73 protein-coding genes and 1 tRNA gene (1 of these 74 running past the window's edge) are annotated in these 82,797 nt (G+C 34.1%); 37 read left to right on the top strand and 37 right to left on the bottom strand.

The genetic code is table 11. The features are described from left to right. Together QL232_RS22585 and yidC are read left to right on the top strand one after the other, a co-directional pair. Positions 1-1,130: the 3' portion of a CTP synthase gene (locus QL232_RS22585; RefSeq protein WP_281615866.1), read on the top strand. It extends 517 nt beyond the left edge of the window; the window shows 1,130 of its 1,647 coding nt (coding positions 518-1,647); the start codon falls outside the window, past its left edge; the stop codon is at positions 1,128-1,130. Positions 1,131-1,317: 187 nt separating this feature from the next. Beyond that, a complete protein-coding gene (yidC, locus tag QL232_RS22590; RefSeq protein WP_281615867.1) occupies positions 1,318-3,126 on the top strand; it encodes a membrane protein insertase YidC in 1,809 nt (602 codons plus the stop codon). Between the two features lie 106 nt (positions 3,127-3,232). Here the strand turns inward: yidC and QL232_RS22595 are convergent, their stop codons facing one another. The 5 genes from QL232_RS22595 to QL232_RS22615 all read right to left on the bottom strand — a co-directional run bounded on the left by QL232_RS22595 (position 3,233) and on the right by QL232_RS22615 (position 6,460). Further along, positions 3,233-3,502, bottom strand: coding sequence for a hypothetical protein (locus tag QL232_RS22595; protein ID WP_281615868.1), 270 nt, complete (start codon positions 3,500-3,502; stop codon positions 3,233-3,235). A gap of 278 nt (positions 3,503-3,780) precedes the next feature. After that, positions 3,781-4,161 (bottom strand): DUF1987 domain-containing protein, encoded by a 381-nt coding sequence (locus tag QL232_RS22600; RefSeq protein WP_168881309.1) that lies wholly within the window; start codon positions 4,159-4,161, stop codon positions 3,781-3,783. Between the two features lie 51 nt (positions 4,162-4,212). After that, positions 4,213-4,881 carry a potassium channel family protein gene (locus tag QL232_RS22605; RefSeq protein ID WP_168881308.1) on the bottom strand — a complete coding sequence of 223 codons (669 nt, stop codon included), beginning with the start codon at positions 4,879-4,881 and terminating at the stop codon, positions 4,213-4,215. Then, on the bottom strand, positions 4,878-5,459 hold the full coding sequence (locus QL232_RS22610) for an ACP phosphodiesterase (RefSeq protein ID WP_281615869.1): 582 nt from the start codon (positions 5,457-5,459) through the stop codon (positions 4,878-4,880). Before QL232_RS22610 ends, QL232_RS22605 begins: the two co-directional genes overlap by 4 nt. Next, the gene (locus QL232_RS22615) at positions 5,456-6,460 is read right to left on the bottom strand and encodes a WYL domain-containing protein (protein ID WP_168881306.1); all 1,005 of its coding nucleotides are present in this window, start codon (positions 6,458-6,460) and stop codon (positions 5,456-5,458) included. Before QL232_RS22615 ends, QL232_RS22610 begins: the two co-directional genes overlap by 4 nt. A gap of 235 nt (positions 6,461-6,695) precedes the next feature. On the opposite strand from QL232_RS22615, the gene QL232_RS22620 reads away from it, so the two are divergent. The 9 genes from QL232_RS22620 (at position 6,696) to QL232_RS22660 (ending at position 15,039) form a co-directional block, all read left to right on the top strand. Continuing rightward, positions 6,696-7,694: a radical SAM/SPASM domain-containing protein gene (locus QL232_RS22620; RefSeq protein ID WP_281615870.1), complete on the top strand. Its 999-nt coding sequence runs from the start codon at positions 6,696-6,698 to the stop codon at positions 7,692-7,694. Between the two features lie 26 nt (positions 7,695-7,720). Further along, positions 7,721-8,617, top strand: a complete 897-nt coding sequence (locus QL232_RS22625; protein WP_281615871.1) for a hypothetical protein — start codon at positions 7,721-7,723, stop codon at positions 8,615-8,617. 261 nt (positions 8,618-8,878) lie between these two features. Then, positions 8,879-10,372, top strand: a complete 1,494-nt coding sequence (crtI, locus tag QL232_RS22630) for a phytoene desaturase family protein (protein WP_281615872.1) — start codon at positions 8,879-8,881, stop codon at positions 10,370-10,372. 23 nt (positions 10,373-10,395) lie between these two features. After that, on the top strand, positions 10,396-11,232 hold the full coding sequence (locus tag QL232_RS22635) for a phytoene/squalene synthase family protein (RefSeq protein WP_281615873.1): 837 nt from the start codon (positions 10,396-10,398) through the stop codon (positions 11,230-11,232). Between the two features lie 3 nt (positions 11,233-11,235). Next, the gene (gene idi / locus QL232_RS22640) at positions 11,236-11,766 is read left to right on the top strand and encodes an isopentenyl-diphosphate Delta-isomerase (protein ID WP_281615874.1); all 531 of its coding nucleotides are present in this window, start codon (positions 11,236-11,238) and stop codon (positions 11,764-11,766) included. A 6-nt stretch (positions 11,767-11,772) separates the two neighbouring features. After that, complete coding sequence (gene crtD, locus QL232_RS22645; RefSeq protein ID WP_281615875.1) at positions 11,773-13,221, top strand: 1-hydroxycarotenoid 3,4-desaturase CrtD; 1,449 nt, start codon at positions 11,773-11,775, stop codon at positions 13,219-13,221. After that, positions 13,214-13,888, top strand: coding sequence for a carotenoid biosynthesis protein (locus tag QL232_RS22650; protein ID WP_281615876.1), 675 nt, complete (start codon positions 13,214-13,216; stop codon positions 13,886-13,888). The genes crtD and QL232_RS22650 overlap by 8 nt, the downstream gene beginning before the upstream one ends. Positions 13,889-13,892: 4 nt before the next feature. Next, entirely contained in the window at positions 13,893-14,393 is a 501-nt protein-coding gene (locus QL232_RS22655; protein WP_168881298.1) for a sterol desaturase family protein, read from the top strand. Then, complete coding sequence (locus tag QL232_RS22660) at positions 14,377-15,039, top strand: lycopene cyclase domain-containing protein (protein ID WP_281615877.1); 663 nt, start codon at positions 14,377-14,379, stop codon at positions 15,037-15,039. Before QL232_RS22655 ends, QL232_RS22660 begins: the two co-directional genes overlap by 17 nt. Here the strand turns inward: QL232_RS22660 and QL232_RS22665 are convergent. Both QL232_RS22665 and QL232_RS22670 read right to left on the bottom strand, forming a co-directional pair. Further along, a complete protein-coding gene (locus QL232_RS22665; protein WP_281615878.1) occupies positions 15,036-16,343 on the bottom strand; it encodes a TRAP transporter large permease subunit in 1,308 nt (435 codons plus the stop codon). The genes QL232_RS22660 and QL232_RS22665 overlap by 4 nt on opposite strands. Beyond that, on the bottom strand, positions 16,340-16,822 hold the full coding sequence (locus tag QL232_RS22670) for a TRAP transporter small permease subunit (RefSeq protein WP_168881295.1): 483 nt from the start codon (positions 16,820-16,822) through the stop codon (positions 16,340-16,342). Before QL232_RS22670 ends, QL232_RS22665 begins: the two co-directional genes overlap by 4 nt. Positions 16,823-17,089: 267 nt before the next feature. On the opposite strand from QL232_RS22670, the gene QL232_RS22675 reads away from it, so the two are divergent. The 3 genes from QL232_RS22675 to QL232_RS22685 all read left to right on the top strand — a co-directional run bounded on the left by QL232_RS22675 (position 17,090) and on the right by QL232_RS22685 (position 21,807). Further along, positions 17,090-17,818, top strand: a complete 729-nt coding sequence (locus tag QL232_RS22675) for an isoprenyl transferase (protein WP_168881294.1) — start codon at positions 17,090-17,092, stop codon at positions 17,816-17,818. Positions 17,819-17,906: 88 nt separating this feature from the next. Next, the gene (bamA, locus tag QL232_RS22680; protein WP_168881293.1) at positions 17,907-20,408 is read left to right on the top strand and encodes an outer membrane protein assembly factor BamA; all 2,502 of its coding nucleotides are present in this window, start codon (positions 17,907-17,909) and stop codon (positions 20,406-20,408) included. Positions 20,409-20,664: 256 nt separating this feature from the next. Further along, a complete protein-coding gene (locus tag QL232_RS22685) occupies positions 20,665-21,807 on the top strand; it encodes an acyl-CoA dehydrogenase (RefSeq protein ID WP_281615879.1) in 1,143 nt (380 codons plus the stop codon). Between the two features lie 66 nt (positions 21,808-21,873). On the opposite strand, the gene QL232_RS22690 is transcribed toward QL232_RS22685, so the two are convergent. Further along, positions 21,874-23,697, bottom strand: coding sequence for a glycosyltransferase (locus QL232_RS22690; RefSeq protein ID WP_281615880.1), 1,824 nt, complete (start codon positions 23,695-23,697; stop codon positions 21,874-21,876). A 279-nt stretch (positions 23,698-23,976) separates the two neighbouring features. On the opposite strand from QL232_RS22690, the gene QL232_RS22695 reads away from it, so the two are divergent. The 4 genes from QL232_RS22695 to QL232_RS22710 all read left to right on the top strand — a co-directional run bounded on the left by QL232_RS22695 (position 23,977) and on the right by QL232_RS22710 (position 27,223). Then, positions 23,977-24,369: a CesT family type III secretion system chaperone gene (locus tag QL232_RS22695; protein WP_168881290.1), complete on the top strand. Its 393-nt coding sequence runs from the start codon at positions 23,977-23,979 to the stop codon at positions 24,367-24,369. Positions 24,370-24,381: 12 nt separating this feature from the next. Beyond that, entirely contained in the window at positions 24,382-25,185 is an 804-nt protein-coding gene (locus tag QL232_RS22700; protein WP_168881289.1) for a PspA/IM30 family protein, read from the top strand. 255 nt (positions 25,186-25,440) lie between these two features. After that, a complete protein-coding gene (locus tag QL232_RS22705) occupies positions 25,441-26,154 on the top strand; it encodes an SPOR domain-containing protein (protein WP_281615881.1) in 714 nt (237 codons plus the stop codon). 142 nt (positions 26,155-26,296) lie between these two features. Further along, a complete protein-coding gene (locus QL232_RS22710; RefSeq protein WP_168881287.1) occupies positions 26,297-27,223 on the top strand; it encodes a hypothetical protein in 927 nt (308 codons plus the stop codon). A gap of 20 nt (positions 27,224-27,243) precedes the next feature. Here QL232_RS22710 and QL232_RS22715 read toward each other — a convergent pair whose 3' ends face one another. Both QL232_RS22715 and QL232_RS22720 read right to left on the bottom strand, forming a co-directional pair. Further along, positions 27,244-28,116 carry a DMT family transporter gene (locus QL232_RS22715; RefSeq protein WP_281615882.1) on the bottom strand — a complete coding sequence of 291 codons (873 nt, stop codon included), beginning with the start codon at positions 28,114-28,116 and terminating at the stop codon, positions 27,244-27,246. Between the two features lie 191 nt (positions 28,117-28,307). Continuing rightward, a complete protein-coding gene (locus QL232_RS22720; protein WP_281615883.1) occupies positions 28,308-28,949 on the bottom strand; it encodes a DUF1684 domain-containing protein in 642 nt (213 codons plus the stop codon). Between the two features lie 167 nt (positions 28,950-29,116). Here QL232_RS22720 and QL232_RS22725 point away from each other — a divergent pair, with 167 nt between their 5' ends. After that, positions 29,117-29,473, top strand: coding sequence for an HIRAN domain-containing protein (locus QL232_RS22725; RefSeq protein ID WP_168881284.1), 357 nt, complete (start codon positions 29,117-29,119; stop codon positions 29,471-29,473). 5 nt (positions 29,474-29,478) lie between these two features. Here the strand turns inward: QL232_RS22725 and QL232_RS22730 are convergent, their stop codons facing one another. Then, positions 29,479-31,968, bottom strand: a complete 2,490-nt coding sequence (locus QL232_RS22730; protein ID WP_281615884.1) for a type ISP restriction/modification enzyme — start codon at positions 31,966-31,968, stop codon at positions 29,479-29,481. A 220-nt stretch (positions 31,969-32,188) separates the two neighbouring features. Here QL232_RS22730 and polA point away from each other — a divergent pair, with 220 nt between their 5' ends. From polA to QL232_RS22750, 4 genes are all read left to right on the top strand, one after another. Continuing rightward, positions 32,189-34,978 (top strand): DNA polymerase I, encoded by a 2,790-nt coding sequence (gene polA, locus QL232_RS22735; RefSeq protein ID WP_281615885.1) that lies wholly within the window; start codon positions 32,189-32,191, stop codon positions 34,976-34,978. 4 nt (positions 34,979-34,982) lie between these two features. After that, positions 34,983-35,867, top strand: a complete 885-nt coding sequence (locus tag QL232_RS22740) for a geranylgeranylglycerol-phosphate geranylgeranyltransferase (protein ID WP_281615886.1) — start codon at positions 34,983-34,985, stop codon at positions 35,865-35,867. Between the two features lie 103 nt (positions 35,868-35,970). Continuing rightward, positions 35,971-36,444, top strand: a complete 474-nt coding sequence (locus QL232_RS22745; protein ID WP_281615887.1) for a hypothetical protein — start codon at positions 35,971-35,973, stop codon at positions 36,442-36,444. Between the two features lie 53 nt (positions 36,445-36,497). Then, on the top strand, positions 36,498-37,466 hold the full coding sequence (locus tag QL232_RS22750) for a zinc-binding alcohol dehydrogenase family protein (protein ID WP_281615888.1): 969 nt from the start codon (positions 36,498-36,500) through the stop codon (positions 37,464-37,466). 102 nt (positions 37,467-37,568) lie between these two features. On the opposite strand, the gene QL232_RS22755 is transcribed toward QL232_RS22750, so the two are convergent. The 4 genes from QL232_RS22755 to QL232_RS22770 form a co-directional block, all read right to left on the bottom strand. After that, a complete protein-coding gene (locus QL232_RS22755; protein ID WP_281615889.1) occupies positions 37,569-38,372 on the bottom strand; it encodes a DUF1338 domain-containing protein in 804 nt (267 codons plus the stop codon). Positions 38,373-38,499: 127 nt separating this feature from the next. Beyond that, the gene (locus QL232_RS22760) at positions 38,500-39,912 is read right to left on the bottom strand and encodes a hypothetical protein (protein ID WP_281615890.1); all 1,413 of its coding nucleotides are present in this window, start codon (positions 39,910-39,912) and stop codon (positions 38,500-38,502) included. Positions 39,913-39,950: 38 nt separating this feature from the next. Then, complete coding sequence (rbfA, locus tag QL232_RS22765) at positions 39,951-40,346, bottom strand: 30S ribosome-binding factor RbfA (protein WP_168881276.1); 396 nt, start codon at positions 40,344-40,346, stop codon at positions 39,951-39,953. Between the two features lie 106 nt (positions 40,347-40,452). Beyond that, positions 40,453-41,778 (bottom strand): DUF3137 domain-containing protein, encoded by a 1,326-nt coding sequence (locus tag QL232_RS22770; RefSeq protein WP_281615891.1) that lies wholly within the window; start codon positions 41,776-41,778, stop codon positions 40,453-40,455. A 166-nt stretch (positions 41,779-41,944) separates the two neighbouring features. Here QL232_RS22770 and QL232_RS22775 point away from each other — a divergent pair, with 166 nt between their 5' ends. From QL232_RS22775 to QL232_RS22790, 4 genes are all read left to right on the top strand, one after another. Further along, entirely contained in the window at positions 41,945-42,940 is a 996-nt protein-coding gene (locus QL232_RS22775; RefSeq protein WP_281615892.1) for a glycosyltransferase family 9 protein, read from the top strand. A gap of 26 nt (positions 42,941-42,966) precedes the next feature. Continuing rightward, entirely contained in the window at positions 42,967-44,049 is a 1,083-nt protein-coding gene (locus QL232_RS22780) for an aminotransferase class V-fold PLP-dependent enzyme (protein ID WP_281615893.1), read from the top strand. A gap of 107 nt (positions 44,050-44,156) precedes the next feature. Next, the gene (locus tag QL232_RS22785; protein ID WP_281615894.1) at positions 44,157-44,660 is read left to right on the top strand and encodes a hypothetical protein; all 504 of its coding nucleotides are present in this window, start codon (positions 44,157-44,159) and stop codon (positions 44,658-44,660) included. Between the two features lie 239 nt (positions 44,661-44,899). Continuing rightward, on the top strand, positions 44,900-45,370 hold the full coding sequence (locus QL232_RS22790) for a VIT1/CCC1 transporter family protein (RefSeq protein ID WP_168881271.1): 471 nt from the start codon (positions 44,900-44,902) through the stop codon (positions 45,368-45,370). 6 nt (positions 45,371-45,376) lie between these two features. Here QL232_RS22790 and bla read toward each other — a convergent pair whose 3' ends face one another. From bla to QL232_RS22845, 11 genes are all read right to left on the bottom strand, one after another. Continuing rightward, the gene (gene bla / locus QL232_RS22795; RefSeq protein WP_281615895.1) at positions 45,377-46,105 is read right to left on the bottom strand and encodes a subclass B1 metallo-beta-lactamase; all 729 of its coding nucleotides are present in this window, start codon (positions 46,103-46,105) and stop codon (positions 45,377-45,379) included. A 119-nt stretch (positions 46,106-46,224) separates the two neighbouring features. Continuing rightward, on the bottom strand, positions 46,225-47,478 hold the full coding sequence (locus QL232_RS22800) for a nucleoside permease (RefSeq protein WP_168881269.1): 1,254 nt from the start codon (positions 47,476-47,478) through the stop codon (positions 46,225-46,227). 147 nt (positions 47,479-47,625) lie between these two features. Further along, positions 47,626-48,933, bottom strand: a complete 1,308-nt coding sequence (locus QL232_RS22805) for an ATP-binding protein (RefSeq protein ID WP_281615896.1) — start codon at positions 48,931-48,933, stop codon at positions 47,626-47,628. Then, a complete protein-coding gene (locus QL232_RS22810; protein ID WP_281615897.1) occupies positions 48,920-50,323 on the bottom strand; it encodes a sigma-54 dependent transcriptional regulator in 1,404 nt (467 codons plus the stop codon). The genes QL232_RS22805 and QL232_RS22810 overlap by 14 nt, the downstream gene beginning before the upstream one ends. Positions 50,324-50,391: 68 nt before the next feature. Then, entirely contained in the window at positions 50,392-51,567 is a 1,176-nt protein-coding gene (locus QL232_RS22815) for an FtsX-like permease family protein (protein WP_281615898.1), read from the bottom strand. Next, a complete protein-coding gene (locus tag QL232_RS22820; protein ID WP_281615899.1) occupies positions 51,567-52,805 on the bottom strand; it encodes an ABC transporter permease in 1,239 nt (412 codons plus the stop codon). Before QL232_RS22820 ends, QL232_RS22815 begins: the two co-directional genes overlap by 1 nt. Before the next feature lie 2 nt (positions 52,806-52,807). Beyond that, complete coding sequence (locus QL232_RS22825; RefSeq protein WP_168881264.1) at positions 52,808-53,497, bottom strand: ABC transporter ATP-binding protein; 690 nt, start codon at positions 53,495-53,497, stop codon at positions 52,808-52,810. 220 nt (positions 53,498-53,717) lie between these two features. Beyond that, the gene (locus tag QL232_RS22830; protein WP_281615900.1) at positions 53,718-55,175 is read right to left on the bottom strand and encodes a TolC family protein; all 1,458 of its coding nucleotides are present in this window, start codon (positions 55,173-55,175) and stop codon (positions 53,718-53,720) included. Positions 55,176-55,177: 2 nt separating this feature from the next. After that, a complete protein-coding gene (locus QL232_RS22835) occupies positions 55,178-56,425 on the bottom strand; it encodes an efflux RND transporter periplasmic adaptor subunit (RefSeq protein WP_281615901.1) in 1,248 nt (415 codons plus the stop codon). A 163-nt stretch (positions 56,426-56,588) separates the two neighbouring features. Then, positions 56,589-58,019, bottom strand: a complete 1,431-nt coding sequence (locus QL232_RS22840; RefSeq protein ID WP_168881261.1) for a DUF5723 family protein — start codon at positions 58,017-58,019, stop codon at positions 56,589-56,591. Beyond that, positions 58,009-59,613 (bottom strand): hypothetical protein, encoded by a 1,605-nt coding sequence (locus QL232_RS22845; RefSeq protein WP_281615902.1) that lies wholly within the window; start codon positions 59,611-59,613, stop codon positions 58,009-58,011. Before QL232_RS22845 ends, QL232_RS22840 begins: the two co-directional genes overlap by 11 nt. A gap of 386 nt (positions 59,614-59,999) precedes the next feature. Between QL232_RS22845 and QL232_RS22850 the strand changes: the two genes are divergently transcribed. After that, complete coding sequence (locus QL232_RS22850; protein ID WP_168881259.1) at positions 60,000-60,422, top strand: helix-turn-helix domain-containing protein; 423 nt, start codon at positions 60,000-60,002, stop codon at positions 60,420-60,422. Positions 60,423-60,561: 139 nt separating this feature from the next. Further along, entirely contained in the window at positions 60,562-62,487 is a 1,926-nt protein-coding gene (gene acs / locus QL232_RS22855; RefSeq protein ID WP_168881258.1) for an acetate--CoA ligase, read from the top strand. Between the two features lie 76 nt (positions 62,488-62,563). On the opposite strand, the gene QL232_RS22860 is transcribed toward acs, so the two are convergent. Together QL232_RS22860 and QL232_RS22865 are read right to left on the bottom strand one after the other, a co-directional pair. After that, on the bottom strand, positions 62,564-62,926 hold the full coding sequence (locus tag QL232_RS22860) for a YraN family protein (RefSeq protein WP_281615903.1): 363 nt from the start codon (positions 62,924-62,926) through the stop codon (positions 62,564-62,566). Beyond that, positions 62,913-64,022 (bottom strand): transporter substrate-binding domain-containing protein, encoded by a 1,110-nt coding sequence (locus tag QL232_RS22865; RefSeq protein WP_168881256.1) that lies wholly within the window; start codon positions 64,020-64,022, stop codon positions 62,913-62,915. Before QL232_RS22865 ends, QL232_RS22860 begins: the two co-directional genes overlap by 14 nt. Before the next feature lie 344 nt (positions 64,023-64,366). Here QL232_RS22865 and QL232_RS22870 point away from each other — a divergent pair, with 344 nt between their 5' ends. The 5 genes from QL232_RS22870 to QL232_RS22890 all read left to right on the top strand — a co-directional run bounded on the left by QL232_RS22870 (position 64,367) and on the right by QL232_RS22890 (position 71,764). Beyond that, the gene (locus QL232_RS22870; protein WP_168881255.1) at positions 64,367-67,171 is read left to right on the top strand and encodes a 2-oxoglutarate dehydrogenase E1 component; all 2,805 of its coding nucleotides are present in this window, start codon (positions 64,367-64,369) and stop codon (positions 67,169-67,171) included. A 12-nt stretch (positions 67,172-67,183) separates the two neighbouring features. Next, a complete protein-coding gene (locus tag QL232_RS22875; RefSeq protein WP_281615904.1) occupies positions 67,184-67,618 on the top strand; it encodes a GNAT family N-acetyltransferase in 435 nt (144 codons plus the stop codon). Positions 67,619-67,668: 50 nt separating this feature from the next. Next, positions 67,669-69,204, top strand: coding sequence for a 2-oxoglutarate dehydrogenase complex dihydrolipoyllysine-residue succinyltransferase (odhB, locus tag QL232_RS22880; protein ID WP_281615905.1), 1,536 nt, complete (start codon positions 67,669-67,671; stop codon positions 69,202-69,204). A gap of 130 nt (positions 69,205-69,334) precedes the next feature. After that, positions 69,335-70,729 carry a dihydrolipoyl dehydrogenase gene (gene lpdA / locus QL232_RS22885; protein WP_168881252.1) on the top strand — a complete coding sequence of 465 codons (1,395 nt, stop codon included), beginning with the start codon at positions 69,335-69,337 and terminating at the stop codon, positions 70,727-70,729. 165 nt (positions 70,730-70,894) lie between these two features. After that, a complete protein-coding gene (locus QL232_RS22890) occupies positions 70,895-71,764 on the top strand; it encodes a hypothetical protein (RefSeq protein ID WP_281615906.1) in 870 nt (289 codons plus the stop codon). A 61-nt stretch (positions 71,765-71,825) separates the two neighbouring features. Here the strand turns inward: QL232_RS22890 and secG are convergent, their stop codons facing one another. From secG to QL232_RS22910, 4 genes are all read right to left on the bottom strand, one after another. Next, a complete protein-coding gene (gene secG, locus QL232_RS22895; protein WP_168881250.1) occupies positions 71,826-72,167 on the bottom strand; it encodes a preprotein translocase subunit SecG in 342 nt (113 codons plus the stop codon). A gap of 25 nt (positions 72,168-72,192) precedes the next feature. Then, complete coding sequence (locus QL232_RS22900) at positions 72,193-73,614, bottom strand: hypothetical protein (RefSeq protein ID WP_281615907.1); 1,422 nt, start codon at positions 73,612-73,614, stop codon at positions 72,193-72,195. A gap of 89 nt (positions 73,615-73,703) precedes the next feature. Then, complete coding sequence (gene lptE, locus QL232_RS22905) at positions 73,704-74,231, bottom strand: LPS assembly lipoprotein LptE (RefSeq protein ID WP_168881248.1); 528 nt, start codon at positions 74,229-74,231, stop codon at positions 73,704-73,706. Then, a complete protein-coding gene (locus QL232_RS22910; protein ID WP_281615908.1) occupies positions 74,224-75,552 on the bottom strand; it encodes a sigma-54 dependent transcriptional regulator in 1,329 nt (442 codons plus the stop codon). Before QL232_RS22910 ends, lptE begins: the two co-directional genes overlap by 8 nt. A gap of 224 nt (positions 75,553-75,776) precedes the next feature. Between QL232_RS22910 and QL232_RS22915 the strand changes: the two genes are divergently transcribed. Beyond that, positions 75,777-76,007 carry a hypothetical protein gene (locus QL232_RS22915; RefSeq protein WP_168881246.1) on the top strand — a complete coding sequence of 77 codons (231 nt, stop codon included), beginning with the start codon at positions 75,777-75,779 and terminating at the stop codon, positions 76,005-76,007. Positions 76,008-76,080: 73 nt separating this feature from the next. On the opposite strand, the gene QL232_RS22920 is transcribed toward QL232_RS22915, so the two are convergent. The 5 genes from QL232_RS22920 to QL232_RS22940 all read right to left on the bottom strand — a co-directional run bounded on the left by QL232_RS22920 (position 76,081) and on the right by QL232_RS22940 (position 80,850). After that, a complete protein-coding gene (locus QL232_RS22920) occupies positions 76,081-77,181 on the bottom strand; it encodes a DnaJ domain-containing protein (protein ID WP_281615909.1) in 1,101 nt (366 codons plus the stop codon). Positions 77,182-77,354: 173 nt separating this feature from the next. Beyond that, a complete protein-coding gene (gene pepE, locus QL232_RS22925; protein ID WP_281615910.1) occupies positions 77,355-78,074 on the bottom strand; it encodes a dipeptidase PepE in 720 nt (239 codons plus the stop codon). A 13-nt stretch (positions 78,075-78,087) separates the two neighbouring features. Next, positions 78,088-78,579 carry a hypothetical protein gene (locus QL232_RS22930; RefSeq protein ID WP_281615911.1) on the bottom strand — a complete coding sequence of 164 codons (492 nt, stop codon included), beginning with the start codon at positions 78,577-78,579 and terminating at the stop codon, positions 78,088-78,090. A gap of 82 nt (positions 78,580-78,661) precedes the next feature. After that, a complete protein-coding gene (locus QL232_RS22935; protein ID WP_281615912.1) occupies positions 78,662-79,462 on the bottom strand; it encodes a (Fe-S)-binding protein in 801 nt (266 codons plus the stop codon). An 11-nt stretch (positions 79,463-79,473) separates the two neighbouring features. Beyond that, positions 79,474-80,850: a (Fe-S)-binding protein gene (locus QL232_RS22940; protein ID WP_348646762.1), complete on the bottom strand. Its 1,377-nt coding sequence runs from the start codon at positions 80,848-80,850 to the stop codon at positions 79,474-79,476. A 426-nt stretch (positions 80,851-81,276) separates the two neighbouring features. On the opposite strand from QL232_RS22940, the gene QL232_RS22945 reads away from it, so the two are divergent. Then, on the top strand, positions 81,277-82,605 hold the full coding sequence (locus QL232_RS22945; RefSeq protein ID WP_281615913.1) for a DUF5103 domain-containing protein: 1,329 nt from the start codon (positions 81,277-81,279) through the stop codon (positions 82,603-82,605). Between the two features lie 116 nt (positions 82,606-82,721). Next, positions 82,722-82,796 (top strand) — tRNA-Pro (locus QL232_RS22950). The last annotated feature ends 1 nt before the right edge of the window (position 82,797 follow it).

An 82,797-nucleotide genomic window follows, 5' to 3' on the forward strand; every position in this document is an offset into this window, starting at 1 on the left:
AAAACTCAATGGTAATTCACTTAACGTTAGTTCCTTATTTAAGAGCTGCAGGTGAGTTAAAAACTAAGCCTACACAACACTCTGTAAAACAATTATTGGAGGCAGGTGTACAGCCAAACATTTTAGTTTGTCGTACTGAACATCACATTCCTATGGAGATGCGTCGTAAGATTGCATTATTCTGTAATGTTGACTTAAACGCCGTAATTGAATCTTGTGATGCATCTACAATCTATGATGTGCCATTGTTAATGCAAAAGGAAAAGCTTGATGAAATCGTATTGATGAAATTAAGTTTACCAGCATATCAAGACCCTAATTTAGATAATTGGTTGTCTTTCTTGAAAAAACTTAAGAACCCACAAGGTGAATTAAGAATTGGTTTGGTAGGTAAGTATGTTGAATTACCAGATGCTTACAAATCAATCGTAGAAGGATTTGTGCATGCAGGTGCAGTAAATGAAGTAAAAGTAAAGTTAGAATACATCAAAGCTGAAGATCTTGATGAAAGAGATAACGCTGCGAAGATTATTACTTCATTAGATGGTGTATTGGTAGCTCCAGGTTTTGGAGAAAGAGGCATGGAAGGTAAGATCAATGCTTGTTCTGTTGCTAGAGAGCATAAAGTGCCATTCTTTGGTATCTGTCTAGGTATGCAGTCAGCTGTTATTGCTTTCGGTAGAGATATGGTAGGTTTTGCTGGTGCTAATTCTTCTGAAATGGAAGAAGAGTTACAATACCCAGTAATTGACTTAATGGAAGATCAGAAAAACCTTTCACAAATGGGTGGTACTATGCGTTTAGGAGCTTACCCTTGTGAATTAAAAGAAGGATCTAAAGCATATGAGGCTTACGGTTCAGCTAAAATTTCTGAAAGACATAGACATAGATATGAGTTTAATAACGAATATTTAGAGCAATATGAGGCAGCAGGTATGAAAGCAACAGGTATTAATCCAAAATCAGGATTGGTAGAGATTGTTGAGATTCCTGATCACCCATTCTATGTTGGTGCACAATTCCACCCTGAGTATAAATCTACAGTGGAAAACCCTCATCCATTATTTGTTGCTTTTGTTAAAGCAGTAAAAGAATTGAAAAACAGTAAGGGAGAAGTAGTTAGTGCTTAATCCTTATTTGAAATATTTAATAGCTCCTTAGTCAATATTGCTAAGGAGCTTTTTTTTATATATACTTTTAACCGATTTTTGATACGTTTTAAGCATAAAAAACTTAACTTTGCAAGCATTTTATTATGGAACATAGTTCCTTATCTAAAATCACTTGACTTGTAAAAGTTATATTGAAATAAAAATTATGGATAAAAATCAAACGACAGGTTTTCTGTTGTTATCAGCTTTACTAATTGCCTATATGTTCTTCTTCCAGCCAGAACAACCTGTGGAGGATACATCGGTACAAACAGACCAAGTTGAACAGCAGGCAAAAGCCTCTCAAGGAGAAAAACAAACAACAGTTGCAACAGTAGAAAGCGATTCAGTATTACAGTCGAAATTTGGAATTTTTGGCGTAATGATGAAAGGTGAACAAAAAGATATTGTTTTAAGCAACGAAAATATAGAAGTAACTTTTGATAGTAAGGGTGGTAGAGTAAAAAATGTATTATTAAAGACTTACCAAACATACGATAAAAAGCCATTAAACTTAGTCAATGAATCCAACTATAAAGTGGAAGAAAATCTACCAACACAATTTGGTATGATTGACCTTAACACTTTGTATTATACTGCTGAAAAAAGCGGCAATAATGTTGCAATGGTTGGTAGAGATACTGAAGGAAATGAAATCTTAAGAAGAGTATATACTTTGGCTGATCAAGGGTATGTATTAAACTATAGATTAGAGCTAGTGAAAGCGAAGCCTTACATTCAAGGTGCTTCAATTTCATATACTTGGCACGACGATATGATGCTTGTGGAAAAAGATATGAAGACTTCTCGTCAGAAGACTACAGTCAACTATTTCACAAAAGCAGGTGATTATGATTATTTATCAATGACTTCTACTTCAAAAGAGGAGGAGGCAATTTCAGAACCATTATCATGGGTATCTGCAAAACAAAAGTTCTTTAACGTTGCATTGATTACAGATCAACAATTTAATGCAGCGAACTTAATCGTTGATATGGATGAGAATGATGAAGAGATTGTGAAGTCTGCCGATATCTCGTTCCAAATTCCATTGTCAAATATTGAAACAGCTAACCTTAGATACTACTTTGGACCAAACGATTACCGTGTTTGTGAAAGTGTAGCAAAAGGTTTTGAAGATAACGTTTACTTAGGTTGGTCGTGGACTACTCCATTATCTAAGTATATCTTTATTCCAATCTTTGAAACATTAGAAGGATTTGGATTAGGATATGGTCTTATCATCTTTATCATGGTGGTATTGGTAAAATCAGTACTTTATCCGCTTACATTTAACTCTTACAAGTCGATGGCTAAGATGAGACTTCTTAAGCCTGAGATGGATGAGTTAAAAGCAAAGTATGGTGATGACCAAATGAAGATCCAACAAGAGACGATGTCACTTTACCAAAAGGTGGGTGCCAATCCTCTATCTGGATGTATTCCAATGTTAGCTCAAATGCCATTTTTCGTTGCATTATATAACTTCTTCCCTAATGCATTGCAATTAAGAGGGCAGGCGTTCTTATGGGCTGATGATTTATCATCTTATGACTCGATCTTAGATTTACCATTCAGCATTCCAGCGTATGGTGACCACGTATCGTTATTTACTTTATTGTGGGCGATTTCAATGGCAGGGTATACATACTTCCAAAACCAAGCTCAAGTACAGACTAACGAGCAAATGAAGTACATCTCGTACTTATCGCCAGTATTCTTCTTGTTCTTCTTCAACAGCTTTGCAGCTGGTTTAACGTATTACTACTTTGTATCTAACTGTATTACAATTGTACAACAGTTAGCTTCGAAGCGTTTCGTAAACGAAGATAAGATCCGTAAAGTTATGGATGAGAATAAGAAAAAGAATGCGAACAAGAAAGCGGGTGGTTTTGCAGCTAGATTAGATAAAGCTATGAAGGAACAGCAAAAGGCTCAACAAGAGGCAAAAAAGAAAGGTAAGAAAGAAGATTAATCTTCTTCTAATTATATAAAAAGGCAACTCAGAAATGGGTTGCCTTTTTTTTATTATGCATAAAAAAAGCATCTCTAAAATGAGATGCTTACCATATATATTATTTCTATTGTTTCGTTAACTCTTGGAAGTCGTTACCTCTTTCTTCGATTTGTTTGAATACTTCTTGGTTCTCATCAAATATCTCGAATTTGTCAGATGTAATATCAAAAACATAGTAATCTACAGCACCTAAAACGCCAATAATTAAGATCATTGAAGCGTACCCTTTTATAGGTGATAAGTATTGTAAAAAAGAACGATACATTCTAACGATAATAGCAATATTAGATAGTATAAGGTAAATCAGTAAGATAGAATTAAAAAGCCAGATCATATCTTTAATTTTTTTGTAATAGTAGTGTTAATACTCGTTAATAGAGTTATAGTTTATTACGATTTATGAATTAAAAAAGTTGTAAAAAAGTAGAATTTAATGTGTAAGTTTTGAAAAAAATGATTTTAAAATAGTAGTGTTGGAACTATAAAAAATACACGTAAAACATACTTTTATTATATAACTATTTTTATCCTAAAATATTATGCCATTAATTAGAAAAAAAAAGATCTTTCAGGTTATGAAAGATCTTACGTGATATTTTTTAGTTTTTTGAATTAATATGCAATCAGATGTATATTTTTCCATCCTGAATCGCTGATAAAATCTTCACCAGTTTCTAGCATGTCTTCATCGTCTTTCTTGTAATACCAATTCACTACAGCTTTTCCTTTTCCAGATTCCTCATATGCTTGAAGCATTTCTATAATTCTGAAAAAACTTTTCGAAGAAGCCGTATTAAAATATGTCATCTTGTAATTTAAAGTGATCGTTAAACCGCTTTCCTTAAGATAACCCTCTACCCATGTAAATAATGGATCAAAAAATTCAGCAGTGTACTCGTGATAAGATTGACCACTGATTTCCAAAAGGCCTTTTGAAGGATCAAAGTTTACCTCAGGAACAAATTCTTTCTTTTTAATAAATAGTTTTTCCACAGAGTCTAGTTTTTTTTAAGATACTAAATTATGTTTTTGTACAGCAATTGCTTATTGTTTTGAATGTTCTTGCTGGTATTTTCCAACTAACAGTGCCATTAATATAGCCATATAAAACTGACCAACCATAGCAAATATTACAGAAAATGCTTTTACCTCATCAGAGGCCGGTGTAATGTCGCCGTAACCAACAGTAGTTAAAGTTACAAAACTAAAATAGATCAGGTCCGAAATACTTACAGTAGTTGTAAAAGCATGGTTATTTAATAAGATATCTAATACTTTAAATAAGATAAATGCAATTACTCCAATCTGAACATACCCCGCGATAGCCCCGAGAATGGTGTTCATGTTTACTTTTTTCGCATTCCATACTTCAATTAATAGAATTCTTAAGAAGAAAATAAAGTAGACTAACATCAATACCCAAGAGATTACACTTATATTTTCATTTTCTGTGCCAACTGCTGCACCTCTTCCAGAAATAATTACTAATGAAACAAAAGAAAACACTTTTGTGTATACACTATTTTTTCTGATGAAATTAAAGATGGCTAAAATTAGAACAAATAATGAAATGTCAGTGAGTTGCTGATCTAAACCAAATGCTTGGAATATGATTGGTACCCAGAGTACTAAAAAATAGGCAATCAATAAAAGGATGTACCTAAAATCTTGAAACCAATCAAATAATTTTCTATTGAGAATAAATTTTATCAAAGCTTGACGTTAGAAGTGAAATCAATAAGTTGAGGGAAAAAGTCCTCAAAACATTCTTCGTAATAAAAATAGTCTTTTTTTAGCCAATTCACAGCATTCCCAATAGGAGATCTGAAATTAATTCTTCTTTCCATACCTCCAAAGACTTTTGTTAACCCTTCATCGTGTTGATAAGCGTTGAGCCAGTCGTATTGCTTAAGAAATGGATATATATTCATTGCTTTGTCTGGAGTCCATGAGGACTGCCAGTAGGGAAGGTCGTAAAAATGATTAGCGAAATCTTGCAGTCCTACATTCTTATGGAAGTGATCCCATTTCTTTGCTAAAAAATGATCATAAAAAATATCAACCACGACTAAAGCATACCTTCCTGCCATAGGTTGTAATTTTACTTTCATTTTTTGTGTGACATGATGATGATCAGTAAACTCATCAATTCGACGGTGTAATTGAACTCCTCTAGCTACTTTTTGCGGTAAATAGTTAAAGTCTCGTCCTTTTACGAAGTCACCAATGAAGTTACCGAACATTTCTTCGTCATCATGACGGGATAAATATATGTGTGCAAGGTAGTTCAATATACTAACGCTAATTTTTTAATTTCTTCACCAATCTTCTTTCTTAAACTAAAAGGAGATAATACTTCTACTTGATTTCCCCAACCTAAAATAATAGCTCTAAGTTCAGGGTTATCGATCAACTTCAATGAAATTTCTATAGATGATTCATCTTCGTAAATGATTTTTTGAGAATCATGAATAGGCGTGGTCTTAATATAGTTGGCGGCTATATTGCTAAACCTTAATCTTATGTTCTGAGGAACACCTTTTATGGTGACCCCGATACAATGTTTAAAGTAGATGTCTCGATCAAAATCAACTTGGTGTGAATGTAGAAAGACAGCATTCTTATTTTCTTCTACCGATGCAATTCTATCAATAGCTAGAGTCCTTATGCCTTGTCTATTATCAGCATAACCTGTGATATACCATAGTCCTTTATACTCTTTAATTAAATAAGGGTGAAAGGTATATTTATCTACGGTAAGGCTATCAAATTTTTGATATTCAATATCAATCACTTGATGATTTTTTGCCGCATTAATTAATGCTGAAAATACTTTGCTGCCTTTTGAATAAATAGATTTCTCTAATTGAATAAAACTTTCGAAATTTTCCTTGGTGTCATTTTTAAACTTCTTGGTAATTTCTAATCCATCAAGAACTTTATCTACAGCATTTGAAAAATTACCAAATACCGGTAAATCTTTAAATTCAACTAAGAAAGTCTCAACAAAATTAAGAGCATCCATGTGCTCAGAAGTTAGACTAACACCTAGGAGTTTATAATCTGGGTTTTTATAATAATAACCATCTTCTCTCTTGGAATAAGCAATAGGAGCATCAAATTCATAACGTAATGCTTGTAGATCTTTTTCGATAGTAGATGGGGAGTTAACACCAAATTCTTCAGAACATCTTTCCAATAACTCCATCTTTGATGGATAAGGTTTTTGCTTATTTCGAATGCATTTATCGATTAATAAATAGCGTAAAAAAGATAGTTTACTACTTTTCATTCAGTGATTGATTTCTCGAGTATTTTATATTGATGTTTAAAGACATCTTTATTTTGATCAATTTCAAAAGCAGGGCAATTCATTATTATAATAGTTGTGATTGTGTGTCAATCATTTATCATTTTTTTGGATATTCCTGTTTATATAAAGTTATCAAGAAAATTTTTATTTGTCGTTTATTCAATGAATTTTTGAGAAAAGTATATGTATTCAAAGTTTTGAATGCACAATTTTTATGAAGTATCACCTCACTATAAAAAAACTATGGAATGCCTTTTTGGTGTATTTGAGTTTCTATTTATCTAAGATAAGTAGAAAGCCAATACATTATGGAGATCCTATTAGTTTGTCTATTGAACCGACTACTTCTTGTAATTTAAGATGCCCTGAATGTCCAAGTGGATTGCGTTCGTTTACTCGTCCAACAGGAATGATAGAGAAGGATACTTTTCAAAAAATTATAGGAGAACTAAAAGATACTTTAATCTACCTCACTTTTTATTTTCAAGGAGAGCCATACCTACATCCCAAATTTTTAGAGATGGTAAAGTATGCACATCAGTCCAATATTTTTACCTCAACATCAACCAATGCTCATTATCTTAATGAAAAGGTAGCAAGAAATACGGTGAACTCAGGATTAGATCGTTTGATTATATCATTGGATGGAACCACTCAAGAAGTTTACGAACAATATAGAGTTGGAGGAAAACTTGAAAAAGTATTGAGTGGAGTAGAAAATATAGTGAAGGCCAAGAATGAATTAAACTCAAAAACACCTGAAGTCGTTTTTCAATTTTTGGTGGTGAAACCCAACGAGCATCAAATAGAGGAGGCAAAAGAATTATCCAAAAAGATGAATGTTGATAAAATTGTCTTTAAAACTGCTCAGATATATGATTATGAGAACGGGTCACCTTTAATACCAACAAACGAAAAATATGCTAGGTATAAAGAATATTCCGACGGTAAGTTTCGTTTCAAAGGTAAACTAGAGCGTAATTGTTGGAGATTATGGAACTCTGCAGTAATAACTTGGGATGGCAAAGTAGCTCCATGTTGTTTTGATAAAGATGCTAAATACGTTCTTGGTAGCCTGAAAAATGATTATATTGGCTTTAAGTCAATATGGAAAAATGCCGCATACCTATCATTTAGAAAACAACTTCTAAAAGGAAGAGAAAATATAGATATCTGTAAAAACTGTACAGAAGGTATAAAAATATTTAACTAAACAATTCTATTGAAAACAAAATAGCCGTGAGAAGTAAAGTACAATATATATTCTTTTTTGTCGCAGTCATCCTATTACTTCCAAATGTACTTATGGCACAGACTGTCATGATAAGTTATGAATCATTGATTCAAGAAAGGATAATTTGGGGTGGTGTCGTTTCTATCTTAGTTGTTTTAGTGATCTTTCTTGAAATAGTTAGAAGGAAGCAAAGAAAAATCAGCAAGCAATCTTACTTAGCTCAGAAAGAAAAAATCACTTTTTTAGAAGCTAAGGTTAGGGATATAGAACAACAGAAAACAAAGCCATCAAGAGTGAATAAACCTAAGTTTGAAGAAGAGGTGGAAAGTCTTGTAGGCGGAAGTATTCAACCCACAAAACAAGAAGTACTTTCTGAGATAGAAGTTGAGGAATTTACCTCATCAAGAATGAAAGGTGTACATGGAGATTCCCTAAAAGTCGTGGAAAATGATGATGTTGGAGAATTAACGATCATGTCAACTCATAATCTAGGGAAATCTAAGCTGATCAATCCAAAAGAGTTTATTGAAAATACCCTTGAAGAAGTGAAGCCTACCTTACCTGAAAACGTTTCGGTAGCTGTTCAAATAGGAGGAGCGCCAATGATCAATATCAATCAGAATGTTTTTGAAAAAGCGATTAATGCATTAATTAGATGTTCTGCAAATACGATAGAAGGTAATGGTAAAATCACTGTATCATTGTATGCCTCTATGGGAGAAGCTCAAGTTTCTATATCTGACAACGGAAAAGGTTGGGGATATGATGGGCAAGATACGGATGATTTAAAAACTCTAGATCTAGCAAAAAAGATATTGAAATCACAAGGGGCAACCTTTGATATGAATACACAACTTGGAAAAGGTACAGAGATAGTAATATCTATTCCAAATAAGAAATAACATAAAAGACAATGCAAGGAACCACATACTTTATTAGTGTGTGGTTTTTTTGTGTGCGCATTACTATGATGTTCATATATTAAAATTTTATAATTTCATATAAAATAGTTTTCATTCTAATAATTTAAATCATTTATTTTAAGTAACTTATATTGTTTATGTTTTGCCATGCAGACATTAAACAAAACAATTTTTTAATCCATCTGTTTATACAGTTAGTTAATAATTTTAGTATTAAATTTTAAACAAATTCGATCAATAATGGCTTCAATTGGAATAATTGGTTCAGGTTTCTCCGGATTGTCAGCTGCTATTACATTGGCTGATCAAGGACATGAAGTACATGTCTACGAAAAAAATGAAATGGCAGGAGGGAGAGCAAGAACATGGACAAAAGAAGGATTTACCTTTGATTTAGGGCCATCATGGTATTGGATGCCCGATGTTTTTGAAAACTTTTTTAAGTCTTTTGGGAAAGACGTTAATGACTACTACAAACTTGACCGATTATCACCTTCCTACAGAATTTATTGGTCTGAATCTGATTATACTGATATTCCATCTGATATTGATGAATTAGGAAATCTATTTGAATCATGGGAGCCTGGTTCAAAAAAATACCTAATGAAATTTATAGAAGAAGCTGAGATAAAATATAGAATTGGCATGGACGACTTTGTTCATCGACCTTCATATTCTTTTATGGATTTTGCAGAATGGCAGGTAATCAAAAATGTACCTAGATTACATCTCATCAATAACTTTGCTTCTTATATCCGAAAGTATTTTAAAAATGAAAAGATTCTAAAGATTCTTGAATTTCCAGTATTATTCTTAGGGGACGTAGCTAAAAGAACACCCGCACTCTACAGCTTAATGAATTATGCTGATTTAAAGTTAGGGACATGGTATCCTCAGGGAGGCTTTGGAAAAGTGATTGAAGGTTTTGAGAAACTAGCCATTGAAAAAGGAGTAATATTCCATTTCGATTCACCTGTTGAAAAAATTAATTGTGAAGGTAGAGTCATTACTACTGTAATGATAAATGACAAGGAAGTGATACATGATCAATGGATCGCCTCTTGTGATTACCATCACTTTGAACAGAAATTATTACCAGAAACGCACAGAAATTATACTGAAGATTATTGGGAGAAACGAAAAATGGCTCCAAGTTGTTTATTATATTATGTTGGGTTGGATCGAAAGATTCCAAACATTCACCATCATAATTTATATTTCGATACTCCTTTTGATCCACATGCTTCAGAAATATACGATAACCCTGCATGGCCAAAAGATCCTTTGTTCTATATCTGTGCACCAAGTCAAACAGACAATAGTATAGCTCCTGAAGGCATGGAGAATTTAATGTTACTCATTCCAGTAGCACCAGGCCTTGAAGATTCAGAAGAAATAAGAGAGAAGTATTTTGATATTTTAGTCGAAAGAGTAAAAAAGTCTACTGGAGTAGATATTTCAAAACATCTTGTCGTAAAAAGATCTTTTGCCTACACTGATTTTGTAAAAGAATACAATGCTTTTAAAGGAAATGCATACGGACTATCAAATGTTCTTACCCAAACTGCTTTCCTTAAGCCTTCGATAAAACTTAAACATCTTGATAATGTAATGATGACTGGCCAGTTGACAGTACCAGGTCCAGGAGTTCCTCCATCAATTATATCAGGACAATTAGTAGCAAAAGAAACATTAAAGAAATTACCAAAAATCCAAGTAAACGTCAACGCTTAATTACCATCTCAGACAAATACACTATGAAACAGATTTATGATCATCTCGCTTATGACTTATCAAAAGAAATAACATTAAAATACACAACATCTTTTGCGATAGGAATTCGTTTTTTAGCACCCAAACTTAGAAATCCTATTTATGCCATTTATGGTTTTGTAAGAGTTGCTGATGAAATAGTAGATTCTTTCCACGGTTTCAATAAAGAAGAACTACTTGACGATTTTGAAAGAGATTGCTACAAGGCAATTGATGATGGTATTAGTACCAACCCAGTATTGCAGTGTTTCCAAGAAGTGGTAACGAAGTATGGGATTGAGAGAGAATTAATTACTTTATTTATTCGTAGCATGCGAATGGATTTAGGTAAGAAGAAATATACAGAGCAAGAATACAAAGATTACATTTTAGGTTCTGCCGAAGTGGTGGGGTTGATGTGTTTAAGAGTATTTTTAGAAGGTGATGAAGAAGAATATCAAAGATTGAAACCTTCTGCTATGGCACTTGGCTCAGCATTCCAGAAAATTAACTTCTTAAGGGATTTAAAAGCGGATGTTAGGGACTTAGGAAGAGTGTATTTTCCAAACATTGATATTTCTACTTGGAATGATGAAGTCAAAAAACAAGTAGAAGCTGATATTCAAAAGGATTTTGATCATGGCTTTGAAGGGATCAAACAATTACCAAAACAAGCAAGGTTTGGAGTTTATCTAGCTTATATATATTATACTCGTCTATTTAAGAAAGTGAAAAATACTCCTGCACATGTTATTCTCGAGCAAAGGTTGAGAATTCCTGACCCTAAGAAGTATGCTTTGTTTTTCCAATCTTATGTTAGACACCAAGTAAATATTTTATAGATTATGCAAGAACCTCAAGTAATATTGGTTGATCAATACGATCAAGAAATCGGTACCATGGGTAAATTGCAAGCTCATGTTGAAGGTAAGCTTCATAGAGCATTCTCTATTTTTCTGTTTAATGAGAATGGTGATTTAATTTTACAACAAAGAGCATTGTCTAAATACCATTCGGGTGGGCTTTGGACCAATACATGTTGTAGTCATCCTGCTCCTGGAGAGTTTATAGAAGATGCAGTTCAAAGGCGATTACAGGAAGAGTTAGGTATTAATGCACCTGTAGATAGAGTAGGAGAAGTTTTATACAAGGCGAAATTTGGGAATGGGCTTACAGAACATGAATATGACTATGTGTTTGTAGGTCAGTATTCTGGTAGCTTTGCTCCAAATGCAGAAGAAGTGGAACAATTAAAGTTCATTTCTATTAATGATTTAGAAAAATGGTTAGAAGATCAGCCTGAGGATTTTACTGCATGGTTTCCTCTGTGTTTAGATATTGTAAAAAGAAATTTAGAAACTAAAGCTATCGCATAATTATATATGAAAAAAGCGATTATTATAGGTGCAGGTATTGGTGGTGTTTCAGCTGCTTTAAGGATAAATAAACTAGGCTATAAGGTAACAGTTTTAGAAGGGACAGATAATGTAGGAGGAAAACTTAAAGATTTTAATCTAGGAGGTTATCGTTTTGATCGAGGTCCTTCTTTATTCACATTACCACATCTTGTTGAAGAGCTTTTTTCATTATACCATAAGAAAACAGAAGATTATTTTACATACATTTCACATGATGTAGCAACAAAATATTTCTTTGCTGATGGGGCTACTTTTACAGGTTACACAGATACACAAAAGTTTTCTGATGAGGTAAAAGAAATTTGGGGTGTTGATATTGAAGATGTTATGCATCAGATTATTGATGATTACAAAAAAACATCACCAATCTTTCTTGAAAGTGGTTTGAATAAAGTATCAGACCTTTTTAATAAAGAAGTACTTGCAGCATTACCCGTTCTTACTCGATTAGGTTGGTTTGAATCATTACATGAGTTCAATAAAAAATATTTTAAGAACGATCAGCTTGTTCAACTTTTTGATCGTTATGCTACCTATAATGGATCTAATCCTTATCATACTCCATCAATAATGAGAGTAATTAGTGCCTTAGAACACTCTGATGGAGTGTTTTTTCCTAAAAAAGGAATGAGGTCAATCATTACATCACTCATAAAATTGGCTGAAGAAGAAGGAGTTGAGTTTATTACTAATCAAAAAGTTAAAAAAATACAGACGAAAGCGAATACGATTGTCTCTGTCGAAACTGATGACAAAACGTATAATGCTGACCTTTTTGTAAGTAATGCTGATGTAAACTTCTTTCTACCTCAAGTGGTAAAAAAAGAAATTAAGATACCAACATCAAAAGAGTTGTCATCTTCTGCTTTGGTGTTTTATTGGGGAGTAAAAAAGAAATTTGAATCTTTAGACTTGCATAATATCTTTTTCTCAAAAGATTATAAAAAGGAGTTTCAACAATTATTTGATGATTTAAAAATTCCTGAGGACCCTACTATTTATGTACACATCAGTAGTAAGGTGAATAAAGAAGATGCACCTGAAGGTTGTGAAAACTGGTTTGTGATGATCAATGTGCCTGCTCAACCAGAGCTATTTTCTGATGAAATTGTAAAGAAGATTGAGGCGAAGGTAATCCAAATACTATCAAAGCATTTAAAAGTAGCGTTAAGTGAATTGATAGAAGAATCTTCTTTTTGGAGCCCTAGTGGTATAGAAAAAGATACCATGAGTTGGAAAGGTGCACTCTATGGGCTGAATAGTAACAAATTAACCCATGCACTGTATCGTCAAAGAAACAAATCCAACGATTTTAAGAACCTATATTTTGTAGGAGGAAGTGTTCATCCAGGGGGAGGAATACCATTATGTTTAAATAGTTCTAAAATTGTAGAAGGCCTAATTAATGAATGATTTAACTACACAAATAAACTCACAGTTTAGAAAACTGACCAACTTAGCCAAAAGTAAAATACTACTTACCATTTTTTATACCGTAGGAGCTGTAGTTGCTTTTACTCCTTTGAACCGGTTGTTATTACCATTCACACCTTTTCTTTTATTTTCGTCATTTGTGATATTATTATCCTTTGAAGAAAAGAAAAACTCAGTGTTTGCTATATGGTTGCTCTTCACCTATTGTAGTAGTTTTTTTATAGAATGGCATGGAGTGCACTTCGGTGTTTTGTTTGGTGATTATATTTACCTTAACAACCTAGGTTTTAAAATTGATGGTGTTCCATTTCTAATACCAATAAATTGGATCATTTTAGCGATAGCAGGGGTAGAATTATCGAAGACAACACTAAAGAAACTTCCTCTCTTTTTTCAAGTAATATTAAGCAGTTTAATTGTTGTAATGCTTGATGTACTTATTGAAATTGTATGTGAACCTCTAGGGTTTTGGCAATGGGATAATGGAATGCCGCCATTTAAAAATTATTTTAGTTGGTGGTTCTTTATGTGTATTTTCATCTACCTAAAATTAAAATTCTTAGACTCAAAGAATCCACTTTCTATATATTTATTTATCCTTTTTTTTGGTTATTTTTTCTTTCAAGTAATAGCATCACTACTTTAATTTTATGGAAACTCTAATTAGTATATTGATCGTATTATCCACTTTCTTAGTAATGGAATTTGTTGCCTGGGCTACACATAAGTATGTTATGCATGGTTTCTTGTGGTATTTCCATCAAGATCATCACGAACCGCACGATCATTTCTTTGAAAAGAATGATTTCTTCTTTTTAATTTTTGCTATTCCATCTTGGTTGGGAATTATGTTGGGTATGATGTATAACCAATACACATTTGTATGGATTGGAGCTGGTATAGCACTTTATGGTTTATGTTATTTTCTCACACACGATGTTTTAATTCATAGAAGATTTAAGTGGTTTGATAATACGAATAATAGATATTTCAGAGCAATTCGTAAAGCACATAAAGTACACCATAAGAATATGGGTAAATACGATAGTGAGTGTTTCGGAATGTTAATTGTACCAATGAAATATTGGCATCAGGCTAAAAAAACAAACAATAAGAAAGTAAGACAACATAAAAATGCCGGAACAATTTAATCTATATCTAATTTTAAATGTGATTGCTATTGCAGGTCCATTCTTATTAAGCTTTGACAAAAAAGTGGCTTTTTATAAGAAGTGGCCAAAGTTATTGGTGGCATTATCTTTTCTGTGGGCTATCTATATTCCATGGGACATCTTTTTTGCATTTACATTAGAATGGGGTTTTAACTCTGATTATCTAGTAGGTTTCGAATTTTTACATCTTCCATTAGAGGAGTGGATGTTTTTTATCATCATCCCATATTGTTATCTCTTTATCTACGAATGTGTAAAATCATACTTTCCGAAGACGAAAGAGAAAACTATTCTTCCCTACTATTTTTTTATAGGGGTAGCACTATCGCAGGTATATTATGGAGGCATTTACTCTTATATAAACCTGTTAGTAGTATTATTGGCTTTTATGTTGGTGAGAAGTAAACTTAATATGGCCTTTTGGTGGTCATACTTATTGACTTTGCTTCCATTTTTGATTTTCAATGGAATATTAACAGGTTCAATCACTGAGGATCCAATAGTCTGGTATAATTCAGCGGCATTTTCAGATGTGAGAATAGGTACCATTCCTTCTGAAGATTTTATATATCTATTAGGAATGATGCTTTTATGTTTTAAAGGATGGACTTGGAAAGAAGATTAATCTAGAAATTCAGGAAGCCATGTAACTATTTGTGGAAACTGAATGATAACAGAAATCAATACTATTTGTATTACAATATACGGTATAATGCCCTTGTAGATGTGAGATGTTTTCACAGATTCAGGGGCAACTCCTTTTAAATAGAATAATGAAAAACCAAATGGGGGAGTTAAAAATGATGTCTGTAGATTTAGAGAAACTAATATTGCAATCCATAGTAAGTTCATATCATAATGCATAAAGATAGGTGTAACTACAGGCATGAATATGAAGATGATTTCAATAAAATCGATAAAGAAACCTGCTATAAAGATTCCTATCATTACAATTGCAAGAAACATATAAGGAGATAGGTCTGCATTCTGAATAAGTTCTACAAGAAAGTCATCACCACCCATACCTCTAAATACCAATCCAAAAGCAGTAGCTCCAACTAAAATCATGAAAACCATACTACTTAAATTGCCACTTTCATAAGCCGCAGTTTTTATATTTTCCCAAGTTAATTTTCCTTCAAGCTTGGTTAATAATGTTGCACATAGTGCTCCAATACCTGCTGCTTCAGTAGGACTTGCTATTCCCAGAAAAATTGACCCTAATACAGCAACAATAAGTATGAATGGAAGAAGGAAAGTTCTGAATAATAATCTAAAACTTAATTCTTTCTGATATGTAATAATCTCTGCTTCCGAGAAGTGTGGTACTTTATCTGGATATATTACCGCATAAACATATACAAATAAAATATACAAGATTACTAAACTAACACCCGGGATAACAGCTGCTATAAATAGGTCGCCAATCGAGATATTCATCACACTGCCCATAAGTATTAACACGATACTTGGAGGTATGATTTGACCTAAGGTGCCTGATGCTGCTATGATGCCTGTAGCATATTCTTTTGAGTATCCTCTATTCAACATGGCAGGTAAGCTCATTAGTCCCATAGTAACAACTGTGGCACCAACGATACCTGTTGATGCTGCCAGCATTGCTCCAACGATGGCTACAGAAATCGCTAAACCTCCTCGTATTCGCCCTAACAGTATTGCCATTGTGTTTAATAAACGGCTGGCGATACCTGATTTCTCTAACATTACCCCCATATAAATAAATAGAGGAACAGAAATCAGTATTTGGCTACTCATTGTACCATATATTCTTAATGGTAATAAATAGAATAGGTCGATACCAAATGCAAAATACCCAAATATGATAGATACTCCTGCTAAAGTAAATGCCACTGGGAAACCTAAAAGTAAGGCTGCAAACAGACAGAGAAATAATAAAAGAATAATCATGGAGTAGAAGTGTAGTCTTTTAGTGTTTGAAGTTTAGAGAGTAAATGTGAAATGCCTTGAAGTAACAACAATATAAAACTGATTGGAATACAAGATTTGATGATAAACCTAAAAGGTAAACCGCCTGGATCTGTAGATTTTTCCATTATGGTATAGGCATTAATTACGTAAGGAATACTAGCATCTATAACCAATATGCAGAAAGGTGTTAGAAAAAAAAGAACACCAAAAATATCAATAAGAGCTTGGTTTTTGGGTGAGAACTGATTGTAAATCGCATCGACTCTAACGTGTTTATTAAGTCTTAAAGTATTGGGTGCATTTAGTAAAAAAATGCAACCAAAGATATGCCATTCAAGTTCTGATATACCTGCCGTTGAAAAGTTGAATAAATACCTGCCTCCAACGTCAAAGCATACAAGAGCAATCAAAAAGATCGTTAATAATGATGCTGCTTGTCCTATTGTTTTATTTAACAAATTAATTTTTTGAGAAAGCGTGTTCATAAATGAAACAATGAAATTATCTTATTACGTTGATAATCTGAGTTTAAAAAATGCGACTCTTTGAAAAAAGTTTCAATTGTATGAAGTAAAATTACATGACTTTCCGAAAATAGTAATAAATGTTTCAACTTTTGACTCTATTTTGGTTGTTATCCGCTGTATTTATCTTTAATTTCGCCGTTCAGTAGCATTATTTTTTATCTACTAATCATTAAATTGTTCTAGAAGGGTTTTTATACCATGAGTGTAAATAAAGATAAAGCCAACTTACCTAAACACATTGCCATCATTATGGATGGTAACGGTAGATGGGCGAAAGGAAAAGGAGCTAAACGAATTTTTGGTCATAGGAATGCAATTCAAGCAGTTCGTGATGCAACTGAAGGTTGTGCCGAGTTAGGTATAGACTATCTTACTTTGTATGCTTTTTCAACTGAAAATTGGGATAGACCCAAAGCAGAAGTAATTGCTTTGATGCAATTGCTGGTTTCCACTATTAGGTCGGAAACAAAAACCCTTACAAAAAATAACGTTAGGCTTCAGGCAATCGGTAATATTGATAAATTACCAAAAGATTGTCAGAAAGAATTGCAAGAAGCAATACAACTAACTAAAGATAATACGGGTCTAACATTAGTGTTGGCCCTAAGCTATAGTGGAAGATGGGACTTAACTCAAGCTACTCAGCGTATGTCTGAAGCATACAAAAGTGGTGAAATATCTGAGATTAAGGAAGATACCATTAAGAGTTACCTTTCTACTGCAAATATGCCAGATCCTGAACTCCTCATCAGAACTAGTGGCGAACAAAGAATTAGTAATTTCCTTTTATGGGAAATTGCCTACACAGAATTATATTTTACGAAAGTACTTTGGCCTGATTTCAGAAAAGAAGTGCTACACGAAGCAATAGATGCGTTCCAAGGAAGAGAACGCAGATATGGCAAAACAAGTGAGCAGTTATCATAATTGATTAAAAGGAATCAGCAAGTAAAAACTATTAAGGCATCTAGCAAGACGCATGATATCAACTAAAAAAACAGTGCTAAGGCTGTTTATGTTCATCTCAATTTGGACATTCGCAATTACAACATCTTATGCTCAATTTGGTACCAATTATGGGTCCCAAAGTAATAAGTATAACGTAGATTATGGTACTCCTGTAGAGTATACAATCGCGGGTATTGATGTGGTTGGAGCTGACTTCAACGACAAAAATGCATTAATCAACATCGCTGGATTTAAAGTTGGTGAAAAAATCAAGATTCCTGGAGATGGAATTAGTAAAGCCGTTAAGAAACTTTGGAAACTGGGTATCGTTGGTGATGTTCAAATTAATATCACAGAGATTCAAGGAAGTGATATCTATTTACAGATTGCCTTGAAAGAACGTCCTAAACTTTCAAAATTCTATTTTGAAGGAATTAAGAAAGGACAAGCCAAGACACTTACTGATAAAGTACAATTAGTTAGAGGTAGAATCGTAACAGAATCAATGATACGTAATACCCAAAATGTGATCAAAGACCACTATGCTGAAAAAGGTTTCAGAAATACTGAAGTTAAAATCGTAAAAGAAAAAGACCCAGTATTAGCTAACAGTGTTGTTTTACGAATTGACGTAAACAAAAAGCAGAAGGTTAAGATTGAAGAAATTAATCTTGTAGGTGTTGAAAAACTTACTGAGAAAAAAGTTAAGCGTAAGTTAAAGAAGACGAAAGAGAAGCGTTTTGGTAGAATCTTCACTCCATCAAAATTTATTGATGAAGAATACAAAAACGACAAAAAGAGTTTAGTCGAATATTATAACGAAGAAGGTTATAGAGATGCAGAAATTTTAAGAGATTCTGTTTATGATGTTGCTGAAAGTATGGTTAGCATCGATATGGATATCTACGAAGGTCAGCAGTATTTCTACAGAAATATCACTTGGTCTGGTAACTATAAGTACTCTGATGAGCAATTAGCAAGAGTATTAGGTATCACAAAGGGCGATGTTTACAATACAACAGAATTAAATAAGCGTTTATCATTCAACCCTAATGGTGCCGATATCTCTGCATTATATATGGATGATGGTTATTTATTCTTTAGTGTTACTCCAACAGAAGTACTTGTAACAGGTGACTCTGTGGATATTGAAATGAGAATCTTTGAAGGTGAGCAAGCTTATGTCTCAAAGATTATCGTTAATGGTAACACAAAAACTTCAGACCACGTAATTTACAGAGAGGTAAGAACCTTGCCAGGGCAGAAGTTCTCAAGAGCGGATTTAATTAGAACGCAACGTGAACTTTCTACACTAGGTTACTTTGACCCTGAGACAATCGATATTCAACCTAAACCTAATATGTCTAATGGTACTGTGGATATCCAATATGGATTAACAGAAAAGGCAAATGACCAGATCGAACTTTCTGGTGGTTGGGGTGGTTACTATGGTTTCGTAGGTACAGTAGGTCTAGTATTTAACAACTTCTCATTAAGAAATGTAGGTGATTTCTCTAAGTGGCGTCCTTTACCAGCAGGTGATGGTCAACGTTTACAACTTAGAGTTCAGGCGTCAGGTATTCAATATCAGACATACTCTATTTCATTTACAGAACCTTGGTTAGGTGGTCGTAAGCCAAACTCATTAACGGTGAGTTATAACTACTCAAACCAGAACTCATATAGTGGTGATGTAAAAATCGGTAGTTTAGGTATTAACGCAGCTACTGTAGCATTAGGTAGACGTTTACAATGGCCTGATGACTGGTTTACAATGAGTAACTCGTTATCGTTCCTAGTGTATGATTTGAATAACTGGTATGCAACAGGATTTGGTGATTACAACAATGGTAAATCATATAACCTGACATTCAATACTACAATTTCAAGGAACTCAATTGATGCACCTACCTATCCACGTAGAGGTTCTCAAGTATCATTAAGTATTAGTTTAACTCCTCCTTACTCATTATTGACAGATAAGGATTATTCTGACCCTAATATTACCGATGAAGAGCGTTACAAGTGGGTGGAATACAATAAGTGGATGTTTGATAATGCATGGTACCAGGCAATTATTGGTGACTTAGTATTAGCAGCTAGAGCACATATTGGTTTCTTAGCAGCCTACAATCAAGATAAAGGCCTAGGGCCATTTGAAAGATTCATTATGGGTGGTGATGGTCTGACGCAACAATACGCACTATTAGGTACTGAGACAATTGGTTTGAGAGGTTACGAAAACAACTCAATTGTACCTTACGAAACAGAAGGTCTAGGTGGTGTTGTTTACAACAAATACGTAATGGAACTTCGTTATCCAGTTTCACTTAACCCAGCTGCAACTATTTATCTACTTGGTTTCATGGAAGGCGGTAATAACTGGGCATCACTTGATGAGTTTAACCCATTTGACATGTATAAGTCAGCTGGTTTTGGTGCTAGAATCTTCATGCCTGCATTTGGTATGTTAGGTATTGACTGGGCATATGGTTTCGATGCCCCTCCTGGTCAAAGAGATATTAGTGGTAGCCAATTCCACTTTACAATTGGTCAACAGTTAAGATAATTCGTATAAATTATTTATACTTTAAAATATCAGATCGATAAAATATCATTTTGATCTTTAGAGAAAAGCCTTTGTGATTTCATCATAAAGGCTTTTTTTATGCAGAATATTATTGTATTTCACTCCTAAACAATCTCTTATCTCATTTTGTAATAATAAATGAGAAAATATTCATTTTTATTCTGAATTGTCCTTTCAATTTTTATATTTGATAAAACATTCACAATAAACACACCTAAAATACCAATTTCAACACATGAATTTTGAACTAACAGAAGAGCAGTTAGCAGTAAAAGATGCTGCTCGTGATTTTACACAAAACGAATTATTACCAGGTGTCATAGAAAGAGATACCGAACAACGATTCCCTGCTCAACAAGTAAGACAAATGGGCGAACTTGGCTTTATGTCAATGATGGTAGATCCCAAGTATGGGGGAGGCGGTATGGATACTGTTTCCTACGTTGTTGCTATGGAAGAGATTTCCAAAATAGATGCTTCTGCTTCAGTAGCAATGTCAGTCAACAATTCTTTGGTATGTTGGGGGCTAGAAAAGTTCGGTACTGAAGAACAAAAACAGAAATATTTAACGAAGCTGGCAAGTGGAGAAGCGATAGGAGCCTTCTGTTTGTCAGAACCAGAAGCAGGAAGTGATGCTACTTCTCAAACTACAGAGGCAATAGATATGGGTGACCATTATTTATTAAATGGTACAAAGAATTGGATTACTAACGGTAATTCTGCTTCTATATATCTAGTAATCGCTCAGACTGACCGTTCAAAAGGACATAAAGGTATTAACTGTCTTATTGTCGAAAAGGGAATGGATGGCTTTGTGGTAGGTAAAAAAGAAGATAAATTAGGTATTAGAGGATCAGATACTCATATGTTGAGTTTTACAGATGTAAAAGTACCTAAGGAAAATAGAGTAGGCGAAGATGGCTTTGGTTTTAAATTCGCTATGGGTACTTTGAATGGAGGTAGAATAGGTATTGCTGCACAAGCATTAGGAATTGCAGCAGGTGCTTATGAACTAGCTTTGAAGTACTCTAAAGAAAGAAAAACATTTGGTAAGCCTATCTGTGAGCATCAAGCGATTGCATTCAAGTTAGCTGATATGGCTACAAAAATTGAAGCAGCTCGCATGCTAGTATATAAAGCAGCTTGGCTTAAAGATCAAGGACAAGATTTTTCTGAGGCATCTGCAATGGCAAAATTATATGCTTCCGAAGTAGCTATGGATGTAACTGTAGAAGCTGTTCAAATACATGGTGGTTACGGTTATGTAAAAGAGTACCATGTAGAACGTTTGATGAGAGACGCGAAAATCACACAGATATATGAAGGTACATCTGAGATTCAGAAGATTGTTATCTCAAGAAGTGTATTAAAAGATTAAGTAAGAGGCAATCAAAAAAGGCGATGATTAGAATTAATCATCGCCTTTTTTATATAAGAACATTATCTAGTCATTTCCTAATGTAAGGTTGTATGCTTCTAAATAATAGTCGTATAGCTCATTCCAATCAAAATGATAAGAAGACTGCTCAACAATATTTCTTTGAGAAATACGGTCTCTTCTATCCATAGTAACGAAATCGTATAGATAGTTCGCAAGTTCTTCAGCAGAATGTGAGTAATCGCTATGCTTACGGTGAATTACTTCAATACCTTCAACTTTAGTTCTCTTCAAGTCATTGATAACGAAATCTCCAAAACCTGCTAAGTCAGAAGTTACGGCAGGGATACCTCTTGCAACACATTCCATTGGAGTGTAACCCCATGGCTCATAATAAGAAGGGAAGACACCTAAATGACATCCTCTTACGAACTCATCATAGTCGATTCCAAACAATGGATTCATAGACGAGACGAAATCAGGATGGTAAACAAGCTTAACTTTATCACCTTCGTAGTTTAATAAACCAGACTTTCTAGCAAAGTTTAGAATATCGTCTTTATTGTCATCCTTTAAATTATGAGTAGTAATGAAAGGAAGTCGAGATGTTTTCCAAGATTGTACAGTTCTTCTTAATTGAAGACGTAAACTTTCTGGAATTAATTCTTCGATGGTTGGAGTTTCAGTTACATCTCCTTTTGATGCGATATAGAAAAGTCGTTCACCGACACTTTTCTCCATAGCATCACAAATCTTTCTGATTTCTCCAAGAACCGCTCTAGACTCTAACTCAATTGGATTAATTGAATTGTAATCTTGTTTAGTAATGAAGAACGTGATTACCGTCTTATTAATATTATTTGCTCTTAACTTGTGGTTTAAACGAGCTAAAGCTTCTAATGTAAGATCGAATCCTTTGTTCTTGTACTCATATCTACCAGAAGTAAAGAAATAAAGCGTGTTGTTTAAATCAAAAGAGTAAGATTGGAAGAAGTGACCCATCACAAATTCGTGAATCTTCTCTTTATATCTCTGGTGAAGGTTTTGAGATTCATGCAGTGCCTCAAACTTATGGATATTGATACCGTTTGGTACAATTGCATTAATTTCTCGTCCCAATAAATATTTACACTCAACAGCAGTTAACCTACTTACAGTAGAGAAAGTATGTGCTCCGTGTGCTGCAGCTCTTTCAATACTTACCTGAGGTTTGATGTTAAAATGCTCGGCTTCTTTTGCCCAATTGTAAGTGCCTTTTTCTAAGTTAGTGTAAAACTCAGGGTCGTTCATTGCAAGATAACGACCTAACAAAGTAGCATGAGTTGTAAATACCGTTTGAATATTAAGACCTCTTCTTCTTATTTCTGGGATAGGAATACCAGCCATCCATTCATGCATGTGTGCAAGAATTTTTCTTTCGCCATTATTTACAGCGTCTAATTCTGTAAAAAAGTCTGTCATCTGGCTGGATAACATAATTGTTTGGTCAAATAGGTCATCTCCATCAAAAGATGGGATGTTGTGTGATTCCCATAATGACTTTTTGATATCAGTAAGTTTCCAGGCTTCGTTATAAGGCTTGAATAAGACTACTTTTGGACGGCCAGAAACTAACCATCTACCATAGTGAACCTCATAGCCTTTACTTCTTAGTGATCGTACAGTTCTGGATATTAAGTCATCTCCGTCATCAGAGATGGGGTCGAAGATTGCTGATATGTTGTTGCTTACGTAAGGCCCGATCAAGCAATAGTTTTCATCTCCAAAAGTGCTTAATACATTAAGGATTTTGGATTTTATTACGGTATAAATACCTCCAACTTGGTTACACACCTCCCAAGCACCCTCAATTAAGACAGGATTATCTTTTAAATGAATATTTTTAGGCATACAATATTAGTTGATAGTTGTAGAACGAAAAAGTTTTGTTTATTCAACCGATTGCAACAAATATAGTAACTTGTTTTGAATTATAATTTAAAGATTAAATTATTGGAGTAATATTATTTATTATTAGTAAGTAATTGTCATATTTTTCAAAAATTAAACAATTATAAATGATTGATGATTAATCACATATTGATAAATAAATAAGATTTTCCCCTTTTATCGTATCAAAAATCTTTTATATTCGTAAATATTATTATCATTAAACTTAATTAACACGTAATGAATAACTTTGATAAGGTTAAAAGCTACCTATTAAATCTTGGTTATGATATCAAAAGCGAGGACCCACAAGAAGAGCTTTTTATCATTTCAGATGAGGAAGAAGGATTATTAAATGTAGTAGTAGACTGTGAAGATCCCATACTAATCGTTGAGATGCATTTGATTGATCTCAAAAATGAAAAGCCCGAATTCTACAGAACATTACTTGAGAAAAATAGAAATTTCGTGCACGGAGCATTTGTAATTGATGCAGAAGGAAATCGTTTATTATATAGAGATACTTTAGAGTTAGAAAATCTCGATGAAAACGAATTAGAAGGTACTCTTAATGCACTTAAATTAGTGATAGGAGAGAATTACGGAATGTTGTTAGATTACGCACAAAACTAGATTTAAGAAATTATGTCAATATTTAAAAGACTCTTTGGGTGGATATCTGCTGAAACTAACTCAGCAATGGATAGTTTGGAAGATCCTATTAAAATGACTGATCAAGGGATTAGAGATCTTAAAAAAGACCTAGATCAAAGTTTACAAGGATTGGCTCAGGTAAAAGCGATTTCAATCCGTACGAGAAAAGAATACGAACAACATAAGCAAGCTGCAGGAGATTGGGAGCGTAAAGCTGTTTTATTATTACAGAAAGCTCAATCAGGACAGTTAGATACTGCAGAAGCTGATCGTTTAGCAACTGAAGCATTAAATAAAAAAGAACAAGCTGCCCAAGCGGCTGCGTCTCATGAGAAAATGGTTTCTCAAAATGATTCTCAGGTAGCTAAAATGGAACAGAATGTTCAGCGTTTAAAATCACAAATCTCTCAATGGGAGAATGAAGCGAAAACATTAAAAGCAAGAGCGAAAGTATCTGAAGCTTCTTCTAAAATTAATAAGCAATTGGCCAGCATTGATTCATCAAGTACCGTTGCGATGTTAGAGAGAATGAAAGATAAAGTAGAATCTCAAGAAGCTTTAGCTGAATCCTATGGAGATATTGCAGATGCAAATGTATCTGTAGATGAGGAGATTAATAAAGCGATTGGTCCGGGTTCTGGTTCTTCTTCGTTAGCCTTAGAAGAATTGAAAGAAAAGATGAGATTAGGAGCAGGCTCTTCTACTGAAGAAAACAAAGCTACTGGTTCTGATAACACTGATAGTGGTCAGATGTCAGAATTGGACAAATTGAAGCAGCAGTTGAAAAACGACTAGTCGATAAATAATCGTACTACACATATAAATACTCGTTTTATAGTGCAGAAATAACTTTAAATAGTTAAATAAGGCACCATAAAGTGAGTATTTTTTTATGTAGAACGAAATATTTTGAATTACGATAATGGATAATTAAATGAATATGATTAGTTTTATATTATCGTTGATTAATTTAATATAGTAGGAAGCGTATTTACCTATAATAAGTATTAATTTTAACTCATTTAGAATAGTATCTATAATCCCAATAGAATGAAATTTACAAAACACGTTTACTCTGTAGCAATTGTATTTGCGGCATTATTAATTGCAACTCCTTCTTTCGCACAAAGCAAGAAAAAATTAAAACAAATGAATGCCCAATTAACTACTGAAAATTCTGAGTTAAGAAAGGGTAAGATGGAAATGGAGCAGAAAGCGAACTCTTTAAAATCTATGAATGAGCAATTGACTTATGAAATGGAAGGTTTAAAGAATGATGTAAGTGCTTTACAAAATGAAAACGGAAATCTTAAATCTGAAGTAGACGAATTAGAAAAAGAAAACGAAGAATTAATTGCAGCTTTAGAAAGTGCTTCTTCAGCAGCAGCTACAGGTGGAACTGCAGTGTCTAGTGGTGCAAACATGCCGGCAAATAGTGCTGGATGTAGTAGCAGACAAGGTAAATTACAAAATAATAAAACATATTTTGTTGACTTAAGCAGCCAAATTATTTCTCACGGTTGGGGTGTTCAAGTTTACTCTACTAAGAGTCTTTGTGATGCACAAGGATATGCTGAGAAATTCCAAGACTTTTATAAAATGTGGAAAACTTATGTAAAAGTAACTGAGCAAAACGGTCAGCAAATTTACAGCGTAGTATATGGTTCATTGAAGTACCAAGATCAAGCTAAAGTTTACCTAGAGAACTTTAAGAAAATTGGTAGAAATGACGATGAGAAAAATGCAATTTTAGTACAACACTAATATTACATTTGATTTATATAATAAAAGAGGGAATGAGTTATATCATTCCCTTTTTTAATTTGTAAGATTATGGAATATTTATTGCTCAATTAAATGAGAATTTATCTTTAAGTGATAACACTTAATTTTTTGTCGTCTTATTGTGAAGAAAAATACACTATCATATACTTGGAGAAAAGTAGTCCGTTGGTACTATGTTTACTTTGTGGCATGTTTCATCATTGCTGTAAGTAACTTTTCTGCATTCCGTCAAATAGAGGATCAAGATGTAATAGTAGAAAAAGTAATTGACCTTCGTCAAATGACGATGAAAATGACATTGGCTGCCCAAGAATTTCTTTCCTATGAAGCCCACTATGAGGAGTTCCATAAATCAAGACAGGCAACGCCAATAATGAATGAGTATCACAAAATTGATAAACACCTAGAAGACTATGTTCAGAACGTCATGAATAGTGACGACTCATGGAAAATTTCTTATGAGGAAGATCTAACACTTTATTCAGATTTGCTGACCAAACATAGAAAAACATTCTCTAAAATTGTCACTCAATTAAAGTATAGAGGTTCTCAGACTTCAGGAATGATTGGTGACCTTCAGAAAAGGACTAAGGCCTTACAGGAAGATCCTTATGTAAATAATGTTCTTTTAGAGGAAATGAGGTTGTTGGAGAAGAGTTACCTTCTTTCTGCTGATACTGCCGATTTTTATAAGATTCGTCAGGTAAATCATACGATACAGAAGGAAGTAAGAGCAATGGAATTGCCTGAGGGAAGAAAACATAATATTTTAAATCACCTCAGAAGGTATAACTCAATTCTCCTTCGCATTGTTCAAGTCGATGACCGTATTGGTTTTAGAGGAGATGTTGGACTGACTTTAACCTTACAAAATAATACAGAGGATATTATCGACCTTTCTGATAAGATGTATCACAAAGCAAAAGGCTCAAAAGACCTTTGGATGTCATACAGTAGGTGGATCGCAGTAATATTTGGAACCCTTTCCGTTTGTGTTCTCCTGGTGTTGAGTTTAACTACAAATGAGTTGATCAGTAAAATTAGATAGGGAAATTTATTCTGAATGCACTATTCGCTGGCTTTTGGTTTCGGGGGTGAAGCAGAAGGACCTAGTTCATCTAACCTAAAAATAAACTTAGCTAATGGCATGGCTAATATTGCAAATGCAATTAAAAATGCTCCTCCATAAAAATAAATATCCATCAATTCACTATCACCAAAGAAAAGGTAGGCGATTACCCCTCCATAAATAGGAGATAAGTTATTGGCTAATGAAACGCTAAATGGAGATATTTTTATCATCACTTTAACGATAGAGCTATAAGCAATGATGGAGAAGACAATGGCTAAAATTAGAATTAATATAATATCTAAACTCGTAGGCATACTGAATGCTTCCATCTTTACAAACTTCAAATAATATGGTAGAAAGGCGGCTGTAGCAAAGAATGCTCCACACATTTGGTAGAATGTAATTACCAAGTAGTGATACCTTTTCGAGAATTTGGAAGTTAAAATAGTTACAATTGCAGCAAAAAAAGCGGCTAAGATTGCGGCAAACATTCCTTCACTGTATGCAAATCCAGAGCTGAAGATCATATAAACCCCAAAAAGGGCTGAAAGTCCTGTCATAACCTCAATAAATGTAGGCTTCTTTTTAGAAATAACAGGATAGATAAAACTAACCCAAATAGGAGTAGTGGCAACCCCAACTAATGTTACTGAAGTATTCGACTTTTTGGCTGCAATTACAAATAGAATCCAATAGATAGCGGTCAGAAAACCTGTAAAAACTAGCATAAGAATATGAGACATCCTTACTTTAATGCTAGTTTTCTGGATCATTAAAACAATAAACACAATGATTAGTGCAGATAATGTTCTCAGAAAAACGATTTCTACAGATGATAAAGAAATATAGATATTTATTATAGGAATCATACTGGAGCATAGAATCCAAAAGTGGAGTTCTACATACGCCCCCTTATTTTCTGAATATCCTAGTTTTTTTAGTAGTGTTTCAAAAGCCAAAATGACATCAGTTAACAACGGCTAAAAAAGCCAATTGAAGATATGCAATAATTTATTCTGTAAATAGATCTCTCAAAATACTATATTAATGAGAGATATCCTTATAATTCATGATAGTTTTTTTCTCCAGCCTCGATTGCTACATTTAATTGATTCTCAAGAGGTGGCATTGGACAGTCGTAGTCTTCATTGTAAGCACAATAAGGGTTGTATGCTTCATTGAAGTCTATAAGTGTTTGCATCTGTCCTTTTTTGATATTGTGGAGTTCAATATACCTCCCTGCTCCATAAGTGGTTTCACCGGAAGTAAGGTCTCTAAATAGCAACATAAATAACCCTTTAGTAGCTGGGTTGGGAATGACCGCTTGTAATAATGTGACCTTGTATTCATTACCATCAATAAAGAATTTTGCAAAGGCTGATTTTTTATAATCCCTTGGTTTTTCTTTAGTGGTGGCAATTTTTATCACTTTAGGTTTTTCGGCCCATTCTAAAGAAGCCATGACTCTATATTTGATATTGATGTCATAATAATTGAGATGGCTAAACTTAGCTCTATCTAAATCGGATAGTGGAGAACCCTTTTTACTTTTGAAGAGTTTGTTTTTTTCGTCCCTATCATTCTTTAGCCGCTCAGTATATTTTACCTCTCCATTATCAGAATTTGAAGAAAAGAAAGAATTACCCAAGAATATGACTACAATAAGAGCAACAACTATTTTTATGATGTTAGAGGGTTTCATGATAGAATTTTTATGTTTTTTACCTCGCAAAAATAAGAATAAATATATATAACTATTCTAATGATTTATAAGATGTAATGAATTTGCATTGAATAATATTAATAAAAAATTGTATATTGCAAATATGAACTAGTAAATTTTTCTATAAGCTACCTAACGTAAATATTATGGTTAAGCCTAAATCTTACTCTCACGACTTATTAGATAATGTAGAAAAAGAACTATTGTTTGAAGGATACCTTTCAGGATATAGACACTATGCTGAATGGGATCAGGAATGGGAAATTATGCGTCATCCATTAAAATTGGTTCGTCATTCTACCAATCCATTTGACCAACATGCAATAGCTGTTTTTGCAGATTCTAAGATGATAGGTTATGTACCTAAATCATCTAGCGAGAAGATTTCGATATTAATAGACAAAGGTGCTTCCATTTATGCTGAATTAGTGGATGTTTTCCCTAATGCAGAAACTCAAAAGAAAGTTTTCTTTAGAATATGGAATTATAAAGTTACTCTTTAACCTGTCTATTTTCTTCTTTTTAAACGAATTGCAGGTCCTCTGTTTTCAAAGAGTGTTGCTGGCATTTCGTCTTTAATAAAATTACTTACTTGTACCTGTATCTCTAAACTTCTAACTAATTCAATACAATTCACTTTGCTTACTTTCTCACTAAAGAACTTTTGAAGTTGCTTATTTAGTGGTTTTCTTTCTCTGTATTGAGATAATGTAACCTGTACGGAGTTATTTCCACCCCAAGTTGTCGTTTTTTCTAGGTGATCAATATTATTTAGATATTGTTCGGAGTTAATTTTTAATTGATTCTCCTTGTCGATCTCATCACCTTCAACAATAGATAGTTGGATATCAGTTTCTTTATTAAGTTCTAAAGAAAGATCGTAAAGTCTTTTTCCTATAGCATACCATTTCCAAAAATCATTGAGTAATGGTATCCTTGGCGGTAGTGCTATCAATTCCTTTTCATAATCAATTTTATAAAGAGGGTGATTTAGTATGGCTATAGTATAATAGAAAATATTCTCCTTAGTTAATTGAGATTCTTTGAGGTCCCTTTCTATTTTGACCTTTTCAATTTCATCAATTTTATTTTTGATGGTGTTACAGGCATTAGAAATATCAAGAAGCATTTGTTTTTTCTCAGATGCTCCGCGATAAAGCTGTAACATTTTATTTTTAAGTAGATGTAAAGTTTTAGAAACGTCTTCAAGACTTCCTTCATGATCATCTGATAACTCGATGAGTTGTCGGGTATATTTATCAAGCACTGGGAGTCTAGAGGTGTGTCTTCTAATAATCTCTATTGCTTCAACAAGCTCGAAGTGGATGGAAGAAATAGTATTTTTTGCTCCAAGTTCTGGCAACCTTGGTAAGTAATACTGTTTGAATCGATTCAATGCCCAATCACTTACATTTTCTCTGAAAGAACCATCTTCTTTATATACTCTTAATGGAAGAATATTTGAAACTTGTTTTCTTTCAAAAAAGTCATGAAGCACAGGATGTTGAACTAATGAAATTTCAAAACCATAATCCTTTCCTGCACCTAAACAGATAGAAGGGTTTATTTGGTTGAATCCTGCATCATGTGATGTAGACCAAGCTTTTAGCTCTACAGGTGGGATATATGCCCATTTTTTTGTGAATGGCTTAGTGTAAACCTTCAGAACATTACTTTCATCAATATCAAGAATATGATTATGAATTGGTAAGCTGGAAACTTTTGATTTCTGTTGTTCCTTCTGATATGCTTTTAGCTTATCAAGTAGTTGAGGTTTATTGAAATCAGTAAACCATGTTCTATTCTTAATTTGGCTGGGTTGGATACTTTCTTGGAAAATACTTTTTTCTTTTAAGCTATGAAGACATAAAAACGTATTGTATTCCTCGGATGACAGAGTGATCCAATCTTCTGAATCTTGACTGATAGGTGAAAAGTCTTCCAGATAACTAGGGGCGTAAAAAACGCCTTCATGCTCATCATTTGGTTCAAAAATGAAGCAATAAACGATCTGATTTGAGTATTGATGAGCTTGAATGTATACTCTATGACAGATTTTTGCTACTTGCTTCCTCCATGAAGTATATTCTGGAGCAGCAGCAAGTGATTGATCTCCTCTGATAACAAGGATTCCATTATTACCTAATCTTTCTTTTGCCCATAATAGCCAATACGATACAGGGTTTCTTTTTTGGTCACCAATAAAAGCTTTTTTAACCTTATTGTTCCAAAACTTATGAGCAGTTCTGTTTCCTAAAGACATTTGCTGAATCGTTCCAAATACGATCTGTACAGGGTCGCGATTAAGATTGACTAGTTTATTTAGGTTACTATCCTGGTCTTGAAATTCAAGGTGTTTTTGCCCTTGTGGTTGAATATCAGTAAAACTTAGACTGTTCCCAAAAGAGCGGTCAGATGCAGGGATTGTAACAGCACACCAATAGTAAACTAATAAATCATAGCATACCATAGTGTTGGATGCTGCTTCGTTATCCAAAAATGGAGGTAACGTAAACGAAGGGTAAAGGTATTTAGCGTCTCTTCCTGAATTGTTTAAATGCTTTCTTAATAATGATTTAAACATTCCCATAAAATAGTTAGGAAGAGCTTCTCCTTCTTCTCGTCCCATCAATTGAGTGAAAACATCACTTTTAGATGAGCCATCGGAGAGCAGGATATTAATTTTATCAGAAAGAGGAGTTAAATATTGTTGAATGAAAGATTGATCAGATAGATGATTAACTAATTGATCAAATGCAATAAAAATAGGGTCTTGTAATAAGGCCTCTTGATTTTCTGGGTTGATTAAAGCCTTAGTGACATGGTACCCTACAAGGTGCTCACTGATGATTTTAATTAAATCCTCAACACCGAATGTAGCATAAAATGACTTTTGAAAGGCCTTGATTAAATGTTCACCTTCTGTTTGAACTTCCGCTTTTAAATCACCCCCAAAAAGCAACTGTTGTTGCAAACTTTGTATTGCTTCTCCTATCAATTCTTTCTCTTTTAATTAATATTCATTTTTACCGATCAATTTTTAGACCGATACAAAGAAATGAAACTTATTCAATACCAATGAATGATATATTGTTTCATTAAAAATCATTAGTTAGAATCCTTATTGTTACGTGTGCTCTTTGTATATTCGCACAAACAAGAATTTTGACAAACGTCGCAAATTTAATAGTTGTTCTCGTCCTTTGAACAAAAAAAATATGAAAAAACTTTTTCTGCTTGATGGTATGGCACTTATATTTCGTGCCCACTTCGCTTTAATTCGTAATCCACGTATTAATTCTAAAGGAGTTAATACAAGTGCCCCTATGGGATTTGTAAATTCTCTTTTGGAAATTCTCAAAAAGCAGAATCCAACACATATTGCTGTTTCTTTTGATTTATCCGCACCTACTTTTAGACATGAAATGTACAAAGAGTATAAAGCGAATAGGCAGGAAACACCAGAGGACATTTCAATTGCTATACCAATTGTTAAAAAGATTGTTGATGCTTTCAATATCCCACGAATTGAAAAAGAGGGGTTTGAAGCAGATGATGTGATTGGTACATTAGCAAAAAAAGCATCAGCTAGCGGGTTTCAGACGTTTATGATGACACCTGATAAAGATTATGCACAGTTGGTAGATGAAAACACATTTTTATATCGTCCATCAACAAAAGGAGGAATTGAAATTCTTGGACCAAAAGAAGTTTTAGAAAAATTCGATTTAGATAGAATCGATCAAGTTATAGATTTATTAGGCCTTCAAGGTGATGCTGTAGATAATATCCCAGGTGTACCTGGAGTTGGTCCTAAAACAGCTGTCAAGTTATTAAAAGAATATTCTACTGTTGAAGGTATTATCGATAATGTCGATAAACTCAAAGGGAAATTAAAAGAAAGAGTTCAGGACAATAAAGAGCAAGCAATTTTATCGAAAGAATTGGCTACAATTAAATTAGATGTACCAGTTGTTTTTGATGAGGAAGCATTAAAAGTTCAAGAACCAAATAAGGAAGAGCTTGTTAAAATCTTTAATGATTTAGAGTTTAAGACTTTATTACAAAGAGTTTTCCCTGGTGAAAAACCTAAGAAAGTTGCACCAAAACCAGGCGAACAAACATCCTTATTTGGAGGAGCACCTAAAGCAGCAACAAAAGTAGAGACAGAATCAGAAGAAATTCCTGTAGAAATCCGTATTGATGACATTAATACTATTGATAAAAACTATAGATTGATTGATTCTGATGAGCGTTGTAAAGAATTAGCCGATTACCTTCTAAGCAAGACAGAATTGGCATTTGATACTGAAACTACTTCCTTAGACTCACTAGAGGCTCAGCCAGTAGGTATCTCTTTCTCTACAAAAAAAGATGAAGGGTATTACGTTCCTTTATCTTTAGAAAAGGAGGAAGCAATAAAAACATTAGCTCATTTTACTGAAGTTTTCAATAACGAGAAAATTCTTAAAATTGGGCAGAATTTAAAATATGATATCCAAGTATTAGACAATTTAGATGTTCAAGTCAAAGGTCCATTCTTTGATACCATGCTTGCTCATTACCTTATCGAACCAGATAAGCGTCATAATATGGATACGCTTTCTGAAGCTTACTTAAATTATAAACCCGTTTCGATTGAAACAATTTTAGGTAAGAAAGGAAAGAAACAAAAAAACATGAGAGACATTCCTGCTCATGAGGTGTATGAATATGCATGTGAAGATGCAGATGTTACATTACAATTAAAGGAAAAACTTTCGCCAATCTTAAGTGAAAAAGGTGTAGAATCTTTATTTAATGATTTGGAAGTCCCATTAATGGAGACACTTCGTTTAATGGAAAAAGAAGGGGTGAATTTAGATTCCAATTCATTAGAAACATATTCTGTTACCCTTGGTGAACAGATCAATGAATTGGAAAAAGATATTTATCAGTTGGCTGGTGAAGAGTTTACCATTTCATCACCAAAGCAATTAGGAGTAATCTTATTCGAAAAGATGAAACTAGTAGATAAACCAAAGAAGACAAAAACTGGGCAATATGCTACAGGTGAAGAGATTCTTCAAGGTTTAAAAGAGCATGAAATTGTTGGGAAAATATTAGATTTCCGTCAGCTAAATAAATTAAAAAGTACGTATGTTGATGCACTTCCTAAATTAACCAAAACAGATGGAAGAGTACATACTACTTATAATCAAGCTGTAGCAGCAACTGGACGTTTGAGTTCAACAGATCCTAACTTACAAAATATTCCTATACGATCTTCGAGAGGTAAGGAAATAAGAAAGGCGTTTGTTGCTAGAAATGAAGATTATATCTTTATGGCGGCCGATTACTCTCAAGTAGAGTTGAGAATTATGGCGGCATTTAGTGGTGATACATCTATGATTGAAGCCTTTAAACAAGGTAAAGATATTCATACCGCTACAGCAGCAAAAGTATTCAAAGTAGAAGAATCTGCGGTAGATTCTGATATGAGACGAAAAGCTAAAACAGCTAACTTTGGTATTATCTATGGTGTTTCAGCGTTCGGATTATCTCAGCAGTTAGATATTCCAAGATCTGAAGCAAAACAACTTATCGACGCATATTTTGAAGAATTTCCATCTGTAAAAAAATATATGGATGATGTCATCAATAAAGCTAGAGAAGTGGAATATGTTGAGACCTTAATGGGACGTAGACGTTACCTAAGAGATATCAACTCAAGAAACTTTACGGTAAGAGGAATGGCAGAAAGAAACGCCATCAATGCACCAATTCAAGGTACTGCAGCTGATATTATCAAAAAAGCGATGATAGATATTCAAGCTTGGATGAGTACTCAAGATTTAAAATCAAAAATGATTATGCAAGTTCATGACGAATTGATTTTTGATGTACACAAAGATGAGTTTGAATTGATGAAAAATAAAGTTCAAGAATTAATGGAAAGTGCCTTCAAGATCGCTGTACCATTAGAGGTAGAAGTTGGAGAAGGTGCAAACTGGCTAGAAGCACACTAACATAATGCAAGCAACCACGCCTAATACAGAAAAATCATTCTTTATAGGAGTTACAGACTTCCTAAAATTAATACGTTTCAAAAATCTGTTGATCATATTGTTGACCCAATGGATGGGACGAATATTTTTGATAGGTCCAAAATCTGATTGGAAACTGATGTTTCAAGATGTCGGATTTTGGTTATTATGTTTATCAACTATGCTTATTGCGGCAGCAGGGTATATCATTAATGATTATTATGATATTAAGATTGATGCTATCAATAAACCTAAAAAGCAGGTGATAGGTAAAGTAATGAAAAGGCGAGTGGCCATTTTTACGCATACCATCTTTAATTTTATTGGTATTGTCATCGGATTAATACTATCAAAGGAGGTGGGTACGGTATGTTTCTTCGTTACTTTTTGGTTGTGGTTGTATTCTAATGATCTAAAAAGGAGAGCATTTATCGGAAATATTAGTGTTGCTGCTATGACTTCGATCTCTATTTTTCTGATTAATATTTACTTTGCAGAACATAATAAAGCAATATATCAATTTGGAATATTTGCGTTTTTTGTCTCGTTAATTAGAGAAGTAATAAAAGATTTAGAAGATAAAGAAGGTGATGCTAAGTTTGGTTGTAAAACACTACCTATAATATGGGGTGATCAGAAGACGAAAAAATTAATTTATCTGTTGTTCGTTCTTTTTATCGTGATTTCGATTGGAATGATATCAAGAATGTCGCAATTATATTTTCAGTATTATTTTATTTTCTTGTCGATACCAGCATTCTATATCATGTTTAGACTTTACAAAGCGAATAAGTCAAAAGATTATTCAGTCTTGAGTGCAATGATAAAATATTATATGATAGCTGGAATTTTAGGAATGCTATTTATCTAATCAACAAAGGTTTATCCATAACAAAAGGATAGACCTTTTTTGTTATCCATTCAATTATTACTATCATGCTATTATATTTATATATCCCACATTTTGAACTACTTTGAAAACATATTCAATAGAAAGAACCCAAAATCTACATAATAAAATTACTGCTTATATCGGAACTCCATTCACTTTTTTTGAAAAGATAAAAGCGAGAGGTTCCGGTTCTCCTGCTTTTACATATAGGTCTGGAATTCATGATTTTGATACTATTCAAAGTATTAAAATTAAATCCAATAACATTAATATTGAGGCCTTTCATAAGGGTTTGTGTATCTATTTGAATAAGAGAATAGAGAGAAAAATTACCCTTATTCCATTTAATGAAATTGATCTTATCTTATTTAAGATAAAAGAGTCAGTAAATATTGATAAAAATGGTAAGGAAGTCGTGGTTAGAATGGCCAATGTTTGTATCTGTACCTTTAATGGAGAAGTGGTGAAGTTTGATATTTCAGCATCCAATTTTAAGTCAGGGAAAAGTTTTTTCAAAAAAGATATATTTCAACAACTCGTCGAGTTTTCGTCGTGAGTTTTTTCTATTATCCTATACATTGTTGAATTGAATTAAATATAACTGAAAGTATGAAAGCAGCTATCACCCAAAAACCAGGAGGTCCTACTCAAATTGTATATACTGATGTAGAAAAGCCAAAACCAAAAACAGGTCATGTACTAATACAGGTGAAAGCCTTCGGATTAAATAGGTCAGAGTTATTTACAAGAAGAGGAGACTCACCTGGAGTAGAATTTCCAAGGATTCAAGGAATTGAATGTGTTGGAATTGTCGATGAAGATATTGATGGAGTTTATCAAAAAGGACAAAAAGTGATGGCACTAATGGGGGGTATGGGAAGGTTTTTTGATGGTGGGTATGCAGAATATACCCTAATTCCACATTCCTCAGTTTTCGCATTTGATAGTTCATTGTCTTGGGAAACACTTGGAGCAATTCCTGAGATGTTTCAGACAGTATCGGGATCTTTACATCAAGCATTAGAACTTCAGAAAGATGAAGTTTTATTAATTCGCGGCGGAACATCATCCATTGGAATGCTTGCTTGTCAATTAGCCAAAGTGATAGGAGCTGAAGTGGTTTCTACCACTAGAAATGAAAAGAAGTCCCAAACTTTACGAAGTAATGGAGCTGATAAGGTTATTATTGATAATGGAGAGATCCACCAAAAACTAAGGGAGGAATATTCTAATGGAGTGGATAAAGTTTTAGAATTGATAGGTACTCAGACATTAAAAGATTCCTTGAAATGTATCCGTACAAAAGGAACGGTTTGCATGACAGGGATTTTAGGGAATTCGTGGTCTTTCGATCATTTTGAACCCATGGGAGATATACCTTCACTAGGTAGACTGACGGTATACATGGGAGAAGCAAGTAATATCAATACATCTATGCTTCATGAATTTATTCAAGCAGTGGAAAAAGGGGAGATTAAACTAAATATTGATAAAGTTTACTCCTTAAATGAAGTTGCTGAAGCCCATCAGTATATGGAAGACAATAAAGCAAAAGGAAAAATAGTAGTCGTATTATAAAAAAGAACCCTATCAATAAAAATTGATAGGGTTTTTACTAAGTTCAATAAAGTCTATAATAATTTGAATTGGTTAGAATAGGAGTTTTCCCGTACGTTGTGTTTACTTCGAAAGCACAGTATCAGTACTCTCAAAGATTTTATCTGCAGACGATGCGATAAAACCTTCAAATAGCTCCCCGTTTTTCATTGGGTAGCGCTTTGCGAATTCGTAATAACAAGATGGAATTTCATAAGTTCCTTCTTGGAATTCGATATTCATTTTGTCAGCTAAAATACTTGATTGCTCAAGTAGCTGCTCTTTAGACCCTTTGATTTCACCACCAGAAGTGTTCATCTCAAAGCCATTATCTTTAAGGAAATTGTTTACTGCCATTAATGAATCGAAATGATTCAATTTGTTACAGTGGATAGTGAAGTGGTTGGCTCTAAAACCAAATACATACATCCAAGCAGCATATTCAGATTCCTCTAGTAATCTTTCATAAATTTTATGCGATGGAAGTCCCCAAGTTCTTCCTTGCAATAGTAGTTCGTTTTTGCTGTAATGATTTACTTCAGAAGCTTCAATTACAGAATCAGCAACTTCTTGAACGAATTCAGAGCAAAGTTCAAGCCTTAATTCAGAAATGAAAATTTTAGGCATGTCTTTGTCAGTTCTGTGTTCGTAGTGAGCAGCCTTTAGTTTTTTTGCCTCGAAAATATATTCTCCTTGCTTTTCATAACCAATGGCAATAAAAGGTGCAGACAATTGCTCAACATTTACAGAAGGGTGATTGAAAGTACGAATTGCGATATGATCGTTCGCTACAGTTTCTCCTTCTTTTTCGAAAATAGATAGAATTTTCGCAGCGGAAGGAGTCACTTTGATGTACTCATTCCAAAGTTGGTCAACGATATTTTCCATGTGTTTATAAAAATGGACGTAATAGGTGTGTAAAGTATGTGTTGTGTTTTTTTGTAAATGTAAAAATTACATTTAATTGATAATGCAAATATACGACCTCTTCTTATTATCCAAAGGAAAAAGTGAATTATTTTATCTTTGCGTATATAGTTACGCCATTATCTAGTTGATTTTTAGAGTATTGAGTCTTGATTATCGTTAGGTACTCTAAAACTTCAGCACCTTTTCCATTTAAATCAACGATGGCATCGGGCATATCTTCTTCGAATGCATTATAGATCGCTCTGATTTCATCGTAGGAGTCAATCTTATCAAAAAAGTTTTTACTAACATCCCAATTCAAATACCCTGTGGCCAATTTATGCTCTTTGAGATAGTTGAAATCATCACCAAAAATCAGGATTTTTTCGCCATACTCATCAAAATTGGGGACCTCTACAGAAAACGAGTTAGTATATGGTGATTCAATTTTCTTAGGTAAAACAGTAAAAGCTGTAGCATACATAATGACTAACAATACTGTTGAATAAATCCATAAAGTTAATTCACCAAACATGGACCTTCTGATCAATAGAAGTTCATGCGCACTAAAGAAAGCAAGTGAAGGTACAAAAAGGATCAGCTGGAATGATGTTGTGTATAATGAGAAAACTAAGCTTAAAATTGCAGTAATGACCCAAATGAGCATCACTTGTTGGATAGATTGCTGTGAATTGACGAAAGCATTATATGAGAAGGTCTTCAGAGCACCAAGAACAAATATTATGGCTGGAATAACCATAAGAATTAATAGTTGATCCCAAGTTTGAATAAAGATATGATCATTCCATCCTAATGATAGGAAACAACATTTGATAAAGCTTTGTAATGCTTCGATGTAATATAAATAGATTAAGTATCCTCCCCAGACAATAGTAAAGCCTATAAATGCTAAGAATAAACGTTGGAAGGATGATACTCTAAAAGATGCTAGGGCAAAAATACCCATTAATAGAAATGAGAAAGAGGGTAGGTAGGCTAAAGAAGCTAACCCAAAAAATAATCCTGTATTTAAAATACTTTGTTCAGTATCTGTTCTTTCCATTCTCAGTAAACTCCTTAAACCCATCAGTAAGAAAGTTAAAGAGATTAATGCAGGAGAGAGCGTCATAAAATCGAAGCTCATATTAGAAAAGATAAGGAAGGTAAATCCAGGAATAAAAGTCTTTTGCTTGTATGCTTCACTTCTGTTCATCATTGAGTTGAAGAGAAGTGATTGTAAAGCGGTTAGGAAAGCTGCAATAACAAATAAAGATGTTCTTGAACCTCCTAAAAACTTTGCAGCAAACCAATATACACCTGCTGATAAAGGAGCAATGTTATCCCAGACATCTCTGTACATAGCTTTACCTTCTGCCAATTTTTCTCCTAACGTGAGCCAATGTATTTCTTCTGTAAGTAATGGGATTTCACTTAACCAAATTGGTAATCTTATGATCACCAATAATATAAAGAGTACAATTAAACGTAGTGGATCGTTAATCTTAAAAAATGAAAGCATAAGGGCTTAAAAGTGTATTTTGGTTTGCTGTTTAGAAATTATCTTGTGTAGATATCATCATCTTCATCTTCACCTTTTTTATCTTCAGGGATATCAAGGTCTTTGAATAGATCTTCAATCTTTTCAGCTTCTTCAGCGGTATTGTCATAATAGAAACGTAACTCTGGAATAATACGTGCTTGGTGACGAATTCTTTGAGCTAGTATCTTTCTTATGGTTTTGTTCTGAACATCAATTTCTTTTACCTTTTCTTCAGGATTTTTTTCTAATAAAAAGCTTAGGTAAACTTTTGCTAGACCTAGATCTGGAGAAATTTCAACATGAGTTACTGTAATAAATGTTCCACCGAACATAGCTACAGAGTTTTGTTGAAAGATTTCGCCCAAATCCTTTTGAATCAGACGAGAAAATTTATGTTGTCTTTTGCTATCCATAAATAACTGATATATATCTTAATTAGTATTCTATCAATTGCTAAGGGCAATTGAGTTAGAAAGTACAAAATTCGGAAAAAAAATGACAATCGTAGCCAAATATGGTCTAATCTTTTTTGTCATCGTCATAATAATCCTCATCGTCGAAGTTAAAACCCTGTACAAACTTAGAATTATCTAGTTCATCTTGGTCCATACCGTACAATTCACTATCGTCGGCTGCCATCTCATCTTGAGAATCAAAGCCAAATAAATCGTTGTCACTTCTTTCTACATCATCGCCTAATTCATCATCAAAATCTTCAAAATTAGTTGCTGGCGCATCAGGTTCAGGAATATCATCAAATGAATCTTCGTCTACAGGTGCTGAAAAATCTAGTTCTTCATCCTGCATGTTATTATTAGTGGCAGAACCAAAGTTATTGTCGATGGTACTGCTTACATTATCCGTTTCTTCAGGTATAGGGTCGTTTAACGAATGAGCCACAGTAATAATCGTAGCCATATCTTTGTAGAGTGATTTTAAAATAAATGGCCTAGTAAGTGAATGAGTAGTATCTACCTTAAAAATCTCTTTACGCATGTCTAAGAAGACATACATCTTTTCCTTACGGATGACACAATTCACTTTTGCGTTGAAGTGTTTGCCAATTTTTGCCAATTTTTGAATAAAATCATCCCTTAGCGTTTTTTCAGCCAATGCTCTATTTTCAGCATATACCTTAAAGTGTTTACGGAACTTGATATCCCGAATCGGAACATATGTGCCATATCGTTCATCTTTTTCTTCAATAAGACGACCTAATTGGCTCCATTGCTTTTGGATATCGTCTTGGAAAATAAATACATCACATGCTGGAGGATCCTCTAGTTCGAAAATCATAAAGAAGCCATGGAAGTATGTATTGTATTTTGGAGTTGGATTATCTTTCTTTTTATCAAAAAAGCTTTTTTTAGGAGGTAATTCCACTCCAACTTCAACTTCTGATATGGTTACATTGACTCCTTCAATTGATCCAGTGATTAAGTCATCCCCAATATATTTGTCAGGAATTAAAGGATGAACACCACTTGCTATCCAATCTTCTAGAGGAATATAGCCAGTTGGGTCATATTTTAGTGTACTATCCATGAACCGCATCATCTCTCGTACTACCAGCTCTTTATATTCTATTTCGATACTACTGTCATGAAAGTTATTTTGGAAATAGACATGAGAGGCATAGGGAGCAAATAAACACATAAAATAGAGCCCATACATGTTTACTTGATCGAGATATACTAAAATCCAAGCAATAAAGATGAGGAGAAAAGTGAGACCGCCAAATTGCAACCTTTTGTTGTGCATGGCATACCTCTTTTGCTCAAGTACTTCTAGCTGAGGTTTAATATTTTCTACAAAATAGGATTTAAATTCTTCGAAAGTCTTCATAGGAGGACGAAAGACGATGTAAATTGTACTACAATAAGATGAAGATAGGAAAAATTATATCAACAATCACATTGTATAATAAAAGGGTGATTTTACGTTTAATTTAGGTTTTATTTTTGCCATTAAATTGATTGGAATTTACAGAATCTTATTAGAATTTAGCACCATGAATAAGTTTTTGGTTATACAGACTGCATTTATTGGCGATGTGATCATGGCAACAAGTGTAGTAGAGAAGTTGATTAAGTTTTATCCAGAGGCACAAATTGATTTTGTTGTTAGAAACGGAAATGAAGGATTACTAAGAAACAATCCTCATATTAACGAAGTTATCATTTGGAATAAAAAGAAGGACAAGAACAAGAACTTATTACAAGTATCTATGGAGATAAGAAGACGTAGATACGATAGAGTAATTAATCTTCAAAGATTCCTTTCTACAGGGCTTATGACCTTTATTTCTGGGGCAAAATCTACTGCTGGGTTTGATAAAAATCCTTTAAGTATGTTTTTTACCATAAAAAAGCCTCATATTGTAGGGAAAAGTAGAGAAAGAGATGCTCATGAGGTAAGTAGATACTTGTCTTTGATTGAGGATATTACGGATCAAGAATTTGTTGGTCCTAAATTATATCCAAGAGAAATAGACTATGAGAAAGGATCATTTGATAAACCTTACGTAACTATTGCACCATCTTCTGTTTGGTATACAAAACAGTTCCATAAAGATAAATGGGTTGAACTTATTAATAAGATACCGGAAGAACTTTCCGTTATTATGATAGGAGGCCCTGGTGATCACGACTTGTGTGACGAGATTGCAGAAAAAGTCGAAAGAGGAAATTTATGTAATTGGGCAGGTAGGTTATCATTTTTGCAATCGGCAGCATTAATGAAATCAGCACTGATGAATTATGTAAATGATTCTGCACCTCAACATATGGCTAGTGCAATGAATGCTCCGGTAACAGCAATTTTTTGTTCAACTGTTCCTGAGTTTGGTTTTGGTCCCCTTTCTTCTAACTCTAAAATTGTTGAAGTTGAAGAGAAACTAGATTGTAGGCCTTGTGGTATTCACGGTCATAAGAAATGTCCCAAAAAGCACTTTAAGTGTTCTATGGATATCAATACGGATCTTATGCTTCTCGATGATTGGAAGTAGCAAGATATACTAACAATAAACTTTTTATGAAAAAATTTCATCTAACTGCAGGTCCTAGTGAGTTGTACTTCACAGTAGAAGGCCATATACAGCAAGCACTCAAAGAGAATGTTGCTGTAATTTCTCATAGAAGCAAAGGTTTTCAAGACATGTTTGCTTTTACCATTTCTCAAGTAAGAGAAATGTTGAATGTTCCTAAAGATTACCACATCGTTTTTACAGGATCAGCAACAGAAGTATGGGAAAGATTGGCTCAAAACTGTATTTCTAAGAAAAGTACACATTTTGTAAATGGTTCTTTTTCTCAAAGATTTCATGCTTTTGCTGAAGATTGGGGATTAGAAACTCAAAAGGTTGAAAAACCATTAGGACAGGGGTTTTCACAAGAAGATTATGCAATTGATGCAGATTCTGATTTTATTGCCATTACTCAAAATGAAACATCTACAGGAGTTCAGTTTCCTGTGGAAGATATTTACAACATTAGAGAGGCAAACCCGGATAAATTGATTGCTATAGATGCAGTTTCATCGATTCCGTATGTAGATGTTGATCTTACTAAAGTAGATTCATTATACTTCTCAGTACAAAAGGGTATGGGTATGCCTGCAGGTTTAGGAGTATGGATCTTTAATGATAAATGTGTAGAAAGAGCAAAGGCCGTGAAAGCAAATGGTAGACATTTAGGTGGATATCACGATATTTTCACGTTATTAAAAAATGCGGAGAAAAACATGACTCCAGCTACACCAAACGCTCTTGGTATTTATTTATTAGGAAAAGTAAGTGAAGATCTTCTTCGACGAGAAATGAAAATCGTAAGAAGTGAAACAGAATATAAGGCAGGGATGTTATATGCGGCAGTGTCTGCACATAAAGACCTTGATTTTGCAGTAAAAGAAGAAAGATTACGTTCAAAAACGGTAATAGTTATTGATGTAAAAGAGAATAGATCTGCAAAAGATTTAATGGAATATCTAGAAGAGCAAGGGCTTGTTGTCAGCTCTGGATATGGCCCAAACAAGGCTACTCAAGTTAGAGTTGCCAATTTCCCTACCCACTCCAAAGAACTATATTTCCAGCTTATCGATTTGATCGAGGCTTGGTAAATTCCAACATATTATATTACTAAACTGAAGTAGGTCAGAAATCATTTCGCGTTCGATTTTTTACCAACAATGGCCTACTTCAACTTCATTAAATTATCTATATTACTATGAAATCAATCACTATTAAATGGGGAGAGAATGGCTATAAAAAGTATGGTGTTTTCTCTACTCTATCAGCAATCATTTTTTTAGGACTATCATTTTATTACCTCAACAATGATGGGATACTTTCTTATCAACTAACGATGTCTTTACTCCTGATGGTAAGCGGCTTATCATGTATCGTTAATTTTATCAACTTTATTAAAAAGGTAAACGGTACTACTGTTCTTTCTGTTGGAGATGAAATGTTGTCTCTGCATCACAAAAGCATGTTTGTTGACAAAAAGCAAGAGTTCCATTTTTACGAGATTCGTAAATTTGGTATCGTAAGGAATACCACAAGGTTAGAGATTAATAAAGACTCTAATAAAGGTTATTATTTAATGATTGCACCCAAAGACGGTGAAGCTTTTAATGCTTTTCCTAATGCCAACATTAATATCGCAGACCTAAAAGATATTATGAAATGGATAAAAAGGGAAGCACATACTGAAGAAGAAGCGGCATAGTCTAGTCTGTACTTAAACTTTAATTTTAAAGGTACTTTCATTGATTTTAATATCAGTGAAAGTGCCTTTTTTTATATAAATTAATCAGCTTTTTTTAGAGATACTAATTATTCTAACCGTACTTAAATAACAACAAATAAACTTAACAGGGACCTTTTTCTATCGTTTTTAAAAAGTAAGAGTATTTAACAGTTACAGAATAATTGTTGAATAAATGAAACTACTTTAAACATTGAACTATGAATAGAAAAGAGGTTATCTTACAAAGAATACAACCTGCATTAGCAGGCTTAACTGATGGGACTATTTCATCATTAGCACCTATTTTTGCTACGGCATTCTCAACCCATAATTCATGGAATACTTTTATTGTCGGATTGGCAACATCTATTGGAGCAGGGATTAGTATGACCTTCTCAGAATATTTATCAGATGATGGTAATATTTCTGGAAGAGGAAACCCTTTAAAAAGAGGTTTAATTACAGGGGCTATGACCGCAACTGGAGGATTAGGGCATACAATTCCATTCCTATTTAAAGATTTTAGCGAAGCCCTAGTTATTGCCCTCATCATTGTATTAATTGAACTATCAGTAATCGTTTGGCTTAGAAAAAATTACCTACAAGCTTCAATTAAACAGTCTGTGATACAAATTGTCATAGGAGGTTGCATAGTCTTATCAGTAGGTGTGTTATTAGGTCAGATGTGATATTTATTACTTAAATAGCTCAAATGTATAATCGAGTAATTCAGTATTGCCTACTTTTCCATGACCAGGTATCACAACTTCAATTGCATTAAAGTCTGACTTAATATTTTGAATCGAATTGGCCCATGATAGAGTGTCTGCATCAGCAAGATTGCCTTTAGACCATCCTTTACCTTTTACTATACAGCCTCCAAACAAAACTTTATCATTAGGTACATAAGCAACGATATTGTCTTTTGTATGTCCACTACCTTTAAACTTTAGAATGACAGGGTGATCATCAACTTGTAGTGTTAAAGTATCTGTAAAACCATTCTGTGGGGCTTCAAAACCATTTTCTTTAGCAAGTTGAATAGTAGAATTTGATGCATAAGATGCTACATTTTTACTATGAAGATAACTTAGGCCACCAAGGCAATCAATATGGAAGTGGGTAGGTACCGCACCTTTTATTGTGATATCATTTTCCGTTAACCAATTGTAAAGTAGTTGAGTACTTTTCACATCGGTGGGTGTATCAATGATAATTGCTTCTCCATCATCTATCACAACCATACCATTACAAGGCACCTTTCCCCATTCTTCCGTATTTAAGAAGGAGATATGTTGCCAAACATGCTCTGATAATTGATGTAATTCTAAATCTTCATTAATATACTCTTTAGGTAATTCTTTTTCTTGTTGACAAGAGGATATAAGTAATGAGATGTATACTAGGCGGATTATGTTTTTCATTTTTTGCTAAGTAATAGTGTGAAATATCAATTGTATAAAATTAACTATGCATGATTATTATAACAAAAAGGTCAACATGAATTACTCAGGTTGACCTTTTTAATTTTTGTTCTAAAAGTCTAATGACTAAAACTTTCAATGTCTTTTGGATTGTGCTTGTGTTTAAACAATACCGCAAAAAGAATTGCAACTACCAATGAATAGGCTGCAAAGGCAAACCAGATATTTGGCCAATCTCTTAGTCCTTCTGTATCAGTAAAAAACTGATCAATCATTACACCAGATACAGAACTACCTAATACTGCTCCAAATCCATTGGTCATCATCATAAATAAGCCTTGCCCTGATGCTCTGATCTTTTCATCTGTCTGAGATTCAACATATAATGAACCTGAGATATTAAAGAAATCAAATGCCATACCATAGACAATACATGAAATAATGATCCAAACTAACCCTGAACCAGGGTCACCGATACCTAATAATCCAAATCTCAATACCCAAGCAAACATACTCATTAGCATAACATTCTTAATACCAAAACGCTTTAAGAAGAATGGAATAGCTAAAATAAATAGTGTTTCAGATACCTGTGAGATCGACATAATGATGGCAGGATATTTTACTGCTATACTGTCTTTAAATAAAGGATTAGTATCAAATTCATGTAAGAAGATATCACCATAAGCATTGGTTAGCTGTAATGAGGCTCCTAATAACATAGAGAAGATGAAGAATAATGCCATCTTCTTTTGTTTGAATAATTTAAATGCATCAAATCCAAGTGCTTCAACCCAAGTTTTTGATGAGCCTCCTTTATTTACTCCACAAGAAGGTAAAGTAAATGAATAAAGGCCAAGTGATATTGAAGCCAAGGCAGCAACATAGAATTGAGCCGGTGAAGTTTCGATTTTTAATAAACTAACCACCCACATTGCAACAATAAAACCTACAGTACCCCAAACTCGAATAGGTGGGTATACTTTTACAATATCTAAATTGTTTTTTTGTAATGCCGAGTAGGCAACAGTAATTGACAATGAGATTGTTGGCATGTAGAAAATCATATTAAGTAACATGACAACAAAGAAAGTAGAGGGATTATCGATCTGTGGAAGGTAGCAAAGAATACCTGCTCCGATAACATGAAATATCCCTAGAAGCTTTTCTGCACTTATATAACGGTCAGCAATAATTCCTGCAAGGGCAGGCATAAATATAGAAGCAATACCCATCGTAGAGAAAATTGCTCCAAACTCTGTTCCTGACCATTGCATGGTTTTAAACCAATAACCTCCAATGGTAATCAACCAAGCCCCCCAAATAAAGAACTGTAAAAAGTTCATGATGGTAAGGCGTATTTTTAAATTCATACTGCTTTAGAAAATTGAATTAAAACGTATCGGCTACAAATATAAATTTTAAATGTAATTTTTAATGATGATAATCGATAGTAAACCTTAATGAAAGATAATTCATTTAAATTATCCGTTACAAAAAAGGGATTCACTTTAGAGTTATTACTTAGTAGCCATTTTTATTTCGAAAGTAGCTCCCTTTCTTTCATTGGTGAATAAACTGAAGTCCCAACCATGTTTTACAAGTACATCTCTACAAATCATTAATCCAATACCTTGGCCTGTTGTTTTGCTACTGTAAAAAGGAGTGAAAAGTTTATCTTCTACCTCTTCGGATATTTCAGGTCCAGAATTCCAAATGCTGATTGTTTTGGAGCTTATATTATAACTAACTTCGATTTTTCTTGCGTCTTCGGTTTCTATAAGTGCTTCCTTGGCATTCTTCAGAACATTAATCAATAATTGCTCAATAAGATTTGGATCAGCAACAACGTTTAACTTTTCGGGGAGATTGTTTTCAACCTTGATTTTGAGTGAAGTAAAGTCAGAGTGATATAATTGAATAAGATCTTTACAGACTTTTGAAAAGTCAATTTCTTCTAATTGAGGATCAGGTACTTTTACTACAGATGCGAAGTTCTTCATAAATGTAGCCATGGAATTATTTCTACCTTTGATGATCTCTAAAGCATCCAAATAGTCTTCTTTAAGCTCTTGGTCTGAAGGTTGAAATAGTTTTAAGGTGTCAACATAAGAATTGATGGCGCCTACTGAGTTATTGACTTCATGGCTCATCATTCTAATGACTTTACTATATGCTTTTTTCTCTTTCTTTATATCATCCAAATAAAGGTCTTGAATGATGATAAATTGTTGCTGAAAACCCTTGAAAATAAAGGCAGATTTTTGACAACGATAGCGACGCCCACCAGTAAGTTGTAGCTCTATGGATTCATTTAAAGGTAAATTGCTTAAAGAGGAGAGAAGTGGGTTACCCGTTTCAGTTAGTTTAGCGTTAACTAACTCATCCATTTCTTTTTCCAGCATAGTTAACCCAGTTGGATTAACTTGGATAATCTTTTCATCATAATCCAAGATAATGATACCATGAGGTGTCGCTTTGATCAGATGATCTAGAAAATAACTCTGTTCTCTTTGTTCAACTCTTTCAAGGTGAATCCTATCAATCATCTTGTTAAAAACAAAAACTAGTTTATTGACAACAGGGTGGGGAGTTGGTAATAATCGGGATTGAAAATCATTATTCGACAATAACCTAAGTGCATTATTCAACTCTTTTAATGGTTTATTGATAAATAACCAAAGACGAATAATCCAAAGTACAACAACAACAGCCACAACTTCTGCAATTAGAAATAACTCAGGGTGTTGAAGCCTTGTTGGGTAGGTGACACCTATTAAAGTCCCAGCAACTATTAATGATAATAAGCTATATTCAATCTTGAGCATCTGTTATACCGTATTTTTCTATTTTTCTATAAAGAGCGTTTCTTGATATACCCAATTGTTTGGCTGATGGAGCAATTTTGAAGCGGTTGTCATTTAATGAGTTTTTAATCATAATGATTTCCATTTCTTCTAATGTCATCCCATTCGGAATAATTTCTTCTTTAATTTCATCATTCTGGAATGCATTAATATTAGTTGGGTTATTCTCAAAGTCACTTACCTGAAGAATATCATTCATACTCATAAGCACAGAGCTTTCTACCCAGTTTTTTAATTCTCTGATATTTCCCTTTAAAGGTTGTTTTTGTAACCATTTTAGCGTCTCCGGAGCAAATGATTTCCCTGTGATACCATAAGACTGTTCGAGCTTTTCTAAAAAATGATTGGCGAGTAATGGAATATCTCCTTTTCTTTCCCTAAGTGGTGGGAGTACTACCGTAATAAGGTTGATTCTGAAGAACAGATCTTCTCGGAATTTCCCCTCTTTTACTAAGTCCGGGAGTGTTTTATTAGTAGCAGATACTACTCTGAAATCTGCTGTTTGAGTTTTAGAAGAACCTAGGGGTTCAAATTTACGTTCCTGTAATACTCTTAAGAGCTTAACTTGGGATGATAAATCAAGTTCACCCATTTCATCCAGGAAAATACTGCCTTTATCTGCAACAGCAAATCGTCCTTCTCTATCTGTATATGCTCCTGTAAATGACCCTTTTTTATGTCCGAACATTTCAGATTCAAATAATGATTGTGAAATACCTCCAAGGTTCACTTTCACAAACTCATTATCTTTTCGAGGACTATTTTTATGAACGGCTTCAGCTATAAGTTCTTTACCAGTACCACTTTCTCCCATAATAAGTATTGGTGCATTAGTTTTGGCAACTCGGCCAACCGTTTCTAGTACTTGGAGTAATTTTGGGTCTTGTCCTATAACATGAGAAATATCAAACTGTTGCTCTAGTTTTTTTCTGGTTGGAGATTTTTCTGGCAGTTTAGTTTTAAACTTATTTTTCTCGACTGCGATCGCATCAGTGATACACTTTAACAAATGATCATTTTCCCATGGCTTATTTAGAAAGTCTGATGCGCCTAGCTTCATTCCTTCAATAGCTAATTGCATACTTCCCCAACCAGTAAATAGTACTACCGGAAGGTCAGGTTGATGTTGTTTGATTTTCTTTAAAGTATCTAAACCTTCTTCTCCTGTAGTTTCCACTTTGAAGTTCATATCCAAAAGGACACAAGAAAAGTCAAACTCCGATAATAGTGGTATTCCTTCTGTTGGATTTGGAGATAGTATAGGTTTGAAACCATTCATTTTGAGAAATAATCCGATAGATTTTCTTACTGCTTCATCATCATCGATGATCAGTACGTAGTTGTTTGCCATGGTAATAATTGATTGGGATCTCCGAAACTCTATCCCTTTAAACAAGAAATAGAGTTTCGGTTGTTTATTTACAGCTCATTTAAAGCTTCATTTGGTGTAATCTTCATTGCCAATTTACTTGGGTAATATCCACAAATAATTGTAATGAGTAATACAAAAACCAAAGATAATAATGCTCCAATTAAATATATACTGTTAGTGAAATTAAATGCACCCAATAAAGGAAACTGAATCGCAATTATACTACCCAAACTGGTTCCAATAATAAACAATAAGAATACTTCTGAGAAGATTTGTTTAAATATATCTTGAGTAGATGCACCCATTGCTCTACGAATACCAATTTCACTTTTCCTTTTACTGATATTGTACCATAATACCCCATAAAGGCCTAATGCGATATTACACACCAAGAATAAGGCAACAAAACTGATTAAGAACAGAGGAAGCATGGCATAATTATTTTTCTCATCTTGAAGGTTGTCGAAATATAAGACCTTTACTCTAAGCTTATTACTTAATTTTTCTATTCTACTTACCGTTTGTGCTTCAATTTTTCTAGGGTCATTTTTTGTTCTAATAAATAACTTACTTTGATGACTATCCTTTAACCAATCTAGATTGTCTGCATTTCTTAAAACAATATCTTCTTGATCTGCTAAATCACTTTCGAAGTTGTAATAATCGATAACACCAACTATTTGGTAACCTCTTTCTTCCGATCCAAATGAATCATCTGCATCTAAGTAAGGAGATAATTTATCATACAATTGTTGGTTGACAATAATCGTTTCTTTACTACTTTCTTTATCAGCTGCAGTAAACACTCTACCTTTTACAAAATTGAAGTTCATAAATTCCACAGCATGTGGACGTAACCTTTGTTCTGTTGGCCAGAAAGTGATGCCATTTTCGAATGTATATCTTGTAGTATTTCTACTTCCAAAATAAGAATGGGAATAATCCATCTCTGTAACATCAACAATTTCTTCATTAGAAAGTAAAGATTGAGTGATTGCCTCATAGATTTGATCTTCTTCTTCTTCAGTTTCAGAATTGGTATCTAATGTCATGATCATAATATTCTCGGTACTAAAACCAGTCGGGTGAGAGTAGTTTTCTAGTTTTTTGTACAATAGTGAGAATAGTAGGAATAGTATCACAAAAGAAAATGTGATCTCAATGATCATTAAAGTATTTTTCTTTTTTCGAGTCCAAAGGATATTTAATAGATGCTTAATCATTATTGTTTATCGTTTTTAAGTGAACTGATGATACCAAAGTTTGAGATTTTTAGAGCAGGGTAGAAGCCTGACATTAAGCTGAAGAATAATGTACAGCCTAAACCGTAGATCAATAATTGGAAATTGATTTCTAGGTTGAAATTATTGCCAATCCAACCGTATGTGTTGAATAGATAGATGACTACAAAAGTCAGTAATACCCCAATAAAACCACCGATAAGTGTTGTGAAGATGTTCTCCATTAATAATTGATAAAGAAGGTCCAATGAGGAAGCACCAAAAGATTTTCTAATTCCCATTTCAGCGGTTCTTTCGGAGGTTCTTGTGATGTTTAAATTAATCAAGCTTAGTGCAGGTATTAACATCACAAAAAATGCTATTAATGAAAGGTAGACACCAAATAGTTTTTCATCTTCGATTTCAAGCATATGATAGAATAACCAAGCTTTTTCAGTTAAGAACTTAGCACTCATACTTTCTTCATTATGCTCCTTATTAATAGGAAGTAATGAGATGATATGTTGGAATTCATCTTGACCAGCCTCCATAGAGTCCTTGTCTTTGAATTTCATCAACATGGTATTGTTTCCTAAGAATCTATGCCAATCAGTATTTTCTTTTTGGTATATATCCAAAGGAGTATATACATCTGCTGTAGCTTGACGTCTCATCTTATTTACGTCTTCGATGACACCAATTACTTCGTAGTATTCTGATTGTATTTTTATTTTTTTATTCAGAGGGTCTTCAGTTCCAAAAATATTGTCAGCAACGTATTTTGAGATAATGACTAGTTTTTTTCTTTGCTCTAAATCTTCGAAGCTAAATGGACGGCCAATGATAAATTGCAAAGGAAAGATTTTGGTGAAGTTATTATCGATGCTCATTCTTTGAACATCTAGACCTAAATCTTTATAGTATAAGTTAGTATACCAGTGGTTCATTGTAACACTCATAACTTCTGGAGTTTTCATTTTCGAGAAGTAATCTTTGAATGCACTGTAGCTAAACCCAGAGTTGGACCAACCATTTCCTTCAGTTCTTTTTACTTTTAGTTGAGGTGCGATCAATACTTGGTCTATATCCTTGTAAATGCCATTGCTTCCGTATCCTGTTTCCAGTATTGATCCAACAAACATGACAATCATGATAGTGATACTAATACCGAATAGGATAATAAAAGAAAAGAACGGATTCTTTTTTAAAGAGTACCAAGCAAGTTTGATGTAAGTCTTCATAATTAAACAGTTTCTAGGTTTTGAGCTTGAATAGATACTTGACGTCCATCAAAAATTCTAATAATTCGATCAGTCATTTTGGCTTGTTGCTCATCATGAGTAACCATCACTATAGTAGTTCCTTCTTTGTTCAGTTTTAAAAGCATTTGCATTACTTCATCGCCCATTACTGAGTCTAGATTACCGGTTGGTTCGTCAGCAAAAATGATAGAAGGATTTCCTACAATAGCTCTTGCAATGGCAACTCTTTGTCTTTGTCCACCTGATAACTGAGAAGGTTTGTGATCCATTCTGTGAGATAATCCAACTTTCTCTAAGGCTTCTTCAATTCGTTTTTTAGCCTCGCTAGAAGAAATTTTTCTATATAGTAAAGGCATTCCTACATTTTCTCTCACACTTAAATCATTAATAAGGTGAAATGATTGGAAGACAAACCCTAAATGTTGATTTCTAAATTTAGCTAGCTTCTTGTCAGAAAGGCTTAATGGATTACTTCCGTTGATATTTATTGTTCCCTCAGAAGGTAAGTCAAGTAGTCCCATGATACTTAACAATGTAGATTTACCACAGCCAGAAGGTCCCATGATAGAGATAAACTCACCTTCTTCTACCGTTAATGATACATTTTCTAATGCCCAAGTTTCAACGGCATCTGTTCTAAATACTTTGCTGATATTTTTAAGTTCAATCATTTTTAGGTTGATTTAATTCGTTTGATATTTTTTAATTTGACACTAGTAGAAAACTCTAACGAACTGTTTTAAAGTTCATTATATCTATTGAAAAAAGCATTCTAATAGTTTTAAGTAACTTATAATCAGTTGATTGCGTTTATTTTTGTTCCTTTTTATACAAAAGAGAATGCTTCATAGAAATGCAAAGTGTTCCGTTTTGTAGCACTTTTCTAAAACACTACTTCATTACATATCTAATATTTTCCCCTTCCTCAAAGTCAAATAATGTTACTGTACGAAGTTGGTAGTAGCTCATCCAATACGATTTTAAGGTATTGATGTATGCATTTTTTGCTTGATCTTTTTCATCTGTTGACCAAACCAATTCCCGAATACTTATATCGCCCAATTCATAGCGTTGGAGTGCAATAGAATATTTCTTCTGAGCAACTTCGTCTGCAGTTTTGATAAATGTTACCTGTTTTGCCATGGTTTCAAGTTGCTCGCTGGCATTAACTACATCTCTTTGAAAATCCAATTGATCTTGATCAATCTGAGCATTGACTAATTCATAACTCTTTTGTGCAGAATGAATTCTTGCTTTAGCTCTTCCCCAATCAAGGATAGGAACAGCCAACGTAACATTGATTTGTTGAGACTGAATGGTATTCTGGTATGCTTCACCTAATTGTCCAGCTTGGTTACTTAAACCAAATGCAACTTCAACATTTGCTTGAAACCTATTGTCTCTTTTTGCTTTAATAATTTCACTTTGGCTAGCAATTCTTCTTCTTTCATAGTTGATGAAATCTTTGCGATTTAACTTTGCCTTTTCCCAAGCTACATCAGTACTCACTTCATTTAAGGTGTATTCAGATGGTACTAAAAGCTTAATGTCATCATCTTCTGATAAATCAATTTGTAAATAATTAATTAATGATCGCATTGATTTCCTATAGCTTAAATGAGCAGTAGAGAAAGTCTGTTCAGCAGAAATAACGTTTAGTTCCACTTGTAAAACTTCACTTTCACTAGCTTTTCCTAGTTCATATTTTGCCTTTGTGATACGAGCAATTTTTTTATTGTCTTCAAGATTGAGTAGAGCAATATTTGCATTCCACTGTGCACTTAATGCGTTGAAATAAAATTCGGTAGTCTGTACAGCGATCCATTCCATGTCTTCAATAAATTGCTTCTCAGCTTCTTGAAGTTGTAGTGGAGCCAATATTTTTTGCCACTTCAACTCATTATATTGGAAAATCGGTTGAGAGTATCCCACATATACTGGCTGTGCTTGATATTGATGGAAGTTACCTTGAAAATCATCAAAACGATTGATCTGACTACCTACAAAGAATGCACCGCCAGTAGCAGCTATTTGTTGAGTAAGATTCAATTGCATGTTAATATTATTCTGTTCCACAGCTTGGTAAACAATACTACCATCTGGCTGAGTAATAGGATTGTAGTTTTTTCCGTAAGATGAAGGAGTACCTTTTAGTTCTAATTGAGGTCTTAAGTTAGTTTGAAAGGCTTTATAATCTGCTCTTTCAATTTCTAATGTGGTATTCGCTAATCGTACATAATTTGAATTTTGTTGAGCTAAATCTATAGACTGTTGTAATGTTAGAACCTTTTGAGCTTGACAAACAAAAGAAATAGATAAGATGAAAAGTATATAGTTGAATGTTTTCATTGTTAGTTGATGTTGATTTGTGGTACATTTTTGAATTTATCTGTAGGAGAAATAATAACAGAGTCACCTTCATTTAATGCAGACTGTACTTCAACCCACTCAGCATTTCTATAACCCGTTTTTACTTTTACCTTTTGGGCTTGACCATTCTTTACTAAGAAGATTTCTTCTACCAATTTCCCTTTAAAAGCTCCTTTATTTTTTACTCTTAATACATTTTGATGTTGTTCTCGAATAATGGATAAATCAGTGACCATATCAGGTCTTAGTAATTCTAAGCCTTTCTGCTCTTCTAATTGGATGAAAACAGTGATCATACCATTGTCAGAAGAAGGGGAGATACTAGAAATTGAACCGAAATAAGCAGCCTTAGAGGTATTGGCAATTACATCCATTCCGATAGATAATACAGAAACGTATTGATCTGAGATTCTACCTCGTATTCTAAATTGCTCCATGTTAGCCACTCTTGCTAGTACTTCACCTTCTGAAATAGAAGCACCTACTTTATCATTTAAATAAGTGATCACTCCACTCATCCCTGCTTTTGCTTTCGCTTTCTCTAGTTTTCTCTCTTGTTCCTTGATGTTTTTTATTTGAATAGAAAGAGCTAATTCTAGAGTTCTAATCTCTTGAGTAATTGCTTTTTCCTTAATAAGAAGGTCATGGGCTAACTGTTCTTGCTTCAATCTTTCAACACTTAATAAGGTCTTGGCTTGTTGAACATTTTCTGCTGTAGAACCACCAATAGATAGTAGCTTTTCTTCTGACTTCAATTCTTCTTCTCTTCTTTGAAGTTGAAGCTGATTAATTTCAGTATCTTTTTTAAGGTTAAATAGTTCTTTAGATAGGCGTAACTTTTCTTTATTGATATGAGATCTTTTAATATCTGCTTCATCAATCATGGCCATCAATTGATTTTCTGCTTCTGCAGTATTAATCGTTAATAAAGGCTGATCACCTTTAATCTCTTGGCCTAAGTAGGTGTTAGTTGATTCTATGAATGAAGAAAAAGGAGAAGTAATTGCTTTTTGAATAGTAGGCTCAATTTTTCCTGTACCTCTAATAGTTAAGGATACATCACCTTTTTCAACAACATCAATTAGAATGTCATTTCTATCGATAGATTTAGATAAAAAATGGTTGATAAAGTAGAGTGCCCCGCAAAGGATAATTACTCCAGAAGCAATCTTTAAATAGCTTACTTTTTTTTCTCTTTTCTTTTCTTGTTGTGATATTAATCTGTCCATTTTGATAAGTGATTAGTGAAATACACTTATACAATTGAAAAGATTGTTCAAAAGATTATAACTGGTTGATATTTAAGTTTTTATGTTGGTTTTTGAGTGGTTTTGATCTTATTGAATCGTTGTTATTTAAAACAAAGTGTTTCGTATTGGAGCACTTTTAGATTTACCACTTAGCTTCCATGATTTGACTGGCCCTAGTTTTCTTTTTGTTGAGATAGTTTTTCTTGACATACCCAAAATTCAGATTGATACCAAATCGAATACCTAATGATTGGGCTTCTTGCCAGTCACTGATGATTTTAACGACATCATCAGACATTGCATAGGCTTTTAATCCAGGGAAACCAACAGTTACTGCTGCACCAATTTTATTGATACCACTTTTGTCAGCAGAATAACTTACTCCAAGGCCTATAAAATCAGCAAATCTTTTATTCATACTCACTGAGACTTTAGGGTTAAAGTATTCTTCATAATAGCTGAAACCTACTGTAGCACCAATGATAAATTTATGCCCGAAATCATAACTGGCAGCACCATTTACATTAAGGGGTAATGTAGTCGTATAGTCAATCTGTTCTTGGCTATCCATTACATGCATATCAAATAATGCAGAAATAGAATCGTATTGTGCGTTAGAAATATTTTCAGAATTATTAGAAAACAAATCGTTAGGAGTGGCCCCTTCGAGTCTAAAACTATTATAGCTATCAGCTCCCAATTCGTAATCTCTTCGTCCATTTCTCCAATGAATTTGTCCAATATTGGTCGCAGCAAATTCAAATAACCAGTTGTCAGTGTGTTGGTAAGTGATTCCAAAATCAAATGAATAACCATGGCCAGCACCTCCAGCCAAGTATGCTAGTATACCGTCAGAGTCAAAGTTTCCCGATGCATCAAAAATATTTGTAAGTCCTGTTGTATTAATTGGTCCTTGTACTCCAATTACAATTGGGTAATTCGAAGCATCAATTGTTTGTATTGTGATATCTGCAGAATTCATTTTGATATTGCCGATACCTGATAAATACTTGGCATTGAAGCCGATGGTAACTCGATCCTTGATGTTGTAATTAAAGCCCATTCCATATTCTCTGTAATGAGAAACCTCAAGAGTAGGATTTAGGTTGAAAACCTGTCCTAAATTATCAGGATGAGCAGTGCCTTTTGATAATAACTCACCTAAATCACTATCTATATAAGAAAAGCTATTTAACTTCTCTCTAATGAAAAAGTTAAGGCTCACTTTGTCAGATGTGATATAAATACCAAAAACATCTAAAGCTGCATTACCTTCAATAATGTTCTGGTTTTTCAGATTTTGGAAAAGCTTTTCTAAATCTATGTTTTGAGTATATTCTCCTTTGGTAAAAATATGGTTGTAAGAAAAAACAGTCGATTCCGCATTTGCATAACAAGATGGGAGTACGATCGAAGTTTTATATACCGACTTATGGGCAGGGTTAAGTTGTGAGGATTGAGGCATGTCTTTCATAAAGTAAAGCATGTACTCTTCCTGACCAAAGGCTTTTTGCTGAAAACCTAGAGTAACTAAAAAAATGAAGTAGTATAGATAGTGAACTTTAAAATTCATTAGGGTCAATTTTTACGGTGGCACTCAAACCTGCACTGATATTTATTTTTTGTTCAGGGAAGAAAGGAACCACCTGAAAGTCTGGTGTACTAAAGGTACCTTTTATTTCTACAAAATTTGAGGAAATGATCTTTTGTGCATCTTCTCCTGTAATTCTAATCTTAGTTTTTACATGTCCACCAGTATTATTGACACTAATACTGTCTAAACTTGGCGCTTTCATAAAGTTCAGTGTGTTATTACCAGACTCTTGACTAATATCTATTTGATAAGGTGTGTAATCTACTGTATCATCCAATGTATAGATAGAAAGATAACCATCCATAGGGAAGTGGTTTTCAAATTCTAAAGATAAAATAGCAGAATCCAGAAAACTGATACTTTCTTGGTATTGCTCATCAAAAACTATTATTTCAGAAAACGCGACATCTTTTAATCCTAATAAAAATGGAACTCTAAAGAAACTGTTAGTCTTTAGATATGAATTCTCATCAATGAAATAAATCTCACCTCTATTCATTTCAAAAGACATTTGCCCTTGAATACTTATCTTATTTGGTTTCTTGTTGAAGATTCCAACTTTTTGTTGGGTGAATAATGTGTCAATAAATTCTTCTCCATGAGTGGAACTTCTTCCAATGGTTGTTTTGCTAAACTCCAGAGGATGTTCTGTGCTGTCAATACTACTTACGGCATAAGTTTCAATATTTCCTGCAAGTACATCAATACCAAAAGTACTATACGTAATAAGTTGATATTCAAATGCTGATAAGACCACTTCACCTTCTTCTAGAGTAGTGTCAAAGATATCAATAGGTAATACCTGTTTTGGTACAGGAAGTTTTAAATTGATATCTACAACAGGAGTGAAGTTAATATGACTGATCACATCAATAGTATAGTCTATGGATGTAGGATCTGGAATCTGAAATGAAATAATTTCAGAAGTATTGGCTGACCTGTTTGATAACCTCAACTGAGTTGAAGTGTCTCCTGAATTATTGATTGCATTATTGTTGAAATTAAGCGTAACATCCTTGGTTTCATCAGCTGTGAATAGTGATGAAGTGAAGTTTTGAACAGTAGTATCTCCAGAGTTAATATGAAGTAACTCTAACCTAAAACGACTATTAGCGGCGTTATTGTTTTTAATAGTTATGGTAAAGTGACCTTCTTTAACATGCACTTCATTGACTTCAAATAACTGATTAGAGACCGTAATAGGTACCAAATATTCTACTGTATGATCTATTTGAGTGAATAGTTCAGGCAAAGTAGTTTCCGGAGTTAGGAAAAATAATTCACCGGATAATATATCACTACCTGTAAGTAGCGCAGGTTGATTCTCTTTTTCTGCCTCAGTCCACCAGGTTTTGAATTCTAAAACCCAAGGTACATTAGATTTATCCACTCGACTTTGTGAAGAGGGTGGTAATAAATCTTCTAGATAGATATCACCTTTCATCAATGGAAAAGCAAAATATTTCTCTTCTAAAGGTTCAAGGCCAATATCATTGAATTCATTAGGATCAAATCCGCATGAACAGATTACAATTAAGTAGAGTAGAATGAATGATCTCGTAATAGCTGTCATCTAAAAAAATAAAGTGATATTCAAATTTAGTGTTTTTTCGATAAACTAGTAACGCTTTAAAATTTAGGTGAAAGAAAAAAGGAATAGAATACAAAAAGAAGATATCAAGAGACCTATTGGTAATAATTAATGATTTTGAGGTTTTGTAAATATTTGGTTGATTATTCTTCTCTTTTCCAGTAATCAAAATGATTCATGTTAATCTGTTTATTTGTCAAAATAACAAACTGTAAAGATTTAAATTGATATCCACTTATTGTTAAATTTCATTTAATTAGTGTTACTTTTACGTCAATTTTGCTAATTAAGTATATCTATGCAAAAAAAGTATAGTAATATACATTTGAAATTAGAGTAATATTAAGGAAATATACATTCACTAATTAATGAATTTAAAAGAAAATTGTTGCCCGAAATGTGAAAGTACAGAATATATCAAAAGTGGGTTTGTGAAAAACCGACAGCGATATAAGTGTAAAGATTGTGGGTATTTCTTTACCGTAAGTAAAAAAGGAAGAGAGATAGAAAGGAAATATGTAGTCAAAGCATTACAGTTATATTTGGAAGGTGTTCCATATAGAGAAATTGAACGAATTGTAGGTGTAAGCCATGTTTCTGTGATGAATTGGGTGAAAAAATACAACATCCCTAGGTTGGAATCTGATGCCTACGCTCCAACTTATAAGGTGATGAACCATAGTGAATTGTTGACCTATGTGATTAACAAGGAAAACTTAAAAGATACATCATCTATGATTACAGATTTAGGAGATAAATTCATGGTCATTTCATGGAAAACAAAAAAGTAAAGTATACCATATTAGCGTAGGTATACTTATGTATAGTGATTTTCTGCTCAACTATTTATATTCAACCCTCGAAACACTTCAGTAATTATAAATTTCATGAGACCAAAAGGTTTCTATTACTAAAACTTTACAAAACACTATGATTAGCAGAATTAACAACCTTGAAGACTACGCTGTAGCCTATAGACGCAGTGTGTCCGAACCAGAACGTTTTTGGTCAGAAGTAGCCGAGCAGTTTGTTTGGCGAAAAAAATGGGACAAGACTGTCGAGTACGATTTTAACGACTATAACGTACAGTGGTATTTGAATGGTAAATTGAATATCACAGAAAATTGTCTTGATAGACACCTTTTATCAAGAGGCGACAAAACAGCAATTCATTGGGTAGCCAATGACCCCCACGAAAAAGATAGAATCTTTACGTACAAAGAATTACATGAACAAGTTTGTCTTTTTGCGAACGTTTTAAAAAGAAATGGCGTAGTAAAAGGTGACCGTGTTTGTTTGTATATGCCGATGGTTCCAGAGTTGGCTATCGCGGTTTTAGCATGTGCTAGAATTGGTGCGATTCACTCTGTAGTATTTGGTGGATTTTCAGCACAAGCACTAGCAGATAGAATTAATGATGCTGGTGCTAAGATTTTAATTACAGCTGACCAAGGTCCAAGAGGGAACAAGGTAGTTGAATTGAAACAAATTGCAGACGAAGCACTTTTCCAATGTGAGGCAATCGAGAGAGTTATTGTTTATCAAAGAACAGGTGCTGATGTGAAAATGGATGCTGATAGAGATGTTTATTGGCATGATGAGGTGAAATCTGTTCCAAATGTTTGTGATCCAGAAGTAATGGATTCAGAGGATCCTTTATTCATTTTATATACATCAGGGTCAACTGGTAAGCCTAAAGGTGTGGTACATACCACAGGTGGTTATATGGTTTACTCTTGGTATTCATTCAGAAATGTATTCCAATACCAAGAAAATGATGTGTACTGGTGTACAGCGGATATCGGATGGATTACTGGTCACTCATATATCGTTTATGGACCACTACTAGAAGGAGCTACTTCTGTAATGTTTGAAGGCATTCCAACTTTCCCAGATGCAGGTCGTTTCTGGAGAATTGTTGATCGATTAAAAGTGAATATATTCTATACAGCACCAACGGCGATTAGAGCGTTAATGGCACAAGGTTTAGAATATGTAGAATTATATAAACTAGATTCTTTAAGAGTTTTAGGTACTGTAGGAGAGCCGATTAACAGAGAGGCTTGGGAGTGGTATCATCAACATATCGGTAAAGGACAATGTCCAATTGTTGATACTTGGTGGCAAACAGAAACAGGTGGTATTATGATTTCTCCTGTTGCTGGTGTTATCCCAACGAAACCAACTTATGCAACGCTTCCTCTTCCTGGTATCCAACCAATACTTGTAGATTCTGAAGGGAACGAGATCGAAGGTAAAGGTGTAGAAGGTAACTTATGTATTAAGTACCCTTGGCCTTCAATGTTGAGAACTACATGGGGAGATCACAAACGTTGTAAAGATACTTACTTCTCTACTTTTAAAGGTTTATACTTTACAGGTGATGGCTGTCGACGTGATGAAGACGGATATTACAGAATCATGGGTAGAGTAGATGATGTAATGAACGTTTCTGGTCATAGAATTGGTACAGCAGAAGTTGAAAATGCAATCAATATGCACAAAGGTGTAGTTGAGTCTGCTGTAGTAGGTTACCCTCACGAGATTAAGGGTCAGGGTATATACGCTTACGTTGTATGTGATTCTGAAGCTTTAGAAATGAGTACAATCACTGAGTTTAAAGCTGAAATCCTCGATATTGTTATCGATAAAATTGGTAAAATCGCTAGACCGGATAAAGTTCAGATCGTTCGTGGTTTGCCAAAAACAAGATCAGGCAAAATTATGCGTAGAATCTTGAGAAAGATTGCAGAAGGTCAAACTGATAACTTCGGTGATACTTCAACTTTATTAGATCCTTCTATTGTTGAAGCTATTAAAGAAGGTGTGGTTAAAGATGATCAAGTAAATGCTTAATTAAGTTTAGGTATTAAATAAATATAATCCCCTTTCCAACGATGTCCCTAAATATTCGGTTGGAAAGGGGATTTTTTTAGAAAGCATCTTCAAAATGCTGTATATGATTTCCTGAGGAATTTATTACTACACTTACGATATCATACCTTACTATAAAGCTCCAATCTTGTGTATCCATATAATCTATTGCAGCTTCTGTAATATTATCCATTTGTTTTTCGGTGACTTGCTCTTCAGGAGTGCCAAACAGAAGATCTGACCTAGTTTTTACTTCAATAAAGATGAGGAATTTTAAATGTCGACAGATAATGTCAATTTCATTTCTGCCACTTCGGTAGTTTTGAGTTAGTATCTCATAACCTTTGGCTTTTAAATAGTCGATCGCTAAAGCTTCTCCTTTAACACCTAACTCTTGTTTCTTCGTCTTAGTTGATGTCATCCATATTGTATTTTTGCAATAGCCTATGCCATGAATCTTTATCTATATTATCAACAATTTCTGTATTTACTTTTTTATACATTCTGCTGTTTCTAGGCATAAAGAATGAATAGTAATTTTGTTTAAAGTTAGATTGAAGTACCTCAAATCTATCTTCATTGCCATTCTCTTTTATTAGATAACGCATAATGGGCTTATCGTGAAGGAAAGCCATGATTTCTCCAGATTCCAATGCCTCTAAACCTTCTTCAGGTTTTACATAAGAAACAGGATTGATCTGATGTTTTAGTAAATAGCTTTCTGCACCGGAGTGAGCCGTTACCCCAATTTTACCTTTCATCTTTCTTAAATCCTCAATTGTATTGATTTTGGATTCTAATTGATTCAAAGTTAAAGTGGAAGTGATAGTTGCGGTAAAACTTGAAATTAAACTGATGGCTATAAACATCCAAACCATAGAAATTGCTCTTCCTAATGTTGTTTTAGGCGTCTTGTCACCATAACCTACCGTTGTGATAGTAACAGTAGACCACCAAATTCCATCCATAATTCCTTCAATTCCATCTCTAAAGTCTTTGGCGTTATATTTTTTCTCTACCCACCATACTAAGGTTCCAAAAAGGAATACAATGATGATCAAAGTGAAAAATAACTTTAAGAATCCATAAGAAAATAAGTTAGAGAAGAATATAGTAATCTCGTCTTGTTTGTTTTTCTTGACCACGACACCCAATGAGGTCGTCATAAATGGATAGGTGACATCTAATTGGCGAATTCTTGTACTACTTACAGGCATAGGGTTGGCGGAGATGTCAATTTTTTTTCTTGACAACCCCAAAATTAGCCCAGGCATATGTTCGTATTCTACAAATTCATATACCAATTGTAGGTCTTCAGCTACCATGTGCCATAAGTCTATACTTAAACCATAAAAGGTTCCATCTAAACCTTTTATAACAAAAGGAGGATCTTCTCGGACGCCGACTCTGAGTACATGATTTTTGATGATTTTGTCACCACTGTTAGAATAGGAGTTTTGTGCAGGAGTAGTAAATGACGAAAGAATAAATATAAACAGCAGAAAAAGTTGCTTCATGCAATGAATAGATTTCCAATTTTTAGTTAACGTACAATTTCTATCATATAAAGATAAAAAAGTATTATAAATAAAAAATTTATGTAATTGATTAATGTGTGATTTTTTTAGATTAATCTAATCCTATTTATAAGTGATTAAATGTTCATTTTTGTAAAGAATTGAAAATAAGTCATTTACAAATATTAAAATTTGTATTTGATACAATTGTATACAACTCTGTTATAAATCCTGTGTTACAATTTCTTGTATAGTATATTTGTGTATTTGCGTGTTCAAATATAATGATTAAAATACTTTTGCTATGTTTGTTTCGAGCAAGTAATTAACCTCACTAAAGACACATGGACAAATATTCGTACATAGCAAATGCTCATGGTGATTACATCGAACAGATGTATGAAGCATACAAGCAAGATCCAAGCTCAGTTGATGAATCTTGGAGCAGATTTTTTGAGGGTTTTGAATTTTCTTTAGAGAAATTCGGAGAAAACCCAGAACTAGACGGAAACTCGACAACAAACTCAAGCGCAAACACATCTTCTTCTGTAAAAGGAGGTATTTCAGAAGAAATGCTACAAAAAGAAGTAGCAGTTCGACAACTAATTAATGCTTACAGATCTAGAGCACATTTAGTATCTGATACAAACCCTGTAAGAAAAAGAAAAGACAGACATGCAAGATTGGAATTAGAAGACTTTGGTTTATCTAAGGCTGATTTGAATACTGTGTTTTCAGCAGGTTCTTATTTAGGGATGGGTAATTCGAAATTATCTGAAATCATTGCACGCTTGGATAAGATCTATTTTGGTAAAATTGGATTTGAATTTATGTCAATCCGTGAGCCAGAAGTATTGTCTTGGATCCAAGGAAAAATCGAAAATGAATATCCAAATCATGAATTTTCGCAGGAGGATAAAAAACGTATCCTTGGTAAATTAAATGAGGCGGTAGTTTTTGAAAACTTCTTACATACTAAATATGTAGGTCAGAAAAGATTCTCACTAGAGGGTGGTGAATCTACAATTGCTGGTCTTGATACAGCGATCTTTACAGGTGCTGATTTAGGTGTTGAAGAAGTAGTTATTGGTATGGCTCACCGTGGTCGTTTGAACGTTTTAACCAACGTAATGGGTAAAACTTACGACGAGGTGTTCAACGAGTTTGAAGGTCAAGCAGTACCAGACGAAACAATGGGAGACGGTGATGTAAAATATCACTTAGGTTTCTCTTCTCAAATTGAAACTCATAATGGTAAAAAAGTGCGTTTGGATTTATCTCCAAACCCTTCTCACTTAGAAGCAGTTGATCCTGTAGTTTTAGGTGTAGTTAGAGCGAAAGTAGATTCTATCTACGAAAAAGACTCTAAACGTATTTTACCTATCTTAATACATGGTGATGCAGCAATCGCTGGTCAAGGTATTGTTTATGAAACAGTACAAATGTCTAACCTAGCTGGTTACGATGTTGGAGGTACTATCCACTTCGTAATTAACAACCAAGTAGGTTTTACAACTGACTTCGAGGATGCTCGTTCATCAATCTATTGTACAGATGTTTCTCAGTTGATTGAATCTCCAGTACTTCATGTAAATGGTGATCATCCTGAAGAAGTAGCTTACGCAATGAAGTTGGCTGTAGAATTCCGTCAACGTTATAACAGAGATATCTTTGTTGATATGGTGTGTTACCGTCGTCATGGTCATAATGAATCTGACGAGCCGAAGTTTACACAACCAAAACTTTACAATATTATCGCTAAGCACCAGAACCCAAGAGAGATCTACATTAAAAAGTTGATCGAACAAGGGGAAATGAATGCTCAATTAGCGAAGCAGATGGATAAAGAGTTCCGTCGTCTATTACAAGATAGATTGAACAATATTCGTCAACACCCACTTCCATATCGTCCACAAGAGTTGGAAATCCAATGGAAACAACTTAAAAGAGGTAAGGAAGCTGATTTTGATGAATCTCCAAATACATCAATTTCAGAAACTACTGTTGAGGCAGTTGGTCATGCGATCACTACAGTTCCAGAAGGTTTCAAACCTTTAAAACAAATTGATAAATTAATTGCAGAGCGTAAAGAAATGTTCTTCGATAAGAAGGAGTTCAACTGGGCTGCTGCTGAATTAATGGCTTATGGTTCTGTATTATTAGATGGTAAGATCGTTCGTTTATCAGGTCAGGATGTTCAAAGAGGTACTTTCTCTCACCGTCATGCTGTGTTAAACGATGCTGAAACAAATGAGAAGTACAGCTCTCTAGCAAACATTAGTAAGTTACAAGGACCGTTCTATATCTATAACTCTTTACTTTCTGAGTATGGTGTTTTAGGTTTTGAGTATGGTTACGCTATGGCTAACCCTAATGCTTTAACAATTTGGGAAGCACAATTCGGTGATTTCTCAAATGGCGCTCAAACTATGATCGACCAATTCATTACTTCAGGTGAAAGTAAGTGGGGTAGATCAAATGGTATGGTGATGTTATTGCCACATGGTTATGAAGGTCAAGGACCTGAGCACTCAAACGCTCGCCCTGAAAGATACTTGCAATTAGCAGCGCAGTACAACATCGTAGTTGGTAACTTTACAACTCCAGCAAACTTCTTCCATGCAATCAGAAGACAGTTAACTTGGGACTTCAGAAAGCCATTAATTGTAATGTCTCCTAAGTCTATGTTACGTCACCCTAAGTGTGTTTCTTCATTAGAAGACTTCACAAAAGGTAAATTTGAGGAAGTTTATGATGATGCATCAGTAAAAGACCCAGAAAAAGTAGAGAAAGTATTACTTTGCACGGGTAAGATGTATTACGACTTGTTAGAGCGTAAAGAAAGAGACAACAGAGATGACGTGGCAATTGTTCGTGTTGAACAAATCCACCCATTCCCTGAGAAAAAAGTAAATAAAATTTTAAAGAGATATTCGAATCATAAGTCATTGAAATGGGTACAAGAAGAACCTGTGAATATGGGTTATTGGACGTTTATCTTGAGAGCTTACAGAAATGAGGAGCAGTTGATTAAGATGAGGTTAGTGGCTCGTAGACCATCAGCTTCACCAGCAACAGGTTTCCCTAAAGTACATAAAGAAGAAACTGAGAGAATCGTTTCTGTAGCTTTCGATAAAGAGGACCTATAATATATATTAATCATGATTATCAAAGAAGTAGCTTTTAATTCTCCTGAACACAAATTATCAGTAGCATTACGTGATGAGGTTTTACGTAAACCGCTTGGCCTACAATTTTCTGAAGAGGAATTATCAGAAGAATTCGATAGTTACCATTTAGTAGCGATGAATGATTCTGATGAGGTGGTTGCTTGCCTTGTATTAAAACCAATAACACCTCAAGAAGTAAAAATGCGTCAGGTGGCTGTTAGAGAGGATCAGAGAGGGAAGAAGTTAGGTTCTTTGATGGTTCAATTCAGTGAAGTTTTTGCATTGGACAACGGGTTTGAATTAATCACACTCCATGCGAGAGAAGTAGCTGAAAAATTCTACGTTAAGCTTGAATACGATAAAGAAGGAGAGCTTTTCGAGGAGGTAGGTATTCCTCACTATAAATTTAAAAAGAAATTAGTCTAGAACTATTGTGACGGTGCTGAGAAGGTTCCGTCACCTAAAAATAAAAAACTATGAGCTTACAAATGACTGTTCCAGCTGTCGGTGAGTCAATCACAGAAGTAACTGTTGCAAAATGGTTAGTGGAAGATGGCGATACTGTTGAACTTGATGATGTTCTTTGTGAATTAGAATCAGATAAAGCAACTTTCGAACTAGTAGCAGAAGCAGACGGAGTTATTACAATTTCTCCAGATGCACAAGAAGATGCTGTTTTAGAAATTGGTGCTTTATTATGTACAATTGAAGAAGGTGAAGGTGCTCCAAAAGCAGCAGCTACATCTGAATCAGCTCCAGCAGCAGCTGCGTCTGAAGGTCCTAAAGCAACTGGCGAAGTTTTAGATATGGTAGTACCTACAGTAGGTGAATCTATTTCTGAAGTGACAATTGCAACTTGGACAAAAGAAGATGGTGATTTTGTAGAGTTAGATGATTTATTATGTGAAATCGAATCTGATAAAGCTACATTCGAATTAACTGCTGAAGCACAAGGAATTCTTCGTGTAATTGCTCAAGAAGGAGATACTTTAGAAATTGGTGCTCCTATCTGTAAAATTGAAGTAATGGAAGGTGATGCTCCTGCAGCAACTTCTGAAGCGGCACCTGCAGTTGAAGCTAGTGCGTCTGCTCCAACTTCTTCGAACTCAACATATGCAACGGGACATGCTTCTCCTGCTGCAGCAAAAATCTTAGCTGAGAAAGGTATCGACCCTGCAACAGTAAAAGGTACTGGTGTTGATGGTCGTATCACTAAAGAAGATGCAGAGAAAGCTCAAAAAACAGCAGCTCCTAAGAAAGAAGCTAAGAAATCTGAGGCAGCGGCAGCACCAGTTGCAGCTAACCCTGAAGATAGAGTACAACGTAGAGAGAAAATGACTGCATTACGTCGTACAGTATCTCGTCGTTTAGTTTCTGTTAAGAATGAAACAGCAATGTTGACTACATTCAATGAAGTTGACATGAAGCCTGTAATGGACTTGCGTAAGAAATATAAAGAGATGTTCAAAGACAAGCACGAGATTGGTCTTGGCTTTATGTCTTTCTTTACTAAAGCGGTAACTGTTGCGTTACAAGAGTGGCCTGCAGTAAATGCATACATCGATGGTAACGAAATCGTTTACAATGATTATGCAGATGTTTCAATCGCAGTTTCTGCACCAAAAGGTCTAGTGGTTCCAGTAATCAGAAATGCTGAATCATTAAGCTTGGCAGGTATTGAAAAAGAGGTAAGACGTCTTGCTTTGAAAGCTCGTGATAACAAATTAACTATTCCAGAAATGGAAGGCGGTACATTCACTATTACAAATGGTGGTGTATTTGGTTCTATGTTATCAACTCCAATTATTAATGCACCTCAATCAGCGATTTTAGGTATGCACAATATTGTGGAGAGACCAGTAGCTATTAATGGAGAAGTACAAATTCGCCCTATAATGTATGTGGCATTGTCATATGACCATAGAATCATTGATGGTAGAGAGTCTGTAAGCTTCTTAAAACGAGTGAAAGAACTTCTTGAAGATCCAATTAGATTACTATTGGATGTTTAATTGAATAAACATATGCTTAGGCTCATGCAGATCTTTGCATGAGCCATTTTAATTACACTACACAAACAAAGAATCTTGTCAGCTTACTGTCTTGATTCTGATACTTAAAAAACCTTGTAAAGGAACAGTTATGACATACGACTTAACAGTTATAGGTTCAGGTCCTGGTGGATATATTGCAGCTATCCGCGCAGCACAATTAGGCATGAAAGTAGCCTTAATCGAAAAATATAATACTCTTGGTGGTACATGTTTAAATGTTGGATGTATTCCTTCAAAAGCACTATTGGATTCATCAGAGTTATACCATCAAGCAGTACACCGTTTTGCTGAGCATGGTTTAGAAGCAGAAGCTCCAAAAATTAACTTTGGTAAAATGATTTCAAGAAAGGGTGAAGTAGTTAAACAAACTACTGACGGTATCGCTTTCTTGATGAAGAAAAATAAAATTGATGTTTACCACGGCTTTGGGTCGTTTGTAGATAAAAATACAATCAAGATTGAAGGTGAAGAGTCTAAGATCATCAATTCTCAAAAGACAATTATTGCAACTGGTTCTAAGCCAGTAATGTTGCCGTTTATTGAGTTTGATAAGAAAAGAGTTATCACTTCAACTGAAGCATTAGAATTAAAAGAAATTCCTAAGCACCTTATCGTAATTGGTGGTGGTGTAATTGGTCTTGAGTTAGGTTCTGTTTATGCAAGATTAGGAGCAGAAGTAACTGTAGTAGAATATGCAGACGCTTTAATTCCTACAATGGATGTTTCAATGGGTAAAGAAATCCAAAGAGTTCTTAAGAAGGAAGGATTTAAATTTAACCTAAAAACTAAAGTTGATTCAGTTAAAGTAGAAGGCGAAGAAGTTGTTGTTAAAGCAACTGACAAAAAAGGAAAAGAAGTAGAAATCAAAGGTGATTACTGCTTAGTTTCTATTGGTCGTCGTCCTTACACTGATAAATTGAACTGTGAAGCAATCGGTGTAAAATTAGACGATAGAGGTAGAGTAGAGGTAGATGAACATTTACAAACTTCTGTAGATGGTATTTATGCTATTGGTGATGTAGTAAAAGGTGCTATGTTGGCGCATAAAGCTGAGGAAGAAGGTGTGTTTGTTGCAGAGCATATCAACGGTCAAAAGCCTCATATCAATTATAAATTGATTCCTGGTGTTGTTTATACTTGGCCAGAAGTGGCGTCTGTAGGATATACTGAGCAAGAGTTGAAAGAATCGAAAAGAGCTTACAAGTCTGGTTCATTCCCATTCAGAGCATCAGGTAGAGCAAGAGCTTCTATGGATATTGATGGATTAGTTAAAGTTTTATCAGACAAAGAAACTGATGAGATTTTAGGTATGCACATCATTGGCCCTAGAGCTGCAGATATGATTTCTGAAGGAGTTGTTGCAATGGAGTATAGAGCGTCAGCAGAAGATATTTCTAGAATGTCACATGCTCACCCTACTTATTCTGAAGCAATTAAAGAAGCTTGTCTTGCTGCAACAGGAGATAGAGCATTGAATATGTAATCAACATATTGAAATAAATAAAAAGGCTGCTAGAAGTTACATTCTAGCAGCCTTTTTTATACTCAAACAAAGGAATGATATTAATTTTTTCAGAGTGGTAAACTGATTTAGTTATGTAGCGACTGATATAGGTTATTTTAAAACTATTACCAATTACTACTGAAAATGAGAAGCTTAAAATTCATAGTACTGTTTAGTGTTTTTTTATCTTTTTCTTTACTTGCTCAAGATGAAAAGTCAGGAGCAGCAGATGCATCTGCCAATGCAAACAACCCATTAGCCGACCTAAAGGCATTTAATATTCAGTTTAACTATCAAACCGGTTTAACTGGAGTAGATGGGATGAATATGGTTACGTCTTTTAGGTATGCTCAACCTGTAGGTAAAATCCTTTTCAGAGCAACGTTGCCAACATTGACAGTAAACCGCCCATCAGATAATTCTTCAGTAACAGGGTTAGGTGATTTCAACTTATTTGCAACCTATTTAGCAACTTCCTCGTCTTCTCCTGTTCAGTTTGGTGTAGGACCGATGGTTTTTGCACCTACCTCAACAGCGGTTTCTACTGTTAGTGGTCCTGGAGGGAGTTTGGTCAATAATTATGATGTAAGTCTGGGTGCAAATAACTGGCAAGTTGGTGGAGCTTTGGTACTCTTCATTGCTAAATCAAAAATGTTTCAATGGGGAGGATTAGTGACATGGACAGTAGGTGTAGGAGAAGATTCTGAACTTACCGATAATCAGGGAAACGCATTGGATGCGGATGAAAATTTGGCAGCAATACAACCTTTTTATTTCTTTCAGTTAGGTAAAGGGAATTATCTAAGAGGTGCACCCATTTGGACCATGGATTTCACCAATAGTAAATATAACTTTCCCATCGGAATAGGTTATGGTAAAGTACTGAAATTAGGGTCTACAGTTTTTAACCTGTTTATAGAGCCACAATACGCTGTATATTCTCAAGGAGTAGGGCAAAGTAGTTTTCAAATCTTCAGTTCTATTAATATGCAGTTTTATGGAGGTAAGAAATAAAAAAAGCCATTACAAAACATAGTGTTTGTAATGGCTTTTTTAGAATATCTTTTCTGATATATTATTCAGCAGGAGTTTCTGCTGGTGCTTCCTCAGGAGTTTCAGGAAGAGTAGTTGGAACAGGCATATCAGCTGCGTTCTCGATACTGTTTGATGTCTGGATATTTGCAGAGTTGTCTTTTGGAATAAAAATGTTTACACCAATTGACAATACAAATAAAGAAATAGCCAACACCCAAGTTGCGTTTTCAATCCAAGTTGATGCTCTTCTCGCACCCATCATTGAGCTACTAGCAGCGCCCATATCACCTGTAAATCCACCACCCTTAGAATCTTGTGCTAATACTAATAAAGTAAGAAGCACTGCGATGATAAGGATTAGGATTATAAAAAAGTACATCATTGTATTGTAATGTTAATGCTTTATGTTAATCCTTTTTCAAGAATTCAATCCGTTCTGCAAAGAAACTAGCTTTATTTGGATTTTTCAAGATAAGATGTTGATAAATTGAGATTGCTTCGTCTTTTTTTCCTTGTTTCTCTAACAATTTGGCGAAACTCTCAGTTTGTGGAATACTATAACCTTGTAATGCCTGATCGGATAGGTCGATTTGTTCAAGATTTTGCTCTTCCAGATCTAATTCATTCTGAGAAATGCTAGGATGAACTTCAATAAAATTATCAATAATATTTTTTTGATGCCCTTTCTTGTCAACTTGAACAGGGTCAAAGTTGTTGAAATCAATGATGTTTTCGTCATTCATATTATCAACACTATGGAGGTAATCCTCATCTTTAATCGTTTCATCAAAGCTAGAAGTGTCATAACTAGGGAAGGAGTACTCAGTAAACCCATCCGAAGTCTCTTCTACTTTATTTTCCTCTTTCGATGTAATAGATAGAGTATCTGAATCGATATTTTCATCTTCAGATAAATCTTTTATGATCTCTTCTTCCGATTGTTTCTTAGTATTTAAAAACCCTTGGAAACGATCCATCATTTCTTCAGAGCTCATGATATTATTAGACTCATCTTCTGGAGAAGCTAATGGTGCATCATTTACTGCTGAATATTCATCTTCTATTTGCTCTTCTTGGAAATCAGAGGCAGTTTCAGATTCAATGGTGTGGTTAGAAATGATTTCTTCCTCATCATTTTTTTTGTCTTCCTCTTCTTCATTCATAAAAGAAGTGGGTTCTGACCCTTCAGGTTGTTCTTGTTGAGCTGAAAGTTTAGCTAATTCTGCTAAAATTTCATCTGCAATACTTGTATCAACTTTTTGTTCTACCTCTTCAGTAGATTGTAAATCTTCAGCATGTTCTAGATCATTTAATATCTGATCTTCTAAAGTAGCTTCATCAACTTCTTGTGTTTCAGAAATGAAATTACTTTCATCTTCTGCTGAATCAACTATAGAATCATTATCCTCATCAGGTACTTCTTCTTCAATGACATGATTTGTTGAAGCTTCACTTTCGTTAGTGATATGCTCTAAAATATCATCTACTTCCTCATTCTCATCACTTATAGATAAGTAATCATTGTTATCATCTGAGAGTTTATCCAGTGTTTCGTGTTCATCACTTTCAATCTCAATTCCAGAAGTATCGGGAAGATTGATATCACTGTCAAATGTTGTATTTAAATAAGCTTGAAGAGAAGGTCGGTGGGTAACATAAGCAGCAGCACTCTTCACATATTCGGCTTTACCTTCTTCAGCTTTAGCTAAAAGCACATGAAGGGCAGCGAAATAAGGATAATTTTCGATAGCTGCTTTAATATCATCAATATCTCTATAAGAAACCGATTGTGGGTTCTTAAGCCATTTTTCAATCAAAGTTAGATCCACAGTAAGTATTAAAAAAGTAGTGTGATGGGGGATTCATTATAATTGGATATGGACAGTATAACCATCCATATCCAAATATACATTAATCTTTACCAATCTGCTAGTGCTTTTTGGAAAGTATCGTAGATAATTTGCTCGAAAATCACGTCAATTGCCTCTGTTTCGACCTGTTGAACGGTTTGGTTACCTGGGAAGTCATAGAAAAATGAGAATCCTTGATCAAAACTTTTTTCATCATCATAGTTGTTGATAAAATTGGTTTTTACAGTGATCGTTAAACGTTGTTGTTGCGTTTGCTGACTCTCGCCACCACCAGGAGATACAGGAGTAACTCTATAACCTGTTATAGCTCCACTAAATTCAATGTCGCCTTTTTGACCTTGAGGGGCAGGTAATAAACTTGTGTTTCTTAGAATATACTGCGTTAAGTCATCAGTAAACTGAAAGGCCATGGTTGCAGGGCCATCAGAAGCCTCATTTGTATAGGGCTCAATAGAAAAAGTTTTGATCCTAGGGTCTATATTGACACCTGAGAATGTGAATTTCACACCTGTACAAGCGGATATTGCTAAAAAACAGATGATTAAATATTTATAACTGAATTTTATGTTATTCATCAAGTTCGTATTGTTTGATTTTTCTATAAAGTGTCCTCTCTGAAATTCCTAGATCTTGTGCAGCGTACTTTCTTTTGTTGTTATTCTTCTGAAGTGCTTTGATGATCAATTCTTTCTCTTTTTTCTCAATTGAAAGTGATTCCTCTTCTTCTTTTACCTCAACCATATTATCGATGTCGTAAGTATTTTCAGAATACTCATCATCATTTGTTATAATAATTGGTTGTTCTTGAGTAGGAGGAGTTGGAGGGGTATATTTCACAGGGGTGGTATTAGGTCTTACCGTTAAACCTGTTTCATTTGACATAGGTGCTGTAGTTGATGATGTCTTGTGTTCATCAATTACACTACTAAATAATTTAGGATTTTCTTGAATGACAGTATTTGCATTGGTTTTACCTTGTGCTAACTGAAGAACAATTTTTTTCAAATCATTCATGTCCTGTCGCATGTCGAATAAAACCTTGTATAAAATATCTCTTTCATTTAATCCCTGATCTTCATTCTCTAAAACTCTAAGTTTATTACTAGTAGCATGAGGGAGATATTTCTGCATCGTCTCTAGAGTAACAAGACGGTTTAACTCAAGTGCAGACATTTGTTCTGCCAAATTCTTGAGCTGTCGAATATTTCCGGGGAAAGGGAAGTTGATAAGTACATGTTTTGCTTCCGGAGTAAGCGATAAAGGTTGAACGTGGTATTGTTCAGCAAAATCTGTTGCAAATTTTCTGAATAAAAGTTCAATGTCATTACCTCTTTCTCTTAAAGGAGGAACTTGTATAGGTACAGTATTTAAACGGTAGTAGAGATCTTCTCTAAATTTTCCTTTTTGGACGTTTTTAAGAAGATTTACATTAGTCGCAGCAACGACCCTTACATCCGTTTTTAATACTTTAGAAGATCCAACTCTAATAAATTCTTTATTTTCGAGAACCCTTAAAAGTCTAGCTTGAGTTTCTACAGGCATCTCACCAATCTCATCTAGGAAAATTGTTCCGCCGTCTGTTACCTCAAAATATCCTTTTCTAGTTTCATTTGCACCTGTAAATGAGCCTTTTTCATGACCAAAAAGCTCAGAGTCTATTGTTCCCTCAGGAATTGCTCCACAGTTAATAGCGATGAATTTACCATGTTTTCGGGCACTTAATTGATGTATTATTTTTGAAAAAGATTCTTTACCGGAACCACTTTCACCTGTAATCATTACAGTCAAATCAGTAGCTGCTACTTGAGCTGCTACTTGAATCGCATGATTTAAACTAGGTGCGTTTCCTATAATACCAAATCTTTGTTTTATTGATAATAATTCTCTATTCTCCATCAAGGGTAAAATAATTTTTTATCGTATGACTATTTGTCATGACAAAATTACAATAATTTATTTATGATTGATAGAAAAGAATAGCTAATACCAAGTTTGATGACCAAAGTCTGTGTTAATTTTTTTTAAATGGTAGCGAATTTATGCTAATCGTTGAATTTTTTTTTTCTACTTTTGTCACGTATCGAATTTTTACCTAATTTTTAACCTCGTATTAAACAGCCATGTCTTTCAATTTCAGATCAAACAAACTTCTTTTAGGGTTGTGCATGAACAAAGGGAAATCTATGCAGCATCTTGCTAAAATTATGGGTTTACCGCTTTGTACTTATGATTTAAATCAAATTGCAAAACAATTCGAAGATGAAGGTTTGGTTACCAACCTAAATATCAGCCCAAAGGGAACTTTTGCTGATGTGACAGATTTAGGTCTAAACAAGATAAACGAATTATAAAATATATATAAGATATTAATATATGAAATGAGAATTACTACTTTTAAGCCTGAGGTTATTACCTTAGGCTTTTTTAATTCCCTATCCTTCCACAAGTTCTGCTGTATTGATATCTAGCCTCGGGGTTGCCTTGTTTTGCGGCAGTTTCCCAAAAGATACAAGCCTTGTCTCTGTCCTTTTTGTAGAGGAAATAATGCCAGCCCAAATAATAGTTTACTTCTTTTTTATAAGTAGGGTGATTTACCAACTGCATAAACATATCTTTGGCAAGTTCATATTGTTGATTATTCTGATAAGCGATACCTGCCTCTAAAACAGCTCTTTCTTTATAATTATCATCATTGATAGCTTTTTCATAAAAATCACCTGCCTTAGCAAAATCCATTTTTAAATCGCCTAGTGATTTTCCCAGCCAAAAGTAAACTGCATTAGGATTTGATGAATATTCTAAAGATTTTTCGAGATAATCCGTTGCTTTATTTTCTAGTCTTCTTAGGAAATATGCTCTGCCTAAATAGTAATAAGCATCTGAAAGTAATTGATTGTCTTCTTTGAATTTATGTAAGTTAGGTTCCAGGTAATCTATTGCTCTATTTGCTTGTCTTTTTGAGACATAAATACCTGCTGTAATAATATCTGCTTGATCATGTGCATCTAACTCTGTTAGCTCTTTTACATCGAGCATAGCTTGGTCAAGATGCATTTCTTCAAGGTTTATTTTTGCGTTTTCATACGTAGACGCTGCCAGTTTACTCTGGCGTTGGACGAAAAAAGATACAATTCCAATCATTACCGCAGCGTAACCTGCTACCATTAATGGCATCCATTTCTTTTTGCTCTTTTTGTCTTTAGCTTTTTCTTGCTCAAGATCTTCTTTTATTTCTTCTCTCTGTTTATTGCGTTCCTCTGAATAACGGTTTTCTTCCTGAGCTGAAGTGTTTTCAGTAGTATATAGGTCTTCTTGTTGTATACCATAATCGTAACGAAATCTTTTGCTTTCGTTGATCAACGTATCATATGCTTCATTGATTTGCTTGAATTTTTCTTCAAAGCTTTCGTTATTTCCATTTACATCAGGATGGTATCTTTTGGCAAGGCTTAAGTAAGCCTTCTTAATCTGTCGTTTGTCAGCCCCTTTTTCTATTCCTAGAATTTCGTAGTAATCTATTTTCATTTTTTGAAAAACTTATAAGAAGAATGTGGTGGGTTAATAGTGTGATAAAATGTAAAGATTCATAGACATTGGTTTACAAATGTAATGTATTAAGAATACAAATTGTAATTTATCAATATAAGTATATTAGTATTTTTACGGCTATAACAAATATAAAGTTATAGCCGTGAATATTATTGTTCCATTAGAAATGTGAAATCATCAGATGGTTGAAGTTCGTATGGAACTTTATCTTTTTCGAAAATTCTAGCAGAAAGAGGCCCTTCTAACGTTATTTTATTTCCAGAAACATGAAGCCAAGATCCCTCTCTTAGTCCAACAACTATCTGGTCATTGTAAGCATGGAATTCTTTGATTCTTGTTTCTCTTGTTTCACCCATATGTTTAGAATTTGGATCAGGATCCAAATAGTGGGGGTTTAAGTTGAAAGGCACTAGAGCTAGTGCATTTAGTGTTTTTGGATGAACAATAGGCATATCATTGGTCGTATTAATTGTAAGACCTGTGATATTTGAACCTGCACTTGTTCCCATATAACGTAATCCTTCACTTACTTTAGATTGGATAACATCGATAAGGCCCTGATTAATAAGTTGATCAAGTAGAACAAAAGTGTTGCCTCCCCCAGTGAAAATGGCTTTAGCTTCTTCTAATGCCTTTTTAGGATTATCAAATTCATGTAAACCATGCATTTTGAATCCTAACTCATTAAATTTGGTTTTAGCAACGTTGGTATATTCGTCATGAGAAATACCTCCAGGACGGGCAAATGGAATAAAGATAACTTCTTCAATTCCATCAAAAAATGATTTGATAGCATCTTCACAATAAGCTAAATAGCCTTTACCATGAACGGTAGAAGTACTAACAATCAATAAATTTCTTTGATTCATTATTTAGGTTTAATTAGGCTGTGACAAAATATCTTTTTAACCAAGAGTTTCCAGCATCAACAATCCATTTCGATTTAAAGTCTCCAAGATTAAGTACTGTATTGTCAAAAATCTTTGTAGTAGGGGTGATAGTGCCTTCCGAAACTAGTTGTTTCGCTTCGTTTAATTTGAATGTTGCAACTTCTTCGCCTTGTAAGTATGCAATGGTTGTTCTTTCAAAAAGGGAAATATTTAAATGCGATTCAATCTGTTTAATAACGCCTACACATTTATCAATTGAACAGCCAGAAGCAGCAGCGGTATTTTCATCTACTGCAATGACAATAAATTGATTGTAAGGGATATCAAAACTACTTTGTAAATCAGAACCGTGTGCGTTCCAAGATTCTGTGAACTGTAGTAACGAGTTTTTGATAAGAGTGATTTCTTCTGAAGTAAAAGCTCTATTTGATTGATATATCCAAAGGCGTGATGAATCCGCTAGTGTGTCTAAATTTTTGTACATAAATCTTTTTTTTCGCAATATAAAAAGAAAAAGCGAGTGCATAACTAATATACACTCGCAGTAATAGATTCTAGAGACTTGGTTAAAGACCTTTTGAAGAAGCAACAAGCTCGGCAATATCCATTACCTGAACTTCTTTTTCTTTCTCTTTATTTTTTATGCCGTCACTCAGCATTGTCATACAGAATGGACAGCCTACTGCTACAACTTTTGCATCAGTTTTTAGTGCTTCTTCGGTACGTTCGATATTGATATCTTTATTTCCAGACTCAGGTTCTTTGAACATTTGAGATCCGCCAGCACCACAGCAAAGGCCATTTGTTTTGCAACGTTTCATCTCAACAAGGTCAGCATCCAATGCTTCAATCACACTTCTTGGAGCCTGATAAACATTGTTTGATCTACCTAAATAACATGAATCATGGAAGGTGACTTTTTTGCCCTTATAAGCATTTCCGTCTTCCAATGTTAAACGTCCTTCATTAATTAAAGATTGCAAAAACTGAGAGTGATGCAATACTTCGTAATCTCCCCCTAAGGCTGGATATTCATTTTTTATCGTATTGAAGCAGTGTGGACAAGCAGTAACGATTTTCTTTATTTCGTAAGCATTTAATACCTCAATATTTTGCATTGCTTGCATTTGAAATAAGAATTCATTTCCTGCTCTTCTTGCAGGATCTCCTGTGCAACTTTCTTCAGGTCCTAATACAGCAAAGTTAACATCTACCTCATTTAATATTTTTACAAAAGCTGTAATCACTCTTTTATATCTATCATCATAAGAACCAGCACAACCTACCCAAAATAAAACCTCAGGGTGCTTGCCTTGTTCTACCATTTCGGCCATAGTAGGCACTTTTAGAAAATTATTTTCAGCCATTTGTGTTGTTATTATGCGTCTTGTTCTTCAGTTTTTGTTTTCTTGATTTCTTGCGTACGTAGTTCTTCTCCCCATTTAAAACGGTCACTAGCAGCAAATGCCCAAGGAGCTTGGTTATTCTCAATATTTTGGAAGACCATATTCCATTCTTGTGGTGTTCCTGATTCCTCCATTGCAACATATCTTCTCATGTCTAAGATAATTCCAAGGGGATCTATATTGATAGGGCAGGCTTCAGCACATGCATTACATGATGTACAAGCCATTAATTCTTCTTTAGAAATAAAGTCTCCGTATAATGATTTTCCGTCATCTTGGAAGGTTCCGCCATTGGCATCGATGTTTTTACCAATTTCTTCTGCTCTGTCTCTAACGTCCATCATCACTTTTCTTGGAGATAATTTCTTGCCAGTAATATTTGCAGGACACTGTGATGTACAACGACCACATTCTGTACAAGAATAGGCATTCATTACATTCCTCCATGAAAGATCCTGAACATCTTTTGCACCAAAAGTGGGCATTTCATCAGATTCTCCAGCATCAGTGTTATCTACCGGCATACCAAGCATGATCTTTACTTCATTGGTAACAGAGTCCATATTGCTCATTTGTCCTTTAGGTTCCATCTTAGCAAAATATGTATTCGGGAAGGCCAAGAAGATATGAAGGTGCTTAGAGTATGTGACATATACTGCAAAAGCAAAAATACCTAAGATATGTACCCACCACGCTGTGCGTTCAATTGCTACTAAAGCTGTTTCTGATAAACCTGCAAAAATGGGAACAAACAATTGTGATACAGCGAAAGTACCTACAGGAGGGTAGTGCTCATTTCCTAGTGTTTGCAATACAGCATCTGTAGCATTCATTGAGAAAAGCATTGTCATTAGAATTATTTCCGCATATAAGATGTAGTTGGCATCTCTGTAGGGCCATCCTTTCATCTCGTCCATGTGAAACCTCGGGATTCTTAATGCATTACGTCTTATTAGAAAGATAAAACAAGAAACTGTTACCAATAAGGCCATAACTTCAAAAAAGCTACCAAGGAAATGATAAACTCCTGAAGGAATAACATTTGAAAAAATTCGGTGTTGACCTGTTAAGCCATCAATTACTATCTCTAAAACTTCGATATTGATAAGAAGAAACCCTGCATAAACTGCAAAGTGCATGATGCCAACCACCGGACGATCAAACATTTTTTGTTGTCCAAATGCTAATCTGAACATGTTTGCTAGTCGTTTGTTTTTGTCTCCTTGTACTTCTATGTCTTTTTTTCCAAGTTGTATATTTCTATAAATGAATCTAGCTCTTTTGGTTACAAGATACCCTGTTAAACCGATTGCAGCCACAAAGAGTAGTTGTTGCACAATCTGTATCATAGTGTCTAAAAATTATTGTGTGTTTATTGTTTATTGTGTAACTCTCAAATACATAAAAATGTTATGCAAGCAGAGTATTTTTTACTAATAAAGTAGATTAAAAAGAGATTTACAAATATTTTGTTATAATCTTGGCGGTAAATATAAGTAAGCAGTTTTGGAAAAATCACGTATCTGATTAAAATATTGTGATTATTACACTTATTGAGAATAATTCTAAATTGAATAATCATTCATTTATTTTTGTAAAATATAATTATTCTTAGTTCAGTTTTACTTTCTAGATTCAATTAAATCTTAGTATTTAGGATGTGTATATTAAGATGGGAGATTTCGTTTTAGAGATTTTATTTTAATTAATACTTGTGGTAGTAATAATGATAAATAAATCTTCTAAATTGATGACTGCCATAAACTAAAATAGCAATGACAAGAAAAAATATATTTATACCATACACTATAATTTTACTGTTACTCTCAATTACTGGATATGGTCAAGCCAATAAATGGGAGTTAGTGACACTGGACAGTTATAAGAATAAGAACATCAAATATGCTGATTTTACATATGACCCAAATGTCAGAACTGTGCAGTTATATGCCGTTGGTGGAGATCAGTTAAACAAACAACTTAACCTTCCTTTTGTCTTTTTGAATAAACGAACACCACTTGTTTTGGAGTTTGATGTGTTTGGTGATGATGCAGATTATTATGAAGCCGAAATAGTTCATTGCAATAGAGATTGGACACCTTCAGAGTTACAGCCAATTGAGTTTATGAGAGACTATAATTCTTTCAAACTAAATGAATTCGATTTTTCAATGAGTACAAAGGTCCCTTATGTGCATTTTATATTTCAGTTACCGCAAGTTAAAATGTCCGGTAATTATGTATTGAAGGTCTATAAAGAGGGGGATAAGAATGATCTAATTATCACAAGAAGATTTCTGGTAGCTGAAACAACTGCAGCAATTGTGGGTGAGGTAGTGGATAGAAACGGTAGTGAGAGGAGGTACAAACAACAGATAGATTTTAAAGTTAATTACGGTGACCTTACGGTAGTGAATGCGATGAGAGATTTTTCTGTAGCCATTTTACAAAATGGAAGATGGGATAACTCTATAGAAAACCTTAAGCCTAGATTTATTCGTGGACATGAGCATATATTAGACTATTCATATGGGAATGGGGAGAATACCTTCTGGGGTTTAAATGAATTTAGAGTTTTTGAGACAAGTAGTCTCAATGGTGGAGGAGCAACAGTATCGTCTGTAGATGTGATGAAAAACTTCAATAAGGTTAGATTGCATGAAGACTTAATAAGAAATGGTAAAGCTTTCAATCAGCAAAGAGTAGATTACAATGGAAATTATCTGATTTATGCATCAGGGAAAAGAGATCATTGGTTAGAAGCTGACTATATGGAAGTAATTTTCTCACTAAAGGCAGAAACGCCTTTCCCTGGAGATGTTTATGTGTATGGTGGATTTTCGGAATGGCAGCTGAATGAAGAATACAAGATGGTTTATGATGATAAGGCAAGAAAATATTTTGGGTCGGCACTACTAAAACAAGGGCGATACGACTATATGTATACTGTTTTAGATACAAAAAATAGGGAAAGAGATAATATAACTGCAGAAGGAAGTTTTAATTTGACAAGAAATATATATGACATAATTGTCTATTATCGGGGCCCTGGAGATAGGGGGGACAGAATTGTAGCATACAAAAAATTAAATACAAAGCGATGATAATTAATGTGTTTACATTGGTTAGCATAAAAAAATAAGAAGGATGCTTGCGTATTAATCAAAATACACCCACCTTTGCACCGCATTAAACAAAAACGCTCCTGTTGAAGGGTACTCGGGATGTAGCACAGTCCGGTTAGTGTACCTGGTTTGGGACCAGGGGGTCGCAGGTTCGAATCCTGCCATCCCGAC

This window comes from Flammeovirga sp. SubArs3 (assembly GCF_947387565.1).
GTDB lineage: Bacteria > Bacteroidota > Bacteroidia > Cytophagales > Flammeovirgaceae > Flammeovirga > Flammeovirga agarivorans.

Excerpts from the sequence above, each read along its gene's own strand:
- QL232_RS22715 (WP_281615882.1), bottom strand. The coding sequence starts at position 28,116 with ATGATTCCTATAATAAATATCTATATTTCTTTATCATCTGTAGAAATC.
- QL232_RS22760 (WP_281615890.1), bottom strand. The coding sequence starts at position 39,912 with ATGCTTTCATTTTTTAAGATTAACGATCCACTACGTTTAATTGTACTC.
- QL232_RS22920 (WP_281615909.1), bottom strand. The coding sequence starts at position 77,181 with ATGAAAATAGATTACTACGAAATTCTAGGAATAGAAAAAGGGGCTGAC.
- crtD (WP_281615875.1), top strand. The coding sequence starts at position 11,773 with ATGAAAAAAGCGATTATTATAGGTGCAGGTATTGGTGGTGTTTCAGCT.
- crtI (WP_281615872.1), top strand. The coding sequence starts at position 8,879 with ATGGCTTCAATTGGAATAATTGGTTCAGGTTTCTCCGGATTGTCAGCT.
- QL232_RS22835 (WP_281615901.1), bottom strand. The coding sequence starts at position 56,425 with ATGGACAGATTAATATCACAACAAGAAAAGAAAAGAGAAAAAAAAGTA.
- QL232_RS22930 (WP_281615911.1), bottom strand. The coding sequence starts at position 78,579 with ATGTACAAAAATTTAGACACACTAGCGGATTCATCACGCCTTTGGATA.
- QL232_RS22685 (WP_281615879.1), top strand. The coding sequence starts at position 20,665 with ATGAATTTTGAACTAACAGAAGAGCAGTTAGCAGTAAAAGATGCTGCT.
- QL232_RS22740 (WP_281615886.1), top strand. The coding sequence starts at position 34,983 with ATGCAAGCAACCACGCCTAATACAGAAAAATCATTCTTTATAGGAGTT.
- odhB (WP_281615905.1), top strand. The coding sequence starts at position 67,669 with ATGAGCTTACAAATGACTGTTCCAGCTGTCGGTGAGTCAATCACAGAA.
- QL232_RS22830 (WP_281615900.1), bottom strand. The coding sequence starts at position 55,175 with ATGAAAACATTCAACTATATACTTTTCATCTTATCTATTTCTTTTGTT.
- QL232_RS22875 (WP_281615904.1), top strand. The coding sequence starts at position 67,184 with ATGATTATCAAAGAAGTAGCTTTTAATTCTCCTGAACACAAATTATCA.
- QL232_RS22805 (WP_281615896.1), bottom strand. The coding sequence starts at position 48,933 with ATGCTCAAGATTGAATATAGCTTATTATCATTAATAGTTGCTGGGACT.
- QL232_RS22865 (WP_168881256.1), bottom strand. The coding sequence starts at position 64,022 with ATGAAGCAACTTTTTCTGCTGTTTATATTTATTCTTTCGTCATTTACT.
- QL232_RS22705 (WP_281615881.1), top strand. The coding sequence starts at position 25,441 with ATGAAATTTACAAAACACGTTTACTCTGTAGCAATTGTATTTGCGGCA.
- QL232_RS22850 (WP_168881259.1), top strand. The coding sequence starts at position 60,000 with ATGAATTTAAAAGAAAATTGTTGCCCGAAATGTGAAAGTACAGAATAT.
- QL232_RS22810 (WP_281615897.1), bottom strand. The coding sequence starts at position 50,323 with ATGGCAAACAACTACGTACTGATCATCGATGATGATGAAGCAGTAAGA.
- QL232_RS22775 (WP_281615892.1), top strand. The coding sequence starts at position 41,945 with ATGAATAAGTTTTTGGTTATACAGACTGCATTTATTGGCGATGTGATC.
- pepE (WP_281615910.1), bottom strand. The coding sequence starts at position 78,074 with ATGAATCAAAGAAATTTATTGATTGTTAGTACTTCTACCGTTCATGGT.
- QL232_RS22825 (WP_168881264.1), bottom strand. The coding sequence starts at position 53,497 with ATGATTGAACTTAAAAATATCAGCAAAGTATTTAGAACAGATGCCGTT.
- QL232_RS22650 (WP_281615876.1), top strand. The coding sequence starts at position 13,214 with ATGAATGATTTAACTACACAAATAAACTCACAGTTTAGAAAACTGACC.
- QL232_RS22770 (WP_281615891.1), bottom strand. The coding sequence starts at position 41,778 with ATGAAGACTTTCGAAGAATTTAAATCCTATTTTGTAGAAAATATTAAA.
- QL232_RS22750 (WP_281615888.1), top strand. The coding sequence starts at position 36,498 with ATGAAAGCAGCTATCACCCAAAAACCAGGAGGTCCTACTCAAATTGTA.
- secG (WP_168881250.1), bottom strand. The coding sequence starts at position 72,167 with ATGATGTACTTTTTTATAATCCTAATCCTTATCATCGCAGTGCTTCTT.
- QL232_RS22785 (WP_281615894.1), top strand. The coding sequence starts at position 44,157 with ATGAAATCAATCACTATTAAATGGGGAGAGAATGGCTATAAAAAGTAT.
- acs (WP_168881258.1), top strand. The coding sequence starts at position 60,562 with ATGATTAGCAGAATTAACAACCTTGAAGACTACGCTGTAGCCTATAGA.
- QL232_RS22635 (WP_281615873.1), top strand. The coding sequence starts at position 10,396 with ATGAAACAGATTTATGATCATCTCGCTTATGACTTATCAAAAGAAATA.
- QL232_RS22700 (WP_168881289.1), top strand. The coding sequence starts at position 24,382 with ATGTCAATATTTAAAAGACTCTTTGGGTGGATATCTGCTGAAACTAAC.
- bamA (WP_168881293.1), top strand. The coding sequence starts at position 17,907 with ATGTTCATCTCAATTTGGACATTCGCAATTACAACATCTTATGCTCAA.
- QL232_RS22840 (WP_168881261.1), bottom strand. The coding sequence starts at position 58,019 with ATGAATTTTAAAGTTCACTATCTATACTACTTCATTTTTTTAGTTACT.
- QL232_RS22860 (WP_281615903.1), bottom strand. The coding sequence starts at position 62,926 with ATGACATCAACTAAGACGAAGAAACAAGAGTTAGGTGTTAAAGGAGAA.
- QL232_RS22615 (WP_168881306.1), bottom strand. The coding sequence starts at position 6,460 with ATGAAAAGTAGTAAACTATCTTTTTTACGCTATTTATTAATCGATAAA.
- polA (WP_281615885.1), top strand. The coding sequence starts at position 32,189 with ATGAAAAAACTTTTTCTGCTTGATGGTATGGCACTTATATTTCGTGCC.
- QL232_RS22720 (WP_281615883.1), bottom strand. The coding sequence starts at position 28,949 with ATGAAACCCTCTAACATCATAAAAATAGTTGTTGCTCTTATTGTAGTC.
- QL232_RS22675 (WP_168881294.1), top strand. The coding sequence starts at position 17,090 with ATGAGTGTAAATAAAGATAAAGCCAACTTACCTAAACACATTGCCATC.
- idi (WP_281615874.1), top strand. The coding sequence starts at position 11,236 with ATGCAAGAACCTCAAGTAATATTGGTTGATCAATACGATCAAGAAATC.
- QL232_RS22800 (WP_168881269.1), bottom strand. The coding sequence starts at position 47,478 with ATGAATTTAAAAATACGCCTTACCATCATGAACTTTTTACAGTTCTTT.
- QL232_RS22915 (WP_168881246.1), top strand. The coding sequence starts at position 75,777 with ATGTCTTTCAATTTCAGATCAAACAAACTTCTTTTAGGGTTGTGCATG.
- lptE (WP_168881248.1), bottom strand. The coding sequence starts at position 74,231 with ATGAATAACATAAAATTCAGTTATAAATATTTAATCATCTGTTTTTTA.
- QL232_RS22910 (WP_281615908.1), bottom strand. The coding sequence starts at position 75,552 with ATGGAGAATAGAGAATTATTATCAATAAAACAAAGATTTGGTATTATA.
- QL232_RS22790 (WP_168881271.1), top strand. The coding sequence starts at position 44,900 with ATGAATAGAAAAGAGGTTATCTTACAAAGAATACAACCTGCATTAGCA.
- QL232_RS22755 (WP_281615889.1), bottom strand. The coding sequence starts at position 38,372 with ATGGAAAATATCGTTGACCAACTTTGGAATGAGTACATCAAAGTGACT.
- QL232_RS22620 (WP_281615870.1), top strand. The coding sequence starts at position 6,696 with ATGAAGTATCACCTCACTATAAAAAAACTATGGAATGCCTTTTTGGTG.
- QL232_RS22940 (WP_348646762.1), bottom strand. The coding sequence starts at position 80,850 with ATGATACAGATTGTGCAACAACTACTCTTTGTGGCTGCAATCGGTTTA.
- QL232_RS22660 (WP_281615877.1), top strand. The coding sequence starts at position 14,377 with ATGCCGGAACAATTTAATCTATATCTAATTTTAAATGTGATTGCTATT.
- QL232_RS22890 (WP_281615906.1), top strand. The coding sequence starts at position 70,895 with ATGAGAAGCTTAAAATTCATAGTACTGTTTAGTGTTTTTTTATCTTTT.
- QL232_RS22655 (WP_168881298.1), top strand. The coding sequence starts at position 13,893 with ATGGAAACTCTAATTAGTATATTGATCGTATTATCCACTTTCTTAGTA.
- bla (WP_281615895.1), bottom strand. The coding sequence starts at position 46,105 with ATGAAAAACATAATCCGCCTAGTATACATCTCATTACTTATATCCTCT.
- QL232_RS22725 (WP_168881284.1), top strand. The coding sequence starts at position 29,117 with ATGGTTAAGCCTAAATCTTACTCTCACGACTTATTAGATAATGTAGAA.
- QL232_RS22595 (WP_281615868.1), bottom strand. The coding sequence starts at position 3,502 with ATGATCTGGCTTTTTAATTCTATCTTACTGATTTACCTTATACTATCT.
- lpdA (WP_168881252.1), top strand. The coding sequence starts at position 69,335 with ATGACATACGACTTAACAGTTATAGGTTCAGGTCCTGGTGGATATATT.
- QL232_RS22935 (WP_281615912.1), bottom strand. The coding sequence starts at position 79,462 with ATGGCTGAAAATAATTTTCTAAAAGTGCCTACTATGGCCGAAATGGTA.
- QL232_RS22665 (WP_281615878.1), bottom strand. The coding sequence starts at position 16,343 with ATGATTATTCTTTTATTATTTCTCTGTCTGTTTGCAGCCTTACTTTTA.
- QL232_RS22870 (WP_168881255.1), top strand. The coding sequence starts at position 64,367 with ATGGACAAATATTCGTACATAGCAAATGCTCATGGTGATTACATCGAA.
- QL232_RS22695 (WP_168881290.1), top strand. The coding sequence starts at position 23,977 with ATGAATAACTTTGATAAGGTTAAAAGCTACCTATTAAATCTTGGTTAT.
- QL232_RS22945 (WP_281615913.1), top strand. The coding sequence starts at position 81,277 with ATGACAAGAAAAAATATATTTATACCATACACTATAATTTTACTGTTA.
- rbfA (WP_168881276.1), bottom strand. The coding sequence starts at position 40,346 with ATGGATAGCAAAAGACAACATAAATTTTCTCGTCTGATTCAAAAGGAT.
- QL232_RS22845 (WP_281615902.1), bottom strand. The coding sequence starts at position 59,613 with ATGACAGCTATTACGAGATCATTCATTCTACTCTACTTAATTGTAATC.
- QL232_RS22815 (WP_281615898.1), bottom strand. The coding sequence starts at position 51,567 with ATGATTAAGCATCTATTAAATATCCTTTGGACTCGAAAAAAGAAAAAT.
- QL232_RS22690 (WP_281615880.1), bottom strand. The coding sequence starts at position 23,697 with ATGCCTAAAAATATTCATTTAAAAGATAATCCTGTCTTAATTGAGGGT.
- QL232_RS22780 (WP_281615893.1), top strand. The coding sequence starts at position 42,967 with ATGAAAAAATTTCATCTAACTGCAGGTCCTAGTGAGTTGTACTTCACA.
- yidC (WP_281615867.1), top strand. The coding sequence starts at position 1,318 with ATGGATAAAAATCAAACGACAGGTTTTCTGTTGTTATCAGCTTTACTA.
- QL232_RS22820 (WP_281615899.1), bottom strand. The coding sequence starts at position 52,805 with ATGAAGACTTACATCAAACTTGCTTGGTACTCTTTAAAAAAGAATCCG.